This is a genomic window from Synechococcus sp. CS-1333, from assembly GCF_025128015.1.
Classification (GTDB): domain Bacteria; phylum Cyanobacteriota; class Cyanobacteriia; order PCC-6307; family Cyanobiaceae; genus MW101C3.
Window position 1 is genome coordinate 1 of record NZ_JAHLYO010000031.1, and the last position, 105,014, is coordinate 105,014.

The 105,014-nt window shown below is 67.3% G+C and carries 96 protein-coding genes and 1 tRNA gene; 48 read left to right on the forward strand and 49 right to left on the reverse strand.

Annotated elements, in window-relative coordinates; all coding sequences use genetic code 11:
* Positions 1-510, forward strand: a 510-nt coding sequence (locus KQ303_RS11795) for a sigma-70 domain-containing protein (RefSeq protein WP_311134158.1), incomplete at its 5' end; no start/stop codon positions are given.
* Positions 511-514: 4 nt separating this feature from the next.
* Here KQ303_RS11795 and KQ303_RS11800 read toward each other — a convergent pair.
* A complete protein-coding gene (locus tag KQ303_RS11800; protein WP_259730440.1) occupies positions 515-3,523 on the reverse strand; it encodes a hypothetical protein in 3,009 nt (1,002 codons plus the stop codon).
* A 169-nt stretch (positions 3,524-3,692) separates the two neighbouring features.
* On the opposite strand from KQ303_RS11800, the gene KQ303_RS11805 reads away from it, so the two are divergent.
* Both KQ303_RS11805 and KQ303_RS11810 read left to right on the forward strand, forming a co-directional pair.
* On the forward strand, positions 3,693-3,908 hold the full coding sequence (locus KQ303_RS11805; protein WP_259730441.1) for a hypothetical protein: 216 nt from the start codon (positions 3,693-3,695) through the stop codon (positions 3,906-3,908).
* A 133-nt stretch (positions 3,909-4,041) separates the two neighbouring features.
* Entirely contained in the window at positions 4,042-4,536 is a 495-nt protein-coding gene (locus KQ303_RS11810; RefSeq protein WP_259730442.1) for a phosphate/phosphite/phosphonate ABC transporter substrate-binding protein, read from the forward strand.
* Between the two features lie 148 nt (positions 4,537-4,684).
* Here KQ303_RS11810 and KQ303_RS11815 read toward each other — a convergent pair whose 3' ends face one another.
* Both KQ303_RS11815 and KQ303_RS11820 read right to left on the reverse strand, forming a co-directional pair.
* Positions 4,685-5,182, reverse strand: coding sequence for a hypothetical protein (locus tag KQ303_RS11815; protein WP_369802994.1), 498 nt, complete (start codon positions 5,180-5,182; stop codon positions 4,685-4,687).
* Between the two features lie 63 nt (positions 5,183-5,245).
* Complete coding sequence (locus KQ303_RS11820) at positions 5,246-6,859, reverse strand: AarF/ABC1/UbiB kinase family protein (protein ID WP_233132834.1); 1,614 nt, start codon at positions 6,857-6,859, stop codon at positions 5,246-5,248.
* A 221-nt stretch (positions 6,860-7,080) separates the two neighbouring features.
* Between KQ303_RS11820 and KQ303_RS11825 the strand changes: the two genes are divergently transcribed.
* Genes KQ303_RS11825 through KQ303_RS11835 form a run of 3 tightly spaced genes read left to right on the forward strand, consistent with a single transcriptional unit; the run spans position 7,081 to position 9,989 of the window.
* Positions 7,081-8,445: a lysine decarboxylase gene (locus KQ303_RS11825; protein ID WP_259730443.1), complete on the forward strand. Its 1,365-nt coding sequence runs from the start codon at positions 7,081-7,083 to the stop codon at positions 8,443-8,445.
* Between the two features lie 12 nt (positions 8,446-8,457).
* Positions 8,458-9,090, forward strand: a complete 633-nt coding sequence (gene cbiT / locus KQ303_RS11830) for a precorrin-6Y C5,15-methyltransferase subunit CbiT (protein ID WP_259730444.1) — start codon at positions 8,458-8,460, stop codon at positions 9,088-9,090.
* Entirely contained in the window at positions 9,087-9,989 is a 903-nt protein-coding gene (locus tag KQ303_RS11835) for a phosphatidate cytidylyltransferase (protein WP_259730445.1), read from the forward strand. The genes cbiT and KQ303_RS11835 overlap by 4 nt, the downstream gene beginning before the upstream one ends.
* A 97-nt stretch (positions 9,990-10,086) precedes the next feature.
* Here the strand turns inward: KQ303_RS11835 and KQ303_RS11840 are convergent, their stop codons facing one another.
* The 5 genes from KQ303_RS11840 to KQ303_RS11860 all read right to left on the reverse strand — a co-directional run bounded on the left by KQ303_RS11840 (position 10,087) and on the right by KQ303_RS11860 (position 16,191).
* A complete protein-coding gene (locus tag KQ303_RS11840) occupies positions 10,087-10,728 on the reverse strand; it encodes a DUF2993 domain-containing protein (protein WP_255099697.1) in 642 nt (213 codons plus the stop codon).
* A gap of 24 nt (positions 10,729-10,752) precedes the next feature.
* On the reverse strand, positions 10,753-11,640 hold the full coding sequence (locus KQ303_RS11845; RefSeq protein ID WP_259730446.1) for an alpha/beta fold hydrolase: 888 nt from the start codon (positions 11,638-11,640) through the stop codon (positions 10,753-10,755).
* Positions 11,637-12,785 (reverse strand): iron-containing alcohol dehydrogenase family protein, encoded by a 1,149-nt coding sequence (locus tag KQ303_RS11850; RefSeq protein WP_259730447.1) that lies wholly within the window; start codon positions 12,783-12,785, stop codon positions 11,637-11,639. Before KQ303_RS11850 ends, KQ303_RS11845 begins: the two co-directional genes overlap by 4 nt.
* Positions 12,786-12,927: 142 nt before the next feature.
* The gene (locus tag KQ303_RS11855; RefSeq protein ID WP_255099694.1) at positions 12,928-15,480 is read right to left on the reverse strand and encodes an ATP-dependent Clp protease ATP-binding subunit; all 2,553 of its coding nucleotides are present in this window, start codon (positions 15,478-15,480) and stop codon (positions 12,928-12,930) included.
* Positions 15,481-15,666: 186 nt separating this feature from the next.
* Positions 15,667-16,191, reverse strand: coding sequence for a GNAT family N-acetyltransferase (locus KQ303_RS11860; RefSeq protein WP_259730448.1), 525 nt, complete (start codon positions 16,189-16,191; stop codon positions 15,667-15,669).
* Positions 16,192-16,226: 35 nt separating this feature from the next.
* Here KQ303_RS11860 and lysA point away from each other — a divergent pair, with 35 nt between their 5' ends.
* From lysA to KQ303_RS11895, 7 genes are read left to right on the forward strand one after another with little or no spacing between them, the layout of a single operon-like run.
* The gene (lysA, locus tag KQ303_RS11865; RefSeq protein ID WP_259730449.1) at positions 16,227-17,642 is read left to right on the forward strand and encodes a diaminopimelate decarboxylase; all 1,416 of its coding nucleotides are present in this window, start codon (positions 16,227-16,229) and stop codon (positions 17,640-17,642) included.
* Positions 17,643-17,666: 24 nt separating this feature from the next.
* Positions 17,667-18,530, forward strand: a complete 864-nt coding sequence (cdaA, locus tag KQ303_RS11870; protein ID WP_094511038.1) for a diadenylate cyclase CdaA — start codon at positions 17,667-17,669, stop codon at positions 18,528-18,530.
* On the forward strand, positions 18,527-19,321 hold the full coding sequence (locus KQ303_RS11875) for an isoprenyl transferase (RefSeq protein ID WP_094511037.1): 795 nt from the start codon (positions 18,527-18,529) through the stop codon (positions 19,319-19,321). Before cdaA ends, KQ303_RS11875 begins: the two co-directional genes overlap by 4 nt.
* A 23-nt stretch (positions 19,322-19,344) precedes the next feature.
* A complete protein-coding gene (gene bioB / locus KQ303_RS11880) occupies positions 19,345-20,445 on the forward strand; it encodes a biotin synthase BioB (RefSeq protein WP_259730450.1) in 1,101 nt (366 codons plus the stop codon).
* A gap of 19 nt (positions 20,446-20,464) precedes the next feature.
* Positions 20,465-21,427 carry a rhodanese-related sulfurtransferase gene (locus KQ303_RS11885; protein WP_259730451.1) on the forward strand — a complete coding sequence of 321 codons (963 nt, stop codon included), beginning with the start codon at positions 20,465-20,467 and terminating at the stop codon, positions 21,425-21,427.
* Positions 21,424-22,494, forward strand: coding sequence for a DUF952 domain-containing protein (locus KQ303_RS11890; RefSeq protein ID WP_259730452.1), 1,071 nt, complete (start codon positions 21,424-21,426; stop codon positions 22,492-22,494). Before KQ303_RS11885 ends, KQ303_RS11890 begins: the two co-directional genes overlap by 4 nt.
* Positions 22,491-23,021, forward strand: a complete 531-nt coding sequence (locus KQ303_RS11895; RefSeq protein ID WP_094511034.1) for a hypothetical protein — start codon at positions 22,491-22,493, stop codon at positions 23,019-23,021. Before KQ303_RS11890 ends, KQ303_RS11895 begins: the two co-directional genes overlap by 4 nt.
* On the opposite strand, the gene gap is transcribed toward KQ303_RS11895, so the two are convergent.
* The gene (gene gap, locus KQ303_RS11900; protein WP_259730453.1) at positions 23,003-24,001 is read right to left on the reverse strand and encodes a type I glyceraldehyde-3-phosphate dehydrogenase; all 999 of its coding nucleotides are present in this window, start codon (positions 23,999-24,001) and stop codon (positions 23,003-23,005) included. The genes KQ303_RS11895 and gap overlap by 19 nt on opposite strands.
* A 784-nt stretch (positions 24,002-24,785) precedes the next feature.
* On the opposite strand from gap, the gene KQ303_RS11905 reads away from it, so the two are divergent.
* The 4 genes from KQ303_RS11905 (at position 24,786) to KQ303_RS11920 (ending at position 30,338) form a co-directional block, all read left to right on the forward strand.
* Entirely contained in the window at positions 24,786-25,904 is a 1,119-nt protein-coding gene (locus KQ303_RS11905) for an NAD(P)/FAD-dependent oxidoreductase (protein WP_158217438.1), read from the forward strand.
* Positions 25,901-27,172, forward strand: coding sequence for a pyridoxal phosphate-dependent aminotransferase (locus KQ303_RS11910; RefSeq protein WP_259730454.1), 1,272 nt, complete (start codon positions 25,901-25,903; stop codon positions 27,170-27,172). The genes KQ303_RS11905 and KQ303_RS11910 overlap by 4 nt, the downstream gene beginning before the upstream one ends.
* A 248-nt stretch (positions 27,173-27,420) precedes the next feature.
* The gene (locus KQ303_RS11915) at positions 27,421-29,181 is read left to right on the forward strand and encodes a bifunctional diguanylate cyclase/phosphodiesterase (protein ID WP_259730455.1); all 1,761 of its coding nucleotides are present in this window, start codon (positions 27,421-27,423) and stop codon (positions 29,179-29,181) included.
* 38 nt (positions 29,182-29,219) lie between these two features.
* Entirely contained in the window at positions 29,220-30,338 is a 1,119-nt protein-coding gene (locus KQ303_RS11920; RefSeq protein WP_259730456.1) for a diguanylate cyclase, read from the forward strand.
* Positions 30,339-30,347: 9 nt separating this feature from the next.
* On the opposite strand, the gene lipA is transcribed toward KQ303_RS11920, so the two are convergent.
* Together lipA and recR are read right to left on the reverse strand one after the other, a co-directional pair.
* A complete protein-coding gene (gene lipA, locus KQ303_RS11925; RefSeq protein ID WP_094511028.1) occupies positions 30,348-31,256 on the reverse strand; it encodes a lipoyl synthase in 909 nt (302 codons plus the stop codon).
* Positions 31,257-31,302: 46 nt separating this feature from the next.
* Positions 31,303-31,884, reverse strand: coding sequence for a recombination mediator RecR (gene recR, locus KQ303_RS11930; protein ID WP_094511027.1), 582 nt, complete (start codon positions 31,882-31,884; stop codon positions 31,303-31,305).
* A gap of 126 nt (positions 31,885-32,010) precedes the next feature.
* On the opposite strand from recR, the gene psbP reads away from it, so the two are divergent.
* The 4 genes from psbP (at position 32,011) to KQ303_RS11950 (ending at position 35,469) form a co-directional block, all read left to right on the forward strand.
* Positions 32,011-32,595 carry a photosystem II reaction center PsbP gene (psbP, locus tag KQ303_RS11935; RefSeq protein WP_259730512.1) on the forward strand — a complete coding sequence of 195 codons (585 nt, stop codon included), beginning with the start codon at positions 32,011-32,013 and terminating at the stop codon, positions 32,593-32,595.
* A 116-nt stretch (positions 32,596-32,711) separates the two neighbouring features.
* Complete coding sequence (locus KQ303_RS11940; protein ID WP_259730457.1) at positions 32,712-33,902, forward strand: FAD-dependent oxidoreductase; 1,191 nt, start codon at positions 32,712-32,714, stop codon at positions 33,900-33,902.
* 65 nt (positions 33,903-33,967) lie between these two features.
* The gene (locus KQ303_RS11945) at positions 33,968-35,278 is read left to right on the forward strand and encodes an NHLP bacteriocin system secretion protein (protein WP_259730458.1); all 1,311 of its coding nucleotides are present in this window, start codon (positions 33,968-33,970) and stop codon (positions 35,276-35,278) included.
* Positions 35,275-35,469: a hypothetical protein gene (locus KQ303_RS11950; RefSeq protein WP_259730459.1), complete on the forward strand. Its 195-nt coding sequence runs from the start codon at positions 35,275-35,277 to the stop codon at positions 35,467-35,469. The genes KQ303_RS11945 and KQ303_RS11950 overlap by 4 nt, the downstream gene beginning before the upstream one ends.
* A gap of 50 nt (positions 35,470-35,519) precedes the next feature.
* On the opposite strand, the gene KQ303_RS11955 is transcribed toward KQ303_RS11950, so the two are convergent.
* The 6 genes from KQ303_RS11955 to KQ303_RS11980 all read right to left on the reverse strand — a co-directional run bounded on the left by KQ303_RS11955 (position 35,520) and on the right by KQ303_RS11980 (position 43,059).
* Positions 35,520-37,256, reverse strand: coding sequence for a TolC family protein (locus KQ303_RS11955; protein WP_259730460.1), 1,737 nt, complete (start codon positions 37,254-37,256; stop codon positions 35,520-35,522).
* The gene (locus KQ303_RS11960; RefSeq protein ID WP_259730461.1) at positions 37,253-38,332 is read right to left on the reverse strand and encodes an FUSC family protein; all 1,080 of its coding nucleotides are present in this window, start codon (positions 38,330-38,332) and stop codon (positions 37,253-37,255) included. The genes KQ303_RS11955 and KQ303_RS11960 overlap by 4 nt, the downstream gene beginning before the upstream one ends.
* Entirely contained in the window at positions 38,329-39,375 is a 1,047-nt protein-coding gene (locus tag KQ303_RS11965; RefSeq protein WP_259730462.1) for an FUSC family protein, read from the reverse strand. The genes KQ303_RS11960 and KQ303_RS11965 overlap by 4 nt, the downstream gene beginning before the upstream one ends.
* A 72-nt stretch (positions 39,376-39,447) precedes the next feature.
* Positions 39,448-40,302, reverse strand: coding sequence for an LCP family protein (locus KQ303_RS11970; RefSeq protein ID WP_233132847.1), 855 nt, complete (start codon positions 40,300-40,302; stop codon positions 39,448-39,450).
* Positions 40,303-40,506: 204 nt separating this feature from the next.
* Positions 40,507-41,136, reverse strand: coding sequence for a ParB/Srx family N-terminal domain-containing protein (locus KQ303_RS11975; protein ID WP_259730463.1), 630 nt, complete (start codon positions 41,134-41,136; stop codon positions 40,507-40,509).
* Positions 41,137-41,238: 102 nt separating this feature from the next.
* Positions 41,239-43,059, reverse strand: coding sequence for an ABC transporter ATP-binding protein (locus KQ303_RS11980; RefSeq protein ID WP_259730464.1), 1,821 nt, complete (start codon positions 43,057-43,059; stop codon positions 41,239-41,241).
* A 115-nt stretch (positions 43,060-43,174) separates the two neighbouring features.
* On the opposite strand from KQ303_RS11980, the gene KQ303_RS11985 reads away from it, so the two are divergent.
* Positions 43,175-43,375 carry a hypothetical protein gene (locus tag KQ303_RS11985; protein ID WP_094511019.1) on the forward strand — a complete coding sequence of 67 codons (201 nt, stop codon included), beginning with the start codon at positions 43,175-43,177 and terminating at the stop codon, positions 43,373-43,375.
* A gap of 4 nt (positions 43,376-43,379) precedes the next feature.
* On the opposite strand, the gene KQ303_RS11990 is transcribed toward KQ303_RS11985, so the two are convergent.
* The 4 genes from KQ303_RS11990 to KQ303_RS12005 form a co-directional block, all read right to left on the reverse strand.
* Entirely contained in the window at positions 43,380-43,664 is a 285-nt protein-coding gene (locus KQ303_RS11990) for a hypothetical protein (protein ID WP_259730465.1), read from the reverse strand.
* Positions 43,665-43,703: 39 nt separating this feature from the next.
* A complete protein-coding gene (locus KQ303_RS11995) occupies positions 43,704-45,536 on the reverse strand; it encodes a DEAD/DEAH box helicase (protein ID WP_399233683.1) in 1,833 nt (610 codons plus the stop codon).
* Positions 45,537-45,842: 306 nt separating this feature from the next.
* Positions 45,843-46,250, reverse strand: coding sequence for a phosphomannose isomerase type II C-terminal cupin domain (locus tag KQ303_RS12000; protein WP_259730467.1), 408 nt, complete (start codon positions 46,248-46,250; stop codon positions 45,843-45,845).
* Entirely contained in the window at positions 46,243-46,467 is a 225-nt protein-coding gene (locus KQ303_RS12005) for a hypothetical protein (RefSeq protein ID WP_094511015.1), read from the reverse strand. The genes KQ303_RS12000 and KQ303_RS12005 overlap by 8 nt, the downstream gene beginning before the upstream one ends.
* Positions 46,468-46,716: 249 nt before the next feature.
* Here KQ303_RS12005 and KQ303_RS12010 point away from each other — a divergent pair, with 249 nt between their 5' ends.
* Positions 46,717-48,885 (forward strand): glutamine synthetase III, encoded by a 2,169-nt coding sequence (locus KQ303_RS12010; protein ID WP_259730468.1) that lies wholly within the window; start codon positions 46,717-46,719, stop codon positions 48,883-48,885.
* A gap of 164 nt (positions 48,886-49,049) precedes the next feature.
* Here the strand turns inward: KQ303_RS12010 and KQ303_RS12015 are convergent, their stop codons facing one another.
* From KQ303_RS12015 to KQ303_RS12035, 5 genes are all read right to left on the reverse strand, one after another.
* Positions 49,050-50,354: an MFS transporter gene (locus tag KQ303_RS12015; protein ID WP_259730469.1), complete on the reverse strand. Its 1,305-nt coding sequence runs from the start codon at positions 50,352-50,354 to the stop codon at positions 49,050-49,052.
* Complete coding sequence (locus KQ303_RS12020; protein WP_399233686.1) at positions 50,351-51,742, reverse strand: AAA family ATPase; 1,392 nt, start codon at positions 51,740-51,742, stop codon at positions 50,351-50,353. The genes KQ303_RS12015 and KQ303_RS12020 overlap by 4 nt, the downstream gene beginning before the upstream one ends.
* 350 nt (positions 51,743-52,092) lie before the next feature.
* Positions 52,093-56,121, reverse strand: a complete 4,029-nt coding sequence (locus KQ303_RS12025) for a UvrD-helicase domain-containing protein (RefSeq protein WP_259730471.1) — start codon at positions 56,119-56,121, stop codon at positions 52,093-52,095.
* Between the two features lie 7 nt (positions 56,122-56,128).
* Positions 56,129-59,530, reverse strand: a complete 3,402-nt coding sequence (locus KQ303_RS12030; RefSeq protein WP_259730472.1) for an exodeoxyribonuclease V subunit gamma — start codon at positions 59,528-59,530, stop codon at positions 56,129-56,131.
* 19 nt (positions 59,531-59,549) lie between these two features.
* Positions 59,550-60,206 carry a metallophosphoesterase gene (locus tag KQ303_RS12035; protein WP_259730473.1) on the reverse strand — a complete coding sequence of 219 codons (657 nt, stop codon included), beginning with the start codon at positions 60,204-60,206 and terminating at the stop codon, positions 59,550-59,552.
* A gap of 112 nt (positions 60,207-60,318) precedes the next feature.
* Here KQ303_RS12035 and KQ303_RS12040 point away from each other — a divergent pair, with 112 nt between their 5' ends.
* Together KQ303_RS12040 and KQ303_RS12045 are read left to right on the forward strand one after the other, a co-directional pair.
* Entirely contained in the window at positions 60,319-60,678 is a 360-nt protein-coding gene (locus KQ303_RS12040; RefSeq protein ID WP_255099671.1) for a hypothetical protein, read from the forward strand.
* Positions 60,679-60,936: 258 nt separating this feature from the next.
* Positions 60,937-61,104, forward strand: coding sequence for a hypothetical protein (locus KQ303_RS12045; protein WP_255099670.1), 168 nt, complete (start codon positions 60,937-60,939; stop codon positions 61,102-61,104).
* 136 nt (positions 61,105-61,240) lie between these two features.
* Here the strand turns inward: KQ303_RS12045 and KQ303_RS12050 are convergent, their stop codons facing one another.
* Together KQ303_RS12050 and KQ303_RS12055 are read right to left on the reverse strand one after the other, a co-directional pair.
* Positions 61,241-61,573, reverse strand: coding sequence for an MgPME-cyclase complex family protein (locus KQ303_RS12050; protein ID WP_259730474.1), 333 nt, complete (start codon positions 61,571-61,573; stop codon positions 61,241-61,243).
* Positions 61,570-62,319 (reverse strand): pyridoxine 5'-phosphate synthase, encoded by a 750-nt coding sequence (locus KQ303_RS12055; RefSeq protein WP_259730475.1) that lies wholly within the window; start codon positions 62,317-62,319, stop codon positions 61,570-61,572. Before KQ303_RS12055 ends, KQ303_RS12050 begins: the two co-directional genes overlap by 4 nt.
* Before the next feature lie 243 nt (positions 62,320-62,562).
* Here KQ303_RS12055 and KQ303_RS12060 point away from each other — a divergent pair, with 243 nt between their 5' ends.
* From KQ303_RS12060 to grxD, 4 genes are all read left to right on the forward strand, one after another.
* On the forward strand, positions 62,563-63,249 hold the full coding sequence (locus tag KQ303_RS12060; protein WP_259730513.1) for a 1-acyl-sn-glycerol-3-phosphate acyltransferase: 687 nt from the start codon (positions 62,563-62,565) through the stop codon (positions 63,247-63,249).
* A 27-nt stretch (positions 63,250-63,276) separates the two neighbouring features.
* Positions 63,277-63,822, forward strand: a complete 546-nt coding sequence (locus KQ303_RS12065; RefSeq protein WP_094511006.1) for a hypothetical protein — start codon at positions 63,277-63,279, stop codon at positions 63,820-63,822.
* A 60-nt stretch (positions 63,823-63,882) separates the two neighbouring features.
* The gene (locus KQ303_RS12070; RefSeq protein WP_255099667.1) at positions 63,883-64,116 is read left to right on the forward strand and encodes a BolA family protein; all 234 of its coding nucleotides are present in this window, start codon (positions 63,883-63,885) and stop codon (positions 64,114-64,116) included.
* Between the two features lie 132 nt (positions 64,117-64,248).
* The gene (gene grxD, locus KQ303_RS12075; protein WP_255099666.1) at positions 64,249-64,572 is read left to right on the forward strand and encodes a Grx4 family monothiol glutaredoxin; all 324 of its coding nucleotides are present in this window, start codon (positions 64,249-64,251) and stop codon (positions 64,570-64,572) included.
* A gap of 207 nt (positions 64,573-64,779) precedes the next feature.
* Here grxD and KQ303_RS12080 read toward each other — a convergent pair whose 3' ends face one another.
* A complete protein-coding gene (locus KQ303_RS12080) occupies positions 64,780-65,046 on the reverse strand; it encodes a DUF6761 family protein (RefSeq protein ID WP_094511003.1) in 267 nt (88 codons plus the stop codon).
* A 184-nt stretch (positions 65,047-65,230) separates the two neighbouring features.
* On the opposite strand from KQ303_RS12080, the gene KQ303_RS12085 reads away from it, so the two are divergent.
* The gene (locus KQ303_RS12085) at positions 65,231-65,965 is read left to right on the forward strand and encodes a response regulator transcription factor (RefSeq protein ID WP_259730514.1); all 735 of its coding nucleotides are present in this window, start codon (positions 65,231-65,233) and stop codon (positions 65,963-65,965) included.
* A gap of 19 nt (positions 65,966-65,984) precedes the next feature.
* Here KQ303_RS12085 and KQ303_RS12090 read toward each other — a convergent pair whose 3' ends face one another.
* Genes KQ303_RS12090 through KQ303_RS12115 form a run of 6 tightly spaced genes read right to left on the reverse strand, consistent with a single transcriptional unit; the run spans position 65,985 to position 70,568 of the window.
* Entirely contained in the window at positions 65,985-66,533 is a 549-nt protein-coding gene (locus KQ303_RS12090) for a hypothetical protein (RefSeq protein WP_259730476.1), read from the reverse strand.
* A gap of 48 nt (positions 66,534-66,581) precedes the next feature.
* Positions 66,582-66,830 (reverse strand): hypothetical protein, encoded by a 249-nt coding sequence (locus tag KQ303_RS12095; RefSeq protein WP_259730477.1) that lies wholly within the window; start codon positions 66,828-66,830, stop codon positions 66,582-66,584.
* 55 nt (positions 66,831-66,885) lie between these two features.
* Positions 66,886-68,439 (reverse strand): carotenoid isomerase, encoded by a 1,554-nt coding sequence (gene crtH, locus KQ303_RS12100; protein WP_259730478.1) that lies wholly within the window; start codon positions 68,437-68,439, stop codon positions 66,886-66,888.
* A 24-nt stretch (positions 68,440-68,463) separates the two neighbouring features.
* Positions 68,464-69,858: an FADH(2)-oxidizing methylenetetrahydrofolate--tRNA-(uracil(54)-C(5))-methyltransferase TrmFO gene (trmFO, locus tag KQ303_RS12105; protein ID WP_259730479.1), complete on the reverse strand. Its 1,395-nt coding sequence runs from the start codon at positions 69,856-69,858 to the stop codon at positions 68,464-68,466.
* Complete coding sequence (locus KQ303_RS12110; RefSeq protein ID WP_094510999.1) at positions 69,858-69,980, reverse strand: photosystem II protein Y; 123 nt, start codon at positions 69,978-69,980, stop codon at positions 69,858-69,860. The genes trmFO and KQ303_RS12110 overlap by 1 nt, the downstream gene beginning before the upstream one ends.
* A 36-nt stretch (positions 69,981-70,016) precedes the next feature.
* Positions 70,017-70,568, reverse strand: a complete 552-nt coding sequence (locus KQ303_RS12115; RefSeq protein ID WP_259730480.1) for a gamma carbonic anhydrase family protein — start codon at positions 70,566-70,568, stop codon at positions 70,017-70,019.
* A 62-nt stretch (positions 70,569-70,630) separates the two neighbouring features.
* On the opposite strand from KQ303_RS12115, the gene KQ303_RS12120 reads away from it, so the two are divergent.
* Positions 70,631-70,702 (forward strand) — tRNA-Lys (locus KQ303_RS12120).
* 53 nt (positions 70,703-70,755) lie between these two features.
* Here KQ303_RS12120 and KQ303_RS12125 read toward each other — a convergent pair.
* On the reverse strand, positions 70,756-71,286 hold the full coding sequence (locus KQ303_RS12125) for a GNAT family N-acetyltransferase (RefSeq protein ID WP_259730481.1): 531 nt from the start codon (positions 71,284-71,286) through the stop codon (positions 70,756-70,758).
* Between the two features lie 846 nt (positions 71,287-72,132).
* On the opposite strand from KQ303_RS12125, the gene KQ303_RS12130 reads away from it, so the two are divergent.
* Positions 72,133-73,212 (forward strand): DUF3616 domain-containing protein, encoded by a 1,080-nt coding sequence (locus tag KQ303_RS12130; RefSeq protein ID WP_259730482.1) that lies wholly within the window; start codon positions 72,133-72,135, stop codon positions 73,210-73,212.
* Between the two features lie 63 nt (positions 73,213-73,275).
* Here KQ303_RS12130 and KQ303_RS12135 read toward each other — a convergent pair whose 3' ends face one another.
* The 3 genes from KQ303_RS12135 to KQ303_RS12145 form a co-directional block, all read right to left on the reverse strand.
* A complete protein-coding gene (locus KQ303_RS12135) occupies positions 73,276-74,124 on the reverse strand; it encodes a shikimate dehydrogenase (protein ID WP_259730483.1) in 849 nt (282 codons plus the stop codon).
* Positions 74,125-74,434: 310 nt separating this feature from the next.
* Positions 74,435-74,893, reverse strand: coding sequence for a hypothetical protein (locus KQ303_RS12140; RefSeq protein WP_259730484.1), 459 nt, complete (start codon positions 74,891-74,893; stop codon positions 74,435-74,437).
* A gap of 964 nt (positions 74,894-75,857) precedes the next feature.
* On the reverse strand, positions 75,858-76,910 hold the full coding sequence (locus KQ303_RS12145; RefSeq protein ID WP_259730485.1) for an ABC transporter substrate-binding protein: 1,053 nt from the start codon (positions 76,908-76,910) through the stop codon (positions 75,858-75,860).
* 70 nt (positions 76,911-76,980) lie between these two features.
* Between KQ303_RS12145 and KQ303_RS12150 the strand changes: the two genes are divergently transcribed.
* Positions 76,981-77,118: a hypothetical protein gene (locus KQ303_RS12150; RefSeq protein WP_259730486.1), complete on the forward strand. Its 138-nt coding sequence runs from the start codon at positions 76,981-76,983 to the stop codon at positions 77,116-77,118.
* 60 nt (positions 77,119-77,178) lie between these two features.
* On the opposite strand, the gene KQ303_RS12155 is transcribed toward KQ303_RS12150, so the two are convergent.
* Together KQ303_RS12155 and KQ303_RS12160 are read right to left on the reverse strand one after the other, a co-directional pair.
* Entirely contained in the window at positions 77,179-79,296 is a 2,118-nt protein-coding gene (locus KQ303_RS12155) for a glycogen debranching N-terminal domain-containing protein (protein WP_259730487.1), read from the reverse strand.
* Positions 79,289-80,380 (reverse strand): glycosyltransferase family 4 protein, encoded by a 1,092-nt coding sequence (locus KQ303_RS12160; protein ID WP_259730488.1) that lies wholly within the window; start codon positions 80,378-80,380, stop codon positions 79,289-79,291. The genes KQ303_RS12155 and KQ303_RS12160 overlap by 8 nt, the downstream gene beginning before the upstream one ends.
* A gap of 434 nt (positions 80,381-80,814) precedes the next feature.
* Here KQ303_RS12160 and KQ303_RS12165 point away from each other — a divergent pair, with 434 nt between their 5' ends.
* The 4 genes from KQ303_RS12165 to KQ303_RS12180 all read left to right on the forward strand — a co-directional run bounded on the left by KQ303_RS12165 (position 80,815) and on the right by KQ303_RS12180 (position 84,294).
* The gene (locus KQ303_RS12165; RefSeq protein WP_259730489.1) at positions 80,815-81,405 is read left to right on the forward strand and encodes a histidine phosphatase family protein; all 591 of its coding nucleotides are present in this window, start codon (positions 80,815-80,817) and stop codon (positions 81,403-81,405) included.
* 133 nt (positions 81,406-81,538) lie between these two features.
* Positions 81,539-81,754 carry a hypothetical protein gene (locus KQ303_RS12170; protein ID WP_259730490.1) on the forward strand — a complete coding sequence of 72 codons (216 nt, stop codon included), beginning with the start codon at positions 81,539-81,541 and terminating at the stop codon, positions 81,752-81,754.
* 4 nt (positions 81,755-81,758) lie between these two features.
* On the forward strand, positions 81,759-83,444 hold the full coding sequence (locus KQ303_RS12175; protein ID WP_259730491.1) for a carbon-nitrogen hydrolase family protein: 1,686 nt from the start codon (positions 81,759-81,761) through the stop codon (positions 83,442-83,444).
* A gap of 262 nt (positions 83,445-83,706) precedes the next feature.
* Positions 83,707-84,294, forward strand: coding sequence for a hypothetical protein (locus KQ303_RS12180; RefSeq protein ID WP_259730492.1), 588 nt, complete (start codon positions 83,707-83,709; stop codon positions 84,292-84,294).
* A 143-nt stretch (positions 84,295-84,437) separates the two neighbouring features.
* On the opposite strand, the gene KQ303_RS12185 is transcribed toward KQ303_RS12180, so the two are convergent.
* Positions 84,438-84,896: a hypothetical protein gene (locus KQ303_RS12185; RefSeq protein ID WP_259730493.1), complete on the reverse strand. Its 459-nt coding sequence runs from the start codon at positions 84,894-84,896 to the stop codon at positions 84,438-84,440.
* A gap of 512 nt (positions 84,897-85,408) precedes the next feature.
* Here KQ303_RS12185 and KQ303_RS12190 point away from each other — a divergent pair.
* Both KQ303_RS12190 and KQ303_RS12195 read left to right on the forward strand, forming a co-directional pair.
* Positions 85,409-85,885, forward strand: a complete 477-nt coding sequence (locus KQ303_RS12190) for a hypothetical protein (protein WP_259730494.1) — start codon at positions 85,409-85,411, stop codon at positions 85,883-85,885.
* A complete protein-coding gene (locus KQ303_RS12195; RefSeq protein ID WP_259730495.1) occupies positions 85,882-86,334 on the forward strand; it encodes a hypothetical protein in 453 nt (150 codons plus the stop codon). Before KQ303_RS12190 ends, KQ303_RS12195 begins: the two co-directional genes overlap by 4 nt.
* Here the strand turns inward: KQ303_RS12195 and KQ303_RS12200 are convergent.
* The 5 genes from KQ303_RS12200 to KQ303_RS12220 form a co-directional block, all read right to left on the reverse strand.
* A complete protein-coding gene (locus tag KQ303_RS12200; protein ID WP_259730496.1) occupies positions 86,240-87,937 on the reverse strand; it encodes a mechanosensitive ion channel family protein in 1,698 nt (565 codons plus the stop codon). The genes KQ303_RS12195 and KQ303_RS12200 overlap by 95 nt on opposite strands.
* A gap of 81 nt (positions 87,938-88,018) precedes the next feature.
* Positions 88,019-88,795: a sulfite exporter TauE/SafE family protein gene (locus KQ303_RS12205; protein WP_259730497.1), complete on the reverse strand. Its 777-nt coding sequence runs from the start codon at positions 88,793-88,795 to the stop codon at positions 88,019-88,021.
* 10 nt (positions 88,796-88,805) lie between these two features.
* Positions 88,806-89,489, reverse strand: coding sequence for a Coq4 family protein (locus KQ303_RS12210; protein ID WP_259730498.1), 684 nt, complete (start codon positions 89,487-89,489; stop codon positions 88,806-88,808).
* A 42-nt stretch (positions 89,490-89,531) separates the two neighbouring features.
* Positions 89,532-90,002, reverse strand: coding sequence for a hypothetical protein (locus tag KQ303_RS12215; protein ID WP_259730499.1), 471 nt, complete (start codon positions 90,000-90,002; stop codon positions 89,532-89,534).
* A gap of 134 nt (positions 90,003-90,136) precedes the next feature.
* Entirely contained in the window at positions 90,137-90,904 is a 768-nt protein-coding gene (locus tag KQ303_RS12220; RefSeq protein WP_259730500.1) for a sulfite exporter TauE/SafE family protein, read from the reverse strand.
* A gap of 35 nt (positions 90,905-90,939) precedes the next feature.
* Between KQ303_RS12220 and KQ303_RS12225 the strand changes: the two genes are divergently transcribed.
* Entirely contained in the window at positions 90,940-92,697 is a 1,758-nt protein-coding gene (locus KQ303_RS12225; protein WP_259730501.1) for a SulP family inorganic anion transporter, read from the forward strand.
* Between the two features lie 303 nt (positions 92,698-93,000).
* Here KQ303_RS12225 and KQ303_RS12230 read toward each other — a convergent pair whose 3' ends face one another.
* On the reverse strand, positions 93,001-93,855 hold the full coding sequence (locus tag KQ303_RS12230) for a hypothetical protein (RefSeq protein ID WP_259730502.1): 855 nt from the start codon (positions 93,853-93,855) through the stop codon (positions 93,001-93,003).
* 196 nt (positions 93,856-94,051) lie between these two features.
* Between KQ303_RS12230 and KQ303_RS12235 the strand changes: the two genes are divergently transcribed.
* The 4 genes from KQ303_RS12235 (at position 94,052) to KQ303_RS12255 (ending at position 100,105) form a co-directional block, all read left to right on the forward strand.
* Positions 94,052-94,510, forward strand: coding sequence for a hypothetical protein (locus tag KQ303_RS12235; RefSeq protein WP_259730503.1), 459 nt, complete (start codon positions 94,052-94,054; stop codon positions 94,508-94,510).
* A gap of 19 nt (positions 94,511-94,529) precedes the next feature.
* The gene (locus KQ303_RS12245) at positions 94,530-97,622 is read left to right on the forward strand and encodes a CHAT domain-containing tetratricopeptide repeat protein (protein ID WP_311134159.1); all 3,093 of its coding nucleotides are present in this window, start codon (positions 94,530-94,532) and stop codon (positions 97,620-97,622) included.
* Between the two features lie 354 nt (positions 97,623-97,976).
* The gene (locus KQ303_RS12250; RefSeq protein WP_259730505.1) at positions 97,977-98,468 is read left to right on the forward strand and encodes a hypothetical protein; all 492 of its coding nucleotides are present in this window, start codon (positions 97,977-97,979) and stop codon (positions 98,466-98,468) included.
* A gap of 44 nt (positions 98,469-98,512) precedes the next feature.
* Entirely contained in the window at positions 98,513-100,105 is a 1,593-nt protein-coding gene (locus tag KQ303_RS12255) for an alpha/beta hydrolase (protein WP_259730506.1), read from the forward strand.
* Between the two features lie 29 nt (positions 100,106-100,134).
* Here the strand turns inward: KQ303_RS12255 and KQ303_RS12260 are convergent, their stop codons facing one another.
* A complete protein-coding gene (locus KQ303_RS12260) occupies positions 100,135-101,448 on the reverse strand; it encodes a hypothetical protein (RefSeq protein ID WP_259730507.1) in 1,314 nt (437 codons plus the stop codon).
* 307 nt (positions 101,449-101,755) lie between these two features.
* Between KQ303_RS12260 and KQ303_RS12265 the strand changes: the two genes are divergently transcribed.
* Genes KQ303_RS12265 through KQ303_RS12280 form a run of 4 tightly spaced genes read left to right on the forward strand, consistent with a single transcriptional unit; the run spans position 101,756 to position 104,410 of the window.
* Positions 101,756-102,334, forward strand: coding sequence for a bifunctional 2-polyprenyl-6-hydroxyphenol methylase/3-demethylubiquinol 3-O-methyltransferase UbiG (locus KQ303_RS12265; RefSeq protein WP_259730508.1), 579 nt, complete (start codon positions 101,756-101,758; stop codon positions 102,332-102,334).
* A gap of 60 nt (positions 102,335-102,394) precedes the next feature.
* Positions 102,395-102,844, forward strand: coding sequence for a YeeE/YedE family protein (locus KQ303_RS12270; protein ID WP_259730509.1), 450 nt, complete (start codon positions 102,395-102,397; stop codon positions 102,842-102,844).
* Positions 102,841-103,284, forward strand: a complete 444-nt coding sequence (locus KQ303_RS12275; RefSeq protein WP_259730510.1) for a DUF6691 family protein — start codon at positions 102,841-102,843, stop codon at positions 103,282-103,284. The genes KQ303_RS12270 and KQ303_RS12275 overlap by 4 nt, the downstream gene beginning before the upstream one ends.
* Before the next feature lie 13 nt (positions 103,285-103,297).
* A complete protein-coding gene (locus KQ303_RS12280) occupies positions 103,298-104,410 on the forward strand; it encodes a rhodanese-like domain-containing protein (RefSeq protein ID WP_259730511.1) in 1,113 nt (370 codons plus the stop codon).
* Positions 104,411-105,014: the final 604 nt, after the last annotated feature.

Below are 105,014 nucleotides of genomic sequence, written 5' to 3' on the forward strand. Positions count from 1 at the left end.
GCGATTGCGGAGAAGAGCCGGACGATCCGTCTGCCGATCCACATCACCGAAACGCTGAACAAGCTGAAGAAGGGTCAGCGTGAGCTGAGCCAGGAGCTGGGCCGCACGCCCACGCTGAGTGAGCTGGCGGTGGCGGTGGAGTTGCCGGAGGAGGAGGTGAAGGATCTGCTGTGCCGAGCACGGCAGCCGGTGAGCCTGGAAACGAAGGTGGGCGACGGGGAGGATACGGAGCTGCTGGATCTGCTGCAGGGGGACGGGACGCTGCCGGAGGAGAGCGTGGACAGCGAATGCCTGAGGGGGGATATGCGGGCACTGCTGGAGCAACTGCCGGAGTTGCAGCGCGATGTGCTGAAGATGCGCTTCGGGCTCGATGGCGAAGAACCGATGAGCCTCACCGGCATCGCCCGCTCCCTCGGCATGAGCCGCGACAAGACCCGCAACCTCGAACGCCGCGCCCTCGACGGCATCCGCTCCCATTCCCGCCGCCTGGAGGGCTACCTGGTGGCCTGAGCCCTCACCGGCCGGAGTTGAATCGGGCCCGGAAGCGGTTGTAGATGGCGTTCATCGCCAGCATCAGCAGCCCCACGCCGATGAACACCACGCCACGGAGCCCCAAATCCGCCTGGGCCATGTCGATCGCCACCAGCCGCACCAGGCAGGCCCCCAACCCCAGCAGGGCCAGCCAGCGGAACTGCTGATCGCGCAGCACGGCGCTCAGCAGGTAGATCACGAACGCCTGCAGGGCCCACAGCAGCGTGAGCAGCGATCGGTCGTAGCGGGCCGCCAGGCTCCAGGCCACGGCCACGAACATCGGGTAGTACAGCCAGCGGTTGGGAGCGGCGGCGACGCGCCGGGCGATCCAGCTCAGCAACGGCAACCCCTGCGAGGCCGCCTGCAGCGGAGTCTCCAGTTTCTTGTGCGCCAGCAGGATGAACAGCACCTCCAGTGCGATCGCCAGCACCCCCACCGTCTGCGGATGCCCCAGCCAGCGCTCTGGAGCCGGCGGCAGTGTGTCCAGCATCGCCAGCAGGCCGAGGATGCCGCGCCAGTACACCAGCACCGCATACACGGCCAGCCGCGGCGCAAACAGGCGTTGCAGCTTCGGGATCACCAGCAGCACCGCCAGCAGCGACCAGGCCACTGGCCGCCACAGCGGACCGACCTCCACCGCGATGCCCAGAACCGAAACCAGCACGGCCGCTTCCAGCGCCAGAGGCTGAACGCCACGCCAGAGCGGCAACGCCGTCAGGCCTGCGCCGGGGCGCAGGAACCAGACCCGCAGCGCCACCACCAGGGCGAACAGCTGGATCGGCAGGCGGGCGCTGAAGCTCACGCGGCCCAGGCTGAGCAGCTCCGGGCTGGGCAGGATCACCAGCAGGTAGGCCGTGAGAAATAGCACCAGGTAGCCCAAGGCCATCACCAGCAGCTGCAGGGCAGGCCCCCGCGACCGGCGGCGGGCGAGCTCCAGCGCCCCCGCAGCCAGGGCCAGCCAGGCGGTCCCGGGCAACAGCTCCGAGATTGGTGCCAGGGCCAGATACACCCCCAGGGCGGCGGTGACTCCGAACAGATGCAGTCCGGTGGCCCTCAGCGCGGGCCGGCCACCGGCACCGGCTAGCAGCAAGGAGAGTGCGGCCAGGGGCAGGAGCCGGATCAGCAGGGGCGCCAGCGACCAGGGCGCCTGCACCACCAGCACGAGCCAGCTGGTCAGGTGTGCCATGACGATTGCCAGCCCGCAGCCGCCGAGCAGGCCCGGCGGCCGTTGCCGGCGGGCGAGCAGCAGCAGGGCGCCCACCACCACCAGCGCCAGCGTTTCCCGCCAGGGAGCGGGCGCGCTGATCGATGTGCCCACCGCCACCAGCAACCCGCTGATCCAACCCAACGCGGCTGGCCACGGCAGCGGCACGGCGCGGCGCTGAAGCAGCAGTTGCAGCAGAGCTGCCAGCAGGCCGGCACCGATCAGCACAGCGGCGTTCTGGCCCTGCTCCAGAGCCGTGGGTGCGGTGGTCAGTGCATCGACGGCGGCGGTGATCAGCCCCGTGAACACCAGGGCAACGGCCACCAGATTCACCGCTCCCCACCCCCAGCGCCGCAGCACCGGATCGTGCTCGCTCACGGCCAGGCCGAGGAACAGCACGGTCTCCAGCCATAGGCCGGCCACCAGCAGCGGCCCATTCACCACCAGCGGCTGCAGGCTCAGCACCGCTGCCATCGCCAGAACCTGGGCCACCAGCAGATCGCAGCGGACCAGCCAGCGCACCCCCGCCCGGCCGGCCCCCTTACCCAGGGTGTAGGCGAGGGCAGCGGCCAGGGCCAGGCCCACGATGCGCTGCGCCGCATGGGTTGGTGTCACCAGCAGGGCCAGTCCTACCCCGCCCCAGCGGCTGAGCAGCAGCAACAGGGGGAGGGGGCGCAGTTCTGGCGCTCTGCCGCGCGGATGGTGCTGCCACAGCGCCCCTCCGCCGAACACCACCAGGGCACCGACCAAGGCGAAGCCACGCTCCGGCTGCATGGCCTCCAGCAGCGCTCCATTGCCCGCAAGCCACCAGAGCTGGAAGCCGGCATACGCCCAGGTGACCACCAGTTGATGACGTTCCTGCCGCTGGGGCAACGGCACCGCCAGGCCCGCCACCGTCACCAGCGTGGCAAGGGCGAGGGTGATTGGGTTCTGGCTGGCGATCAGCAGGGGCACCAGGTTCACCACCACGTGCAGGGAGGCCACCGCCTGGCTGGGGGCCACCCGGGCCAGCAGCAGATTCACGGCCATGCCCACCGCCAGCAGCAGCACAGCCGGACCAGGCGCTTCGATCCAGCGCAGCCCCAGTTCCGGCAGGGAGCCGGCGGCGGCGCAGGCGAACAGCAAGAGAGCGCCACCGCCGCTGCGCATCCACAGGCTCAGTTCGCGCCAGGGGCTGGGGCGACCCAGCAGCAGCGAAGGGGCCGCCAAAGCGGCAGCGGTGGCCACGGTGATCAGGAAGCGCTCGAAGCCCCCCAGCCGCAGGCCCACGTTCACCACGACGAAGGTGACCCCGGCCACCACCACCATCACGCCCAGGATCCCGGTCCAGTTCTCGACCAGCAGCCGCTCCAGCTTCCCGGCCGTTCTGGGTCCGCGAGGCGAGGGCGTGCGCGGCGGCAGAGGCGGCGGGGGTGGGAACGCGGGCCCTGTCGGCGAGGAAGTCCCGACCTCGGCATCCATCGGCGGAACAACGACCAGCGCCACATCCCCCTCCACCACATCCGCCACAACCGCGGATTCCGCCGCCGCTGGCCTCAGGCGGCTGGGACCCAGGGGCGGCGCTGACGGAACCGGTGCGCTGGGTTCCGTCTCGAGCCGCTTGCCCGCTGCCTGCCCGACTGGAGCTGGAGGCAGCGCGCCCAGCCGGGCTTCCAGCTGCTGCAGCCGGCGCTCCAGTGTTTTCAGCTGCCCCCGCTGCAGCGAATGGCTGTGCAGCCACAGCCCGATCAGCAGGATCGCCAGCAGGATCGCCAGCAGGATCGCCAGCACCAGGAGGGGAACGCCCACGATGGACCCGGCGACTGCCCTGGTTTCTAACCCTGCCATCACAGGTTGTCCTATGCCGGGCTGATTCCGGTGGGGCTGAACACCAGGCCTGCGGCGCTTGGTTGGTCGCAGCAGCGACGCCATTCGACCGGCGGCAGTGGGCTGGCTGCAGGGGCGTTACTAAAGATCCATGACCGCCCGCCTTTCTGCCCCCGCTGCTGGTGTTCGGCTGCAGCTGGCCAAGCACGACCTGGATCGCCTCGACACGCTCACCTGCTCAAGGAGCGGTGGCCTGTGGGCAGGCCTCGGGCCAGTGCGGCGGATGGTGCTCGGTCCTCCCTGCGGCCAGGTGGGCCCCACCCTGGATGCCGCTCTGCTGCTGAAGTTGCCTGTGGATTTCGAGTGACTGGTACCTGCCGTTCTGCGACACCTTCAGGGCCTACAAACGCTGGTGCGTCGACAGCCTGCGCGACCGCCTCGCTCTGGCGATAGGCACTTCCCATCAGCACCTGGATGCCTACCGCTCCCTGGAGGCCGAAGTGGAGCGGCAGCTGAGGCTGTATCGCCTGATCGACCATCTGCGCGGCCGGAGCGCGGGTGTGATCCTCACCAATGCTGACAGCTACCCAAAGGCGGTGGCGGAGCTGAAGCGGCTGCACTGGGGTGTGGCCCTCGGCGATGACTACTCCGCCACCAAGTCCTTCGTGTCGATGACGTTGCTCAAGGGCCGGCGCGTGACCCTGTTGCCCGATCCTGAAGTGGCGGAGATCTTTGGTCTGGTGGTGCGCGACGGCAAGGCCGATGTGGGGGTGGTGGCACGCAGCTTTGTGGAAAGCCAACCCTGCGATGAGCTCAACCCCACCCGTGCCGAGGAGCGATGCCGGGTGATCGCCCGCGGCCTTCCCCTTCCGGCTTTGGTGGTGGCCCTGTCGCCCAAGCTCGACGATGGCGACCGGCGGGTTCTGGCCAGGCTGCTGATGGACCTGCCCGCGCAGGTGCGCACGCGCATCAGGCCAGCTAACGCCCGGGTGTGATTTCGGATGATCGAATTGCTCAACTGATCCGGCAAGCCTGTTCGAGCCTGTCTGGAAACTTCAGGAACGGCCGAACCAAGGGCTGTTTCGATCAGAACGCCGGATCAGCTTTCCCGTTCCCGTCACCCGTTTCTGTCGCTGGATCCGATCAGAAGAACTGGTCGAAGTTATCGAAATCTACGGCCTTGAAGCTGCCGTTCTCCACCTGCTCCATCAACCGCACCAGTTGGGCCCACAGCGCCCCCGCGGTGAGCAGCGAGAGCAGCAGCGCCACCAGCAGGGCGGTGCCGCTGCCGAAGCCGAACACCTGCAGCGCCCCGCCGATGAACAGGGTGACGCCGATCACCAGACCGCTGTAGGACGCCACCACCTCGCCCGAGCCCAGCGGCAGCAGCGCCAGACGGTCCTGCTTCCAGCCCTCCAGCTTGTCCTGCACCTGGCGGGAGAAGGTGAGCCCGCACAGGACGCTGATCGCCAGCCCGACGCCTGCCAGGAAGAACGGCGGCTGGCCGTAGGCGGCGTACTGGAGCAGCAGGCCCTGCGCCTCCAGGTCGTTGAAGGGGCCACCGCTGTAAGCATCGGCGTCGAGCAGGGCGCTGCCCAGGGCCAGTGCCGCTTCGCTCGGATCAGTGGGCACGAGGGTCACGGCGACGGGCCAGCGGAAGAAGGCCCGACCCTAGCGATTGGTGCGGGCGTCCCCGCCCCAGGCTCAGGCGGCTGCCGCCAGCGGGTTGAGCCGCTGCAGCATGCCCTCGGCCAGCTTGCGCGGCGAGAAGGTGCGCCGCAGGAGGCCCAGCAGTGCCTGCAGATCTTCGGTGTGCAGGCGGTTGTCACGCACCAGCATCAGCAGCAGGCGCTGGCGCAGGCTGCTGCCCCGCGGGCCGAGCAGCAGGCGCAGACCGGCGCCGGCCACAGGCAGCAGGTCGGGGTTGGCGTCGTCCTGCTCCACCACCGCCAGCAGGCTTTCCAGCCGCTCCAACTGCAGGCGGCCGCTGGCATCGAACAGCACCTCCAGCAGCTTTTCGCGCAGTTCGCTGGTGTCCCCGGCCAGCAGGCGCCGCGCCACATAGGGATAGGCCACGCGGATGATCTTGAAATCGGGGTTCAACCGCAACGCCAGACCCTCCTGACTCACCACCGCACGGATGATCAGGGCGAAGCGGGCCGGCACTCGGAACGGGTAATCGAACATCAGCTCCGAGAAGCGATCGGTGATCGCCTTGAAGTTGAAGGAGCCCACGTTCTCGCCCAGCTGGCCGCCCAGCACCGCCTCCAGGGCCGGCACGATCGGCGTGAGATCAGCATCGGGCCGCAGGAAGCCGAGCGCCTGGAAATCGCGGGCCAGCGCCTGGAAATCGCGGTTGATCAGGTGCACCACCGCGGCGGTGAGGGTGAGCCGGTCGGCATCGCTGATCGAATCCATCATGCCGAAATCGACATAGGCCACATGGCCCATGGCGCCCGTTTTGCCGGTGAGCGCGAACAGGTTGCCGGGATGGGGATCGGCGTGGAAATAGCCGAATTCGAGCAGTTGCTGCAAGCCCGCCGTGACACCGGTGCGGATCAGGGCGGTGGGATCAAGGTGGTGGGCTTCCAGTTCCAGCCGGTTCTGCAGCTTGATGCCGTTGATCCAGCTCGTGGTGAGCACACGCCGGCTGGAGAGCTGCCGCTCCACCTTCGGCACGGTCACGGCCGGATTGGAGGCGAACAGGTCGGCGAAACGCTCGGCATTGTCGGCCTCGCAGCGGTAGTCGATCTCCTCGAACAGGCTGCGGCCGAACTCATCGATGATGTCGCCGAGGCCGAAGCCGAGGTTCAACGGCAGGAACGGGGCCGCCAACACGCCGAGGCTGCGGATGATCACCAGGTCGCGGCGCAGCTGATAGGCGAGGTTTGGGCGTTGCACCTTCACGGCCACCCAGTGCCCGCCTGGCAGCTCGGCCTTGTAGACCTGGCCCAGGCTGGCGGCCGCCACCGGATAGGACGGAAAGGTGGTGAACAGCTGATCGGCAGGGGCGCCCAGTTCCTGCTCGATCAGGGCGAGGGCCACGGCGTGGGAGAAGGGGGGCAGGTTGTCCTGCAGCTGGGTCAGTTGATCGAGCCAGTCGCGTCGCACCAGGTCGGGCCGGGTGGAGAGGGCCTGGCCCACCTTGATGAAGCAGGGGCCGAGTGAGGTGAGGGTGGTGAGAATGCGGCGGCCCAGGCGCTTCTGCACCTCCCGGTCGTTGCTGTTGCCCTGCACGGTGAGCACCACCGCCAGACCCAGCAGTTGCCAGAGCACCCCCACCAGCCGCGCGATCAGGATCCAGGGCCGGCGCAGCAACCAGCGGCGGTCGCTCCGGGGGTCGTAGCGGAGCGGCGGCCCGGGGTCCTGCGGGCGGCCGGGAACGACGGCGGCTGCGGTGGTCCCGTTGGCCGCTGGCGCAGCGGTGCCGGTTGGGGCCGCAGCGGTGGCGGGCGCGAGCGAAGTGGAAGTGATAGCCGGTGCCCCTGCGCGGCAGGGGAGTGTCGACGGCCCACTCTAGGAACAGTTTTCTGCCCTTCATGTCTCTGATCGGCGCTCTGCGCGGGCAGCCCTCCGCCCTGGCACTGCACCTGCCGGCCCATGGGCGCGGCCGCGGGCTGGCCGCCGATCTGGCGCGCCTCTTGCGCGATCGCCCCGGCTGCTGGGACCTGCCCGAACTGCCGGCCATCGGCGGACCGCTCGAAGCGGAAGGGGCGGTGGCCGCCGCCCAGGTCCGCACTGCCGCGCTGTGCGGCGCCCACCGCTGCTGGTTCGGCGTCAACGGCGCCAGTGGCCTGCTGCAGGCCGCCCTGCTGGCGTTGGCCCCGCCCGGCGGGCGGGTGCTGCTGCCGCGCAACCTGCACCGCAGCCTGCTGCACGGCTGCGTGCTCGGCCAGTTGCAGCCGGTGCTGTTCGATCTGCCCTTCGAGGCCGCCACCGGCCTCTGGCAGGCCCCAACCCCCGCCGGCCTGGAGCAGGTGCTGCAGCAGGCGGGCCCGCTGGCGGCGGTGGTGCTGGTGCACCCTACGTATCAGGGGCTGGAGGGGGATCTGGCCGGTCTGATCGCCGTGGCCCATCGCCGGGGGCTGCCGGTGCTGGTGGATGAATGCCATGGGGCCGATCGCGCCGCTGCCCTTGGCGCCGGCGCCGACCTGGTGGTGCAGTCGTTGCACAAGGGCGCGGCAGGACTGGCCCAGAGCGCCGTGATCCTGCTGCAGGGCGAGCGGGTGTCTGCTGTGGCGCTGGAGCGCTCCCTGGGCTGGTTGCAGACCTCCAGCCCCAGTGCCCTGCTGCTGGCCTCGGCGGAGGTGGCCTTGCGCCAGCTGCACGCGCCCAGCCCGGCCGAGCGCCGCTGCCGGCAGCGGGCGCTGGCGGTGGCGGCGCGCCTGCGCCAGCGGCTGCAGGCGGAGGGGTTGCCGTTGGTGGCCAACCAGGATCCGCTGCGGCTGGTGCTCCACACCGCCGCCATGGGGATCAATGGGCTCGACGCCGACCAATGGTTGATGGCCCGCGGCGTGATCGCCGAGTTGCCCGAGCCGGGCGCACTCACCTTCTGCCTCGGCCTGGTGCCGCCGCCGGCTCTGGTGTGGCGCTTGCGCCGCCACCTGCTCGCCCTGCGGGCGGCGCTCGGGGCGGAGCCGCTGGCCCCCTTCACGCCGCCGCCGCTGCCGCTGGTGGCCGAACCCGAGCTGCCGGTGGGGGAGGCCTGGCGCGCGCCCCGGCAGGCGGTGCGGCTGGCGGCGGCGGCCGGTCGTCTGGCGGCCGAACCGCTGTGCCCCTATCCCCCCGGCATCCCCCTGCTGATTCCCGGCGAGCGCATCGATGCCGCCCGGGCGGAGTGGCTGTGCCAGCAGCGCCTCCTATGGCCTGACCAGATCGCTGATAGCGTGAATGTTGTGGCCTGAAGGGCGCTGCGGATGGGCGCTGGGGAGCAGGAGCAGGCGGCGAGCGCTGGCTTCCAGTGGGATTTCGTCACCCCCGGCCTTCCCGACAGCGTGTTTGAAGGGGCGCCAGGCTTCAGTCCCACGCCGATGGAGCTGCGCGTGATGCTGCTGGCCCATCTGCGCCCCCGCACCCACTCGGTGGTGTGGGACGTGGGCGGCGGTACAGGCGCCCTGGCGCTGGAGATCGCTCGGCTGATGCCCGCCGGTGAAGTGCATACCCTCGAGCGCGATCCAGAGGCGATCGAGCTGCTGGAGTGCAACCGCCGCCGCTTCGGCATCCCCAACCTCCACATTCATGCCGGCCAGGCTCCTGAGGATCTCGGCCTGCTGCCCCCCCACCCCGACCGGGTGCTGCTTGAGGTGGGCCGGCCGCTGGCCGCCGTGCTCCAGTCCGTCTGGACGGCGCTGCAGCCGGGGGGACGCCTGGTGATCAGCACCGCCAGCCTTGAGGGCCTGGTGGATGCCACCGACACGCTCAGCCAGCTGAAGGCGCGCGATGTGCAGGTGGTGCAGGCCACGGTGCACCGCATGCAGCGCCGCGGCAGCCAGGCGCGGCTGGCTGCCGCCGAACCGCTGTTCGTGATCGCCGCCGAGCGTCTCGGGTGAACGCGTCGTCCCGTCCTCCCACCTCGAAGCGGCGCCTGTTCAGCGGACTCGCTGCGGGCGCCTTCGGCCTGGTGGTGGTGGCGCTCGGCGGCTGGTGGTTCACCCTGGCGGTGGGGGTGATCGTGCACCTGGGCCTGCTGGAGTTCTTTCGCCTGGCGCAGTTCAAGGGCATCCGCCCGGCCACCAAAACCACATTGGTGGTCTGCCAGGTGCTGCTGGTGGCCACCCAGTGGGCCAGTGGAGGCGGGCTGGCCTCGGATCTGGCGGCGGCGGTGCTGCCGGTGTCGGGGGCGGCCATCTGCGGCTGGCTGCTGCTGCAGCCGATCACGGGCACCATCGCCGACATCGCTGCTTCGATCTTCGGGCTCTTCTACCTGGGCTTCCTTCCCAGCCATTGGCTGCGCCTGCGTGATCTCAGTGATGCCGTGCTGGCGCCCCATCTGGTGGGAGCCAGCTGGCCGTTCTCCTCCGGGATGGCGCTCACCCTGATTGCCTGTCTGATGGTGGTGGCCACCGACATCGGCTCCTACATGATCGGTCGCCGCCTCGGGCGGCATCCGCTCTCGCCGATCTCCCCCGGCAAGACGGTGGAAGGGGCGCTGGGAGGAGTGGCCAGCTCGTTGCTGGTGGGGGTGATCGGTGGGCTCTGGCTGGGCTGGCCCTGGGGGTGGGCCGTGGGCGGCGGGCTGGGCGCGATCGTGTCTCTGTTCGCCCTCGTTGGTGATCTCACCGAATCGATGATGAAGCGGGACGCGGGGGTGAAGGATTCCGGTGATGCCATCCCCGGCCACGGCGGCATCCTCGATCGCATTGACAGCTACCTGTTCACCCCAGCGGTGGTCTTCTACTACGTGACCCTGGTGGTGCCGCTGCTCAGCCGCCCGGCGTTACTGCCTTGAGCTTGCTGCCCTGATGCACTGGCCTGAGCTGCTGCTCCGCGGCAGTTCCTGTGGCCTCGAGCTTTGCCATGAACCACGCCCCCCGGCCTGCTCCAGCTCAGGGCTGCACGCGGGCTTCTCCCTGCAGCTGGAGCATGCCGCCCTCAAGGTTGGCGGTGGTGATGCGGATGTTCGGGTCCATCGGCAGGCTGGCCCGCAGCTCCCCGTCGACAGCGTGGATCTCCACCCGCCCATCCACGGCCACGGGCCTGGTTTCCAGCTCCATCAGGCGGTTCTCCCCCATCGCCCGCGCGGCCAGGATCAAGGTGTCGCGGGCGATGCGCAGCTCCACCAGCGGTCCCAGCCCCAGCAGCTGCTCTCCCAGCAGATCGCTGAGCTCACGCCAGCGCGGTTTGCTCAGGGAGTGAGTGAGCCCGGTGGCGGTGAAGGCCACCCTGCCGCGGATGCCGAAGGGGTGGTCGAGGGTGAGCGACTGGGCGCGCACCAGCCGCCCCAGCTTCACCCGCAGCGGATCGCTGCGCAGTTCCACCAGTTCAAACTGCAGGCCGTCGTACACCACCCGCCGCGCCATCAGCGTCACGCCCTCCAACTGGCCGCGCAACAGCTGCAGAGCGCTGCCGTGCAGCTGCAGCTCCAGGCTCTCCACGGCCTCGCACTGGCTGCGGATCCAGAACTGCAGACCAGCCGCTAGAAGTTGCAGCACCGGTCCGCCGGGGGCTTGGGGTTCGGAGCTGGTCATGGAGCCTGCAAGGGGATGGCTTCTCTAACAGAGGCCAGGCGTGAGCCAGGCGGCAGCCACCCGATCGCTCTGGTCGAGATGGGGCAGGTGGCCGCAGTCGGCCAGTTCCTTCACTCGGTCCCCCAGCAACGCCAGGGCGGCTTTTTTCTGCGGGGCCCGCAGAATGCGGTCATCAGCGCCCCAGAGCACCTCCAGCGGCTGGCTGGGCAAGGGTTCGCCGCAGCCAGCGAAACCACCGCTCCGGGCGAAGCGGCGCAGGGAATCGGCCCATCCCGGTGTGGCCAGATGCAGGGAGGCGATCTCCTCTTCCGCGGGCCCCACGCTGGCGGATGGGTCGGCGAAGGCCGTGCGGCAGAGGCTGCGGCGCACGCCCGGCAGGCCGAGAAAGCGCACCCCGAGGCCATCGAGCAGCGGCGGCAGGGGCATGGGCCGGCCGGTGAGGCCTGCGGGGGCGAGCAGCAGCAGCCGGTGGATGCGCGCGGGTTGGCGCCGGCTTAGTTCCACCGCCACGGCCCCGCCCATCGAGGCTCCGATCAGGCCGAGTGGCTGGGGGCCAAGGCGTGCAGCGGCTTCCGCCAGCAGGGCCTCGAGATGGGTGAGCACGCCGCGGGGGCTGTAATCGCCATCGGCGGGCCGGGGCGTGAAGCCGAAGCCGAACAGATCGGGAATCAAGAGCGTGGCGCCACCGGCCAGCAGCGGCGCGAGCCGCCGGAACTCCAGAAAGCTGCTGTCGAAGCCGTGCAGCAGCAGCAGCGGCGGGCCCTCCCCCAGCACCGCCACCGGGAAGGGCCGCGCCCAGCCCGGCAGGTCCCACCACTGCACCGCCGCTGCCAGCTGACGGCCCTGCGGGTCGAGCAGGTTGCGGGCCGCCGCCTCCACCAGCGCCCGGCCGTCAGGCTGCGGAAGGGTCAACGGTTGGCGTCGGCGCTGGCCGACTGCTCGATGGCGGCATCGGTGGTCACCAGCGCGCCCAGCAGGTCAGCCGGGCTCACGGCAAAGGGCAGCCGGTGCAGATCAGATCCCGGCTGACAGGCGAAGGCGCACACCCGTTGCAGATCGCTGAGCGGTGAGTCCGCCAGCCCCAGCTGCGCCAGGGTGACCGGCAGCGAGAGCTGGCGGAAGAAGCTCAGCAACTGGCGCCGCGCCTGGGAAGCGAGGCGGTTGCCGCCCACCAGCTCCTCCAGGCGCAGCTGCACCAGGATGCCGAAGCCCACCTTCTCCCCATGCAGGCGGCCATGGCTCGCCTCCAGCTGGGTGAGGCCGTTATGCACCGCATGGGCGCCCACGGTGCGGCAGCGGGCACCACCCAGGCCGCCGATCACGCCGGCGGTGAGTCCGCAGGCCTCAGCCACACGCGCCCAGGCTTCACCGCCCGGGTGGGCCATGGCCTCCTGGCCTTCCAGCAGCAGCTGATCCCGCAGCACGCGGGCCATCTGCACCGCCTGATGCACGAGGCCGTCGGTGCTGGTGGCGCTGCTCACCGACGCTTCGTACCACTTGGCCATGGCGTCGGCCAGTCCGCTGGCCAGGGTGCGGGGCGGTGCCTGCAGGATCAGACGGTGGTCGAACACCAGCAGAGCGGGAGAGCGCTCAAGGCTCACATCGCAGGTGAAGGCTCCGCCGGGGGAATAGAGGTTGGCCAGGGCGGTCCAGCCGGCGCAGGTGGCGGCGCTGGTGGGCACGGTGATGGAGGGCAGCCCGAGCCGATCGGCCAGCAGCTTGCCCGCGTCCATCACCTTGCCGCCCCCGGCCGCTACCACGGCATCGATTGGGTCCGCCGCGATTGGATCAGCATTCGCCGCCGCGACGTCCGCCTGAAGCCGCTGCAGATCCTCTTCGCAGCAATCGAACTGCAGCTGAGCTGGTAGGGGATCAAGCCCGAGCCTCCGCAGATCAGCGGCCAGCGACTCGCGTAGAGCAGCGGTGGCGCGGCTGCGGCCGAGGAACAGGGGACGTCGGCAGAGGGCGGCGATAGCCGGCAGGGAGGCTTCCCAGGCACCTTTGCCCCGCAGCACGCGGGCCGGGGCGATCAGGTGTTCGCTCAAGCTGATGCTCATCTGATCAATCTAGTCGGCCGATTTTGGGCATCGAGCGGCAACGCGACCCGGCACCTGCGCGGCGTGCGGTGGCACGCGCAAGAAAAAGCGGGAGTTCATTGAACTCCCGCCGTCGAGTGGACCGTGTGAAACCGCCGCTGATTCAGGCGCTGGCGGCAGCCAGTTCGGGCTCGGGCGTGATCGCCTGGTGGCGGATCACCACCTGCTTGTCGTCGTCGACATCGACGATCGCTGCATCGCCATCCTTGAGGCGGCCGGAGAGGAACTCCTCGGCCAGAGAATCCTCAAGCAGGCGCATCACGGCGCGGCGCAGCGGGCGGGCTCCGTAACTGGGGTTGTAGCCCTCTTCGACCAGGCGCTCTTTAAAGGCCTCGGTGACGGAGAGACCAATGCCTTTCTCCTGCATCCTGCCGAACACTTCGCGCAGCATGATGTCGGCGATCACCTTCACTTCGTCACGGGTGAGTTGACGGAAGACGATGATCTCATCGAGACGGTTGAGGAACTCAGGGCGGAAGTACTGCTTCAGCTCTTCGTTCACCAGGGAGCGGATGCGGTTGTACTGGGTTTCTTCGGCGGCGGCGCCGGAGAATTCGAACCCCAGGCCCCCACCCCCTTTCTCGATCACCTTCGAACCGATGTTCGAGGTCATGATGATCAGGGTGTTCTTGAAGTCGACCGTGCGGCCTTTGGAATCGGTGAGGCGGCCATCTTCCAGCAGCTGAAGCAGCAGGTTGAACACATCGGGGTGAGCCTTCTCGATTTCGTCGAAGAGCACCACGGTGTAGGGCCGGCGGCGCACCGCTTCGGTGAGCTGGCCACCTTCGTTGAAGCCGACATAACCCGGAGGCGAGCCGATCAGCTTGCTGACGGTGTGGCGCTCCATGAACTCCGACATGTCGAGCCGGATCATCGACTCTTCGCTGCCGAAGAAGTAAGCCGCCAGAGCCTTGGTGAGCTCGGTTTTGCCCACGCCGGTGGGACCGGAGAAGATGAAGCTGGCGATTGGGCGGTTGGGGTTCTTGAGTCCCACCCGGGCGCGGCGGATGGCCTTGGACACAGCCTTGACGGCTTCGTCCTGGCCGATCAGACGCTGGTGGAGGGTTTCCTCCATGTTGAGCAGTTTCACCGATTCGCTTTCGGTGAGCTTCTGAACCGGCACGCCGGTCCAGGAGGCCACGATCTGGGCGATGTCCTCTTCGGTGACCACCGGGCTGCGATCGCCGCCGGCACCGGCAAGCGGCAGCTCAATGGAGCCGGTGGCTTCGGTGGTGATGGCCTCGCCGCCTTCGGCTGCCGTGGGCTCTTCATCGCGACGGGCCTGGAGGATGGATCGGATCTGCTCACGCAGTTCCACTTCCTTGTCGCGCAGTTCACCGGCCTTGGTGAAGTCTTGCTCGCGGACGGAATCTTCTTTCTGCTTCTGCACCGAGCGCAGTTGCTTGTCGAGCTCCTTGGCGGCCGGCGGCAGCTTCGAGTTGAGCAGGCGCACGCGGCTGCCGGCTTCATCGACGAGGTCGATCGCCTTGTCGGGCAGGAAGCGGTCGGAGATGTAGCGGTCGCCCAGGGTGGCGGCGGCCACGAGGGCTTCGTCGCTGATCTTCAGGCGGTGGTGCTGTTCGTAGCGCTCGCGCAGGCCACGCAGGATCTCGATGGTGTCGAGAACGGTGGGTTCGCCCACCATCACCGGCTGGAAGCGGCGTTCAAGGGCCGCATCGCGCTCGATGTGCTTGCGGTATTCGTCGAGGGTGGTGGCGCCGATGCACTGCAGCTCGCCCCGGGCCAGGGCGGGCTTGAGGATATTGGCCGCATCGATCGCGCCCTCAGCGGCGCCGGCACCGATCAGGGTGTGGACTTCGTCGATCACCAGGATCACGTTGCCCGCGCTCCTGATCTCTTCCATGATCTTCTTGAGGCGCTCCTCGAACTCGCCCCGGTACTTCGTGCCCGCCACCAGCAGGCCAATGTCAAGCGTGAGCACGCGCTTGTCTTCGAGGATGTCCGGAACCTCGCCGAGGGTGATGCGCTGCGCCAAACCTTCAGCGATGGCGGTTTTACCCACGCCGGGCTCGCCGATCAGCACAGGGTTGTTCTTGGTGCGGCGGCCGAGGATCTGCACCACCCGATCGATTTCGTTCTGACGGCCCACCACCGGATCCAGCTTGCCTTCGGTGGCGAGCTGGGTGAGGTTGCTGCCGAATTCATCGAGGGTGGGGGTTTTGGTGGACCCCTTGCTGCCGCTGCCGGCGGCCACTTCGGCGGTTTCGCCGAGCATGCGGATCACCTGGGTGCGCACCTTGGCGAGATCGACGCCGAGGTTCTCAAGCACCCGGGCGGCGACTCCCTCGCCCTCCCGGATCAGGCCGAGCAGCAGGTGCTCAGTGCCGATGTAGTTGTGGCCCAGCTGGCGGGCTTCCTCGAGCGAGAGCTCCAGCACACGCTTGGCACGGGGCGTGAAGGGAATCTCCACGGCCACGAAGCCGGAGCCGCGGCCGATGATCTTTTCGACCTCCACCCGGGCGTCCTTGAGGTTGACCCCCATGGATTTCAGGACCTTGGCCGCCACGCCGGTGCCTTCGCCGATCAGGCCCAGCAGGATCTGCTCCGTGCCCACGAAGTTGTGGCCCAGCCTGCGGGCCTCTTCCTGGGCCAGCATGATCACCTTGATGGCTTTCTCGGTAAACCGCTCGAACATGGGCGGGACCTGATGCAAGTGCACCCAACCTATCAGGGCTGAGAGGGTGTTTGTGATCTTCGGCTGGAGATGTCCAGATCCATTGCTGCACCATGGATCAGCCCCGCTGATAGGCATATCTGGCCGGCCATAACTGTTGGTGCTTTCACATCAACGAAGGGCGGCAATCCGTACCTCGTCAAGCACTCATTCGCCGCTGAAACCCAGCGGTGGCGGTGGCGTTACCGCGATCTCCACCAGTGGCAGGCATTTGATCAGAGCGTCCTCACCATTGCGGTAGTAACGGCAACGCCGTCCCTGGCTGCGGAATCCGAGGGCGGCATAGAGCGCCAGGGCGGCAGTGTTGCCGGCGGCCACCTCCAGGGTGGCCTGCTGCACTCCCTGCTGCCGGGCCTTTTGCAGCAGGGCCCTGAGAACACGCCGCCCCCGGCCGCGCCGCCGGCAGTCGGGGTGCACCGCCACCACCATGATCTGCAGCTCATCGACCACCAGCCAGCCGCTGGCCATGGCCTCCAGCCCCCTTGGCCCTTCGAGGCCGAGGCAGAGCCGGCCGTCGCTCTCCAGTTCGGTCTGCCACTGATCCGAGTCCCACAGCCCGCCCAGAGCCAGCCGGTCAAGCGCGAGACAGGCCTCCAGATCCGCTGGCATCAGCCTGCGCGCCTGCGCCTGGGCGTCTGCGCCGGTGGCGTCGGCAGCAGCATCCGGAGACATCCTTACGATTGACGCTGATCCGGACCCTTCCCAGGATGCCCCCCACCAGTGCGATCGGTGCCACCAGCGGCGCCACAGCCGGTACCGCGGAGCCCCATCCCCTGCTGGCCGGCGCCATCGAAGCGGCCAGCCCGAACCGCAACCTGGTGCCGATCAGCACCACCTGCGCGCCCGATGGAGCCCTGGTGGTGGGCGGCTGTCTCCTGAGTGACCTGGCCCGTACCTACGGCACACCGCTTTACGTGCTCGACGAAGACACGCTTCGTGCCAGCTGCCGCGCCTACCGCGAGGCGCTTGACACCTTCTACCCCGGCCGCTCGCTGGCGCTCTACGCCTCCAAGGCCAACAGCAGCCTGGCGATCACCGCTGTGGTGGCCTCCGAGGGCCTTGGCCTGGATGCCGTGTCGTCCGGTGAACTGCTCACGGCGCTCGGCGGTGGCATGCCACCGGAGCGGATCGTGCTGCACGGCAACAACAAATCGGTGGAGGAGCTGGCGCTGGCGGTGGAGCACGGGGTCACCGTGGTGGCCGACAACTGGCGCGATCTGGAGCTGCTCGCCACGATCGCCACCGCGGAGCGGCCGGCTTCCCTGATGCTGCGGTTCACGCCCGGCATCGAGTGCCACACCCACGAGTACATCCGCACCGGCCACCTCGACAGCAAGTTCGGCTTCGACCCCGATCAGCTCGAGCAGGTGCTGTGCCAGTTGGCGGAATGCCCCTGGGCCCGGCTCACCGGCCTGCATGCTCACATCGGTTCTCAGATCTTCGAGCTGCAGCCCCACCGCGACCTGGCGGCCGTGATGGCCGACGCGTTGGCGCTGGCCCGTTCGCTCGGCCACCCCTGCACCGATCTGAACGTGGGCGGGGGCCTGGGCATCCGCTACGTGGTCAGCGACGATCCCCCGACGATTCAGGCCTGGGTGCAGGGCGTGGCCCAGGCCGTGGCGGCCGCCTGCCTGGAGCGGGATCTGGAGCTGCCGCGGCTGCTGTGCGAGCCGGGCCGTTCCCTGGTGGCCACCGCCGGCCTCACTCTGTACACGATCGGCAGCCGCAAGGAGATCCCCGGCATTCGCACCTACGTGTCGGTGGATGGGGGCATGAGCGACAACCCGCGGCCGATCACTTATCAGTCGGCCTACACCGCCGTGCTGGCCGATCGGCCTGCCGGCGCCGCTGAAGAAACGGTCACGCTGGCCGGCAAGCACTGCGAATCCGGCGACGTGCTGCTCAAGGAGCTGGCCCTGCCCGCCTCCGCCCCCGGCGACGTGCTGGTGGTGCTCGCCACTGGCGCCTACAACGCTTCGATGGCCTCCAACTACAACCGCATCCCCCGCCCTGCTGCCGTTCTGGTGCAGGGGGGTCGGGCCGAACTGGTGCAGCGGCGGGAGCGACCGGACGAGCTGCTGCGCTACGACGTCCTGCCGGAGCGGTTGACGCCGGTACCCTGAGCCCAGATTGGCTGGGGGCTGCGGGTGATCTGGCTGAAGCTCCTCGACGTGCGCCTGATCCTCGACATCGTGCTGGCCTCCTCGCTGGGGGTGCTGCTGCTGGCGAGGGTGCGGGAGCCGCGCACCCTGTGGCTGCTGCGTGGCTGGCTGTTCCTCGTGGCGCTGGTGTGGGTGGTCCAGCGCATCGCCGTGCTGCCTCTCACCACACGCCTGCTGGAAGCAGTGGTGCTGGGGTGCAGTCTGGCGCTGGCGATCCTCTGGCAGGGGGAGCTGCGGCGCCTGATGGAGCTTCTCGGCACCGGCCGGCTCGATGTGCTGCTCGGCAGCCAGGCGGCTGATGCGGCGGTGTCCGGTTCTGTGGCGGTGCTCACCGAAGCGGCGGGCTGCTTGTCGCAGCATCGCCGTGGTGCACTGATGCTTGTGGATCTCGGCAGTGATCTCCGTCCCGAAGACTTCCTCAATCCCGGCATCGCCATCGATGCGGTGCTCTCGGTGGATCTGATCCTCAATCTGTTTGCGGCCGACACCCCGCTCCACGACGGCGCCCTGCTGGTGCGCGGCAACCGCATCCTTTCGGCGGGGGTGATCCTGCCCTTGTCCCGCCAGGGCCTCACCCGCTATGGCACCCGCCACCTGGCGGCCCTTGGCATCACTGAGCGTTTCGACCGCTGCCTCTGCATCGTGGTGTCCGAGGAAACGGGCACCCTGTCACTGGCGCGCCATGGCCGGCTGGAGCGACCGATCACCAGCAGCCGGCTGCGCGAGCTGCTCAGCCTCGCCCTGGCCCAGCCCACCACCAAGCCCACGCCGAAGTCCGGCCATGGCTCGGTGGTGGCGCTGCCCACGGGTCGTAGCGTGTCGAAGGACACGCCAGAGTCACGCGCATGAGTCGCTCCCCGGCGACCACTCCCCTGATCCAGGCGAATCCGCAGCCCTTGAGGGCCGTGCCGTCCGTGCTGGATCCCAGCCGCCTGCCGGCCCACGTAGCGGTGATCATGGACGGCAACGGCCGCTGGGCCCGCCAGCGCAACCTGCCGCGGGTGATGGGGCACCGCGAGGGCGTTGAAGCCCTGAAGCGCACCCTGCGCCTCTGCAGCGACTGGGGCATCGGTGCGCTCACGGCCTATGCCTTCTCCACCGAGAACTGGAACCGCCCCGGCGAGGAGGTGAGCTTCCTGATGACCCTGTTCGAGCGGGTGCTGGCCCGCGAACTGGAGGCCCTCGACCGCGAACAGGTGCGCATCCGCTTCCTTGGCGATCTCGAGCAACTGCCCCACGGTCTGCAGGAGCTAATCGCCTCGGCCACGCGCCGCACGGCTGAGAACACCGGCATTCACTTCAACGTGTGCACCAACTACGGCGGCCGCAGCGAGCTGGTGCAGGCGGCGCGGCGTCTGGCCGATCAGGTGGCCCGCGGCGAGCTTGATCCGGCCAGCATCGACGAGCAGTCCTTCGCCGCCGAACTGCAGACCGCCGATGAGGTGGATCCGGATCTGCTGATCCGCACCAGCGGCGAATACCGGATCAGCAACTTCCTGCTCTGGCAGCTCGCCTACGCCGAAATCCACATCACCGATGTGCTCTGGCCCGACTTCAACGAAGACGCCCTGCTGCGGGCCCTCGGCGATTATCAGAACCGCCAGCGGCGCTTCGGTGGCGTCGCACCGCTCACCGCCTGATCCTTCCCCCTTCCCCTGCCGCCTTGATCGCTTCCCCCACCCTCTCCAGCGGCACCGCCCTTGCGGCCGAAGCCTCCGCAGCCACATCCGCGTCCGAAGCCGCGCCTGACGCCACGCCGGTCCTCGTTCGCCACGACTGGAGCCGGGACGAGATTCAGGCGTTGCTGGAAGCCCCGCTGATGGAGTTGCTCTGGCGCGCCCAGCAGGTGCATCGCAGCGCCAACCCCGGCTACCACGTGCAGCTGGCCTCGCTGCTGAGCGTGAAGACCGGCGGCTGTGAGGAGGACTGCGCCTATTGCCCCCAGTCGATGCACCACAGCGCCGATGTGACCGGCCAGCCGGAGCGCGATGTGGAGCCGGTGCTCGTCCGGGCCCGGGCGGCGAAGGAGGCCGGTGCCGACCGCTTCTGCATGGGCTGGGCCTGGCGGGAGATCCGCGAGGGTGCGCCGTTCGAGGCCATGCTCGCCATGGTGCGCGGGGTGCGGGAGCTGGGCCTGGAGGCCTGTGTCACCGCCGGCATGCTCACCGACACCCAGGCCGCCCGGCTGGCCGAGGCGGGCCTCACCGCCTACAACCACAACCTCGACACCAGCCCGGAGCACTACCACCGGATCATCACCACCCGCACCTACCAGGAGCGGCTGGAAACGCTGGAGCGGGTGCGCCGAGCCGGGATCACCCTCTGCTGCGGCGGCATCATCGGCATGGGGGAAACCAGCAACGACCGGGCCGGCCTGCTGCAGGTGCTCGCCAGCCTTGATCCCCATCCCGAGAGCGTGCCGATCAACGGGCTGGTGGCGGTGGAGGGCACCCCACTGGAAGAGCAGCCGCCGCTGGATCCGCTCGACCTGGTGCGCATGGTGGCCACCGCCCGCATCCTCATGCCCCACAGCCGGGTGCGGCTGAGTGCCGGTCGCACAGCGCTGAGCCGCGAGGCGCAGATTCTTTGCCTGCAGGCCGGCGCCGATTCGATTTTTTATGGTGACACCCTGCTCACCACCGGCAACCCTGATGTGGAGGCCGATCGTGCCCTGCTGGCGGCGGCCGGTGTGCGCGCCCAGTGGAGCGAGCCGTCGGTTGGGGAATCCGAGCAGGCCGCCGGCCGGGTGGTGGCTCCTGGCTGAGTCTGCGCTGCCGTTCCGGGTGGCGGCCTTCTACCGCTTCACCCCCATCCCCCAGCCCGCTGAACTGCGCCAGCAATTGCTGCAGGTGGGCCAGGCGGCGGAGCTGCGGGGCACGGTGCTGGTGGCGGCTGAAGGGGTGAACGGCACCATCTGCGGCAGCGCCGCCGGTGTGGAAACGCTGCTGGAGCTGCTGCGCTGCCAATCCGGCCTGGCCGATCTGGAGGCCAGAACCTCCTGGTGTGGGTCGCAGGCCTTTCATCGCCTCAAGGTGCGGCTGAAGCGCGAAATCGTCACGATGGGCTGCGCTGCGGTGCAGCTGACGCCCCCGCCGGCAGAGGAAACCGCCACGCCGGCCTCCAGGCCCGGCACCCCCGTGCCGCCCCAGGCGTGGCAGGAGCTGATCGCCGATCCCACCACGCTGGTGATCGACACCCGCAACTGCTATGAAGTGGCGCTCGGCAGCTTCACCGGGGCGATCGATCCGGGTCTGGAGAGCTTCCGGGAGTTCCCCCGCTGGGTGGATCAGCAGCTGGCTCCCTTGGTGGAGGCCCGCCGCCCGGAGCGGCTGGCCCTGTTCTGCACGGGCGGCATCCGCTGCGAGAAGGCCACCGCCTACCTGCGACAGCAAGGCTTCGAGGGGGTGCACCACCTGCAGGGGGGCATCCTGCGCTATCTGGAGGAGGTGCCGACCGAGCAGAGCCACTGGCAGGGCGAGTGCTATGTGTTCGACCAGCGGGTGGCGCTGAATCACCGGCTTGAACCGGGTGGCTTCAGCCTCTGCCACGCCTGTGGTCTGCCGCTTTCGCCTGCGGATCGCCAGCTCGACAGCTACGTGCAGGGGGTGAGCTGCCGTCACTGCCGCGATCGCTTCAGCGACGCCGACCGCGCCCGCTTCGCCGAGCGCCAGCGGCAGAGCACGCTGGCCGCCAGCCGCGGGGGCCGGCACATCGGGGCCGGGGCGGGCGGCTCCCCCTGCCCATGAATTGCGGCCTGCCGGTGCTCTACAGCTTCCGCCGCTGCCCCTATGCGATCCGGGCGCGGCTGGCGATCGAGCGGGCCGGCCTGCTGGTGGAGCTGTGTGAAGTGCGGCTGGCGGCCAAGCCGCTGGAGCTGCTTCAGGCCTCACCCAAGGGGACGGTGCCGGTGCTGGTGCTGGCGGATGGCCGGGTGATCGAGCAGAGCCTGGAGATCATGGCCTGGGCGCTGTACCAGCATGATCCCGACGACTGGCTGTTGCGCCGTGGCGGTACCCCCGGCTTCGGTGCGGCTGATGCGCCTGCGGCGGAGGCGCAACGGGAGATGGCCGCGCTGATCCGCTGCAACGACGAGGTGTTCAAGCACCACCTGGATCGCTACAAGTACGCCAGCCGCCACCCTGAAGCCGATCCGCTGGTCCACCACAAGGCGGCCCTGCAGGTGCTCGGCGACTGGAACCTGTGGCTGGAGCAGGCCGCCGGTGCTGATGGGGTCGCCTGGCTGCTCGGGCCCAGGCCATCGCTGGCCGATCTGGCTCTGCTGCCCTTCGTGCGCCAGTTCCGCCTGGCGGATCCTGCGGGGTTCGATGCCCTGCCGGGCCTGGCGGCGCTGCAGGCCTGGCTGGGCCGCTTCCTCGCCAGCGCCCCCCTGGCGGCGGTGATGGCCCCGCAGGAGCCCTGGAGCGACGACGCTCCCGGCCGACCCTTCCCTGCCGGGCGTCTGGTTCATCACCTGGCCCTGGCTGCCGACTGGCAGGACGCCTGCCGTGCGGGCGTCTACCGCCGCTCCACCCGCGGCCTCAGCCTGGAGCAGGTGGGCTTCATCCATGCCTGCTTCGCCCATCAGCTGGCGGCCACCCAGGCCCGCTTCTATGCCGATGGGCCCGATCTGGTGCTGCTCTCGATTGATCCCGCCCGGCTCACGGTGCCGCTGCGGCTGGAGTCCTCAGCCGGCAGCGCGGAGCTGTTCCCCCACATCCACGGCCCGCTGGCCCTCAACGCGGTGGTGGCGGCGGAACCATTGGATGTTCCGCTGGCGGCCTCACCGCGCACGGCAGTGCGGCAAGCGGCATGAGCAGCGCGGCGCCTTCCCTCGAACCACTGCCGTCGCTGGACGACCTGGAGCGCTGGGCGGCGGCCAAGGGCCTGCTGCTGCGCCTGCAGGTGGACCGGCGTCTGGGGGTGTGGACGCTGCGAGTGGGGGTGGCCTGCATCCGGCCGGAGGGCCCGCCTGCTCTGGTCGGTGAGCTCAAGGGCTGGGCGCTGCCCACCGCCGCCGGCCTGCAGCTCGACACCATGCGTGTGGTGCAGGCACCGCCGGCGGTGGGCCCGCTGATCTGGGCGGCCACGTTCGCCTGGGCGCTGGAGGCCACCCCCTGCCGGCGCGCCCGCCTGCTGGCGATCCGCGATGAGGAACGCCAACATCGCCGCCTGGTGCGGTATTTCCGGCGCCTCGGCTTCACCCCCCAGCGGGAGCTGGCCGCCGGCGTGGGCGACCTGCCCCTGCGGCTGGTGTGGGGCGGCTCCGGCCTGTTGATGTCAGGCCGTTGCGAGGAAGGGCTGCGGCGATCCGCCCGCCTGGCTCAGCGGCTGGCGATGTGACGGATGAGGTCTACGCATTTGCAGGAGTAGCCCCATTCGTTGTCGTACCAGGCCACCACTTTCACGAAGGTGTCGGTGAGGGCGATGCCCGCATTGGCATCGAACACCGAGGTGCAGGTTTCGCCTACGAAATCCGCTGACACCACCTCGTCCTCGGTGTACCCGAGCACCCCTTGCATCGGCCCTTCCGCCGCCGTCCGCATGGCCTCTTTGATGGCGTCGTAGGTGGTGGGGGTGGCCAGATTCACGGTGAGATCCACCACGGACACATCGGGGGTGGGCACCCGGAACGCCATGCCGGTGAGCTTGCCGTTCAGGGCTGGAATCACCTTGCCCACCGCCCGGGCCGCTCCGGTGGAGGACGGGATGATGTTCTGCCCGGCACCTCGCCCGCCGCGCCAGTCTTTGACGGAAGGGCCGTCCACGGTTTTCTGGGTGGCCGTGGTGGCATGCACTGTGGTCATCAGGCCGGAGCTGATGCCGAAGCTGTCGTGCAGCACCTTGGCGATCGGTGCCAGGCAGTTCGTGGTGCACGAGGCATTGGAGACGATGTCCTGACCGGCGTAGCTGGTGTGATTGACCCCCATCACGAACATCGGGGTGTCGTCTTTCGAGGGAGCGGAGAGCACTACCTTGCGCGCGCCGGCTTCGATGTGGGCCCTGGCCGTGGCATCGGTGAGAAACAGGCCGGTGGCCTCCAGCACCACCTCGGCCCCCACCGCCCCCCAGGCCAGGGCTTTCGGATCCCGCTCGGCGCTGACCCGTACCGGGTGTCCGTTCACAATCAGGTTGTTGCCGTCGATCTCCACATCCCCCTTGAAGCGACCATGGGTGGAGTCGTAGCGGAGCATGTAGGCGATATAATCGATATCCATCAAATCGTTGATGCCGACAACACTGATGTCTTCGGTTTCAAAGGCACGGCGAAACACAAGCCTGCCAATTCGCCCGAATCCGTTGATGCCGATGGTGATGGTCATGGAAGAAGCCTCTGGCCTGATGCCGCGTGTGACTCCCGCAAGGTTGCTTCCTTGCAGGCGATCTGACGACACTGTGCGGGTGTTGGATGCATCGCCATCCAATCCTTACAGGGCGTTGGGAGGGCTCTGCAACGGCTGACAGGGTTTGTCGTGAATGGTTGGCCAGCGCGTTGCCCTGTGGCAAGCGAGTGTTGCGGACAAGGGCGCACCGATGAATCGCATGTGGTCAGCGAGTTTCTTCCGAATGATTTCCCCTTTGCCGCTGATGCCGCCTGTCCGCTTTTCCTGCAGCGATCACCTGTCCGCCTCCTGTCCGCTGAGCGACTGGTCCGTGAGGCGTGGCGGGTGTACCCAAGAGGCTTGCTGATGGTGTTGGTGGGTGAATCCGGAACAAAGGATGTGAACTGGCACCGCATCTGGCACGGATTGCAGCCGCTCTGCTAACACAAATGGTGGTTGGAGCGGGCTGGTTGCCAGGAATCCACCAGATCTCCTGTGAGACCCCACGGCCAGCGAAGGGCTCACTGCGCCTGGGGAGCAGATGATCAGGCCGCAGATGAAGCAGGTAGGCGCAAGTGGCGAGCTCGAGCGTCTCTCATGAAAATCTTGCCATGCTCACATTCTGCTCCAATGATGTTGAGGCTTCAAGTTGTCTTGGTGGCCCATACATGCAGTGCGAACGTGTTCTTTGATGCACGCTTCTTCACCTGCTCGCGAGAAGATCTGGTTTCACAGTTCTGAATCACTGGAGCGAAGGTCGATGGGGCCGCTGGGTCTTTCTGAGATGAAGGTGGCCGTCATCGGCGGCGGTGTGGCTGGTCTGGCCCTGGCCCGCTCCCTCTGCCGCGGCGGCGCCGGCGGCGGTGAGCGGATCAACGTGTTCGAGCGCTCCACCACCATGGACCGCCAGGGCTTCGGCTTCCTTGTGCTGGAGAACGGCCAGCGCGCCCTGCAGTCGCTCGGCATTGATGTGTTGGCCAGTGGTATCGGCCATGCGCTTGAGCGGGTCTCGATCCTTTCCTCCTGCGGGCGCTCGATTGCCCAGCACCCTGTCACCCACACCATCGCGGTCGACCGCCCCTCGCTGCTGCGGGCACTGGCTGACGGACTGCCCCGCGGGGTGATTCAGTTCAATCACCGCTTTGAAGCCTTCGAGCACGACCGCGATCGCATGCTCTCGGCCTCCTTCGCCTGCGGCGGTCAGGCCACGCTGGTGCGCCACAGCGCTGATGTATTCGTGGGCGCTGATGGGGTCAACTCCCGCTGCCGTGCCCACCTCACCGCCGATCGCCCCTCGGTGCCGCCGCGCCGCGCCCGGGTCAACGAGATCGTCGCCTGTGTCCATCTGCCGGCGGTGGCGGCCACCCTGGGCCACCGCTTCGTCAAGGTGCTCGATCCCAGCGGAGGGTTTGCGGTGGGGCTGGTGCCCCTGGCCAAGGGGCGGGTGATCTGGTTCGTGCAGTTCGACAGCCACCGTTTCGCGCCCCCGGCGCCTGGCGCCATCTCCTCCTTCCTCGACACCCACCTGCGCAGCTTTCCGCAGTTCGTGCGTGAAACGATCGAGGCCACCCATCCCTCCCTGCCCCACCTCTGGCAGCCGCTCGACATCGATCCCCCGCCCCGTCTGGCACGGGGCAACCTGGTGCTGGCGGGCGACGCGGCCCATCCGTTGCTGCCCTTCACCAGCCAGGGCGCGAATACGGCGCTGGAGGATGCGGTCTGCCTCTCCGAGCAGCTGCTGGCCTGCCGGCTGCCTATGGATCTCAACCGGGCCCTGAGCACTTACCACCACCAGCGCCATCCGTCGCTGAAGCGCTACCTGCACGCCGGGCGAACGATGGCGGCTCAGTTCGTGCGTCCCCCGGCCGAGGTGGAGAGTACGTCTTTGCCACTGGCGAAATGAATGGGGCTGAAGGCGTCCGTTTCGACGATGACGCCGTTCCTTTCGAACTGCTGCGTGAGCGGGCCTACAACATGCGCTGGGCGGAGCAGGCCGAAGGGGTGATTCCGCTCACCGCCGCCGATCCCGACTTTCCCGCAGCACCGGTGATCAGGGAGGCCGTGATCCGCTACGCCAGCGGCGGAGTGTTCAGCTATGGCCCGGCCGGGGGGCTGCCCTCCTTCCGCGCCGCCGTGGCCACCTACCTGCGCCAGGAGCGTGGGGCCGATGTGAGCGCGGATGGGGTGATCGCCGTGGACAGCGCCGCCGCGGGCCTGGCCATGGTGGCCCTCCAGTGGCTCCGCCCGGGGGATGAGGCGGTGGTGTGGGATCCGGCGGATTTCCTCTTTGCCCACACCGTGCGCGCCGCGGGGGCCACGCCGCTGTTCTGGAGCCTCGACCGCCATGCCCCACTTGATCTTGAGGCGCTCGACAGGCTGATCAGCCCGCGCACTCGCCTGTTCTGCCTCTGCAACCCCCACAACCCGCTGGGCCGCTGCTTCCGGCGCGATGAGCTCGAGGCACTCGGCCGTTTCTGCCTGGAGCGCGGCATTCGCGTGCTCAGCGATGAGATCTGGAGCGAGGTGGTGTACCCGCCGGCGGTCTTCACCAGCTGGCTGGCGCTTGAGCCGGCCCTGGCGGCCCAGGGTGCCGTGGTGCATGGCTTCTCGAAATCCTTTGCCCTGGCAGGCCTGCGGGTGGGCTATGTGGCCATGGCCGATGCCGAGGCCTGTGCCCGCATGCTGGCGGCCAGTGAGCAGCCCGCCACGGTGGCAGGGGTGGCCACCCTCAGCCAGGTGGCGGCGGAGGCGGCCTATTCCCCGGAGGGGCTGCGGTGGTTGCAGGCCTTCCAGCAGCATCTGCTGGAGCGCCGCAATCAGGCCATCACGCTGCTGCGGGCCATGCCCGGCGTTGAAGTGGAAACGCCCGATGCCACCTACGTGGCGCTCGTACGGGTGCCGGGCGGGGAGAGGGGTGTGGAGCCCCTGACAGAGTGGCTGCTGCAGCGGCATCGGCTGGCCGTGGTGCCCGGCAGCCCCCGCTGGTTCGGGGCAGGGGCAGCGGGCCACATACGCCTCTGCTTCGCCACCTCTGCGGGGGTGCTGGCCGAAGGTCTCGATCGGCTGGCACGGGGCCTGCGGGAATGGCCACGCCTGGGTGCGTCAGTCGTTGAGGATCCTGCGATTAGTCTGTTGCAATGCGCACCGGGTCGGCGGGACGGCAATGGATAAGCTCAGATTCTTATCAATGAAGCTGGAGTGATTCAAGGCTGCCTGCACCGCTTTCCCCTCATTAGCAGCCACCTTCTCAGAGGGTCCGCAACTTCACCGAGCTACTCCTCCAACAACTTCCATGGTGATGCCGTGTCCTCTTCTCGCCTCCAGCTCCGCTCACCCGCTGGCTCGGTTGATGCCGTAGGGGCCTGGCGTTCGAGTCCGAGCTGCTTGTGCCCATGGGCCCCTCCCTATGCAGTGATCCCATGAGGAGCGAGAGCGAGCACACCTCCACGGGTATCCCCTGGTCGTTGAGGGCCCATGCTGCCATCCTTGCTGCTTTTTCCATTGAGGACCCATCCACCACAAATGAAGTGGTTGACCAGCTGGCGCTGGCGCTCAAAGCCGATGTAGCGGCCCTAATCACCAACCAATCCTTCCGTTGCTCGGTGGGTCTGAGCGCGGAAGATCAGGCCCTGCTGTTGCGGGTTGCGGCGGACCGTCCCACGGAAGTGCGCTTGGCTACGGGGCTGCGGCAGGTTCACTGGTGCCTGCTTTCAGGCCTGGATGTGTTGCTGATTGCTCGCTATCAGACCCCCTTCGACCTTCAGGAGCGCTGGCTGCTCGAGGCCATGGCCCAGAGCCTGCAGTTGTGTGCACAGGTCAGCAAGTCGATGCTGGCGGAGCGATCCGCCACCCGTGCAGCCATGGATCAATCGAGCTACGACCTGCTGACGGGGCTCCCGAACCGCAGCCGCGTGCTCAGCCAGCTGGCGCTCAGCCTGGAATCGAACCTGCGCAGCGGTGGCAGTAAGGGATCATTGGCGGTTCTTTTTATCGACATTGACCGATTTAAGTTGATCAACGATGCCCATGGCCACACCACTGGAGATCGTTTTCTGATCACGGTGGCCAAGTGCCTGCGGCAATGTGTGCGTTCCGGTGATCTTGTGGGGCGTCTTTCCGGCGATGAGTTCATCATCGTCAGCTCAAGTTCTTCGCAAGAATCGGTTCAGGCTCTTGGGGCACGTATCATCGATCTGATTGGCCGGCCGATGACGATCGGCAGCAAGTTGCTCAGTCATTCGGCCTCGATTGGTGTGGCGATCGCCAATGGCAGGGACACCCCTGAAGTGCTGATTGAAAATGCCGATATGGCAATGTATAAAGCGAAGGCCAGCGGGCGGGGCTGCCTGGCTTACTTCGACCAGCAGATGAGAAACACCGCCCTCAAGGCAGCCACTTTGGAACAGGATCTCCGACGAGCGCTTGCAGCCGGCGAAATCACCTCCTATTACCAGCCGATCTTTGATGTTCACGACCATAGGATTCTCGGCTTCGAATCCTTGGCCCGTTGGCAGCACCCGATGCACGGCCTGATCTCTCCCAGTGAATTCATTCCAGTGGCAGAAGAAAGTGGGCTGATCGTGCAGATCGATTCAATCGTGCTTCAGCAGGCCTGCAAGCATATGGCTCGTTGGCATGCGGTCTGTCCAGATCAGAAATTAGGCCTTTCGGTGAATCTGTCTGTCCGTAGTCTGCTAGATCCAGGCACGCCAAAACAGATCGCCATGGCGCTGTTCGAATCGAACTTTCCAGCGGACCGCCTCTACATCGAAATCACCGAAACGATGCTGATCGAAGATGTTGATGCAACCCTTCGAGCCTTCCGGCAGATCAAGGCCTTAGGGGCCAACTTGGCCATCGACGACTTTGGCTCAGGATACACCTCCATGCGATATCTCAAGCGTCTGCCGGTTGAGGTTCTCAAGATTGATAAATCCTTCATCGAAGGATTGGGCAGCAACCAAGAGGACGAAGTAATCGTCAAAGCGGTGATCAGCATGGCCAAGGCGCTGGGCCTTCATGCGATCGCGGAGGGGGTGGAGCGGCAGGAGCAGTTGGACGTGCTCCGGAAACTTGGCTGTGATTATGTTCAGGGATATCTAGTCGGACGCCCTCTGAATGCTCCCAATACCCTTGCGCTGATTCAGTCGCGCTCTGAAATGCTTGCAGACTGCATCTGATGTTTGAACCCTTCCCCGCGTTCGATGATCACCAGGAGTTGTCGGCCGTTCCCATGATTGGCTCCGGCTCCTCAAGGCGCCATCAGCTGCAGCTCAAGGCCATCCGTGCGTTGAAGGCCATCTGGGTGGAGGCCGATCAAACCTTTCCACCTCCTTATCGCAATCCAGCTGATCTTCTCCAGCACGGCGTCAGGCATCTGGTGGCCGCCGGCTTCCCGCTGCACCGCATTGCTCTGGCGCTGGTTCCGATCGAAACCGGCCAGGGTGGCATTCAGTATTGGTGGGATGTGGAGAACCCGGAGGTGGTGCGTTCCTTCTTCCGGGGCAGTGAGTTCTTTGCCGGCATGGATCACCGCACCAGCGTGCTGCATGCGGTGTGTGAGAAGAAAGCCCCCGAACGTCTGCTGCTGGAAAACCTCAAGCTCGATGATATCCCCTATGCACTGGCCAGAGATATGCGCCGTGAGCGTTACACCGACTACATCGCCGTGCCCCTTGGCAGTGATGGCAGCCATGAGCTGATTCTCACGATGGCCACCCAGCGGCCCGGAGGGTTTCTGTTGTGGGAGCTGGCGGCGCTCAAACGCCTGGTGGGCACCATGGTCCCCACCGTCCTGGCCTGCGTGGGCCATGAAGGCCGCCAATGGGGATGGCGGGATCCGCTCACGGCACTCTCCAACCGTGGCAGCTTCGAGCAGCAGCTCAGTCAACAGATTGCCTTGTCGCGCGTTACAGGTGATCCGTTCTCCCTGGTGATCCTGGATCTCGATGATTTCGGCGCCTACAACGACACCTTCGGCCATTTCTGTGCCGACGACAGCCTGCAGGCGATCGCCAGGCTGCTCACCCGGCGACTGGGCGCCGACAACCCCTTGCTGGCACGAGTCGGTGCGGATGCTTTTGCCATCCTCTTGCCTTCGGTCACCGGTGCGGAAACCGAGCGCCTTGCCGCTGAGTTGGTGGTGGAGATCCAGGGCCTGAGGATCGCCCATCCCCCCGCTCTCGATCCGTTCATGAGCGCCAGCGTTGGAATCGAAACCCATTGGCCGCTGCTCGAACCAGAAGATGCCCAGGCCAGCGAACTGCTTGCCCGTGCTGAGATCGCCCTCAACCGTGCCCGTCAGACCAAACGCTCCTGCCAGCTGATGCCGCAATGACCCGCCGGCTCAGCCGGCAGCGTGGTAGCTGCTGCGCACCAGCGGCCCGCTGCGCACCTGAGCGAAGCCCAGGGTGGTGGCGATCGCCCCCAGCTGCTCGAATTCCGCCGGAGTCCAGTAGCGCGCCACCGGCAGGTGGGCCAGAGAAGGGCGCAGGTACTGCCCCAGCGTCAGGCGTTGGCAGCCCACGGCCCTGAGGTCGCGCAGGGTGGCCACCACCTCCTCACTGGATTCGCCCAGCCCCAGCATCAACCCTGATTTGGTTGGGATCTGTGGCGCCAGCTCCCGCGCCGCCGCCAGCAGGTTCAAGGAGCGGGCATAGGTGGCGCCCCGCCGCACTTCCCCCTGCAGCCGCTCCACCGTCTCGAGGTTGTGGTTGAAGCACACGGGCCCGGCGGCCAGCACCTGCTGCAGGCGGTGCCGCTGGGCGGCCCGGCCGTTGGCCTCCTGCCGGTGCCCACCCCAGAAATCGGGAGTTAGCACTTCGATCGCGATCAGTGGGTTGTGCCGCCGGATCGCGGCCATGGTGGCGGTGAACAGGGAAGCGCCGTGATCGGCCTGATCGTCGCGGGCCACGGCGGTCAACACCACGTAGCGCAGGCCCATGCGCTCCACCGCCTGCGCCACCCGCTCGGCCTCGGCCGGATCGATCGGCAGAGGGGCCTGGCCTTTCTCCACCTGGCAGAAGGCGCAGCTGCGGGTGCAGATCGGGCCCCCCAGCAGAAAGGTGGCTGTTCCTGCCGCATAACACTCGCCCCGGTTGGGGCAGCGCCCCTCTTCGCAGATCGTGTGCAGCCGCTCCTGCTTCACCACCGCCTGCACCCGCTCCAGCTCGGAGGCGTTGCCCAGCGGGCGCCGCAGCCAGGGTGGAAGCCGCTCGGCCGGAGGGATGACGCTGTAACGGCTGCGGGAACCCATGACCGTCAGGCTATCGAGCGCGTTGCGCCCATCCGCCGCCTGCCGTTCATCCGTCCATCCGCCGCCGGCCTTCCATCGCCCGGGCCAGGGTCACTTCATCGGCGTATTCCAGTTCGCTGCCCACCGGCAGGCCGTAGGCGATCCGGCTCACGCTGGTGAACGGACGCAGCAGGCGGGCCAGATAGAGGCTTGTGGTGTCCCCCTCCACACTCGGTGTGAGCGCCAGGATCACTTCGCTGATGCCTTCCTGATCCACCCGGTTCACCAGCGGTTGCACGTGCAGCAACTCCGGTCCGATGCCATCCATCGGCGAGATCAGGCCACCGAGCACGTGGTAGCTGCCTTTGTATTCGCGGGTGCGCTCGATTGCCAGCAGATCACGGGAATCGGCCACCACGCACAGCAGCCCGGTCTGGCGCTCCGGCTGGAGGCAGATCTCACAGAGGGCTTCGGCGGAGAGGTGGAAGCAGCGCTGGCACTGGCCCACCTGGCTGCGGGCGGCGAGCAGGGCATCGGCGAAGGCGCGGATCTGTTCTTCCGGCTGGCGCAGCAGATGCAGGGCTAAGCGCTGGGCGGTGCGGGGGCCGATGCCCGGCAGGCGCTCGAACTGGTCGATCAGCCGGGCCAGGGGACGGGTGAAGCCGCTCAGAGAACTGACGCGAAGACCCCGAATCTAAAGACGCTGCCAAGAGCTCCCGGCCTGCCGGCCGACAGAATGGCGCCGGTGCTCCCCCATCCCGCCGCCCTTGCCGCCATGCCTCTCCGCTTTCTCCAGCCGGATCTCCGGCCCTGGTTCAGCCGCCTGCTGGCCGTGCTGCTCGGGGCCTTGATCGCTGGTGGTGGGCTGGCGGGCTGCAGCGCCGCGGCCGCCGGGCTGAACGCCTTCCAGAGCCCCGATGGCCGTTATGCCTTCCTCTATCCCACAGGCTGGACGCGCGTGGTGGTGAGCGATGGCCCCCAGGTGGTGTTCCACGACCTGATCAACAGCGATGAAACACTCAGCCTGGTGATCTCCGATGTGAATCCCACCAACGATCTGAGTGATCTCGGCAGCGCCGTGGCGGTGGGTGAAAAGCTGCGGCGCGTGGTGATCGCGCCGGCCGGCAGCGGCCGTGAGGCGGAACTGGTGGAGGCGGTGGAGCGTCAGGACGGTGGCCATACGTTTTACGACCTGGAGTACGCGGTGCACCTGGCAGATCGCGACCGCCACGAACTGGCCACGGTGGTCGCTGACCGGGGTCGGCTCTACACCCTGGCGGTGAGCACCAACGAGGCCCGCTGGGGCAGGGTCAAGGAGCTCTTCCATAACGTGATCACCTCCTTCACCCTGCAGATCTGAGGCGGCCCGGCGCCAGCAGGGTGGAAGCGGAGTTCATGCGGGGGGCTGGACCCATCGACGATGCAGCGGCTCTGGACGATTCTGGGGCCCTGCAAGGTTCCGCAGCCGGCGGCCCGGTGGTGGTCATCGGTGCGGGGCTGGCCGGTGGCCTCCTTGCCCTCGAACTCGCGGGCCTGGGTCTGCCGGTGGCGGTGGTGGACGGGCCGGGGCCTGCCGCCACACCGCTCAGCTACGGCGGCATCCCCTGGTGGGCCGGGCCTCCGGGCCCGCTCGACAGCTGGATGGCCGCCGCTCCGTCCCACTGGCGCCGCTTGGAGGCGCGCCATGGCCCCCTGGGCCTGTGCCCCTGCGATCTGGTGCTGCATTGGCCCGCCGCCGCTGACGCCGCCGCGCGGCAGCGGCAGGAGGGGGTGCTCCAGCAGGTGGAGGGCCTGGCCCGTCGTCACCTCGGAGCCGATCAACTGCAGCACGGCCCACCGCTGACGGGCGCAGCCGGGGCAGCGTCTCCAGTGGCTGCGGCGGCAAGCGGCGCTGGAGGCACCCTGCGGCTCGGCTACGCGAGGGTCGATGTGGGGGTGCTTGCGGTTGCCCTGCCCGGGGCGTTGCGCGCGGCTGGGGTGCGGCGGCTCATCCAGCGGGTGTCGACCATCGAGCCCACGCGCTCTGGCTGGCGCCTGCGCTTGGAAGCGGCCAGCGGTGGTGTGGGCGACACCTTGTGGGCCCGTCAGGTGGTTCTGGCTGCCGGAGCCGGTTGCCGCTCGCTCTGGCCGTCGTTGCCACAGCGTCTGCGGTTCAGCTGGGCCGGCGCATTGCTGGTGGACCGCCTGCCGCTGGCGCTGCCCTCCGGTGATGCCATCGTGATGCCGTTACTGGGCCAGCGGCCGGGCCTGGAAGACCGCTCCGCCCAGCTGCAGGTGCCTGAGCTGATCGTGGATGTGGGCTGGGCGCCGAGCGGTACGGGTTGGCTGCTGGGCCAGAGCTCCCTGGTGGGTCCAGGCACGGACCTGGGCCCACCCCCCGACCCCCGCCACACCGAGCTGTGCCTGCGCCAGGCGGTCTCGGGGCTGCTGCCGGCACTGGCGGAGCTGCCGGGTCGCTTCGTTCAGGTGCCGGTGAGCTTCACGAATCCGGGCCTGCCCCTGGTGGGAGCGGTGGCGGGTGCCCCTGGCCTGTGGGTGTTCGCCGGTTTCGGTGGGCCCTTTGCGTTGGTGCCGGCCCTGGCGCCGCTGCTGGCGGCTGCCATCGCCGGTGATCCGGCTGCCCTGGCCACGTTGCCCGGCGCCGCCCCCGTGGCGGGCGGGGGCTGACAGGAACCCCGTGACCCACCAAGCTGGCGGCCATGCACCTGCTGCGGCCTGACCATTGGAAGGGGATGCCTCCGCGGCGGAAGGTCGCGTGGTGTCTGGGCGGCGTCGTCGGTGCGGTGGTGGTCTGGGCCTGCTTCTGGCGCGTGCCCACCGAGGTGATGGGCAAGGGGGTGCTGCTGCTGCCCGGCAGTGCCGGCCTGATCGACGCCCGTGCCGGCGGCCAGGTGCGGCGCCTGCTTGTGGCCGTGGGCGATCGGGTGCGACGCGGCCAGGTGCTGGTGGAGCTCTATCTCCCAGTGTTGGAGCGGGAGATCGAGCAGCAGCGAGCCAACCTGCGGGAGCTCGAACGTCAGAACGAACAGCTCACCGCCCGCGACGACCAACGCCTCGCCACCGAACGGCAGGCGCTTGCCACCGCCCTCGCCAAGCTGGGCGCTGACCGCAGCCGCTTCGGCGCCCTCAAGAACACCTACGCCGCCAAGCTCAACCAGCTGGAGTGGCTGAGCCGGCGGGAGGTGGTGGCCCCGCTCTCCTCCGAAGTGGTGACGGTGGAGCAGGGCCTCACCGCCACGGCCGTGAACCTCGATCAGGTGGCGATCGAAGAGCGGACTCTGCTCACCGCCTTTCAGCAGGTGAAGCTCGAGCTGGAGACCGCGGCGCTGCAGCGGCGTTTTCGCATCGATGATCTGCGCCGCCAGCTGCGTGTCAGCGAGGCGCAGCTGGCCTTCAACGGCCGCCTGCACGCCGATCGCGATGGGGAGGTGCTGGATCTGCAGGTGATCCCCGGGCAGACCGTGGCCGTGGGACAGCGGCTGGGCACGATCGGGCGTGGGAGCGGCTCCCAGCCACTGATCGCCGTGGCCTACTTCCCTCCCGCCGATGCCCGTCGCCTGCGCCCTGATCTGCCGGTCGAGGTCGTGCCCGACTGGGACCAGCGCAGCCGCTTCGGTGGCATCGTGGGCCGGGTCCGGCAGGTCAATGTGCTGCCCGCCACCGAGGAGGACATCTCCACCACGATCGGCAACCCCCAGCTGGCCCGCTCCCTGGTGGAAGGCGGGCCGGTGATGCGCGCCGAGATCAGCCTGGAGCGTGACCCCGCCAGCCTCGATGGCTTCCGCTGGACCCTCTCGCGGGGCAGCAGTGTGTTCCCGGTGCGGGAAGGTCTCACCGTCACGGGCCATGCCTACGTGGAATGGCGCACCCCGATCTCCTATCTGCTGCCCGGCCTGCGCTCGCTCACCGGCGGCTTCCGCACCTTCGGCTTCGATCGCCTCTGGGATGACCGCGAACTCCGCCAGAGCGACCAACCGCTTCAGAAGACGCCGACGGCCGCTCCGGCTACCAGCCCCAGCCCCACCGCGGGGGCGGTGCCATGACCCCGAATGCGCCCCCGCCGTCCGGCGAATCCAGCCCGCTGCGGCGGGAGCTGCCCTGGCTGGTGGCCGAAGTGGTGCTGCTGGTGGTGCTGCTCAACGCCAATGCGCCGGAGCTCTGGTTCTGGCTGGTGGTGCTGCTGGTGGTGCTGGCGTACCGCATCGAGCGTTTCGTCTCCAGCGGTGAGCGTTGAGCGGCGCAGCCGCAGGCTGCTGATCCAGAGCCTCGCGTTGCCCGGGCTCGTCACGGCCCCAGTTGCCGACGGCCGGCCTCCGGAACCGTGAGCCGCACCGGCACGGCGGCCTCGGGGTCGGTGGGCATCGGCAGCAGTTCCCGCAGCAGTCGGGCGTAGGTGATGTTCACGGCCACCGTGGCCTCCAGTCGCTGCACCAGGCTGGTGATCAGCCGGTCCTGGGTGAGCGACAGGGTGACTTCGTTGGCCAGACCGCTCTGATAGCGGAGCCGAGCATCCCGGTAGGCCTCCAGGCTGGCGCGCACCCCCCGCTGGCTGGAGGCCAGTTTTCCCAGGCTGGCCCCATGTTCGAAGAAGGCCTGCTCCAGCCGCAGGCGGATGTCGTTGCGTGAGGCGGCGTAGCGCTGCGCCTCGGCCTGCTCCTGCTGCGTCAGGCTGCGCAGCGCCGCCGCCGTGCTGCCGCCGTCGAACAGCAGCCAGCGGAAGGCCAGCCCCACCGACCAGTCCGTGCCTACGCTGTTCTGGGTGGGAATCACCGTCGTGCCACAGCAGTCGCCGCTGATGTTCCACTGCTGGGTCTGGCTGCTGCCGGCGCCTGCGGCGGCGAACAGGCTCAGGCGGGGCAGCAGCTGGGCGGCCAGGGCCTGCCGGTCCTGAGCCAGGGCGTCGCGGCTGGCCAGCACCAGCGCCAGCTCGGGGTTGTCGCGATAGGCGGCCAGCAGGCTCTCCTCCAGCCCGAACGGCCAGCGGGACTGGATCCGGATCGGGTCCGCCGCGCGGGGGGTGAGGTTGGCTGGCAGATTGAGCAGCACGGCCAGCCGCCGCCGAGCCACCGCCTGGTCGGCGCGGGCCTGGATCAGCTGTTCCTCGCTTTCGGCTTCGAAGGCCTGGCGGCGCAGCAGGTCGAGCCGGGGCACGAGCCCGGCCTGCTTGAGCGCCAGCACCTCTTGCAGGATCACGCCATCGTTGCGCAGGTCGGCTTCGCGGATGCGCACCAGCTGGTCGGCCCGCTGCAGGCCGTAGTAGGCCTCACTCACCTCCAGCTGCCGGTGCCGCAGGCTGTTGGCGTAGGCGGCCCGCGCCTGCCGCAGCCGCGCCCGGGCCGCCTGGATCGAGGGGCTGCGGGCGAAATCCAGCACAGCCAGATCCAGCTCCAGGCCACCGCTCAGCTGGCGCACCCCCTGGTTCAAGGTGGCGGTGGCACCGCTGGGCACGAAGAAGGGGCCATTGGTGGTCGAGCCGTCGGCGGCCCGCAGCCCGGATGCGGCGAAGTTGGGCCCGAGGGCGAGGCTGCCGTTGCCGGCGGGCACCCCGAACCGCGTCGCCGTCTGGTCGTAGGCCAGCCCGCCCACGGCGGCGATGCGGGGCCAGTAGGTGCCCAGGCGGCTTTGCAGCTGGGCCAGGGCCGCGGCCACCTCCAGGCGCCGGGCCTGCAGCTGCGGACTTTCGGCCAGCGCGATCACCACCGCCTCCTCCAGGCTTAGCGCCTGCACCTGCTGATCGCTGAGCTGCGCCGCCGTCGGCAGGGCTAGCGGGGGCGGGGCCGGTGGCGTCTCACCGGGGGTGGCATCGCCGGCTCCCCCGTCCTCCGGCCCGGGCAACAGCTGGTCCAGCAGGCGCAATTCGGCGTCTAGGCGGCTCCAGGCGCGCTCCAGCGCAGCGGCGTGGTGAGGGTCGGCCCCGGCTGCCAGTGCCACACCGCGCCCCTGCTCCAGCGCGATCCCCAGCAACGTCACGCTCAGGGCGAGCCTGGTGGCGATCGCAGGCCCGGAAGGGAGTCTGGTCATGCCTGCAGCGCCTGCCAGCGCCGGTCCATCGTTTCGAGGCCCTCGGCTGCCTGCTCCAGCAGCATCAGGCGCCGGGCCACCTGGCGCTGGCGCACGTTCGGCACCTGCTCGAAGGCGGGGCTGTGCAGCAGCTCGCGGCAGGTGCGCAGGGCTGCCAGGGCCAGTGCCTGGCTCTGCAAGCCTGCTTGCCTGCCGCTGGCCGTCAGCGACGGCAGCGGTTCGTCCTGCGCGAAGCGGCAGGTCTGCCATCCCTCCAGCCGCTGGGCCATGGCCTCCAGCAGCCTTACTTCCGCCATTCTCAGCTCCACCAGCGCCGACGGTGACAACAGTGGAGGTGGCAGGCTGCGCAGCCCGTCGAGGGTTCCAAGCAACAGCGAAAAGGTGGCATCGCTCAGTTGCCACAGGTGATGCAGCGGCTGCCGGGCCGGGTTGAGCCCCAGCTCCGTGATCGCCGCCGGCCGCCCCTGCCGCAGGGCCACCAGCTGGGTCAGGTCCTGCCGGTGGCGCCGGCGCCGCTCGCCGGGGGAAGCGGCGGGGGCCAGCGGGCTGCCGAGTCGCTGGCCTTCCTCGCGCAAGGCGGCTGCGATCGTGCCCATCAGGCGCCGGCAGCCGTCGTTCTGCTGCTGGATCGCACGGCTGGGCCAGATCCAGCGCACGGCCAGCAACCCCACCACGATTCCCAGGCAGGTCCAGCCCAGGCGCAGCGGAATCCAGCTGGAGAGGTTGGAACTGTGCACCAGCCAGCCCATCACCACGATGAAGCCAGCCACCTTGTAGCCGCTCTGCAGACCCAGCGCACCGCCTAGCAGGCGGGTGAGCGTCAGGGCGATGCCGAGGGCCAGGGGCAAGGGCAGGCGCAGGCCGCTCTGGCACACCAACAGGATGGCCACCCCCATCAGGCTGCCCAGCAGCCGCTGGCGACCCAGTGCATAGGAGCCGCCGTAGCTGCCGGCCATCACGGCGGTGATCGCCATCGGCATGTAGTAGCCATCCGGCAACGGACTCAGCACCGCAAAGCCCGTACTCAGCCCGGTCACCAGGGCCAGGCGCCATTCCTGCCGTGGCGGAAGCTTCATCGCGCCGGCTCCAGGCGGGAGCTGGCGGTGCGGGGCAGGGTGCTCCGCTCGCAGAAGTGCAGCGACAGCAGCGCCCGCCGCAGCCGGTTGTGTTCCTCCTCCAGCGAGAGCAGCAGCAGCGAGGGCAGGGTCTGCTCCCCCGGAGCCGGCTGCAGCTGCAGCGGCCCGTCGCCGGCCGCCGGCGCCTGCAGCTGCTGCAGCGCCCGTTGCAGCTGCGACGCCAACGCGGCGCCAGCGGGCTCACCGGCCAGGTCGGCGGGGAGCTGGCCGAGCAGCCGCTCGAACTGCACCCAGTGGTGGTGGATCGTCTGCCAGATCAGCAGCCGCTGGCGCCAGCGTGCCTGCCGCAGCAGGTGCCGTGCATGGCCCGCCTGCTCCTGCTGCACCAGCTGTTCGAGAGCGAGCAGGCGGGCGGTGAACTCGGCACGGGACAGTGGTGCAGGGCGTGTCTGCCTGCCCAGAGCCCACGCCATGAGGGCAGCGAGCTGCGTCAGCAGGCTGGTGTGGACCTGCCGCTCGAGGGCCCCGATGCGCTGCAGCCTGTTCTTCGGCCAGAACAGCAGGGCCGTCAGCAGCGCCACCACGATTCCCACGGACGTGTCCACCGTGCGGTTGAACACGTAGTCCCAGTTGAGCGCGGTGTAGTGGGGGATCAGCAGGAACATCAGGCTGATCGTCACGGCGGTGGACATCCCTCCTTGCCAGCCCAGCAGCCGCAGCAGGGGCACGGTCAGCAGCAGGGACACCAGCACCGCGGGCCAGCCGCCCATGATCGTGTGCACGAGAAAGGCCACCAAGCCGCCGCTGGCGGTGCCGAGCACCCGGGCGAGGGCTGCTTTGACGGTCAGCTCGTCGTTGTCATCGATGACGAAGATCACGGCCAGCAGCGGGTACCACACGAACGCGATCCGATCGCTCCAGAGCGCGATCGCGGCGGTGATCAGGCTGGCGAGGCCAAGGCGCAGGCTCTGCTGAAGCAGGGGGGAGAGTGGAGCCATCGCAGCGCTGCGGCGCATTGCCGGCACGGTACCGGCTCCGTCCATGGCGGCTGAGGGCTGATGACAGGAGGCTGAGGATCAGTAGCTGGAAGGTGGCGGCGACCCTGGCGCCGTGGCTCAGAACAGGAAGCGGTAGCGGCCGTTGTCCGACGACTCCTTGGAGGAGCTGGCGGTGCCGGCGGTGCTGGGCCAGTCGGCTTCCCAGTAGCTGATGCCGTTGCGGTCGAACGGGCGGCCGCCGAGCCGCTCGGTGCTGAGCTGGGTGGAGGCCATGGCGGTGATCAGGCCGCCGATCTGCATCGGCCCGAGATCGGTCTTGACGTCCTCCCCGGCGGCGGAGAGCAGGGTGGGCAGACGCATGAGGTTGTCCGGCCGGATCAGCTTGCGAAACACCGCGGCCAGCACCAGCTGCTGCCGCTCGATGCGGCCGATGTCACCGTTCTCGTCGTGGCGCCAGCGCAGGAAGCCCTCCAGGTCGCGGCCCTTGAGCGTCTGCATGCCCGGCTGCAGGTCGATGTAGAGGCCCTGGCTGTTGTCGACGTAGTACATGCGCTTGGGCACATCCACCTCGACGCCACCGAGCACATCGCCCATGCGGCGGATCGCGCTCAGATTCACCTTGATGTAGTGGCCGATGGGTCGACCGAGGCGCTCGGAAAGCTCCTCCTTCGCGGCTTCGATTCCGCCGTAGGCGTAGAGAGCGTTGGCCTTGACCGGGCCGAAGCGGGCGGAATCGATGTAGGTGTCTCGCGGCACCTGGGTGATCTGGGTTTTGCCGTTCTCCACCCGCAGCGTGAAGATCACATCGGTGTTGCCACCCCCCACGTCGGAGCCGAGCACCAGCAGGTCGCGATCGGTGTCAACCCAGCTGCCGAAGGGATTGCGGAAGCCTTCCAGCTTCACAGTGGTGTTGCCCTTGATCAGATCGGCCAAGGGCACCGCCAGGGCGAGGCCGCCGCCGAGCCCGAACATCACGGCGAGCAGGATCGGCCCCAATCCGCTGGACCGGCGCTTGGGGGGCGGAGCGCTCGGGTATCCGGCTGAAGGCGCCGAAGGAACCGCTGTGGATCTCTGGCGCTTCGCTGCCGATGTCTTCATATTGAAACCTTATTTCATCCTGGCGGTGGATTTCCCTCCCAGGCCCGCCGGTATCAGTCAGTTTCTGAGCTGGTGACCTCAGCTCCCAGGATCGCGGCGTTGGCGCACCAGTTCCCGCGCCGCCGGCAGGGCCGGATCCAGCTCGATCGAACTGAACGGCGGCAGCGCCTGCTGACGCAGCCAGGCACCCCAGCGAAACTCGTGGAAGGGCAGGGTCGGTTGGGCACGGATCAGCCCCTCCTGCTTCAGCTTCCAGACCAGGCTGCGGTAGGGGTCGTCGTCGAGCGCCTCCAGCCGCCTCGGCAGACGCTCCGCCGGGTGGGGGCCGCGCCCCTCGCCATCGTGCAGATAGAGCCAGCCGCGGCGATTGAGCTCCTCGAGGCAGTGGGCCCTGCTGGCGCCCTCCAGCCGCAGCACCACCGCACAGAACACGCTCACGTCCGGGTCGACGTCGAGCAGCGCCCGCAGCCGGTGATGGCGATCAATCATCCAGTGCTCACCGGCGCTGCTGACGGCGACCGGCACCGGGCGGCTGCGCAGGTAACGGCGGCGGCTGGCAGCGGATTCAAGGCGGAAATCACAGGCCCGGGCCCGCACCTCCGCCAGACCGAGGCAGAGCTGGGTGGGCTGGAGGCGCTCGACGGGCAACTCCAGCAACTCCGTCTGGGACGTCGACGGCAGTTCGTGGGGACCGGAGCTCGGCGCCATCGTGAGGGGGCAGCAGGGGGCCCTGAAGGAGTTGTCCATGCTGCAACATTCCCGCCCACCCCGTCGTGCCGTATCAAGGGGACAGCGGATGCCTGCCGGTGTTCAGGCCAGCAGCGGTTCTTCGCGGCGCAGTCCGGCCTGCACGCGCCAGAGGTTGGCGTAGGCGCCGTTGCGGACGATCAGCTCTTCGTGGCGCCCGGCTTCCACGATGCGTCCCTGGTCCATCACCACGATCCGATCGGCGTGGCGCACGGTGCTGAGCCGGTGGGCGATCACCAGCGTGGTGCGAGAGGCGGTGATGTGGTCAAGGGAACGCTGGATGGCGGCCTCGGTTTCGTTGTCCACCGCGGCGGTGGCCTCATCAAGGATCAGCACGGGCGGATTCTTGAGAATGGCCCTGGCCAGGGCGATCCGCTGCCGCTGACCGCCTGAGAGCCGCTGGCCCCGCTCGCCCACGACGGTGTCGTAGCCCTGTGGCAGGGCCTCGATGAAGCCGGCGGCTTCGGCGAGGGCAGCGGCTCGGGCGATGGCGGTGCGGCTGGCTCTGAAGCTGCCATAGGCGATGTTCTCGGCCACGGTGCCGTGGAACAGGAACACCTCCTGGCTCACCAGGCCGATGGCACGCCGCAGATCCTCGAGCCGCAGCTCCCGAATTGGCTGGCCATCCAGCAGGATCTCGCCCGCCTGCACCTCATAGAGCCGCAGCAGCAGCTTCACGATCGTGCTCTTGCCCGAGCCCGTGGCGCCCACGATGCCCACGGTGCTGCCGGCCGGCACGGTGAGCTCGAATCCATTCAGCAAGGGGTCGCGGCCGCCGTAGGCGAAGTCCACCGCGCGGAACTCGAGCCTGCCCTGCACCTGCTCAAGGGGCAGCGGCCGGGAGCCGCCGGGAATGCTCACCGGAGTTTCGAGCAGATCGAGCACCCGGGTGGTGGAGGCCATGGCCCGCTGGTAGTCGTCGAGGGTGCGGCCCAGGGTCGTGAGCGGCCAGAGCAGACGCTGGGTGATGAACACCAGAAAGCTGTAGCTGCCTACAGCGATCGCTCCCTGCCACGCCTGCAGGCCGCCGATCACCAGGATCGCCAGGAAGGCGAACAGGATCGCGAAGCGGATCAGCGGAATGAAGGCGGCCGAGATGCGGATCGCTCGGCGGTTGCTGGCGCGGTAGGCCTCGCTTTCGCCGCGGAGGCGCTCCAGCTCCCAGGCTTCAGCGGCGAAGCTCTTGATCGTGAGCATGCCGCCGAGGTTGTTGGCCAGGCTGCTGTTCAGATCGCCAGCCCTTTCACGCACCTCGCGGTAGCGCGGAGCCAGCCGCTTCTGGAAGCTGAGCGAGCCCCAGAGGATCACCGGGATCGGCAGAAATGCCACCCCCGCCACGCTGGGGGAGAGCACGGCCATGGCCCCGCCCACCGCCACCACGGTGGTCACCAGTTGCAGCAGCTCGTTGGCGCCATGGTCGAGGAAGCGCTCGAGCTGGTTGATGTCGTCGTTGAGGATCGCCATCAGCCGGCCGCTGCTGCTCGACTCGAAGAAGGCCATCTCCAGCTGCTGCAGATGGCCGTAGGCCTCAAGCCGCAGCTCGTGCTGCACGGTCTGGGCGAGGTTGCGCCACAGCACGCCATAGAGGTATTCGAAGCCGGATTCGGCGCTCCAGGTCACGAACGAGAGCAGGGCCAGCAGCCCCAGCTGGCTCGGCACGCTGCGGAACCCGAGCGCGGCGAGGCTGGAAGTCTGCTGGCGGACCACCACATCCACCGCCAGGCCGATCAGCACCGGCGGCGCCAGATCGAAGATTTTGTTGAGCACCGAACAGAACGCCGCCTGCCACACCCGCCGGCGGTGCGGCCGCAGGGCTCGCAGCAGCCGCTTCAGCGCGGGGGCAGAGTGTTGGGGCTCGTGCTGGGGCGAAGAAAGTGGCGGCATGGCCTGGGCAGGCGTGGCAAAGCGTGAAGCAGAACGGAAGGAAAAGGGAAGAAGGGAGGAAATGGGCGAAGGTCGTCTGATTGTCACGGAACCAACACCCGGCGATCCCGAACCAATGTCTGCCCCTGTCCCCTGGAGTCTGGCCTGGTGCGAGAACGGCGAACTCGCCCCTCAGGACCGTTTCGACCTGCTGCAATCCCTGGTGCTCACCGAGTCCACCGAGGTGCAGACGACCTTGATCGCCACGATCGAAAACCTGCCCCTGGAGCAGGTGAGCCTGCTGTGCACCGATGGTGTGACCAGCCTCTGGAGCTGAACGCTCAGAGCCGGTACTTGGTCGTGGCGAGCTGCCGGCAGATGTCGGTGGCGCCCTGGATGCTGGAGCCCTTGTTCACCTGCTCCACGAAGCAGTTGCAGGTATAGGCCCCCATGCCATCCGGGGGCACTTTGCGGGCCGCTTGGAAGGCGGCCTGGAACCCCGCCAGGCAGAACCTGGTGACGCTGTCGTTGCGGGCGGAAGCCGATGCGCTGAGCGTATCGGCCTGCACCGGTTGGGCAAAGAGCGTGAGGGCACCCAGCGAGGTGAAGGTGAAGACCAGGCGCATGGAGGGCCTCAAGGCAATGGCGGGGAGGGGCTGAAGGGCTCAGCCCTGGTGACGGGAAATCTGCAGCTCCTTGTTCATCACCCGCAGGCGGGCGAGAGCAGCGAACACATCTTCAGGCATTCCCTTGGGCAGATCGATCACGCTGTGCGTGTCGAAGATCTGGATCCTGCCGATGCTGCGGCCGTTAAGGCCAGCCTCATTGGCGATCGCTCCCACGATGTTGCCCGGCTTGACGCGGTCACGCCAGCCCACTTCGATGCGGAACCGGTCCATCTGGTCGTCGGGGGGCGCGCTGCCTTCCTCGCGGAACCCGCCGCCGTTGCGGCCCTGGCCAAGGGGCCGCCGTTGCTCGCCGCGCTCGCCACGGCGGCCATCGCCGTCCCGTTGACGGTCACGGTCGCGTCCTCCGCTCTGCTGCCAGTTTTCTTCACCCTGGGCGAGCAGCGGGCGATCGCCCACGGCGAGCTGGAGGGCGGCCAGGGCCAGTTGCTCCGGGGTGACCTCGATCTCGCGGCCTACCCTCTGGATAATCTCGCTGAGCAGGGCCAGTTCCTGGGGCTCACTTGTGGGCTCCTGCACAGCGGCGGTGAGGCGCTGACGCAGGCGATCCAGCCGGCTCTGGTTGATGTCGGCGTTGCTGGGCACCTCCATCGGCTCGATCGGCTTGCCGACGGCACGCTCGAGACCTGAGAGGAAGCGGCGCTCCCGCGGGGTGAGGAACAGGATCGCGTCGCCCTTGCGGCCGGCCCGGCCGGTGCGGCCGATGCGGTGCACGTAGGCCTCGCTGTCAAAGGGGATGTCGAAGTTGATCACCAGGGTGATGCGGTCGACGTCGAGGCCGCGCGCCGCCACATCCGTGGCCACAAGCACGTTCACCTTGCCGCTGCGCAGCCGCTCCACGGTGCGTTCCCGCTGGGCCTGCGGCACATCGCCGTTGAGCACAGCGACATCGTGGCCCTGCTGTTCGAGCGCTTCGGACACCGCCAGGGTGATGGCCTTGGTGCGGGCAAAGATGATCACACCCTCGCTGCTTTCGGCCTCGAGCACCCGGGTGAGAGCTTCCAGTTTCTGGGATCCGTTCACCACCAGATGGCGCTGGCGGATGGAACTGGATTCAGCGCCTTTCTGCCGGATCGTCACTTCCGCCGGGCTGCGGAGATAGTTCTTCGAAAGCCGCCGGATTTCGGACGGCATGGTGGCGGAGAACAGGATCACCTGCCGCTCGCTCGGCAACTGCCCCAGTACCCACTCCACGTCGTCGATGAAGCCCATGCGCAGCATTTCATCGGCTTCGTCGAGCACGAGGCTGCGCAGGCCGGAAAGATCAAGGGTGCCCTGGCGCATGTGATCCATCACCCGGCCAGGGGTGCCCACCACCACCTGCACGCCACGGCGCAGACGCACGATCTGATCGCGGAAATCGGCTCCGCCATAGATGGGAAGCACCCGCACCTGCGGGAGCTTGTTGGCATAGCTGTTGAAGGATTCCGCCACCTGCAGTGCCAGCTCGCGGGTGGGCGTGAGCACCAGCACTTGCGGGGTGCGTTGGGCCGGATCGAGGCGAGCCAGCAGGGGCAGGGCGAAGGCGGCTGTCTTGCCGGTGCCGGTCTGCGCCTGGCCGACCAGATCGCGGCCCAGCAGCAGCTCAGGAATGGCGGCTTTCTGGATCGGGGAAGGCTCGGTGTAGCCGCAGCCTTCGACGGCCTCCAGCAGCTCGGCGGAGAAACCAAAGCTGGCGAAGCCGTTCTTCGCTTCGGCAGGTGCTGCGGTGGTGGTGAGCGGACCGATCAGGGTGCTGGCTTCGGTTGTGGCGTCCGTCACGGCGGGGCTGGTGGCTTCCAGGGCGGTGAGATCGACGCTCGTCAGCGGCAGGGCTGGCGTGGCGGCGGAATCCGCGGCGATCGGGTCGGCGGAGAGGGAAAGGGTGGTGATGGGATGGCTCGTCGAGGTGGAATTGGAGGCGGAGAGGGACGCGTCGGTGTCAACAGAGCACGCGAAGCTCTCGCAAGCAGAAGGCTGGGTCACGAATCTGGGTGGGTGGCTGGGGCCTGAGGAGTTCCTTCAACACAGGCCGGCAGCAACCCGAAGCTCATGGCCTTGATGGCCTGTAGCACGCCTGCCTTGCCCTTCATCAAAGGGTGAGTGCACAATGTAACACCTGAACGGCCGGAATCCCCGTCATGTGCTGCTGACGGCCCGGCCGTAATCGTCCTGCCAACGCTCGATATCACTTTCTTCGAGACGGTCGCCCCGCTGCACCTCAATCAGGACCAGATCGCTGGAGCCGGCGGTGAGCCGATGCATCGCGCCCACAGGGATGAACAAGGTGACACCCGGCCGGGCCGGGATGGATTCCCCCTCCAGTTCAAGCCGACCGTTGCCGGCCACCACCACCCAGTGCTCACAGCGGTGGCGATGACGTTGGAGGCTGATGCGCTGGTGGGCCAGCACCAGCAGCCGTTTCACCCGGTAGGACTCACCATCGGCAAGGGTCTCGAACCATCCCCAGGGGCGTTGGCATCGCCCTGATCCGGCGTCAACCTGGGCCTCGGGGCCGGGCGGTAACTCGCGGCCGGCTTCAGGCAAAGGCGGAGGGTTGCCAGGCCTGAGCGCGCTCCAGGCTGATTTCGGCGATCTTGTCGTGGGCGTGCAGCCGGCGCTGAATCTGATTCGTGCAGTTCTGCCAGCCCGGGGGTGTGGTGGTGGCGTCGAAGCAGGCTTCAGAGCGGTCGTCGAGCATGCGCCCGAGCGTGGCCTCGGCTCCGGCCTTCGGATCCGGCAGCAGGAGGTAGTAGCGAACCATCGACGCTGCAGCGGAATGCAGGTTCAGTCTGTCGCATGACGTGGTCAGTGAAGGGCGCCGCGGGCCTGACACAGCGCGCGCGGCTCTTGCCGCTCGTTGCTGGTTCGATGCTGCGCAGCATCCGACTGGGAATGCCCGAGCTTGAGCGATTCGAGACCGTGGACGGACCCACCAATTGATCTGTAGCAACGGCGTCATCTGGTGGCAAGGCTGAGGGGTTGGATGCTGGGCGGATCTTTTCTGCCCCTCATGCCCAGTTCGCAGCGTCTCGCGGCCATCCAGTGCATCCAGGAACGGCCATCCCCGGAGTTTCCTCCCATTGCGCCCCTCTCAGAGTTGTGGGCGTCTGACGTTTTCGATCTGGCCAAGATGAAGTCGTCCTTGCCGAAGGACATCTTCAAATCGGTTCAGAAAACCATCAAGGAAGGCGGCAAACTTGATGTTTCCGTGGCCAATGTTGTAGCCCAGGCGATGAAAGACTGGGCGGTGGGCCGTGGCGCCCTCTACTACGCCCACGTGTTCTATCCGCTCACCAACTCCACGGCGGAGAAGCACGACGGCTTCATCTCCACCCAGAGCGATGGTTCGGCCATCTGTGAATTCACCGGCAAGGTGCTGGTGCAGGGTGAGCCTGACGGTTCCTCCTTCCCCAACGGCGGCATCCGCTCCACCTTCGAAGCCCGCGGTTACACGGCCTGGGACATCACCAGCCCGGCCTTCCTGATGGAGACGCCCAACGGCATCACCCTCTGCATCCCCACGGTGTTCGTGTCGTGGACGGGTGAAGCCCTCGACAAGAAGACACCGCTGCTGCGCTCCAACGCCGCGATGAACAAGCAGGCCCAGCGGCTGCTCAAGTTGCTCGGCAACACCGAGATCGCCCCGGTCAATTCCAGCTGCGGTGCTGAACAGGAATACTTCCTGGTCGACAGCGCCTTCGTGACCCTCCGCCCCGACCTGCTGCTGGCGGGCCGCACCCTGTTCGGCCATCCTTCCGCCAAGGGCCAGCAATTCGACGACCACTACTTCGGTGCGATCCCCCAGCGGGTGCAGGTGTTCATGCAGGACGTGGAACGCCAGATGTACAAGCTGGGCATTCCCGCCAAAACCCGCCACAACGAAGTGGCACCGGGCCAGTTCGAGATTGCTCCGTTCTTTGAGGCGGCCAACGTGGCCACCGACCACCAGCAGCTCACCATGACGCTGCTGAAGAACACGGCGCGCCGCCACGGCATGAACTGCCTGCTGCACGAGAAGCCCTTCGCTGGCATCAACGGCTCCGGCAAGCACGTGAACTGGTCGGTGGGCAACGGCACCCAGGGCAACCTGCTGGATCCCGGCAGCAGCCCCGAGGAGAACATGCAGTTCCTGCTGTTCTGCGGTGCTGTGATTCGTGGCGTGCATCTCTACGGCCCGCTGCTGCGTGCTGTGGTGGCCACGGCCGGCAATGATCACCGCCTCGGTGCCAACGAAGCGCCGCCGGCGATCATCTCGATGTACCTCGGCAGCCAGCTGGAAGAGGTCTTCACGATGATCAAGAACGGCAACCTTGGCAGTACCGACCACGGTGGATTGATGCAGCTCGGTGTCGACACCCTGCCCGAGTTCCCCAAGGATCCGGGTGATCGCAACCGCACCTCCCCGTTCGCCTTCACCGGCAACCGCTTCGAGTTCCGCGCCGTGGGTTCGAATCAATCCGTGGCCGGCCCGCTGGTGGCCATGAACACGATTCTGGCCGACTCGCTCAAGTACGTGGCCGACGAACTGGAGGCCAAGATGGGTGCCGGTGCGTCGCTGGAGTCGGCAGCCGCTGCAGTGCTGCAGGCGATCATGCAGCAGCACGGCAATGTGGTGTTCGGCGGTGACGGCTACTCCAGTGAGTGGCATGAAAAGGCCGTGACCGAACGGGGCCTGGAGAACCTCCCCACCACCGCCGATGCGCTGCTCGTGCTGGAGCGGGACGACATCAAGGCCCTGTTCGAGCGCACCGGTGTGCTCACCCCGGTGGAGCTGCACAGCCGCTTCGAGGTGTATGCCGAGCAGTACGTGCTGGCGGTGGAAGTGGAGGCCAAGTTGGTGCTGCAGATGGCCCGCACCCAGGTGTACCCCGCCGTGATGACCTATCTCGGTCAGCTGGCCAACTCCCTCCACTACCAGGAAACCCTGGGTCTGCCGCCCGATCGGGCCATGGCCGGCCGGATCGCCACGCTCAACCAGGAGCTGCTGGCCAACTGCGTGGCCCTGGAGTCCGCTCTGGCCAGCCCGCCCCACGGCGAGGCTGCCCACATGCGCCACTGCGCCGACACCCTGCTGCCGCTGATGTACAAGATCCGCGAAGCCGTCGACGGGCTCGAAACCCTGGTGGACGACAACGCCTGGCCGCTGCCCACCTACCAGGAGATGCTGTTCATCAAGTAGTCAGAACGCTGGGGGGCGGGTGCCGTCCTGCCCCCTTTTCTGTTCTGTGCGCAGCTCTGAAACCTTGCTCAGAGGCTTGATCTGAATGCTCCACCTCCGGGGTCCTGGCCGCTTCACCGCGTGCCGAGGCCCCGTTTTTTGCCGAGCCCTGTTGCGCTGAATGGTTAGCGCTCCTGTGCCGGGTCAAACCGTAACCAGCCGGTGAGCAGTGCGCCGATCACCGAACTGACCGCCAGGCCAGTCAACACCGCACCCGTTCCCCAGCGGTGCAGCAACCCCGGCAGTGTGAGGGCGGCGAGCACCGCGCCGGCTTTGCCGGCAGCGGCCGCAAGGCCCGCCCCCTGGCCGCGCTGGGCGATCGGGAACACCTCTCCTGCAAGGAGATAGGTGGTGGCATTGGGGCCGGCGTTGGTCATGAACAGAAACAGGCCCACCCCGGCGATCACCAGGCCGGGCGCCTGAACAGCCCCGCTGCAGCCCCACGCCGCCAGCGCCAGCCCAGCGGCGCAGCCCCCGAAGCCGGCCACCTGCAGCCCGATCCGGCCCAGGCGGTCGACCAGCACGATTGCCAGGCCGATTCCTGCCACGAACAGCCCATCGGCCGCTGTGGCCCAGCCCAGGCTGTGCTGTTGCACGCCGCCCTGCACCAGCAGTTGCGGCAGGAAGATTCCCACCCCGTAGGTGCTGAGGTCCTGCACAAACCACGGCAGCCCGGCCAGCAGCAGTGGGCGCAGTGAAGGAGGCGCCAGCGGGCTGGGTGCGCGAGGTGGCAACGGGTTGGGCAGAGGATGCGCCGTCTCGGTCTGGCCAGTGGCTGACGCCGACCCCCCTTCTCCAGCGGCCTGCGGCTGGGCAACACCCGGCGGCCGCCAGCCAGGGCTTTCCGGCACCCCCAGCCGCGCCCAGGTGAGCAGAAGCACCGGCAGCACCGGCAGGAGATAGAGGCTGCGCCAGCCCAGTGGCCCCAGGCTGCCATGAGCAGCCAGCAGCCAGCCCAGCAGGCTGCCGCTCAGTGCCCCCACGGCCTGGCAGCCGAAGGCGCCCAGCACCAGCGGGCCACGCCAGGCCGCCGGCAACTGTTCGGAGATCACCAGATGGCCGGTGGGGTAGTCGGCGCCGAGCGCCAGGCCGATCAGCAGCAGTGCCGCCACCAGGCAGGTGACGTTCGGACTGGCGGCGGCCCCCAGCAGCCCCGCCAGCAGAAGCACCAGCTCGGCTAAGAACACCGGCCGGCGGCCCCAGCGGTCGGCCAGCGTGCCCAGCAGCGGCGCGCCCACGAGGATGCCGATCAGCGGCGCGGCCGCCAGCAGACCCACCGCTGCCCTGGCCGGCGCCAGCTCCGCCTGCACCAGCGGCAGGGCGATGCCCCCCATGAACACCACCAGCCCCTCCAGGTATTTGCCTGCGGCGGTGAGGCCCCAGATCCGCCAGTCCGACGCTGTGAGGGTGGGCCTGCCCGCAGGGATCACGAGCCCGGCGCCGGCGCCCAGGGCGGCAGCGGTGGGGTGACCAGCCAGGCCTCCTGGCGCGCACGGGTGAGAGCGGTATAGAGCAGCCGCCCCTCCCAGCGCTCACTCCTGGGCAGCAGCACCACCACCTCCTGGTACTGGCTGCCCTGCGATTTGTGGATCGTGAGGGCCAGCGCCGGTTCCGCCCCTGGCAGGCGGGCGGGATGGAGCAACCGGGGCCCGGCTGTGTCGTCACTGAACAGCAGCAGCGTCTCGCGCCCCGGCCGCACCACCACGCCCACATCGCCATTGGCCAGGTTCTGTTCCGCCAGGTTGCGGCTGCACAGCACCGGCGTGCCCAGCGGCCAGGCTGCCGCGCCCCGCTCGGCGGCCTCCCCCAACAGGCGGCGGTGCAGGGCCTCCACCCCCCAGCTGCCACTGCGCACGGGCGTGAGCAGCACGCAGGCTTCCAGTTCGTTCAGCAGCGCCTGGGCCGCGGAAAGCTGGCTGGGATCAAAGGCCATCGCCAGTTCCCGCAGCCGTTCCTGATGGGCGCGCAGCCGCTCCAGCGGTGCTTCAGGCAGCCGCGGCGGCTCGCAGCGCAGCCAATGCAGGTTGTCGCGCGGTTGGAGTGCGGCAAGGCTTCGCTCCAGCCGGGCGCCGCCGCCGTTGCGCACCTGGGCGGCCACGGCGGCGATCGCCCCTTCGTTGCGGTAAGGGGTGGCCAGTTGCACCATCGCTTCCCCCAGCGAGGCGCGGCGGTGGTCGTCTTCGATGGCGATCAGCACGGCGCCGGGGCTCACCGGCGGCAACTGGGCCGGATCGCCCACCAGCAGCAGCTGGGCCTGCTGCGGCAGGGCGTCGAGAACGGCTGCCATCAAAGCCAGATCCAGCATCGACACCTCATCGATCACCAGCAGATCGAGGGCGAGCGGGTGGCGGCGGTCGCGGGCGAAACCATCGCCGCGGCTTTCCAGCAGGCGGTGCAGGGTGGTGCAGGGCAGGGCCATGCAGCGTTCGGCCAGGTCGTCGGGCAGGCGGTCCCCGCGTTCCCGGATCGCCTGCCGCAGGCGCGTGGCGGCCTTGCCGGTGGGCGCTGCCAGGTGCACCCGCAGGTCGGGGCGGGCCTCCAGCGCCGCGGCCAGCATCTGCACCACCGTGGTGGTCTTGCCGGTGCCCGGACCGCCGCCGAGCAGCACCAGCCGCTGAGACAGCAGGGCATCCACCGCCCGCACCTGTTGAGAATCGAGGGCGCCGCGGCGGCAGGCCGTATCGCACAGGCGCTGGCGATGCTCCGGCGGCAGCGCTGGCTCCAGCGGGCTCAGGGCCCGCTGCCGCAACTGGGCCAGCACGTCGTCGAGCTGGTCGCGCCAACGCCGCCAGGCCAGGCCACCCGCTGCCGTGTGCACCAGCGGGGCCGGGCCGGCCGGCGAGGCTTCCCGGCCAGCGTCCAGCAGAGGGGAGCGCTCCAGCGCTGCCCGGTGGCCCTCCGGCCAGAGGCCGGCGGCCACGCTTTCCGCCCCGATCCCTTCCGGCGCCGTTCCCGCCAGCGGCAGCTCCAGCTCGCCGCGTTGCACCGCCAGCGCCAGCGCCAGGATCAGCTCCTCCACCAGCGGATCGCGCTTCACCCCGTAGAGGCGCGGCAGGGCTTCGGCCAGGGCCATCCCCAGCGTCCAGCCAGACGCTGCCACCGCGCCTGTGGCTGCTGTGGTGAGAGCCCCGAACGGCGCGGGTGCCTGTGCTTCTTGCGAGGCATCCGTCATGGCTGCCCCTCCCGCAGGGCGGCATCGAGGGCCAGCAGCCGATCGGGATCGACCGCTTCCACGAACATTCCCGGTACGGCCGCTCCGGGCCCGGCCGCCTGAGCCCGCTCCCCCGGCACGCCGCGCAGAAACACGTAGACGTAGCCGCCCAGATCGCGCTCGGGGCTGTAGCCCGGCAGGCGCCAGCGCAGGTAGCGATGCAGCGCCACCAGATAGAGGTGAGCCTGCAGTGGGTAGTGATTTGCCGCCATCAGCGCCGCCATCGCCGGCGGGCCGTAATGCAGGGGTCCGCAGGCCAGCGGTTGGCCGTTCTCGCCGCGCTCACCCAGCCAGTTGCTCTTCCAGTCGGCCACCCACCAGCGCAGCTCGCCAGCGGCGGCGGGAGCGGTGAACACCAGATCGATCGAGCCGGTGAGAAAGCCGCGGCTGGCCACCGGCAGCTGCTCCAGCTGGCTGGCGTAGGTGGCGCCGAAGGCCCCGCTGGGATGGTCGCGGAACGGGGCTGCCAGCCCGGCGGCGCGCACCAGCGGCGAGTCCTGCTGGGACGCCCTCGGCTCAGAGGCCAGGGGCAGGTCGAAGTTCATTTCGTTCAGCCGCCGCGTCAGAGGCAGCTCGGCGAGGCGGAAGCTGCCCAGCGGGCCGCCCATCGGGGTGAGGCGCAGCTGCTCGAGGCCGGCCAGCACGGCATCCCGCTGCTCCAGGTCGATGCCGGCCCGCCCCAGCTCCAGCTCCACCAGGGCGGCGGTGGCGGGATCGGCAACGGCACGGCGTTGATGGTCGACCTGCTCGAGGATGCGGTGCAGGCAATCGCCGGCAGAGGCGCCCCGTGGGAAATCCTGCAGGGGGCCGTGGGCGTCTGGGTCGGAGCTGGCTGGGTCTGAGTTGGCTGAGCCAGAAGTGACTGGACCAGAAGTGGCTGCGTTGGAGCCGGCTTGACCAGAGGTGCCCGGCTGGGAGGTGGCTGGCCCCGAGGTGGCGCTGGCTGCCGCTTCGATCATCGCCTCGATCGGCGGGGCGGCGGTGTTGGCATCGGTTTCACGACCGTCTTCGAGCGCCGCCGGAGCCAGGGCAGCGCCGCTGCTGTGGTGCGTCCAGCTGGAGTAACTGCTGCGGCCCCAGTTCCCATCGAGCAGCCGCTGCGGCACCGGGCCTGTGTGCAGCGTGCCGTGGCGGGGCGGGGACTGCCAGCGCCCCAGGACGTCAGCTTGCGCCGGCAGTTGAATCCAGCTCAGACCACTCAGCGCGTCACCTGGGCCCAACACCTGGGTGCTGGAGTCGTCGGCGCCGGGCTCGCTCAGGGGCTGGCCGGGGAACAGCCAGGGCCGCAGCGGATTGGCCTCCTGGTCTTGTGAGGGCCCGTAGACGAGCACGAGCAGCTGCATGGCGCGGGTCAGCGCCACGTAGGCCAGCCGCTCCGCTTCCTGCGCCTCCGCCTCATGCTTCTGCTGCCGTGCTTCGCGGCCCACGCCCCAGCGCTGGTTCACGGAGATGTCGAGGCTGGGGCCCGCGGCACCGGGAGGTGTCCAGCGCACGCCAGGGTTGGCGGCGGATGTGGCTGCGGGGGGCGCCTGCCAGAGATAGGGACAGATCACCACCGGAAACTCCAGCCCTTTGCTGCGGTGCACCGTCACCACCCGCACCGCTGATTCCACCGCATCGCTGTGGGGCTGGTGCCGTTCCGGCGGGTCGTTGGGCGGATGGCGGCGGCGGCGACGTAACCAGTCGGCGGCGGCCACCGCCCCGAGCTGTTCGTTGTGCATCTGCTCCTGCACCAGCTCAGCGCATTGCTGCAGATCGGCGAGCAGCCTGCCGCTCTGCGACAGGCGCCCCAGCCCCTCCCCCTCCAGCAGTTCGGCCAGCACCCCCAGCAGGCCCCGCAGCCCCAGCCCTTCGGCCAGCCGCGCCAGACGATCGGCCAGGGCATCCCAGTCGGCCGGGCTGGCGGCGGTGAGGCGCCGGGGACTCCAGCTCAGCAGGGGGGAGGCGGCCAGCAGCCGCTGCCGCGGACCGCTGCCGGGTTCCGCCAGGGCATCGAGGAGGCGTTGCAAGGCACTGGCCCCTTCGCTTTCGAACACATCGCCCTTGCTCACCAGCCTGCTGGCGATGCCCCGTTCCTCCAGGGCGCGGCGCAGGGCGTCGGCCTGGGAGTGGCGACTCACCAGCAGACAGATGTCGCCCGGTTCAAGCGCCCGCTGCTCAGCGTGCGCGTGCACCTCGATGCCGCGCTGCAGCAGGTCCAGCGTCAGCGCACCGATCTGCCGCGGCAGGGTCTGCTCCAGCGCGGTTTTGCTGGGCAGCTTCGCCCCGGCGGCGGAGGATCCAGGCTCCGGCCCCAGCCACAACAGTTGCAGCGGCGCCTGGCCTGGGGGCAGCTGCAGGTGCAGCGCTTGCCGCTGCGGCTGGGCCACCACGGCGGGCACGGGCAGGTTGGTGCGCACCAGCCCGGGGGCCATCAAGTGGTTGAGCGCGGCCACCAGGGGCTCTGAGGCGCGGAAGTTGTGGCGCATGCTGCGGATGGAGGGTTCGCCTGCCGCCGCCGGGGTGCGGGCCGCCAGTTGCCGCGCCGCCAGGTAGGTGTCGAGATCGCCGCCACGGAAGCGGTAGATCGCCTGTTTGGGGTCACCCACGATCACCAGCAGATGCTGGCCGGCGCCAGCGGCGGGGGCAAAGGCCTGCCGCAGCGTGCGCCACTGGATCGGGTCGGTGTCCTGGAATTCATCGATCAGGGCCGCCCGGTAGCGGCGGCGCAGCGCCTCGATCAGCGCGGGACGCTCTGTGCCCGTCGGGCCGGGATCGAGGCCTTGCAACAGCTCCCCATAGCTGATCCGCCCAGCCCGCTGCCGCCGGCTGCGCAGTTCCCCCACGCCCCAGTGGCAGAAGTGGGCCAGCACCGCTTCAGCGGGGCCGTCCACCAGCGCGGCCACCGCCTCCAGCAGCGGCCGCTCCGGCAACGACACCGGCGGGGTTTCGAACGTCTCGGCGACCTTCGTGAAGACGGCGGGATGGAAGTAGTCGGGTAGCCAGCTGCGTTTGTCGATGCGCAGCTCGGCGTAGGAGCCGGGATCGGGCTGGGCGGCGAGCCAGGCGTTGAGCTCCTCGACCCGCTTGGTCCTTGGACGGCCCGCGTAGATCCCGGTCTTGCTGGCCCCCGCCGCCTTCCATTGCCTGGCACTGGTACAGAACGTCTGCTCCAGCGCTTCCCCCCGCGCCGCCCATAACGGCTTGAACCGCTCCCACACCTGGCCCCAGAAGGCGGTGAGCTGCTCCTGCAGCGGCGCCTCGGCCCGCCAGCCGTCCGGCAGGGGCGGGGGCGCCAGCGCCGCATCGCCTTCCAGCAGCTGGAGCAGGCCGTTGAGGGTGGCCGGGGTCACCTTGGCCCGTTTCAGCCCTTGCAGCAGGTGAAGCGGCAGGGGCAGCACCTGGCTGTGCCAGTAGTCGTGGACGATCTGCTCGGCGAGCTCGGCCCCCTCTGTTTCCACCTCCAGCTGCGGGCCCAGGCCTGCCTCCAGCGCCTGGCGCCGCAGGTTGCGGTGGCAGAAGCCATGGATCGTGGTGATGTCGGCGGCATCCAGCTCTTCAAGGGCCAGCAGCAGCCGGGCGCGCAGCTGGGGCAGGTTGGTGCCGCTAGGCAGCTGCTCCAGCCAGCCGGCCAGCACCGCGTCCATGGCGGGCCGGGCGGCGGCAGGTGGCTGCAGCGTGTTCGGTGCCTCGAGAGCCTGCAGCGCCTCCAACGCCTCGAGGGCCTGCTGAAACCGCCGGCCGATCCGGTCGCGCAGTTCGGCTGCCGCCGCTTCGGTGAAGGTCACCACCAGCAGTTCCCGCAAGGCCAGGGGGCGCTCCATCAGATGGGGCTCTGTCACCAGGCGCAGCACCAGATGGGCCAGGGCGAAGGTTTTGCCGGTGCCTGCACTGGCTTCGAGCAGCCGCAGGCCAGCGCTGAGCGGCAGGGCGTTGGCATCGAACTCCAGCAGCGGCCTATCGGCCGCATTGGCGCAGGGGTCTGGCTGGCTGCTGGCGTGGCTCATGGCTGGCTCACGGCTGCACCTGCGCTTCCAGCAGCGGCGTCCACAGCGCCAGCGCCAGGCCGCAGAGATCGCCGAAGCGTCCGGCCAGCAGGTCGGCGGCGGGCGTGCCACCACCGAAGGCCAGCGCCAGCGGTGCCTCCTCCCGTTCCGCCATGGCGAACAGCCCCCCTTCCCAGGCGCTGCTGGCGGCGCTGGCACCACTGCCGGGTTTATTTTGTTCCGCCAGCGCATAGGCGTAGCCCATGGCCGGCGGCACCGGCCAACAGCGCAGGCGGTGCTCCTGGCGCCAGCGGATCAGGCCGTTGAGCTGCTGCGCCGCTTCCTCCTGCGTGGGAGCCGCCCAGACGCCCACCACCTTGAAGGCCTCCTTGTCGCGGGCGATCAGGCGGGCTTCCCTGGGGGCGGCACCGGCCGCGGCGGCCAGCAGCAGCTCCAGCCACAGGCCGAGGCGGTCGCAGGGGCGGGGATTCCCAAGCCGCACCTGCACCAGCGTGCTGCCGTGTGCCACCAGCTCGGCGGCCAGGGCCCGCGTGGCCGCGCCCTCCTCGCCTTGCTGCCAACGCAGCGCCAGGGGTTGTGGCTCGCCCAGGCCCGCCAGCAACTGCTGCAGCGTGTCCCAGCGGCCCGTCAGGGTCTGCACTTCCAGGGCTCCGGCACTGAGCGGCGGCAGCACACCACGCCCCTGCGCCAGGTGGCGCCAGTCGGGGGCGGGCAGGGGGGTGTTCTGCGCGGCCAACTGCCCTGCTGCCGGTGCCGCTGGCCGTGCGGTGGCCTGCCGCTCGTGCTCCTGACGCAGCAGCCAGGCCCGCTGCCGTTCGTCGAGTTCGAGCGCTTCGAGGTCATCGAGCGGCTCCACCCACTCCCTGGGCCGCAGCCCCAGCTCCTTCAGCCACTGGGCCTGGGGCGCCAGCAGCCAGTCGCGCAGGTCGCTCCAGGGATCCAGCTCGGCCTCGCTCACGCCAGCTACGCGGCCGGCCCGCGCCTCCAGACCAGCGCCGAAGGGTTGTTCGGCCGGCTCCTGCAGAGCCAACGGCCAGGCCGGTGCCAGCGCTACGGCGCCATCGAGCTGCTGGCGTGCCAGCAGCTGTCGCCGGTCGCAGCTGGCCGGTGGCCGCTCGCCCGTGGCCAGGAAGTTGACCCGCTCCAGCGGGTTGGCGGCATGGCTGACCACCAGCTGCTGCGCCACCGGCTCCCCCAGCTCCGCCTTCAGCAGCTCCAGCCACTGGCGCACGGCGGTGGCCGGTGGCATCTCTTCCCCTTTGCGCTCCTCGCGGCTGGTCCAGGCGATCAGCAGGTGGTCGCGGGCAGACAGCAACGCCTCCATCAACACGTAGCGGTCCTGGTCGGCGGGACTGGGGTCACCAAGCCGCCGTTCCCGTTCCATCAGGTCGAAGCCGGGTCGCTGCCGTTGCCGTGGAAACACATCGGCATCGAGGCCCATCAGCACGATCACTCGGTGGGGAATGGCCCGCATCGGTTCCAGGGCGCTGATTGTGAGGGCGCCGCTGCGATGGCCGAAGCGGCCGCTGTCGCTGGAGAGGCGCTCCTCCAGCACGGCGGCCACCACCGGCGCTCCGATCGGCAGCGGGCAGCGGGCGGCGCTGCCTTGCCACTCGGCGATGGCGGCACGAATCGCCTGCAGCTCCCAGGCCCGCTCCCCTCCCTCGCCGAACAGCTCCGGCAGCAGGGTGGCCAGGTGGCTGCCCCAGGTGACGGCGCTGCGCGGCCGGCCCAGCCCTTCGAGCACGCGCTGCAGCTGGGTGAGCAGCCGGATCCAGCGCGCCTGGCGCTCCACGCTGCCCCCCAGCGCCTGCGGGGCGGTCAGGCCCACGGCCACGCCCGGTTGATCGGCCAGCACCTGGCCCAGCAGCAACCGGTCGATGGCCCAGCGCAGGCTGTAGGTGGGATCACCGCCGCGGGCGGCGCCATCGAGGCCCCAGCGGAAGCCTGCGGCCTGCAGCGCGGCATTCAGGGCGGCCGGTTCATCGGCTTCCAGATCGAAGTGGGTCTGCAGGGCGCCGTTTTCCAGCAGCGCCTCCAGCGCTGAGGCGGTGAGCCGCTCTCCCCCCAGGCGCAGCAGCTGCAGTAGGGCCCCGCCGATGCTGGCGTCCCCCTGCTGGCTGCGGTCGGTGAGCCGCCAGGGGAGGGTCACACCGGTGGCGCCGCTGTCGCCGAACACCGAGCCCAGCAACGGCGCCAGCTGCTCCACCTGGGGGGTCATCACCAGGATGTGGCGTGGTTCGAGGCTGGGATCCGCGGCCAGCAGCTGCAGCAACCGGTCGCGCACGATCTGCACCTGGCGCAGCCGCCCCGGACAGGGGTGGAACTCCAGCGAGTGGTCCCCGGGCGCCAGCGTCAGGGTGGGCCAGGCCTCCGCCTCCACCAGCTGCTGCTGCAGCTGCTCCAGCAAGCTGGGCGGCCGCCGCCCCTGGTGCTCGGCGCCACTGGCCGGCAGAACGAAGAGATCGCGGGTTTCCTCGGCGGCCAGCTGGGTGTCGCCGGTGCCCTCCAGCAGTTGCTGGAATTCGCCGCCGAGCCGCCCGAAGCGGGCTTCGAGTCCGGGTGTGCGCGCCAGCCAGTCGAGGTCGTGGGGATCGGCCAGCTCGATCGCCACATCTAGGCTGCGGCGCCGGTCGCTGCAGCGCTGCCAGAGATCGCGGCAGGGGGTGAGCAGGTAGAGATCCACAGGCACCACGGAGGCGAGCGCCTGCAGCAGGTGCACCTGCACCGGAGCGGCACTGCTCAGGCCGAACAGCCGCAGCGGACCCTGGAGCCCATCGAGGCAGGCAGTGCCGTGGCGCAGCCGCTCGATCGCCGTGAGCACCTTGAGGCCGAAGGGCGGCCGGCTCAGCCGCTCATGCAGCTGGCGGAACAGGCGCGGTTGCCAGAGCTGATCGGCCGGCAGCGGCTGGCCGCGGTCGTTGTGGTCATGGCCGCGGCACCAGGCGGCCACCATCGCCGGCCGGTAGAGGCTGAGGTCGTCGAAGCTGTCGGCGATCGCCCGGCCCAGTTGCCACAGGGGCAGATCGAGGGCCGGCCGCTGGCCATGGCCGCGCTGCTCCAGCCAGTGGGCCAGCAGGGCGGCGTCGGGGCCGGCGGCGAGCGCGGGGAGCAGCTCCAGCAGCGGCCAGACCAGCTCGGTGGCCCGCCACGGATCACTGTCTGCGGCGCCTTCGCCCAGCAGACCGTCCACGGTCTGGCGCAGCTCGCTGGTGAGAAAGGGAAAGCGCAGGTTGGCGGCGATACCACCGAGTTCCAGGGCCAGCTGCTCGCCCAGCCAGCGGCTGGTGGGCCAGGTGTTCACCACCACCCGCACGGTTTCAAACGGCCCAGGCGGGTCGTGCAGCAGCTGGAGCGCCAGCAGGGCCGCCAGCTGTTCAGCGCGGTTGCTCCGGAAAACGCTCAGCACGGCGCCGCCGCTGGGCTGGTCAGAAGGAGCCGAGCGCGGCCTGGCCTGCGCGAGTCCGCTGCGGATAGCCCGTGCCGGGCACGGAGATGCTGGCGCCGCTCTCGGGGCAATAGGCGGTGAGGGTGCCGCCGTAGCAGGCGCCGGTGTCGATCATCACGATGCGGTTGAGGCGACGCACCGTTGGGGCCGGCGTGTGACCGATCACCACATCGCCGAAGCGGCCGTCGTAGGCCTGCCAGAAGGGCAGACGGATGCTCAGATCAGGCGCCCAGGTGTGGGGGTTGAAGCCAGCGTGGGTGGCAACCCAGCCCTCGCCTGCATAGGTGAGCGGCAGCACGTCGAGGCGCTCCTGCCACAGGCGGCAGCGTGAATCCCCCAGCTGGCGGTAGGTATCACAGCCGGCCAGGGCGGGGTTGCGCAGCCAGTTGCCCCGGCGCAGCGAATCGAGCAGCCGCTGCTCGTGGTTGCCGCGCAGCCATACGGCGCGGCCTTCCTGCACGAGACTCCAGGCCAGCTGCATGGCCCGCTCGATGTGGGGGCCGCGGTTGATCACATCCCCGCACAGCACGAGGCGATCGCCGGTGGGCAGCTGTTCCAGCAGCGACTGCAGGGCATCGGCGCAGCCATGCACGTCACCGATCACCCAGTGACGGGAAGGCTGCGAAGGGGGAAGCATGCAAAGAATGCGTTAACGACAGTCTCGCCCGGCGCACGTGAATCTGTCAGCCCCCCCGGGCAGCAACCGCCTACAGGCGCTGATACGGTCCGGCAGGCGTCGTTGCGGGCCCATGAATCCAGCCTCCCTCCCCCCGTCCCAGAAGGTGAAGGCGCTGGTGAAGGCGCTGAATGGCGCCAAACGCACCAACGAGGCCCTGGCGCGCTGCCAGGACGGGGACGAAATGATCGAGGTGTTGCTGGGAGCCTCCGCCAAGCTCGGCCTCGGCCTCACCCGCGAGGAGCTGCTCTCCACTCCGCCGATCCGCGACTGGATCTGGTGGAAGAACAAGGAGGCTTTGCTCACGATCGGTGACAACCGCCCGCGCTACCAGCAGGACGTGCGGCCCACCCCGCAGGCGCCGTCGCCAAAGCTGCCCACCCCGGAGGGTGCCGAGGGCGAGAAGCGCAAGCGCTTCTTCGGCCTGTTCTGAGGGTGGTGCCGGCGCGGCCATGGGCTTCCTTTGCCGCAGACACCTCCGCCGCAAACACCTCCGCTGCGGACACATTTGCTACACATTTCGCGCCAATGGGGTCCGCCGCGCGCACGATCCGCGCTGAAGTTCCGCACCAAGCGATCAACGCTCCACAGGATCTACCGATTCTTTACAGGAGATCGGCTTCATTTTTCGGCCGTTGCCACCACTTCAGCTGACAAAGTGGGCAGCCAAGCCATGACAGCGATCCAACACTTGACTCCCACCAACCTCCACTGGCAGGAGAACGGAGAACTCCATCCCGACGATCTGGAGTGCCTCCGGGATCGCTGGCTTGCCGACGCTGCCCTGGATTCCCGCCAGCACCACCACCTTGCCGGTTGGGTGCAGCACAAGACCAAAGCGCCGCTGCGCCGCAGCTGAGCAGGAAGGCCCCGCGTTGTCGGGGGTCAGCCCCTACTGCCCCGCACCAGCGGGGCTCAACACCAACACACCACAACCATCACTGCACGTCGCCCAGGCTGATCCGCCCGGGCTGTTGCAAGTGCCTGCGCCCTGCTCAGGTGGTGGCCAACGGGTCTGAGATGGTGGCTGAAGGAGCCAGGAAGCTGCCCTTCGCCACGAATTCCAGCCTCAATTTTAGGAATTCGATGAATTTCGGGTCGGTGGACACCACCGCGGCCGCCGGTCTGGGCACGCTGCTGCCCACGGTCTCCAGTTCAGCGGCCTCCAGAAAGGCCGGCCGCGACACGAGCCAGAAGTCGATCGGCTGGTTGCGCTCGGCGTAGTGGCGACGGCGTTCGCGCAGCACTTCCTCCAGCGGCTCCTCCACGGTCAGAAACGCTTCGCTGGCGGCAACGAAGTGATAGGTGAGGGGCGCAGGCAGGGTCATGGATCGATCGAGCCGAACAGGGGATCGCGGCGTGGATTCTGAACCAGCGCCTTCATCTGGCGGACCGCTTCCTGCAGGCCCACCGCCAGGGCGCGGGCCACGATCGTGTGGCCGATGTTCAGCTCCTCCATCCCTTCGATGGCCGCCACCGGCTCCACGTTCTGATACGTGAGCCCATGCCCGGCATTCACCCGCAGCCCCAGGCTGCGGGCCACGTGGCTGCCTTCGGTGAGGCGTGCCAGCTCCAGGGGCTGTTCGCTCCAGCTGGCCTCGGCGTAGGCGCCGGTGTGAAGTTCCACCCAACGGGCGCCACTGGCGGCACTGGCCTCCAGCTGGGCGTTGTCGGGGTCGACGAACAGGCTCACGGGAATCCCCGCCGCCTGCAACCGGCCCACCAGAGGCCCCAGGCTGGCGGCCTGGGCCCGCACATCGAGTCCGCCCTCGGTGGTCACTTCCTCCCGTTTTTCGGGTACCAGCGTCACCATGTCCGGACGGATGCGCAGGGCGATCGCCTCCATCTCCGCCGTGGCGGCCATCTCCAGGTTGAGGCGTGAGCGCACGGTGGCGCGCAGCAGTTCCAGATCCCGCGGCTGGATGTGCCGCTGGTCTTCCCGCAGGTGCACGGTGATGCCGTCGGCGCCACCCAGCTCCGCCAGCAGGGCCATGGTCACGGGATCGGGTTCCACCGCACGGCGGGCCTGGCGCACATTGGCGATGTGATCGATGTTGACGCCAAGGCTGGCCATGGCAAAACCGGGAGGTTCCTGGATCCTATGGATCTCCCCCAGGCCACTGTCCTCTGGCCGCAGCGGCAACTGCCCGTGCCCTTCGGCGCTGCGCAGCTGTGACTCTTAGCTTGCAGGCACCTTCAGCGGTGGGCGGTGACAGCGCAGTCGCAGCAGCAGATCGAGCCGGAGAGCGCGGCCTGCCCGCCAGCCCCTGCAGCGCCCACGCCTGATGGCGCCACACCTGCGGCTGTCACTCCGGCGTTGATCCGCCGCGAGCGGCGACTCTGCAACGGCATCAGCCCCTGGCTGGCGCCTCTGGCCATGGCTGTCACCCAGGATCTGGCCTTGCCCTTCCAGTTTCGCCGCATTCACGTGCTGGGCCGCCAGCACCTGCCCGGAGAGGGCGCCGTGCTGCTGGCTCCCACGCACCGGGCCCGCTGGGATGCCCTGGTGCTGCCCCATGCGGCCGGCCGGCGCGTCACCGGCCGCGACTGCCGCTTCATGGTGACCCGCACGGAGATGCAGGGCTTGCAGGGTTGGTTCCTGCACCGCCTCGGTTGTTTCCCGGTGGACCAGAGCCGTCCTGGCACCACCCCGCTGCGGTACGCGGTGGATCTGCTGGCGGCCGGCGAGCAACTGGTGGTGTTCCCCGAGGGGCACATCCGCCGTGAGGACGGCCCGATCCGTCTTCATCAGGGACTGGCCCGGCTGGCGGGGCTGGCGGCAGGGCAAGGGGTGGCCGTGAACGTCGTGCCGGTGGGAATCGCCTACGGGCATGGCCGGGGGCTGCGTCGGGATGAGGCAGCGGTGTGTTTCGAGGCCCCGCTCACGGTGCAGAACCAGAGCCGTGCTTCGGTCAAGGGCCTCAATGCCCAGCTGGCGGTGGCGATGCAATCAGCTGAGGAAGCGGCCCGCGTTGCAGTGGGTCGGCCGATGCCAGGCGCCTAGAGTTCGGCCGCCTTTTGTGAAGCAGCCGTGCGTCGGCCCCACGTCGCCCTTGGGCTTGCCCTGGCACTTGCTCTTCTGCCCCTCGGTGCCACCCAGCCCGTTCAGGCCCAGACGCAGGAAGAACCCCCGAAAGTGCTGGAAGGATCCGGATCCGGCTTCAATCTCGCGGCAGTCAAGGGATTTCTCACCCGCGGCGATGCCGCCGTGGCCCGGGGGGATCTCACCAGCGCCCGCAAGGACTATGACCTTGCCCGTGATGCCAGCCGCCGCCTGCTTGGTTTCTACCGCGATCTGAGCGGCTCCTTCCGCGGCCTGGATGCCCGGATACCGCGCGAGATGGATCAGAAGGCCCGGGAGGCCCTCGAGATCTACGCCCAGTCCAACCTGCGGCTGGCGGCGCTGCTGCGCCGTCAGGGCCAGCCGGAAGTGGCCGTGCCCCTGCTGGTGGAAGTGGTGAAGGTGATGACCCCGGCGCGCGAAGAGGGCCGCAAGGCCTATCAGAGCCTGCTCGAGCTCGGTTTCGCCGTCACTCCGTATGCGGCGGGCGCTGAAGCCCCTGCAGCTCCGCGCTGAAGTCGGCGGATGCGCTGCTCCCACTTCTAGATTTCCGCCACAGGCCACGACCGACTCTTCATGGTGTTACCGGATCAGGTCAGAGCAGCGATCCAAGGATCCCTCCCGGACGCTGAGGTGGAAGTGGAAGATCTCACCGGCGGTGGCGACCACCTGCAGGTGAAGGTGGTTTCTGCAGCCTTCGAGGGGCTCAGCCGCATCCGCCAGCACCAGCTGGTGTACGGAGCCCTGCGCAGCGAGCTGGCCAGTGAAGCCATTCACGCCCTGGCGCTCCAGACCTCCGCGCCGGCCTGACCGCACCTGGCCGGGCGCCGCTGCTCTCAGCCGCCCTAGCCCTGCCTGATCGGCGTTGGCCCCGACATCCACAGAGCGTTACGCCAGATCCCCGCTCCACTGTCTCCTTTCTTTTCAACCCCCCGCACTTCCATGGAAACCGCCACGCAGCAACGCCTTGAAGCCCTCGTCAGCAGCGCACCCGTGGTGGTGTTCATGAAGGGCAACAAGCTCATGCCCCAATGCGGCTTCTCCAACAACGTGGTCCAGATTCTCAATGCACTCGGGGTTTCGTTTGAAACCTTCGATGTGCTCTCTGATCCCGAGGTGCGCCAAGGCATCAAGGAATTCTCTGATTGGCCCACCATTCCTCAGGTGTACGTGAACGGGGAATTCATCGGCGGCTCCGACATCCTCATCGAGATGTACAACTCCGGCGAACTGCGCGAAAAACTCGCCGTGGCGCTGGCTTCCTGAGCCTCAGCCTGCAAGCGGGCCATCAAAGCCACAAGCCGAGGTTTTGGCTTCGCACAGGCTGCGTGAGGTGCACGTTCTGGCTGGAGCGCCGACTGGATCCCGCGCGGGTGACAGCGGGCCTGGCCAGTGCCAGCATTGAGAATGCGGCCCGCTCCCTGCCAAGAGACTTGCAGCCGCAGCGGCTTCGCTGCAGGCTCAGAGAAGCGCTCAGTTGCGGCTGTTTTTGAACAGGGTGCTCATGTCACCGTTGGGCCCCACGAAAGCGGAGGGGTCCATGATCCAGCGATCGGTGAGCTCCTCCAAGCGCCGCTGCGAGAGCGGATCGAGGATGGCGGTGCGACGAAGAGCGTGCAGGTAGCCGTCTGCGTAGAGCCTCAGCTCACTCTGGCTGTGAAAACGGCTGGCCAGGTCTTGGCACGCGTCGCACAGCGACTGAAAGTGACGAATGGCTTCGGGGTTCTGGAGCGCGGTCATGGGGAGATCGGAGGCGGGAGCCGGTCGCCAGCACAGCCAGTGTCACCAGTGACCTTCTCCCTCTCCAGTTAGCCTAGGCGTGCATACGCGGCCGCGAGTGGAACTCACGCCCAATCAGAATCCAAACCCAGCAAAGGCTGAGGGATCGGTTGGCGTTGACCGCCGCGGACCCGCAACCAGTTCTCTGAAACGCATCCTGGTGGTGGACCCCCACCCCACCTTGCGCACGGTGCTGGCCCAGCGCCTTCGCCAGGACGGCCACCTGGCCGCCGCGGTGGCCACGGCCAGCGAGGCGCTGCAGCTCTGCGAAGACCAGATGCCCGATCTGCTGGTGAGCGCCGAACTGCTGGAGGAAAGCTCGGCCCTGCGCCTGGCGGCCCACCTGCGCTGTCCGGTGATGGTGCTCACCGCCCGCACCGGCGCCGATCCGGTGGTGTCCCTGCTGGATGCCGGCGCCGACGACGTCCTGCGCAAGCCCTTCGGCCTCGAGGAGCTGGCGGCCCGCAGCCGCAGCCTGCTCAGGCGCAGTGGCAACGGCCTGCAGGAGCGGGTTTGCGTGGGGCCGCTGGAGGTGCATCTGCTGCTTCGTCAGGTCACCCTTCACGACCAACCGGTGGAGCTGAGCCCGCGCGAGTTCGCCCTGCTCTGCGCCCTGCTGATGCCACCCGGCATGGTGCGCAGCCGCCAGGAGCTGCTGCGGATGGCCTGGCCCCCGTTCAGCGGTGGCCCCCGCTCGGTGGACACCCAGGTGCTCACCCTGCGCCGCAAGCTGGAGCTGGCCGGCCTCGGCGAAGGCGGTGGCATTGAAACTGTGCGTCAGCAGGGCTATCGCTTCAGCCTGGAAACCCTGCCGGAAGCCAACGACATGCCGCCGCCAGCAGCCACCACGCCGCTGCGGCAGTCCACCAGCGCCAACTGAGCGCTCAGGGCACGGGCGTTCAGGCCCGAGCGCTGAGCGCGAAGGCCGCGGCTTCACCGAGCAGCATCGCTACGCTCAGGCCCGCCAGGGTCCAGTAGGTCCAGGGAGGGGTGATCCTGCCCACGCCGGCCAGCTTGAGGCCGGTGGCCTGCTGCACCCGCTCGAGGAACTCCGGGAACCGGGCCACTCGCTGGGGCAGCAGGTAGCGGCTGGAGCCGGGCCCCTTGAGGTAGTACACCGTGCCGCCCTGGCTGGTGCCGATCGGCATCAGGCCGTCAATCTGCTCCCAGCGCAGACTCCAGCCACGACGTAGCCACCAGCGGCACCAGGCGGGATAGGTGACGCGCACCCCCTCGCCATCGAGCTGCACCTGTTCGCTCAGCAGTGCGCTCACCAGCAGAAAGCCCAGCGGCACTGCCACCAAGCAGAAGGGGCGCAGGCCTGGCGGTGCCATCACCGGCAAGGGCAACACCAGAGCCAGGTAAAGCGCCAGCAGGGTGAAACGGATCAGCGCCGCCAGGGGATAGCGGTGCAGCGTGCTGCCGGCAGGCGCGGCGGGGGGTTGCATCGAAGGGCGATGTGGGGAGCGGTTCAACAGCGGGTGTCCTGAGAGGGATCAGGCCGCCTGGCCGCCGCCGGCGCCGAACACCTTCCGCTCCTGGCCCTTCCAGAAGGCGCCGATCCGCATCAGATCGGTGTGGGCGTCCTGCACCCGTTGGATGTACTCGTCGGTGGTCATGGAGTCTTTTTCCTCCCTGAGCTTGCTGAGCCGCAGCTGCATCAGCAGCCACGGCTTGGTGAGCATGCCCTGCTGCTCCAGATAGCGCGCCAGCTCCTCGGAGCTGGGGTTGGGCCTGGCTGACATCAAGAGTTGTTGTGAATTGAAACAATCTTAGGCAGCGGGGCGCGGGCCTGTGGCGTCAGTCCGGCAGTGCCCAGGGGTTGAGGCCCAGATCGGCGCCGACCCGGTGCGCGCAGGCGAAGCCGCTGAAGGCCACGGCGTTGAGCCCCTGGCCGGGGAAGCAGGAATCCCCCACGCAATAGAGCCCCGGAATACCGGTGCGGTTGAACGGCATCGGCAGCAGACCTGGCAGCCGCAGCGCCGGAATCGGGCCATAGCTGCCCTGATGCCGGCCCAGGAAGCGGCGGTGGCTGCGGGGTGTGCCCACCTCTCGGTGGGTGATGGCCGCGCCAAGGCCTGGCAGGAAGGTTTCCAGGCGGCGGATGAGGCGATCGGCGGCGGCCTGCTTGGCCTGCGCGTAGGCCGTGGGCCCCAGCTCTGTCCAGGTGTCAATCGCCGACGGGGTGAAGGCGTGCACGATGTGGTTGCCAGGCGGCGCCAGGGCCGGATCCAGCAGGGTGGGAATCGAGACGAACACCGTGCCCTGCTCCGCCTCCATGTCTTCCCAGCGCTCCAGCATCAGGTGGTGGCAATGACTGCCCGCCGGAATCACCTCCGCCTTCACGCCCAGGTGAAGCGAGAGGAACGACGCCGAGGGTTTGTAGCGCCGCCGCCAGACCGTTTCCGCAGCCGGTGTGTGGGCGGCGTCGACCAGGCTGCCGAAGGTGTCCCAGCGGGTGGCATTGGAGATCACCCGCCGGGCGCGGATCGTTTCACCGCCGGCCAGCTCCACCCCCACCGCCTCGCCGCCCTCCAGCACCACCCTGGTGACCCTGCTGCGGTAGCGGATGGCGCCGCCGTGGCGCTCCAGCCCGCGCACCAGGTGCTCGGCGATCGTGCCGACACCACCGCGCGGGTAGTTGATGCCGCCGGCATGGCGATCGGAGAACACCATGCCGGCGTTGATCATCGGCGTGCGATCGGCCGGCATCACTGACCAGCAGAAGCACTCCATGTCGATGAACTTGAGCAGGGCCGGATCGCTGATATGCCGGCGCGCCACATCGCCAACGTTCACCGGCAGCCAGCGGGCCAGGCCCAGGCAGGCCAGGGGCGCTCTGAAGAACACCTTGGCCAGATAGGCCGGATCCTCCAGGGAGAGGAGCGGCATGGCATCGAGGCAGCGGAACACCTGCCAGCAGGTGTCGTAGAAGGCGCGGATGCCAGTGGCTTCGTGCGGAAACAGGGCCGTGAGCCGGGCGATGAAGCTGTTGTAGTCGCGGTCGACCGCCACGTTGAGACCGCCGGGCAGGTGGTATTCGAGCTGGGCGGGGTCAGGGATCGTGTCCTGCCGTTCACCCACATCGGCGAGGGCGCGGGTGAGCAGGTTGGTGTGCCCCTTCTCGCCGAAGCCGAAGATCATCGAGGCGCCCACATCAAAGGTGTAGCCCTCGCGCTGAAAGCTGCCGCCGGAGCCCCCCGGGATCAGGTAGCGCTCCAGCACCAGCACCTTCGCCCCCTTGGCCGCCAGCTGGCTGGCCGTCACCAGCCCGCCGATGCCTGAGCCGATCACCACCGCATCCAAGGCCTCGCCGCCCGCCACCGGGGAGGTGTTGACGCTCGTCTGCTGCACGGGGATGTTGCCGGTGCGCCGAGGCTAGGCAAGCGCCAGGTCGGCCCCGGGAGTGACGGCCGGATCAGCCGTGAACGCTGCTGAGGATGGTGCCGTGAAGGGGGCGAGGTCCGCCAGGGCGCGGTCGCGGTAAGCGCCGTAGCGGCGGCGTTTGTCGCGGATGCGCTCCGGCAGCTCCGGCATCAGGCCGAAATTGGGCGGCATCGGCTGGAAGCGCTCGCTGGGCGCGGTGGCGATGAAGTGGGTGAGGGCGCCGGCCATGGTGGTGGCGGGCAGGCAGATCGGTGCCTGGCCCAAGGCCAGCCGGGCGGCGTTGGTGCCGGCGAGCCAGCCGCCGGCCACCGCCGCCGCATAGCCCTCGGTGCCGGTGATCTGCCCGGCCGCCAGCAGGCTGGGGCGCTGGCGGAACTGCAGGGTGGCATCAAGCAGCTGGGGCGCTTCCAGGAAGGTGTTGCGATGCATCACGCCGAAGCGCACGAAGCTGGCGTTTTCCAGGCCCGGGATCATGCGCAGCACCCGCTTCTGCTCGCCCCACTTGAGATTGGTCTGAAAGCCCACCAGGTTCCAGAGCTGGCCGTCCCGGTCTTCCTGGCGCAGCTGCACCACGGCGTAGGCCCGCCGGGCTCGACGCACATCGGCGTCGTAGAGGTCGCCCCAGCGGGGATCCCACAGGCCGATCGGCTTGAGCGGCCCGTAGCGCATGGTGTCTTCGCCGCGGCGGGCCAGCTCCTCGATCGGCAGGCAGCCTTCAAAGAAGTGGGCGCTTTCTTGCTCGAAATCCTTCAGTTCGGCCTGCTCGGCGCTCAGCAGTGCCTCACGGAAAGCGAGGTACTGCTCCTTGTTCATCGGGCAGTTGATGTAGTCAGCGTCGCCTTTGTCGTAGCGGCTGGCGCGAAAGGCCACGGCCATGTCAATGCCGTCGCCCTCCACGATCGGGCTGGCGGCATCGAAGAAGTGACAGGAGGCGCGGCCAGTGAAGCGCAGCAGATCATCTGCCAGCGGTTCACTGGTGAGCGGACCGGTGGCCAGCACGGCGATCTCCCCGGGCGGCGGCAACATCAGCTGCTCGCTGCGCTCCAGGGTGATCAGGGGATGGGCTTCCAGCGCTGCGGTGAGTGCGCCGCTGAAGCGGCCGCGGTCGACCGCCAGGGCCCCACCGGCGGGCACGGCATGTCTGTCGGCGGTGCCGATCACCAAGGATCCGAGCTGGCGCAACTCCTGCTGCAGCAGGCCCGCAGCCCGATCGGCCGAGAGGGCGCCGAAACTGTTGCTACACACCAGCTCGCCGCACTCGGCGCTGTGGTGGGCCGGCGAGCGCCGCACCGGCCGCATTTCAACCACCCGCACGGGAACCCCCGCACGGGCGATCTGCCAGGCCGCTTCAGTACCGGCCAGGCCGGCACCGATCACCCAGACCATCAGGCGCGGGAACGCTTGAGCATGAGTTGCAGCTGGCCGACCGCCGCACGGCCGATGTTGAACACGGCCCAGCCCACGGCCAGCAGGATCGGGGTAGCAACCAGCAGGAGCCGAGCGTCCATCGGGAAGGGGCGAAGTGTGGATGAATCTTACGGAGCTCAGGCGCCGGCTTCGTTCGGATCGGGGGGGTTGAGCCATTTCTCAGCAATCGGCCCGCGCCCGGCATGGGCCTCGGCGAGGCTGCGGTAACGGCGGGCGTGCTGACGCTGTTCAGCAGCTTCGACGTCGCTCAGCGTGCGGCGCGCCTGGGCCGGCACCCCGGCCATCAGGGTGCGCGGCGGCACATCTTTGGTGACGACCGCCCCGGCGGCCACCAGGGCTCCCTCCCCCACCGTGACCCCGTTCAGCACCACGGCGCCGATGCCCACCAGGCAGCCGTCTTTGAGCGTGGCGCCATGCACCACCGCCCGGTGGCCCACAGTCACCTCCTCGCCGATCCAGACCCCCTGGCCCGGATCGCCGTGCAGCACGGCCCCGTCCTGCACGTTGCTGTTCTCTCCCACCCGGATCGGGGCAAGATCTGCTCGCAGCACGGCCATGGGCCACACGCTCGCGCCGGCCGCCAGTTGCACATCCCCGATCACCACCGCTTCCGGCGCCACCCAGGCTTCGGGGTGCACGGAGGGCTCAGGCCAGGGGGCTTGGGGCACGGAACGGGGCGCCAACAGCGCTCATTCTCCCTGTGATACGTTCCCTTGGTGCCCAGTTGGGCGGGTCGCTAGCTCAGCGGTAGAGCACTCGGCTTTTAACCGATTGGTCCTGAGTTCGAATCTCAGGCGACCCATACCTTTTCAAGACGGGCCCCAGGCTTCTTCAAGACCGGCCCCAGGATTCCTGTCATGGGGGTGCTTCCTCCGTCAGGGTCTGGAACATCACCAGGGCGTCCACATCGCCCAGCCGCTTGTGGTGAAAGGCCCCGGGCAGGGTGCCGACGACACGAAAGCCGTTGGTCTGCCAACAGCTGATGCCAGCGAGGTTCGTGCTCACCACCAGGTTGAACTGCATGGCCCGGTACCCCAGGCGCCGGGCCGTCTGCAGCGAGTGCTGGCAGAGGCGCGTGCCCACGCCCTGGCGGCGGCAGTGCTGCGCCACGACATAGCCGGCATTGGCCACATGGGCGCCGAGGCAGAGCGTATTGGGCTTGATGTAGTAAGTGCCCACCAACGACCCAGCCGCATCTGCGGCCACCATCACGGACTGGGTCTGCTCCAGCCATGAAGCGCGAGCCTGCGCCTCTGTGATGGCGGGGTCATGGGGGAAGGTGTCGCCGGCGCGGAACACCGGCTCCAGCAGCCCCCATACCGCTGGCCAGTTGGGTGCTTCAAACGGGCGGATCTGCAGCGGGAACGCCACCGGGAGCAGCAGCACGGAAGAGCCAGGGCATCCTGGCGCTGGCCGGGTGGCGCTGCTCGCCACCGCCCATGGCATCGGACATCAGTGAGACCAATCGCGTGGGGATCAGCAATACCCATCGCCCGATGGTCAGCCAGCTGGCAGGACGTCCCAGCGTGCCTGTCCAGAGGCAGGGTCGGATCACGCACCACAATCCGGGTCGTCACCGACGGGCAAGCTGCCCGTGGATTGGTGCAAAGCAGAGCTTGCGCACAGCATGGCGGCGGTTACACAGCTTCGCGGCCTTCACCACATCGTGCAGGTGTTGCTGCAGGATCACGCTGCTCGATTCAGCATTGAGCCGATCCTCGGAAGAAGCTATAGAGACGCACAGGAATGAGCCAGGGCATGCGCTGCTTTTCCTTTTGGATCAGCAGCCCTATGAGATCGGGGCGTTGTCTCTGCATGCGCCAGGCCGGCGAATTGTTGCCCTTCTTTGCTGACCGGGAACGACCCGCCCTGGCACCCATGGGGCTGACAGTGTGGAGATCCGGCGCTGTCACCTCGCTGGTATCGATCGCCCATCGCTTGAGCTCGCTTCGTGGCGGTCTTGACCTGCCGCCGCTTCGTCCTTTCTTCCTCAGTTGCGCTACCTTCGCACCGTTCCCGTAGTGGAAGCAGCCTGTTGGTGTGGATGGTCCCGCGGGACAGGACTGTTGTCAGTTGCCACGGCTCAGCACCCCGCAACTCCTGGCGATTCCGATCGCGCCAGATCACCGAAGTGGCCCTTTTGCCGTCATGGGCCTGACACACCCATGGAACGTCTGGTCGCCTTCCCTCTGAGTCAAAGCTGCGGCATGCCTGTTGTCTCCATCCCCACCGATGCATCGTTCTGAAAGTGACCTGCCCCTGGCCGCCTCGAGCCAGCAGCGCCTGCTTGAGCTGGGCCTTTCCGGTGACGAGAAGACAGAAGATCTGCAGCAGAATCTCTCCGCCTTGGCTTCCCGCGATGGGATCCTCTGGCTGGGCGGAGATGAGGGCCGCAGCCTTTACCGGCTCAAGCGCCTGGATGAGCACCGCTACGGCGAGCTTTGCGAGCTGAAGCTCAAGGATTTCGGCCTGGCTGGCGGTAAAGACAGCGGCGAATCGGACATCGAGGGACTGTCGCTCGATGCGGATCGGCTCTGGCTGGTGGGTTCCCACAGCCTGCGGCGCCGGAAGCACGACGACGACAAGGGTGAACCGCTGGGCCTGCATGACAAGCAGAGCTGCAACGCCCATGTGCTCGGCTGCCTGCGGCTGGATAGCGAGGGCCGGCCTGTGACAGGTCAGCGTTTGGCGTTCGATCCGGCCGCTCCGCGCGATGCCCTCACGGCGGCTCTGGCGACTGATCCGCGGCTCGCCCCGTTTCTGATGATTCCCAGCAAGGACAACGGCCTCGACATCGAAGGCATCGCCGCCCGCGGCGATCGGGTGTTGGTCGGGTTGCGCGGTCCGGTGTTGCGGGGCATCGCCCTGGTGGTTGACCTGCGGCTGGGTGGGCTGAATGGCGACGGCCCCACCCTCAGCCTTGAGCGCTGGCGCTGCCGCCATCTGCAGCTCAGCGGCCTGGCGGTGCGGGATCTGGCCGTGGTGCCCGGCAGCGACGACGTGCTGGTGCTGGCCGGCCCGACCATGACCCTGGCGGGCCCTTGTTACATCTACCGCTGGCGCCATGCCCTCCGCCCCGACGACTCCGCCCCCACCCCTGGCCTGACGGTGGAGCAGCCGGAGCCGCTGCTGTGGATCCGTGATGGCCTCCCTGGTCGGCCGGATCAGGGCAGCGACAAGCCGGAAGGCCTCGATGTGCAACGCCGCGACGGCCATCTGCTCGCCTGGGTGGCCTACGACGACCCCACGGTGGCGCGCGGCGAGGGTCCAGGCCTGTGCACCCAGCTTGAGGGGTTTGTGGTGCCGGAGTAAGGCGCGCTGGATGCTGCGTTCGGGTGTCGCTGGAATCTCTTCTCCTTTCTTTTGGATTCTTCCTTACTCACCCAGCGCAGCAGCCACCGCTCGCTGGAATACCTCCTCTTCCGGGGGCAGGCCGGTCCAGCGCTCGAAGATCTGCATAGCGAGCTGCACCAGCATCTCCACGCCATCCACCACCGGGCAGCCCCGCCCACGCGCTGTGGCCAGGAACGGTGTGATGCGGGGGTTGGTGATCACATCCACCACCACGCAGCCGGGATCGACCGTGACCCATTGCACAGGGATGGGCTCCAGCTCGGGCGCGCAACCCAGGTGGGTGGCATTCATCAACAGGGTGGTGCCCGCCGGTACGGCCACCTCTCCCTGCCAGGGCTGCCACACCGCCGGCACCCCGGAGGCGCGGGTCACGGTGTGGGCCACCTCTTCGCCCTGCTCCTGCCGCCGCGTGACCAGGGTGAGATGGGAGGCGCCAGCCCAGGCCAGCTCCACCGCCATCGCCCGACCGGCACCACCGGCTCCCAGCATCACCACCCGTTGCCCTGCCAGGGACGCCACCTTTTCGATCGCCTTCACTACTCCCTTGCCGTCGTTGTTGTGGCCGATCAGGCGGCCCTCTTCGATCGTGAGGTAGTTGGCGGCGCCGATGGCCTGCACATCGGCATCGACAGCATCAAGCAACGGCATCACCGCCACCTTGTAGGGCACGGTGATGCCCACGCCGCGGTAACCGAGGGGCACCAGAGCCTTCACCGCCAGGGCCAGATCCAGTTCGTTGGCGATGTCGTTCTTCCAGAACTGCCAGTTCAAGCCGTAGTGGGCATACACCGCGTCAAACATCAGATCAATCGGGTTCTCCGCCACCGGGTGGCCGAGCATGCCGGTCATCTGCTTCTGGGGAGGGATCATGGCGGCGGTGCTGCAAGCTCCAGCCTCGCAGCGTTGGCCAGAACGGATCCATGCTGGCAACAAGGTGACATCGGCCTGGGGACACAATCCATTGCTTTGACCATGGCAATGGACTGTGGAGGTTGCCAATCGAAGCCCGCGCCACGTTGGACTGGAGCTAACCATTTGCCCATCCGTTGGAATCAGGTCGCCCGTTAAGTGCTGATCGTTTTCAGTCGTGCATTCGCTGCTGAGGGCGATTGCTCCTGCTTAGGGGGCGGGTGGGGGTGGAGCGTCTTGCTGGTCAATCACTTCAATGGAGTTCTTTGTATTACCCCTTGCAGTAATGATCCGGCAATTTGATGGCCCATGGAGGATTGGTGCCCACCGTGAAGGCCTCAAGCTCAATGACCTTTGTGGACACATGGCCTCGGTACAGAGGTGAATTCAGTTGGTCTTTAAACCTCTCTGCCGGAAACACCTGAATTCCCATGGGTTCACTATTTCTGCCAAGACCACCAGCGCGGCAGGACTGTGCAACATGGGCGGATTCGTGGGCAAGGATCTCAACCAGAATGTTGCTTCCCAGTGCAACTGCTGAAGGCTTGATTCTGACTTCTGCCACCCCTGGGTCCCAGACTCCGGCAGCACCGTCCGTCACATTGCCGCTGATCAGCACGCGAACTCCTTTAGCTTGAAGGCGAGCAATCAGCTCGCGGATATTGGCGTGAACAGTCGGAGCAACCATCTCCTGATCGCCGGCTTGTGCTTTGCCGATCAGCACCTCCACATCTGCTGGTGTCTGAAGCCACCAGGAATTCCTCGTGGATGGGCTGTAGGGAGCGAGCCATTGGTGAAGCGCTCGTGGGTTCGAAGCCAGATAGGCATAGGATCCAAGCAATGCAGCCACGCCTAACCAGGCCATGAGAGTTTGCGGCGAAGCATTCCACCTCCATTTCACAGACAAGGCCTGGATGGACTGGGACCGTTGCCGGTTTTGCCTTTGTTGCTCTTGACGCATCGGCACACCACAGACAGCGCAAACAGAGCGCCCGGCAAGGCTTCTGTCCAATCGAACGGATCGACTTCGGCAATTCGGACACTGAAGGGCCATGGAATGGGAGGCAAATGTAGAAATTATATGGCGCGCATTCAAGAACATTGGCGATGGTATGAGCCAAGCCTTTTCCATCAAAGACATTCACAAGTCATCCACTGCTGCCTGATTCAATCACTTCCTGTACAAGGGCACTGCCCGAGCCGATCGCGACGGCTCCACGAGTCAGTGCCTCAAGCAGGCTCTAGCTCAGCACGAACGGATAGGTGAGATCCACATGGCATGCACGAATACGGAATCGTTCGTGCAACACGGGATGAGGCACGTGGTCAGCAAGGTGAACTCTGGAACGATCAATCTTGCTGGCGAGCTCCTGCCAGACGTTGCTTCTAGGTGCCTCTGCCTGCCGGGGGTTCGCCATGGCTCACCTCTTCGCCTCCTGCGATCACAAACCTCTGGCAAGTCGATCCTTCACTGGTGCAGTACCGGTTTGCCAGGGGGTTGGAGCCTGGCCCCAATCAGGGCCTTGGAGTGTCAGTCACTGGAGAGTGCGTCGAAGCTGATTGACGGCTTTGCCTTCAGCTGGCAGGTCTTTATCACTTTCAAGCGGCAGTCCCCTGTTGTGCCTAACCAGTTGACTTGTCTACAAGGCAAGAGGGCAGTTCGCATCCGCGACACATAGCCCGCCAGCTCCAGATTATCGCCTCTGCGTTGAGCCAGGTTCAATGGCTTGCTGGCGCAGGTTGCTCACCAGCCCGCTGCGTTTCAATTCGCTGATGGATTGATCGATGCGTTCTGCCGTGGCTTCCGGCATGTCTGGCGCAAAGGCGAAGGCCTGAGATTCCGGGCGGATCCCCTGCAGGGCCAAGCTCGGCACAATGCCTTTCGCCTTAGAATGAACCAGCAAGTAGCTCAGCTGCAGATTATCGCCAAGCAATGCATCAATGCGCCGGGTCACGAGTAGATCCAGGCCGGCTCGAATGTTGTTCAGTGGCACGATTGAAATCTTGGCTGCGGTGCCGCCTGTATTCAGCTCTTTCAATAGGCTTTCGCTGACAGTGCCCTGCCGCACTCCCACCCGCAGCCCACGCAGATCTTCTTCCGAGCGGATGCTCCCGCCGGCGCTTCCCTGTACCTCCTGTGCCACATTCACCGTGAGATAACCCACCAGCAACGACGCCGACACAATGCGCACCATGTAGGCCATCAGCACGACACCATTTCCCCGGGTGGTGCTCACCAGGGTGTTACTCCCCGGCCCGGTGGCAAGAATCTGGAACACCTTGCTGAAGCTGCGCAGCTGTCCGGAACTGAGCGTCTGAGCTTGCTGGCCGTAGTGCTCCACGCGCCAGGTCAGGAGAGACAGCACACCGATCGCCAGCAGATAACCGCCCAGCAATTGCAGCAGTGTGGGTGTCAGCAAGGCCGTCAGGAAGGAGCGCCCAAGATCCAGCCGGCTCTGCACCACCATCACTGCCAGCCCATCTTCCTGAAACGGCAGACTGAAGCGATACTTTTCCAGGCGATCCGGCGAAACGTTGATGCAGCCCACCGCCACATCCAGGCTTCCCCGACGGGTGGCTTCCAACATCTCCCGCACGGACGGCCACTCCGACACCACATAGGGCAATTGTTCACGGGTGGCGATTCGGTTCCACAGATCGATGGCCAGACCCCGCCAGGCGCCTGCATCGCGGTAGCTGCACGGTGGTGCGCCATCCACGACACCGACCCGCAGCACCGACTCCACGGCACCAGCCGGCAAGACTGACCCGACCGCCAGCAGGAGGGCTGTTCCCAGCCCCGCCACCGAACCCCTGATGGTCGAATTTCTGCTGAAGATGTGCTGCCTTGCCATCAGCGCATTATGCCAAGGCTCCTACGCCAGACCTGCTCAAGGTGTGGAAGATGCCGCCTCGGCTGGTGTCGAAGGCGTCCTTGATGGGCCGCTCCATTGAGGACGACTGCAGTGCAACTCTGCAGCTATGTCCATGCCCATCGCAAGCGGGCATTTTCCATCACTTCATGATCACCACATCCACGCCTGGTGTACGGCTACGCACCAGCACCCCCACATCATGCTCGCTGCGGTGGAACTGCAGATTGATCTCTTCTTCCCCGAGCCGCAATCCATTGATGTCCAGTAGATTCAGCCCCTTCGGCAAGCAGGGGTTGCGCAAGCGCACCTGCACCCTGTTGCTGCCGTCTTCACGCTCGATCGACATGCCGGTGACCGCCTCCAGCAGGCCGAACACACTGGCGCTGGCCCAGGCCTGGGGGCTGCACGCCACTGGGTAGAGGGTGGGCCCTTCCTCTTCACGGCGCTGAAATCCGCAGAACAGCTCCGGCAGGCGGAACATCGGCACGACACTGGCGGTTTCAAACAGGCCGGTGAGGATGCGCAGTGCTTCGGAGCGGTGCCCATAGTGCGCCAGACCCATGCCGATCAGGGCGTTGTCATGGGGCCATACGGACCCGTTGTGATAACTCATCGGGTTATAGCGCCTCTCCCGTTCATCCAAGGTGCGCACTCCCCAGCCGTTGAAGCTGGTGGGGGCCATCAAGTGCCTCGCCACCGCCGCGGCTGCTTCCGGAGTGGCGATACCCGTCCATAGGCAGTGGCCGGCATTGGAGGCACGCACCATGCAAGGCCTGCTCTCGCCGTCGAGAGCGAGAGCGTAGGAATCAATCGCTGGCGTCCAGAAAGCGGTATGAAAGCGTTGGCGCAAGGCAGCGGCTTCATCCCTCAGCACTTCCGCTTCACCGCTGCGGCCCAGGCATTGATAGATCCTGGCCAATGCGCGGCGAGCCCCATAGGCATAGGCCTGCACCTCGCAGAGAGCGATGGACCCCTCCGCCAGGTGGCCATCGGCGTGGTGAATGGAATCGTTTGAATCTTTCCAGCCCTGATTGCTCAACCCGCCGGCGGCGGCGCGCAGGTAGCGCAGGAAGCCGTCGCTGCTGCTGGCTTCGGCCCTGTGGATCCAGGCCATGGCCGCTTCCAGTTCAGGTAACAGGCCAGCGATGAAATCGCGATCATCACTGCGGCAGAGGTAATCCCCCGCCAACATCAGAAACAGCGGCGTGGAATCCACGGCACCGTAATAACTGGAGAATGGCACTTCACCCAGTGCCGCCATTTCACCCAGCCGCGATTCGTGCAGGATCTTGCCGGGTTCCTCGTCGTGGGCGGGATCCACCACGAGGGCCTGGTGCCGTGCCAGAAATCCCAGCACGCCCCGAGCCAGGCGCGGCTCCACCATCAGCATCTGGCGCGCTGTGATCAGGCCATCTCGGCCGAACGGACAACTGAACCAGGGCACGCCGGCATAGGGGTAGAGGCCGTCTTCCACCTGGCTGGCCAACAGGTGCACATCTGAGAACGAGCGCAGCAACCAGCTGTTGAAGGCCGGATTGTCGCTGACTACGGAGGCGGCGCTGCGGCGGGCCTCGCGGAAACGCTGAATCGTGGCGGACATCGCGGCGTTGTAATGATCTTCTGCACCCATTGCGTCAGCAGCGGGATGGAAGTCCAGCACCAGGAACAGCCGGAAGCTCTGCCTGGGCTCCAGTGTCAGCACCAGTCCGATCTCTTCGGCATTGACGTTCTCAATCGGCTCGCTCATGCGCAGCACCGTGACCCGATCCTCCCCATCAAGGCCCCTGTAGACGAGCTCCAGAGCACCGTGGCTACCGCGGCGCACTGTGCGGCCGCGCTGCGGCCGGTGATAGCCCCGCACCTCAAAGATGTCGCGGAAGTCGGCATCCAGCCGCAGGGTGAGCGGCATCTTCACCGGCCGGCCTTCATAGCTGGTGAAGCTGAATTGTTGCAGGCAGGCGGTAGCTGTGAGCACGGTGCTGCGTTCCAGGTGGATGCTCATCGCAGCTGAACCGGTGCTGCCGCCATCGTTGTTGGCGAGATGGCTCACCATCACGCCCATGGCGCCAAGCTCCGTGGAGCTCAGCACCATCGGTGGTTGGTTCCACAGCAACACCTGCAGCCGGCTGATGTGCCGGGTGCCACGGTGGAAGATGCCGGCATCATGCTGAAGTTCGGGGCAGATCTCGCCGCGTGAATCCAGAACGGCGAAGGTTTCCTCGTTCTTTAGAACGAAGGGAGGGAGCGGTTCAGGCATGCACCGACAGGCGGTGAGCGGGGCTCTGGCAGCGCCGGGCTTGGATCAGGTGCCGGTAGAGCTGTTCATAGTCTTCCGCCTGGCGGCTCACCGAGAAGCACACCTCGAAGTGGCTGCGTACCCTCGAGCGATCCAACTGCTCCACCTGATGCACCGCAGCGATGGCGTCCTCGATAGAATCCACGAGGAAGCCATTCACTCCTTCCCGGATCACTTCAGGTGTTGATCCATTGCGCCAGGCTATCACCGGAGTGCCGCAGGCATTGGCCTCAATCATCACAAGGCCGAAGGGCTCAGGCCAATCGATGGGAAACAGCAAGGCGAAGGCATTTCCCAGCAGATCCTGTTTTCCCGCATCATCCACCTCTCCGACCAGCTCCACCAAGGGATTGTCCCGCAGCAGCGGCTCGATCTGAGCTTGATAATAGGGCTCGTCCACCGGGTCAATCTTCGCTGCCACCTTCAGCGGCATGCCCACGGCCGTGGCGATGGCGATGGCACGGTCCAGTCGTTTTTCGGGTGAAATACGGCCCACAAATACCAGATAGGGCTCCGGTGTGGCTTCGTAGCGGTAGAGGTCGTTGGGGAGACCGTGGTACACGGTTCCGAGCCAGTTGGCAGCAGGCACGGGCAGGCGCTGGGTTTCTGAAATCGATACCAACGGCACCTGATTGAAGTGGTTGTAGAGCATCTTCTGCTCCGGTGCATGCAGTGGCCCGTGAATGGTGCTCAAGTGTGGAACACCCAGCAGATCACCGATGGGGAAGTGAAAGTGTCCATTATGAAAATGAAGCACATCGAAGCTGTCGAGCTGCTCAATCACATGATCGAGCTGGATCATGTTGTGCACGCTGGGATCCCCCATTGGGCCGCCAAGGCGCAAGGCCTTCGGCACACAGGGGCAGAGCTGAGCGCTGGTCAAGGAGTCACCACTGGCAAACAGCACCACCTCATGGCCACGCCTCACCAGCTCTTCGGTGAGATAGTGCACCACCCGTTCGGTGCCCCCGTAACCAATGGGTGGAACTCTTTCGTGGAGGGTTGAAATCTGGGCAATTCGCATATCTGTGCCTTCATCCTTCATTGGTCCGCTCATCCCGACCATACCCACGCCACCCGCACTGCACAGGCTTACCGCATATCTGCTGCAGCCGTGCAGGGGCTCCTACACAATCCCGATGACGATGAGCAAAGCGACAACAGGATCAGTGCGTACGGTGTGCTGATTTCATGTTCTTTCCCATCCGAGGAGTTGTGTCATCGGCTACTCCGTCGTTGTGGTAATGAGAACTGAAAAGCACCGTCATCGATTGTGCTTTCCATCCATCCATCGTTGGTGCTGTTGATCTGAATGCCCGCTGGATTCCGGGGTGCTCACGCTCCGCAGTGAGCTTTCTGTGTTCGGCAGTGGGTGCCATCCGTTGAGCAACCTGAAGGCATGTGGAGAGTGCCGCTGCTCGCCACCCTTGCCTGCGAGCCAGCTTCAGGCAACACTTTCCAAGGCCGCAGCTTCCGCCCATGGCAACACGATCACTGTCTGCTGGTGAGGTGCTGCTGATCCGCCACGGCGAAACGGAGTGGAGCCTGTCGGGCCGCCACACCGGCAACACCGACATCCCCCTGACGGCTAATGGTGAGCGGGCAGCTGGTGCTTTAGCGCCGCTCCTGGCTGGTCTAGGTGTGGAGCTGGTGCTGGTGAGTCCGCTGCAGCGGGCCAGGCGCACCTGTGAGTTGGCGGGCCTGGCGGAGCACGCCACAGTTGACCCTGATCTGCGCGAATGGAATTACGGCGCCTATGAGGGGATCACCTCCGCTGAGATTCAGTGCATGGCCCCCGGCTGGATGGTGTTCCGGGATGGTTGCCCCGAGGGCGAGAGTCCGGCGCAGATCGGCGCGCGCGCTGATCGGGTGATTGAGCGGGTGCGTGCGCATGGCGGCAAGGTGGCTGTGTTCGCCCATGGCCATCTGTTGCGCGTGCTGGCGGCGCGCTGGATCGGGCTGCCACCGAGCCATGGCAGCCATTTTCTGCTCGACACTGCCACGCTTTCGATCCTCTCCCGGTATGCCGGTGAGCCGGCACTGGGCTGTTGGAACGCCGCAGCGCTGTAACTCTCCACGTGAACTCCCCAGGTGCTTCAGGCGCTGCGTTGACAATCAACAGCATCCGCGCTCAGGCGTGCACTGCGCTCCCATGATTGAGCCACCGCGCCTGCCTCGGCGTGGCCTCCACCGGTGTCTGACCATGACGGCAGTTCCCCTGCAGCGCCTGGCCGTTGCTTCGCTCGGCCTGATGACCACCGGCCTGCTGGGCAGTATGGCGTTGCCGGCCAACGCTCAGGTGGGCAGCCGGCCGATCAAGGTGGCGGCGGTGGATTTCATCCCCGCCTGGGGGGATCGCGATGGCAACATCCGCCGGCTGGTGCAGGCCACTGAGCGGGTGGCTGCTGAAGGCCACTGAGCGGGTGGCTGCTGAAGGTGTGAACTACGCCGTGTTTCCCGAAACGGCGATCAGTGGCTACGACTTCACCGGCCCAGCCCAGTTGGCTCCCTTTGTGGACACCATTCCCGGGCAGGCCACCGCGGCGTTGCTGCCGGTGCTCAAGCGCACGGGCCTCTATATGAGTGTGGGCATTGCCGAGAAAGACAGCGCCACCGGGCTCTTCTACAACACCGCTGTGTTGATGGGGCCTGAAGGAATCATCGGCAAGTACCGCAAGAATGGCCTGAACGGCCAGGACGTGCAGTTGTTCGGCCCCGGTGACACCGATGTGGGTGTTTTTGACACGCCGATCGGGCGCATCGCCCTGATCATCTGTTACGACGACACCTACTGGCAGTACGACCGACTGGCGGCGTTGCGGGGCGCGCAGATCATCGGCTGGCATTCCGTTTCCGATCGGGTGATGCCCGGCACGCCGGCCGCCCAGGCGCGCTCGAACCATTCCACGGTGGCCAGCGTGCAGCACATGAGTGCACTGAATGGCGTGTGGGTGGTGGGGGCCACGCGCAGCGGCATCGAGCGCAATCCGATCACCGGCAGCCAGCTCTATTACAACGGCGGCTCCAGCATCTGGTCGCCCAGCGGACGCAAGCTGGTGCAAGCGCCGGTGGTACCGCCCGAGGTGCTGCCGCCTGGCCTCAATGGCATCTTTTCGGCCACGATCACCCCGGCTGATGCCGATGCTGTGCGCGATCAGCGTCTGGCTGCACGCCGCCCCTCGCTCTACAACCCCCTGCTGGCGCTGCGCCGGGCGCCGGTCGATGTCACCGCCACCGCCAGCCGCCGTCCGGTGCAACTGGCCGCAGCCCAGTGGAGCAGCGGCCCTTCACGGCTGAGCAGCAGCCAGCCCCAGCCCAACGAGCTGCTGGTGCTGCCGGAGCTCTCGGCCCTCCCCACCGGCTTGGATGCCGCCGAGCTGCGGCGCCGGGCCGAGCGCCGCGGCGGCGCCTTCGAGCAATTGTTGGCGCAGCGGGCTAAGGCCGGCAACGGCTACTTGGTGGGCAGCTACCCCGAGCGTGAGGGTGGCCAGGTGTTCCACACCGTGGCCCTGGCTGGCCCGGCCGGCACGATCCTGGGCCGCTACCGCGCCACCCACCTGACGGCTTCCGAGCGGGCCTGGGCCAGCGCCGGAGACACTCCGGTGGTGGTGGCCACGCCGCTGGGCAGGGTGGGGCTGGCCACGGTGGGCGATCTGGCGGTCACGGAGGTGACCGGGCTCTACCAGAGCCTGCGCGCCGATCTGCTGGCGGCCCCGGCCGGTGCCCCTGCCGCCCTCAAGGTGGAGATCGACCCCCTGCTGTATGCGGTGAGTGATCCCCCCACCGGCCGCGCCGATCTGCATCCCTACCTGGCCGCCAAGCTCGGCCAGCTGTGGGTGGTGAGCGGTGGCCGCCGCGCCGGCACCTCCACGCCCGCCGGCATCTTCGGACCGGAGCCGGTGGTGTCTACGCCCACCCTCACGGCCGCTGCCGGCGCCGCTGCCGTGCGCCACCGCACGGTGGTGCCTTACCCCGGCACCTGGATCAACCAGCAGCAACTGATCGATGGGCAACGCAACGATCTGTTCCGCCCGCTGGTGCTCGAGGCCGAGAACAGCTGCTTCAAGAGCTGGCGCCAGGCTGGCCACGGGATGGTGCGCTGCCCTTAGGGGCCGGCGTTCGGTTGGGCGTGGTGCGCGCAATTGTTTGTGCGTATGGTGCGCGATTGGGGCCTCGCACAATGGCTGCCAGAGCCCGCCGATGACGCCCTGTTGGTTACCCAGCGGCTGCCTGATCACTGCCGAAGAGTTGGATCTGGGCCGTCTGTTGTGTCCAGTGGCCTGCTGGATCTTCAGGTCTTCTCAGTCTTCGGCTTGTCTTTCTGAGGCATAAGTCGGGTATGGTGAAACAGTCATTGCAGATGTGATTGCTATGCAGGTGAAAGCGCTTCATGGCTTTGCTGCATCCCTGCTGAGTGTTGCTGCTCTAGCGGTCACGTCGCCAGCACTGGCAGATACTGTTGATGCCCGCTGCGACGTTTTCCCTGCAGGAGAAGATAAGGTCACCTCTTCTGGGCTGTGCACCTTCTCCCAACGGCAAGGCTTCGTTTCTATTCGGCTCAAGGGCGGCCAGACCATTGAGCTCAAGCCCAACGAGAGCACGCCCAATGCGTACGTTGATGAGCGTGGCGAGCCTGCCAAGCGCGAGATCCTCGATGGCAAGCGCGGGCAGGTGTACCGGTTGGAGAAGCAATCCATCTTTGTCTTCTGGGATACGGCCCCCTACACGAAAGGTGCGGCAGGCGGTGCTTCCAGTTCCGGTGGCGGGTCATCCACGGGCAATCCCCCTGAGATCGTTCCCCTGTTGCTTGGCATTCATCAGGTGAAGTTTGAGGGTGGTTGCCGCGTCAACTTCAACAAGGCCGGCAAGCGTTTCAGCAAGACCTCAACCTGTGATGCCCCGCAGGTTCAAGTGGCAGAGGATGCGATCCGCCGCTTTTACCGTGAACAGGGTCTCTGATTGGCTGGTGGCGCAGGCGATGGAGCTCACATGATGGGCCCCACTTGATTGATCCCACTTGATGGGGCGCAGTGCATAGGGCGCAGACCATTAGGCGCTGGCGCATTGATAGGCGTTCCAACTGTGAGGCATGAATCCTTCGTCTATTGACGGCGAATCGGGCCGGTGGTGCGTACGCCGGAATTGAACCAGCTGTTCTCGTGCTGGAGGCGGGGATCACCTTGAATCGTGTAGGTGATCATGCCTGACGTGAAGACCAAGGCGCCATCGCTGAGCTTGCTCTTCACAGAGGTGCCGTTCACCATGACCTTGTTCTTGCCGTCGATACGGATCTTGGAAACGGTACGACCGTCAATGTTTTTCGCGACCCACTGGCCCGCATAGGGAGACACCACGCTGCTGGCGGCACCAAAGCCAGCTTTTGTATTCTTTTCCCTGCTCTTGTTGATGTCGCAGCCTTTCAGCTCCGTGGCCTGGGTGCACCCGGATTTCTCCAGTTGATTGGCGTAGGCCGGATCAATGGCATGGGAGGCGAGCGGCAGGGCCATTCCAAAAGAGGCCGCTGCGGCCACTGCGGTGATGATCTGCTTGAGGGTATTCATGCTGAAGGGCGCTTCAAAATGCAGCAATTCATAACAATTCGCTTCAGAGAGTTGCGCTCTGCTCGGCGAATCGCTTGTGGCTAGCTCGCGTTAATCTTAGCACGTGATCTTTGGGTTTATCTCTGCTGCGGCTTGCCAGCTGTGGCTTGGCCATTGCTTCATTGCAGGCATCGCTGAATCATGTTGGGCCCTTAGCCGTCATTGTTGCCTTGGCGATGAGTCTGAATCCACATGAATCAAGAGATCGTCTATTTTCATCGCCATCCGGATGCACCTTGCGATGGCCTGCGGCCACTCTTTTGCTTGCGGCGATCCTTCTCCGTGAGGCCTCCCTGCCCACTGCAATGTGAACACCCCAGCACCGTTGGCTCGCCGGGTCCCAGGCGGCCCGCAGCTGTGTCTCTCAGCCGATGCACCCATGGGATTCTCCGTGTGAAGTCCCTGGTGGTGTCCCCTGGTGCTCTTTGCCCCATCCACAGCATCACCCTCGGCTGCAGCCTCTCCTGCCACAGTTGCCACGCTCCCTGCTGAATCCTGTGTCGCCGCACCTGTTCCGGCTACTGCTGATACCGGCTGTCTGGGCCTGGGGACGGTGGCGGTTGACGCGGGCGCTGTTGCTGTTGATGGCGGGCCTCGGCACGTCTGCTGCGCTGGCGATTCCGCCACCGCCGGATTCCTTTGATGGCGAGACGATTCGCTGCCAGGTGGCGGGCAGCGCCGCCACGGTGCTGATCTGCCGGGATGCAGAACTCACGGCCCTCGACCGGCAGCTTCGTCAGGCGTTCCGTGCTGCGCTTGCGGATCCTGCGCTTCAGGCAAGCGGGCGCGCGGCCCTGCTGCGCGAGCAGGAGCAATGGGTGGTCGCCATGGACCAATGCTGGCGCGCAGGGGAGCAGCTGCGGGCCTGTGTGAAGGCCAGCCAGAGCCAACGGCTGCGACAGTTGCAGGCTTGGCCCGCGACGCGGCACCCAGCGCCCGTTCAACCTTGAGCGCCATCAACACCACGCCACCGCCGCGCGCCACCCTTCTGGTCTGCGCCTGCGCTGGTGCTGCCACCGCGGTTCTCCACGCTGCACGCAGCGGCGGCGTGCGGAGCATGGATCTGCCGGTGCTGGCCCTGCTGGTTGCTCCGTATCTACTGTTGGCGGTGTTGGCGGCCTGTGTGCGGCGACGCAACGGTGAGGCATGGATGCTGCTGATCGCCAGCGTGGTGCTTGGCGTTGGTGGTGTCGCTCTGCTGGCCTTGAGCGCGCCCCACTCCATTTCGACGCCTGAACCTGGACTGGCGCAGGCTGTGGTCACGATCGGCGTGCCCCTGCTCCAGCTGGTTGCCGCACTCGCCCTCAGCCTGGCTCTGCTTGTGCGCCGCCTTCGAGCCGCTGCACCAGGCGTGAGAGCAGGGCGCGGCGGGCCTCCCCCTGCTGGCCCGCTTCGGTGATCAGCAGGGCGGTGACGCGCAGGCCATCGGCGGTCATGGCATCCACGCCCAGCAGCTTGGGGGGCTGCAGCAGCGTGGCGCTCCAGGCGGGATCGGCCGCGAAGGCGGCCAGCTCGGCGCTGATGGCGGCCAGGGCCCAGGCCAGATCGGTGCCATGGGGCAGCAGCAGCGACAGTTCGGCGCCCGAGCGCAGCTTGGTGTGGTTCACGCTCTGCTCACAGCCGCTGTTCGGCACCACCACCACCCGTTGGTCGTGGCAGCGCAGCTCCGTGCTCAGCACTCCCACATCGATCACCTCGCCGAGGCGTCCGCCGATCTCCACGGTGTCGCCGATGGCGTAGCGGTCGTCGAAGAGCAGCACCAGCCCGGCCACGAAATCGCGCAGCAAGCCCTGAAACACCAGGGCGAGGGCACCGAGCACGGCGCCACTGGCCAGCAGGGCATTGCTGGAGAGATCGCGCAGCACGGGAATGCCCATCACCGTCCAGGCGCTGAACACCAGCACGCAGGCCAGATCCACCAGGCGCCTGAGCACGCGCAGCAGGCTGCGGTAGCGCTGCTCGCGGCGCGCCTGGAAGGCCGCCGGCACGAACACGTTGCTGGCCCACTGGCTCAGCAGCAACCCCACCAGCGCCCGCAGCAGGGCAGCCGCCAGCAGCATCGCCAGGGCTTTGAACAGCACCACCAGCGGCTGAAACAGCACATCGATCGCTGGTGCCACCTGGCCGGGGGAGGCCAGCAGCAGCACGGCGCCGATCGCTACGCCCAGCACCAGCACCGCCGCCAGCAGCAGCCGACTGAGGCTCTGGGCCAGATGGAAGCGGGCAGCGGCGAGCCGGCTGGCGTGCTCGACGCGTTGGCGCTGCAGCCGCGGCAACTGGCGTTGCAGGCGCCGCCACAGCCACACGGCCAGCACCAGCACCACCGTGAGGCCGGCGACCACCCACGCCGCCATGCTCATCCGGTCGGAGATCTGCTGCTTCCCGTAGATCTGGCGGGCACGGCGCAGCCGCCGCTCCAACCGGTTGCGCCAGCGCTCCGCCAACGCCGCCTCGCTGGTGCCGTTGAGCTGGGCGTCGGCGGCGGTGACGGTGAGCAGCGGGAACGGCGTGGCGCGGCCGGGCACCACGGCGGCCAGCTGATTCAGCCCCCCCGGCTGCCGTTGCACCACCACCCGCAGGGCCTGCGGCGCGCCCTGCAGCCCCAGGTGATCCGGGTCGCACACGGCTTCCACGGCCCCCACGCCGCTGCGCTCCAGCAGCAGCTCGCCGATCCGCTCTCCCGGCGTGCAGGGCTGGGCGGGCCGGTAGAGGAGGTCAAGGTTGCCTTCGATCACCTTCGCCCGCTCGGCGGCATCGGGGCCGGCCTGATCCGGGCCCGCCACCCGCAACGACGCCACGTTGATCACTGGCACGCCAAGGATGCGCACCTGGGAGAGACGAAAACTGCCCGCCACCGGCTGGCTGTCCGCCGACGCGGCGGGGCTGGGCATATCCGCCGCCAGGCCCGGCTGGGCCAGGGCCAGCAGCAGCACCAGGCCGGCTAGGGCCGTGGCAAGGGCAGCAACGACGGCAGCGGCGCGGCTGGTTGTGGAGTGCCCCACGCTGACTGGCCCAGGAACGGCCAGTCTGGGCAGCCATGGGGCCACTGCAGCCCGGCACCGCCTGCAGAAGGGGCGCCCCCTTCAGGTTCTGACGAAATACACCACCGCCACCGCGACCCCGACCACCACGACGATGGCCCGCAGGGTGGCCGCAGGGATCCGGCCCGCCAGCTTGCCGCCCAGCACGCCGCCGACGATGGCGCCGACCGCCATCACCGCCGCCAGGCCCCAGGCCACCTGACCGGAGAAGAGGAAGAAGGCGGCGGCGGTGAGGTTGGCGGCGAACGACACGGCCTGCTTGAGGCCGTTGAGCCGGGTGAGGGTGTCATCGAGGCTGAGGGCCAGCACCGCCAGCACGATCACGCTCAGCCCGCCGCCGAAGAAGCCGCCGTACACGGACGCCAGGAACACCGGCCCCACGGCCCAGCGCTCCGATGGCTGGCGGCCATGCCGCTCGGAACGGCGCTGCAACCAGCGGCGCACGGGCTCCTGCACCGCCAGCAGCGCCGAGGCGAACAGGATCAGGAACGGCACCAGCTGCGTGAACAGCCGTTCACCGGTTTTCAGCAGCAGCCAGCCGCCCAGCAGGCCACCGAGGGCGGCGACCGGCAGCAGCAGCAGCAACCGCTGCCGTTGGCCCTGGAGTTCCCGGCGCTGGGCCCTGGTCGCCCCCAGGTAGCCGGGCACCAGGGCCACGGTGTTGGTCACGTTGGCCATCACCGCCGGCAGGCCGATGGCGGTGAGGGCGGGAAAGCTCAGCAGCGAGCCACCGCCGGCCAGGGCATTGATCGCCCCGGCGGCGATGGCCGCCAGGCCGGCCCAGAAGGCCTGGATCTCGAAGGGCAGGGGTGCGTTCATCAACCCAGCGTCAGGCCGGGGTCAACCCGTAGGGCTCCGCGTCCGCCGGCAGGGTCACCCCCAGCCGCTCGCGCCAGGCCGCCACTGGCAGCTCCCAGCCCTCCTCCCAGCGGGCGGTGGCGAAGGCAGAGGCGGTGAAGCCGATGGTGACGCCGTGGCTGATGGCTCGGCTCAGGTAGGCGTAGTCGTCGAGCCCGAAGCGGAAGCCGGCGATCTGGGCGGCATGGGTGAGGCTCACGTAGGCGGGGAAGCCGATCTGGGTGGCGGTGATCGCCAGCACTCCGTTCTCGCCGGCCGGTGAGGTGCCGAAGCCACTCACCACATGGTGCAGGTCGTGGGTGGTGGCGATCCGCTGGGTGAGCCAGCGGCCCTCGGTGTCGATCGGGCGTGGGCGGAAGAAGGAGGGGTCGTAGTTGAGGCGACGGATCAGGGCGGCGTAGGTGTGGCCCAGGCTCCCCGGTGGCAAGGCCGAGAGCCGATCAAGGTCGGGTTGGAGGGGGGGATAGCGGCTGTCCAGCAACTCCGCCCCACCCGGCAGGGCGCGGAAGCGGGCGAGGCAGGCGTCCATCTGGGGCGTATCCAGGAAGCTGTCCACCAGGTCGGCGATCTTGGCGAGATCCCCCTGACTGCGCCCCACCGCGATCAGCTGACGGGCCTGCCCCAGGGCCTGCAGGGACTGCTGGAAGCGGGTCATGGCCGTCGTGGAGGCGGTGAAGGGAACTTAGGTCCGCCGAGTTCAGCCGCTGGTGCAGGTGGCGTTCCAGCGCTCCTGCAGGGCCTTGGTCTGGGTTTCATCACCGTTCCGTTCGGCTGAGCGCAGGCCTGTCTGGATCTGGGTGCAGGCGGTCTGGCGCGCCAGCCGCTCCCGTTGCACTTTGAGGTCCTGGATCTGGGCCTCCAGCCGCTGGCGTTCCTGCGCCCGTTGCTCCGATGCGGCCTGGCTGGCCTGATCCGCTGCCGCCGAGGCGGCGTTCCTGGCCTGCTCCGCATCCAGCGCCTTGAGTTGCAAGGCAAAGTTCGTTTCCTGCTGACGCAGGCGGGCGGCCTCGTCGCTGCGTTCCTTCAGCTCAGCAGTCAGCAGACTCTGCTGATCAAGGCTCTCGCGTTGGTCGGAGATCTGGGCGCGTTGGTTGATCACCACGACGGAGGCCACCGCGATCGCCACCACGATGCTTCCTGCGAGCCAGAGCTGAGTATCACGGCGCATGGCAGGCAATCTTCGGTACACCTTCAACGTATGAATCGGTAGCGGCTGTGGCAAAGCCTGGGGCTGATCCGCGCCGTTGCTGCTGCTGGTTCAGCCGCCGATGCAGCAGATGATCCCACCTGGCCCCCCCTCGCTTATCCCACCAGCAACTTCAGCCCCAGCAGGGCGATCAAGGCGGCCATCCAGCGCTCCAGCACGCGCAGGGACAGCAGGCGGCTGCCGAGCCTGGAGCCCAGCCAGCCGGCGATCGCCACGGTGATCACCAGCGGCATGATCCCCTCGGGCAGGTGTCGCTGGCTCACCAGAACACCGCCGAGGGCGGCCAGTGAGTTGCACAGGATGAAGGTGATGGAGGTGGCGGCCACCTCCGCTGCCGGTGCCCAGCCCTTGATCAACATCAGCGGCGAAAGGATCACCCCGCCGCCGGTGCCGCTCAGGCCACCAACCAGGCCGATCGCGGCACCACTGCCGAGCGCGCTGCCGAAGGAGGGTGGTGTGGGCACACGGCCTGGGCTGCCGCCGCTCGCCTTGAAGATCAACCGCAGCGAGGAGGCCAGCAGGATGGCACCCACCAGCAACTCGAAGGGCCTGGCGTTCAGGTGCAGGAAGCCACCGACGGCCGCCAGCGGCACCGATCCGGCCACAAACGGCCACACCCGCCGCCAACGCAGGTGCCCGGCCTGGGCAAATTGCAGTGTGCCGATCGTGGCGACGGCCACGTTGAGCAGCAGCGCCGTGGCCTTGAGATCCTCCTCCGGCAGCCCCGCCACCACCAGCGCCGCCACATAGCCGCTGGCTCCCGCTTGGCCAACGGCGGAATACAGAAAGGCAATCACCCCCACCAGCACGGTGAGCCCAACGGCGCCGGGTTCCATGGCGCCCGTTCCGGCGTTGAAGGCCATTGTGGAGGAAGGCGATCGTGCAGCAGGTCAAGGGAATGTCCGTCTCGCTGTTGCCTGGCCTGAAGCGCCTGCGCGCCTACCAACCGGCCTGGCTACGCGGGGACGTGCTGGCGGGTGTGACCGTGGCCGCCTATCTGGTGCCGCAGTGCATGGCCTACGGGGAGCTGGCCGGCGTGGCGCCGATCGCTGGCCTATGGGCGATCCTGCCGCCGATGCTGCTGTACGCGCTGATCGGCTCCTCCCCCCAGTTGTCGGTGGGGCCCGAATCCACCACGGCGGTGATGACGGCAGCAGCGATCGCCCCGATCGCCGCCGGCGATCCGCTGGCCTATGCCAGCTTCGCCAGCCTGCTGGCCCTGTTGGTGGGCCTGGTGTGTGTGCTGGGGGGCTGGGCGCGGCTGGGCTTTCTGGCTGATCTGCTCTCGAAGCCGATCTTGGTGGGCTACATGGCCGGGGTGGCGGTGATCATGATCAGCGGCCAGATCGGCAAGATCAGCGGCCTGGAGCTTGAGGCCAAGTCGCTGGCGGGTGAGCTGCTGGAGCTGGCAGGTCGCAGCAGCGAGATCCATCCGCCCACGTTGCTGCTGGCGATTGGGGTGCTGGTTTTCCTGATGCTGATCCAGCGGCGGTTCCCCTCGGCGCCCGGGCCCTTGCTGGCGGTGCTGCTGGCGGTGGCGGCGGTGTGGTTGTTTCACCTGGATCAGGCGGGTGTGGCCGTGATCGGCGCGATCCCGGCCGGGTTGCCCAGCTTTGCGCTGCCCTTCACGGAGCTGAGCCACCTGGCGCCGCCCGGTGGCCTGGCGCTCGACAAGATCCGGTATCTGCTCACGGCGGCGGTGGGCATCGCCCTGGTGGGCTACTCCGACAACGTGCTCACCGCCCGCGCCTTCGCCGCACGGGGCGGGTACCGCATCGATGCGAACCAGGAGCTGCTGGCACTGGGGGCCGTGAATCTGGGCAATGGACTGATGCAGGGCTTTCCGGTGAGCAGCAGCGGCAGCCGCACGGCGATCAGCGCAGCGCTGGGCAGCCGTTCGCAGCTGTTTTCGCTGGTGGCGTTCGTGGTGGTGCTGGTGGTGCTGCTGTTCCTGCGGCCGCTGCTGGCGTTGTTCCCGCAGGCGGCGTTGGGGTCGATCGTGATCTATGCCGCCCTGCGCCTGATCGACATCGGCGAGCTCAAGCGGATGCGCCATTTCAAGCGCAGCGAATTCCACCTGGCGCTGATCACTTGCGCTGGTGTGCTGTTCACCGACATCCTGATGGGCGTGGGCCTGGCGGTGGCGCTGTCGGTGATCGATCTGTTCGCGCGGCTGGTGCGCCCCCACGACGCGGTGCTGGGCCAGGTGCCCCAGCTGGGCGGACTGCACGACGTGGACGACTGGGAGGGAGCCAGCACCATCCCCGGCCTGGTGCTGTACCGCTACGACGCCCCCCTCTGCTTCGCCAATGCGGAAGACTTCCGCCGTCGCGCCCTGGCGGCTGTGGCTGCTGAGCCCACGCCAGTGCGCTGGTTCGTGCTCAACGCCGAGGCGATCGTGGAGATCGACATCACCGCCGCCGATGTGCTCCAGGACGTCCAGCGCGAACTCACGGCGAACGGCATCGTCTTCGCCATGGCCCGCACCAAGCAGGACCTCTACCAACAGCTCAGCAGAACCGGCTTCGTGGACCGCGTCGGCCCCGAGCGCTTCTACCCCACGCTGCCTGAGGCGATTGCGGCGTTTCGGGGGGAGGGGGGGAGCGTGTTGGGTGATGGGGGGAGCGTGTTGGGTGATGGGGGCCAGTGGCAATGAGCGCTTAGTTGTTTATCTCTTTATTCGGCTTGACATTTATTTCGGCTCTTGCAGCTGTGCGGCTGAGTGCCTCCTCGTTGAGTCTTTATGCGTGGCTGAGAGTGTTTCAAGCTGAATAGTGGTTTGCGGACCTGCAAACACAGGGATGAGCATGGGCTAGGGCTGCAGCTTCGCTGCGGCAGCTAGGGTTTCTCAGGATTGGGTGGGATGCTGGTTGTGTTCAACAGAAAAGCCTTGATGGCAGGATGTGGTTTGAGGAAGTGTCGAAGAACAAGTTTGAAGGCTACGGAGCAAGGAGTGTGATCAGGGGCTGATCTCCGGAGGTGCCGGGCTGAGGATCAGCGACTGGCCCTGCTTGGCATTCGGGATCGCAAGAACCAGCGGTCGTTCGCTGGGTTCGGAGGTGTCGGGCAACGTGCGGATCAGGTAGAGCCAGCCGAGGGTTTCGTTGGCCAGCAGCCGCCACACCTGCTGGCTCTCGGGGTCGGAAAGGCTGGAGTCGCGGATCTGCCGGGGAAGCACCCGGTCGCCGATGAACACGTTGTTCGCCAGCGGTGGATCGGGAATGGCCTCACCGGAGTCGTCGAGGTAGCGCAGATCCTGACCCAGGACCCCCTCCGCCTGCGGCAGGACCAAGGTGACCACCGGGAGGGTGGAGCTGCTCTCCAGCGCGTCCCGGCGGGCATCGACCTGCCCCTGATGCTGGGAGAGCCAGAACAGCAGCACCAGCACCCAGCCCACGATTACCAGCTCATCGAGCAGGGAGGCCCCGAAACGCCTGACCGCCGGTTGCAGGCCAGATGGCTTCCACGCCAGTGGCCGCAGGGAGCGGATCCAGGGCACCCGGCGGATCGCCATCGCCAGAAGGTCGGGCAGCTGGTGCAGCAACCAAAGGGTGCCGACGATCAGCAGCGGCAGCGCCGAGAGGACAATCAGGGTTTTGAAGAAATTGGCGACACTGCCGACAAAGATCTGAATCGGAACGATCAGGAACGACTGGGCCGGAAAGGACTGCGCATTGACGTCCAGATTGAAGTAGGCGAAGTAGGACCAGCGATAGATCCAACCAGAGAAGAACAGGATGATCCCCAGCAGACTGAGGATGCTGGCGAATCCACCCAGGAAGGGAAGCTTCTCGTTACCTGGCTCATTCGCCATCGGGAGACTCCTGCTGGATGAGGGGGCACATGACGATTCGTGGAGTTGGCGGGCCCACCGTCGCCTGCCATTAAGCTCTTCCTAAGTAGCCATGCTAAGGGGGACCATGCTTAGCAGACGTAGAGAATGTCTCGTAGCCATCGCTACGTCTGCGACTGCTCTTGTTCTTCCCGTCGTCTCCAACCAGCTGTCTGCCATGGCCGCAGAGCCGGTGCGCCTTCAGCTTCCGCCGATCGTCACCATACGTCTGGTGGCCAAGGGCGAGACATACTCGGGGGTGCGGCTGGTCACTGTCGGTCCCTCGGAGGTGGTCTTCTCGAAGGGCGGTGAGCGCAGGGCGCGGTTGGCAGAGGTGGCCAGCATCACCTTCCAGGGACCGGTGAAGTACAAGGAAAATCGCAATCCTGAAATGCGCGGCGAGCCCCTGAAGGATTGCCTTCCACAACCGGAGGTACTGCTGGCCTCCGCGGCGCTGGCGATCCAATCCGAAGGTTCCACCCTCGCCCTCAGACCCGATGGCCTGCAGGACTTGGCGCGGAAGAACCTGCGCCAGGTCGGTGGCCTCCGCACCCTGGTGGTTGATTCCATGCGCTTTGCTCCCGGCGGCTTGGTGAACTTGGCCTACAAGGCCTGCGCCCCAGGAGGGTCTCGATGACGCGGAGCAGATTGAGCTGATGGGTCGCTGGCTGGCCGCTGGACTCGCCCTCAGCGTGGGCCTGCTGCCGGTGGGATGGCTGGTGGTGCCGGCGGCGATGGCGGCGGAGGCAGTGGATGGGCAACTGCTGAAGCTGTCGGATCTGGCCAATCGACAGAAGGGGCAGGGTCAATTGGAGGCGGCCCTGGCCACCTATGCAAAAGCGCTGGCGATGACTCGCAAGCTGCAGGACCGACGCGGAGAGGGAATCACCCTCAACAACATTGGAGGGGTGTATGGAGATATTGGGAAGCCGGAGGAGGCGCTGAAGCACTACCAGCAGGCACAAGCGATCGCTCGGGAGTTGAAGGACCGCCGAGGGGAGGGGACCACCCTCAACAACATTGGAGTGGTGTATGGAGATCTTGGGAAGCCGGAGCAAGCGCTGAAGCACTACCAGCAAGCACAAGCGATCGCTCGGGAGTTGAAGGACCGCCGAGGGGAGGGGACCACCCTCAACAACATTGGAGGGGTGTATAGAGATCTTGGGAAGCCGGAGCAAGCGCTGAAATTCTTCCAGCAGGCACTGGAGATCCGAAGGGAGGTGAAGGACCGCCGCGGAGAGGGAGCCACTCTCAACAACATCGGATTGGTGTATCGCAGTCTTGGTAAGCCGGAGGAGGCGCTGAAGGTCTACAAGCAGGCACTGGAGATCATAAGGGAGGTGAAGGACCGCAGCGGAGAGGGAATCACTCTCAACAACATCGGATTGGTGTATAGCAATCTTGGTAAGCCGGAGGAGGCGCTGAAATTCATCCAGCTGGCACTGGAGATCCAAAGGGAGCTGAAGAACCGCAGCGGAGAGGGAACCACTCTCAACTTCATCGGAGGGGTGTATAGCAATCTTGGGAAGCCAGAGGAGGCGCTGAAGATCTACAAGCAGGCGCTGGAGATTCTAAGGGAGGTGAGGGTCCGCAGCGGAGAGGGAACCACTCTCAACAATATCGGGTTGGTGTATAGCAATCTTGGTAAGCCGGAGGAGGCGCTGAAGATCTACAAGCAGGCACTGGAGATCCGAAGGGAGGTGAAGGACCGCCGCGGAGAGGGAACCACTCTCAACAACATCGGATTGGTGTATAGCAATCTTGGTAAGCCGGAGGAGGCGCTGAAGATCTACATGCAGGCACTGGAGATCATAAGGGAGGTGAAGGACCGCAGCGGAGAGGGAACCACTCTCAACAACATCGGATTGGTGTATCGCAGTCTTGGTAAGCCGGAGGAGGCGCTGAAGATCTACAAGCAGGCACTGGAGATTCTAAGGGAGGTGAAGGACCGCCGCGGAGAGGGAGGCACTCTCAACAACATCGGATTGGTGTATAGCAATCTTGGCAAGCCGGAGGAGGCGCTGAAGGTCTACAAGCAGGCACTAGAGATCCTAAGGGAGGTGAAGGTCCGCAACGGAGAGGGAACCACTCTCAACAACATCGGATTGGTGTATCGCAGTCTTGGTAAGCCAGAGGAGGCGCTGAAGATCTACAAGCAGGCGCTGGAGATACTGAGGGAGGTCAAGGACCGTAGCGGTGAGGCTGTAACTCTATCCAATCTGGCGCTTCTACAGCGAGATCAACAGCAACCCAAGCCAGCCATCGAAAATCTGGAGAAGGGTCTGGCGATCCAATTGGAGATGCGGCGTGGCCTTCAACGCAGCGATCGGCAGAGCTTCCTCAGCCAAAGTCAATGGGCGGCCTCATCGCTGGTGGAGCTGCTAATCGAGCAGAAGATGGCAGCGGAAGCCTTCACCTGGGTCAATCAGTTCGCCAGCGCTGATCTGGCCGATTACAGCCGCCTAATCGAGGCACGGGTGAACAATCCTGAGGCGCAACGGGCGCTTGAGGGGTGGCGGCTGCGGCAGGTGGAGATGCAGGGGCAGCGGCAGCGGTTGGAGGGTGAGCTGAATCCGCGGACAATGCAGCTGCTGGTGGAGCAGGAGGCGGCGCAGTTCCGTGCGGCGGAGGAGTTGATCGGCAGGTATCCCGAGATTGCCGAGTTGTTGGAAACCCGGCCGGCGGATCTGCAACGGCTGCAGGCGGGAACCCCGGCGGGCACGGTGGTGCTGCAGCCGGCGCCGCTCACCGGCGTACCGAAACGGGCCGACACGATGGCGTTGTTCGCGCTGACCCGCAGTGATCTTCAGGTGGTGACGGTCCCTCTGCCCAAGGATTTCCCTGTCCTGGTGGAGACCTACCGGCAGCAATTGGAACGAGGGGAGACCTACCTGGAACGCAGCGAGCAGTTGTACGACCTGTTGATCCGGCCCCTGGAGGACCGGGGGCTGCTGCCGGCGGGAGGGCGGCTGGCGGTGCTCGCCACCGGCAAGCTGCGGGAGATCCCGCTGGAAACGCTCTACGACGGCCGCACGAAGCAGTACCTGCTGGAGAAGTACCCGATCCATTACCTAACGCGGCTGAGCCGCAACGGTGCCCCAACCGCCCAGCCCGCCGGTGGGGGTGGCGGCGGCGTTCAAAAGGCACTGGTGCTGGCCAATCCCACCCCCACCGTCAGGGAACTGCCGGGCACGGAAGCAGAAGCGAACTATCTGCTGGGCAGCTACCCCGGCAGCCGTGATCTGCGCCGCAACCAGGCAACACTGGAGCAATTCCGGCAGCAGGCGAACCGCTATCCGATCCTGCACCTCGGCACCCACGGCTGTTTCGTCGCAGCGGGGTGCCCGAATCTGGGGATGCAGGCGAACACGCTGCTGTTTGCCAACCGCCAGCAGTACCCGATCGCTGAAGCGGCGCAGCTGGGTCTGTCGAACACCGAACTGCTGGTGCTGGGGGCCTGCCAGACGGCCAAGATCACCAGCGACAACGACGTGGGGCTGAGCGGCCTGGCCTACGTGTTGGAACGGGCTGGCGCCAGGGCGGTGGTGGCAAGCCTGTGGAGCGCGGCTGATGCGGAGAGCGCCCAGATCACCAAGGCGTTTTACGGGAACCTCAAGGCGGGGATGGACAAGGCCGAAGCGATGCGGCAGGCGAAGCTGGCGCTGCTGCGGCGCGATCCGGATGGCCGGCACCCCTATCTCTGGGCCCCGTTCATCGTGATCGGCGATGCAGCGCCCCTGGCGAGGTGAAGAGAGCCATCAGGATGGAACACCTTGCGCTGCTTTGATGTAGAGCGAATGCGCAAAGTGGTTGGGTATGTGGCGAGAGCATTGAGCAAGAAGTTTCCACTTATTCATGAATGCATTCATTCAGCTACCCGTCTTTGTTTGGCTCTTTCAGGATCAAGCCACGCGAGTAGATGTGGAGCGTGCCCTGCAGAAGTCGCCCCCGCAGCTTGGGTTTAATGCCTAGGTACCTGCTCAAAGCCGACAGTTCGCTCTACTGCCTCCCACAACCCCAGATCCTCCCGCCCAGCAGAATCTGACCCCATGAGGCCATCCCTTCTCCCCGTGCTGCTCTGTTCTGCCGCCCTTGCGGGCTGCATGGCGCCTGAGACAGACGAGCAGGTGATTCGCCGCCAGTACGGCATTCCAGCGGCGGCCAGAGTGTTGATGGCTCAGGTATCGCCGGCGGAGGCGGGCTGGTTCGGGCGCGAAGGCCTCAAGATCACGATGGTGTTCGGGCTCAGCGAGGGCGACTTCGACGCGTTGACCCGCAGGTTGAAAGCCACCAGCCACTGGCAGCCTCTGCCGATCCCTGAGACGACCTTGGCGCACCTCGCCGGTATCCGCAGGGCCCGAGCGGCGGGGGCCGTGGGCAACCTCACCGATCAGCAGCTGCTGGCGCAATTCCGTCAGACGATGCCTCCCCATCCGCCCATCGGTTGGTACCAGATCCAAACCGCAGGTACCAACATCCTGCACGCACCCAAGACGGTGCGAGACACGCTCGCCACGGACGTGAACGACTTCATGCTCGCCGTGCTTGATCCTGAACGGCACACGCTGATGGTGAGAGTGAGCACCATCTACTGACGCAGAACGGTTGTTTGCTTGAATTCAGCAGATCGTTGGCCCCGATGCAGCTTCATCCTTCCCCCCTTCCAGCACGTACCGTCCGGCTGGCACAGGCGGCGCTGGCTCGCTTCGGCCCATCCACCCTGCTTGCTGTGGCTTGTGTGGCCGTGGGCAGTGGTGCGGTGAGCCATGCCGCTACCGATCGGGCCCGGTTTGACGCGGCATGGACTGGTGTCGACTGCAAAACTTTTGACGTGCCTGCCGCCATCGCCGCCCAGTCGGATTGTGGCTACGTCACAGTTCCTGAATTACACGCGCAACCCCAGGGCCGCACGATCCAGCTCGGTGTGGTCCGCACCCGCAGCAGCGGCAGCGCCCCTGCCGCCGATCCCCTGGTGGTGGAGCAGGGCGGCCCGGGGGATTCCACCATCGGTGACATCGTCAATGGTGGCCTGCCGAAGTTTCCTGAACTCCCGGCGTTGTTGAAGAGCCGTGACATGATTTTCGTGGAGGAGCGCGGCACGCGCTTTGCCAAACCGTTCCTCTTCTGCCCTGAGCACCATGCGCACAACATTGCGGTGGCGAAGGGGGAGATCCCCTATACCGATGCCAGCTGGATCCAGGCCTGCAATCAGCGCCTCAAGGCCCAGGGCATCAACCCCAGTGCCTTCAACACCCGCGAAAATGCCGCAGATATCTATACGGTGGTGGAGACGCTGCGCTACCCGCAGTTCAACTACTACGGCGTTTCCTATGGCACCTTGCTGGGGCAGTATGTGATCGCCCAGGCGGATCAGCACAAGGCCAAGCTCCGCAGCGTGATCCTTGATGGCGTGGTGCGGCCTGATGTGGATTTCAATCTGGCCTCCAGCTACACGTTCAGCTACGCCCTGCGCAACGTGTTCCAGGCCTGCGCCCAGGATCCCGCCTGCAACGCCACCTACCCCAAGCTCGAGCAGACGTTTCTCACCATCGTTGATGAGCTCAACCGCAAGCCTCTGCCCCTCACGCTGACCATCCCTTCCAGCAAGCAGCCATTCGTCACCAAGCTCGATGGCAATGCGTTCGTGATGGCCATGGTTCCCTATCTGGCGCGGCCCTATTCCGGTGAGTCCACCCGTGGCAGTTCCCTGCCCCGGTTCATTCAGGCGGCCAGCAAGGGCAACTTCGCCTGGGTGGCTGAGGCGCTCTCCGATCTGGAGCCCCCTGGTGCGAAGGAGATGTATCACACCGTTCTCTGCGCGCGGGCGCGATCGATTCGGGTGGATCCGGCCCAGGTGCTACCGCCCGCTTACCCGCAGCTGCTTCCCCTCGGCCTGCGCGAAGCCGAAGGCGTGAACCGGGCCTGTGAGGTGCTGCAGGTGGAGCAGAAGCCGCCCTTCGTCTACAGAAACCGGCAGATCCCCACCCTGGTGCTTAACGGCAGCTACGACCCCGTCACGCCTGCTCCCTACGGAGAAGCTGTGGCGAAGAATCTGACCACCGCCACTGTGGTCACCTTCCCGGGTGTGGGCCATGGGGCGCTGTTCGCACCGGGGGGCACCCCTGCGGCAGCCTGCGTCACCCAGATCGCCGCAGATTTTCTGGTCCGTCCCACAGCCACACCCGACAGCCGCTGCCTTGCCAAGGTGAAGCCTGCGTTTGTTGTGGAGTAGGGGCGGCACCCCCTCGAAAGGGGCCCCCATCAGAACTGCGCCCAGAGCTGGAGATCCAGGGGTGACGGTGTCTTGAAGGCCGTCATCAGCTCCCAATAGTGGCGCGCGTCAGCGTGGCGGTCGGTGCCGGCTAGGGCGGTGAGGTAGGCGAGGCGAAACAGATCGTCCTGGGCGTCGCTTCCCCCGACGGCGGTCACCGCCGGCATCACGGGATCGAGCAGCGCCGCGGTGGTGGCGTAGTCACCGGTGCCGTGGGCAATGCTGGCCTCGACCACCGCCTGTCCGACCGGTTGCCAGACCCGTGTCGACTCGCCGTCACCGCGGTTGGTGCGGGCCTGCACAGACTCCCGCAGCCTCGCCAGAGCATCGCCGCGCCCGGCGCGGGCCAGCGCGTAGCCGTGATGGGCGCTCAGGAACGGGAACACGCACTCGTGAACCCGGGCCTCCACGTGGTCAGCCACGGCGGCCCAGGTCGCGTCGGGCACGGTTGCGCCGGCCATCTCGGCGCGCCACAGGTAGGAAACGGCGTCAATCTGCTCGCCGGGGCTGTCAGGGGTGATGCCCCAGATGTGGTCGCGGAACACGGCGTCGGCGCCGTCACGGTCGAGCTGGTCGAGATGCGCGACCGCGAGGTGCCAGGCGTTGTGGCAGTAGATGAGCCTGCTGCTGGTTTGCCAGACGGGGAGGAAGCCGGCCAGGCGGTTGATGGCGCCGGGCGGGTCGCCGTGGGTGATGAACACATGGGCGAGCGTGTGTTGGGCCCATGGGGTGTGGGCGTCAAGGGCGAGGGCCTGCTCAGCCAGCTCGGCTGCGGCCTCGGCGTGGCCGGTGAGCTCGGTGGCGAAGGACCACACGGCCAGGAAGTCCGGGTCGTTGAGATTGGGTTCGGCGATGCGCTCGATCTGGTCGAGGAACCGCGGCCCCATGTGCTGCTGGCCGAGTACGTAGTAAAGGAACTCGAGGGCCTTTACCGCCAGCAGATCGGTGGGCCAGCGTGTGACCAGCGCCTCAAACCGCTCGACCGCGAGCAGGAAATCGCCGCTGTCCCACCGCCGCAGCGCCGCAAGGGTGGCGGCCTCCCGTTCGTTCAGCGCGGGTTCGAGCGTTGCCAGCCGAGCGAGGTGGCCGGCGGCCAGCGCGGAGGCCTCAGTGGTCTGGCCGTAGAGCCCCAACATCGCTGCGCCGAGCTGCAGGCTGGCCACGTCGGCAAACGTGGCGGCGGCGTCGAGCACGCTCTCGGCACCGAGGTCAAGACCGCAGAGGCGGTCGGTGAAGGTGTCGATGGCGGCGATGGCGCCTTCGTCGCCGGTGCTGACGTCGAGCCCGCGTCGTGTCGTGCCCATGCGTCCAACCGTCCCGAACTGGTCGATCGCTAGCGAGGCTGATCCTAGCTAAGAGCATGACAATCGCCTATGCGTTCACCTTTCTGGGTGTAGGCCATAGGGCACTGTTCGCGCCTGGGGGGATGCCTGCCGCAGCCGGTGCCACCCAGATCACCGCAGATGTCCTGGCACGTCCAACAGCCACACCCGACAGCCGCTGTCTCGCCGAGGTCAAGCTTGCGTTTGTTGTGGAGTAGGGGCTGCGTTCGTGCTGATTGTTGTTGGCTGAGGATGGACGGGGCCAGGCCATTGTCAGCGGAGGCGTTGTATGGAGGTTGATCGATCCAATGGCTGGGAAGCCGTAGCGGCCCGTTTTGTGGCAGAGCGCTCCTCGATTGGTGCCGCCACCGTGCGCAGCTGGAGCCGGGCCTTGCCGGCAAGTCCTTCTGTTCTTGATCTGGGCTGCGGTTGTGGTGTGCCGATTTCTGCAGCGCTGATGGCCGAGGGCTGCCACGTGTCAGCCGTGGATGCCTCTCCCAGCATGGTGGCTGCGTATCGGCAGCGCTTTCCCCAGGCGAGGGTGGCGTGCGAGCCCGTGGAAAAGTCCAGTTTCTTCAACAGCACATTCCACGGAATTGTGGCCGTCGGCCTGTTGTTTCTACTGCCAGCTGATGGGCAGCGCGCACTGATCCGTCGCGTCTCTGCTGCTCTACAACCTGGTGGCCGTTTTCTGTTCACCGCCCCTGTGCAGGCGGTGGCCTGGAAAGACACCATGATGGGCGGCCACTGCGTTTCCCTCGGCGACGAGGTGTACCGCCGCGCCCTTGCTGCTGCGGGGCTGCACGTTGTTGGTGAGTTTGTGGATGAAGGAGAGAACCATTATTACGACGCCTGCCGCATGGGCTGATCGCCAGGGATGCTCTCGCTTATGTGCTTATGATCCAAGCGTCTTCGATGACCGCATCGATTGGACTTCCCTTTTCCCAATGGCGTCGCGTCGTATCTGTCCGGGGGACTGCTCCTCGGACTGGGACTGATGGTCATGTATCTCAGCCTCGGTGTGAAAGCCGGAGCGAGTTCCTTTCTGAGCTCCACGCTCACCTATTTCACGCCACTTCAAGCCGAGCGCAGCTCGCGCCACTGGCGCCTGCTGTTCGCCCTGGCCATGGTGCTCGGCGCCTGGCTGTACGCCGCGACCCACCAGGCGTTCTTCGTTACCGCCGTGGGCTGGTGGCGGCTGGCGCTGGGGGGTGTGCTGGTGGGGTTCGGCACCCGGCTCTCCTCGGGCTGCACCTCCGGTCACGGCATCTGCGGCGTGGCCTCCTTCTCGAGGGCCTCGCTGCTGGCGGTCGCCGTGTTCATGGCGGTGGCCATCGTCACCGCCCGGATCGTGCTGCTGCTGGGGGTGACGCCATGAAGCGCCTGTTCGCGATCCTGCTGGGTGGTGGGTTGTTCGGCTATGGGCTGGCCTGGAGCGGCATGGCCCGGCCGGAGGTGGTGCTGAGCTTCCTGCAGCTGCGCGACCTCGGCCTGCTGCTGGTGATGGCGGCGGCCCTGGCGGTCACCACCATCGGCTTCCGGCTGGCGCCGCGGCTGCGGCAGACCACGCTGCTGGGGCTGCCCTTCTCCCATGAGGTGAAGCCGATGCTGGCCGGCACCGTGCCGGGTGCCGTGATCTTCGGTGTGGGCTGGGGCCTGAGTGGCCTGTGCCCCGGCGCGGCGGTGGCCAGCATCGGTATCGGCAACGGGCCGGTGTTGATCGGTCTGGCCGGGATGTTCGTGGGCGCCTACCTGCAGGGCGTCCTGGCGGAAGGGCCTCCCAAGCTGCAGGCTGGGCCCCAGCAGGGTGAGGGCTGAGTCGCCCGACGCGATGGCCTCCTCCGCTCCCTTTCCCCTGGCGGCCGCCGCCGGCGCTGCGCCGCTGCTGCTGCGGCAGCTCTTTGATGCCGAGACGGGCACCTTCACCTACCTGCTGGCGGAGGTGGCCTCCCGGCAGGGGGTGCTGATCGATTCGGTGTACGAGCAGCACCCCCGCGATCTTTCGCTGATCCGCGAACTGGGCATCGATCTGGTCGCCTGTCTCGACACCCACGTTCACGCCGATCACGTGACCGGCAGCTGGCGGATGCAGCAGGCCACCGGCTGCCCCATCGGCCTGGCCGCCGTCGCTGGGGCCGAAAACGTGACCCTGCCCCTGCGCCACTGGGATCGGGTGAGCTTCGGCGGCCGCCACCTGGAGGTGCGCGCCACCCCCGGCCACACCGATGGCTGCCTCAGCTTCGTGCTCGACGACCACTCGATGGCGTTAACCGGCGATGCACTGCTGGTGCGCGGCTGCGGCCGCTGTGATTTTCAGCAGGGGGATGCCGCCACCCTTTACCACTCGATCACCGGGCGGCTCTTGTCTCTACCCGACTACTGCCTGCTGTACCCCGCTCACGACTACAGCGGCCGCGCGATGAGTTCGGTGGCCGAGGAAAAGGCCTACAACGCCCGGCTCGGCGGCGAGGCCGATGAGCGCGACTTCGTGGGCTACATGGAGAACCTGCACCTCCCCCACCCCAACCGGATCGCCTTGGCCCTGCCAGCCAACCTGCGCTGCGGTAGGCCCGCCGACGGTGGCCTGGAGGAAGCGGACAACTGGGCACCGATCGAGCGCAGCTATGCCGGCCTGCCAGAGCTGACGGCTGGCTGGGTCGCCGAACACCGTCAGGAGCTGACGCTGGTGGACGTGCGCTCCGAAGCGGAAGTGCAGGGCCCGGACGGTCGCATCCCGGGCAGCCTGCTGATTCCCCTGCCCGAGTTGCAGAGCCGGGCCGACGAGATCCCCACGGATCGCCCCACGGTGGTGCTCTGCCACTCCGGCAGCCGCTCCGCCCTGGCTACACAGCAGCTGCAGAAGAAGGGGCTGAGCCAGGTGGCGAACATGCGCGGCGGCCTGCGGGCTTGGAAGGCGCAGGGGCTGCCGTTGGAGCATCCCTGAGCAACAACACCATCGCGATCTGCTGTAGCCGCGGTCACAAGTGGTTCACGGACCCGTTAACCACGGCTGGCGTTGGCGTTCCTGCTTAGAGTGCAGTTGCGGGGCAAGGGTTTAAGAGACCGATTGCTGTGAACTCAGTTGTTTATCAGGAAGGGGCCTGCTGGCTGGGGGTGGTTCGCGGAACTGCCTAAGAACAAGTTCGATGGACACTTGCAATCTTTGAAACGCGAAGGCCGCTTACGAAAGTGCGTCGTGCGACATGATAACCAGTGCAGGTGATTTTAGTCGGACATAAGATTGCTTTAAGTGTTCTGGAAAGATATGCATGAAACCATCTTGAATATGGACCAGATTCGCCAGGTCACGAGTAGACTCATCGGCCTGTCCGCCAGCATGAATCAGCTTATTGCGGATCCTCCTTACTTGCTTTATCTCTTCTGAGTCCCAGCAGCTCTCGCGCAGATTGATGTGGATGGCTTTTACTGGACAGATTCGGCCCCTGACATCGTTAACCCCGGGCGGGAAGAACAGGGTTTGGTCTCAGTGTAGACCTCATGGGGAGTTTTGCTTCCCAATGCGCTGTGTGGTCTTACATGACCATACC

Excerpts from the sequence above, each read along its gene's own strand:
- psbP (WP_259730512.1), top strand. The coding sequence starts at position 32,011 with ATGCCTCTCCGCTTTCTCCAGCCGGATCTCCGGCCCTGGTTCAGCCGC.
- KQ303_RS11955 (WP_259730460.1), bottom strand. The coding sequence starts at position 37,256 with ATGACCAGACTCCCTTCCGGGCCTGCGATCGCCACCAGGCTCGCCCTG.
- lipA (WP_094511028.1), bottom strand. The coding sequence starts at position 31,256 with ATGGGTTCCCGCAGCCGTTACAGCGTCATCCCTCCGGCCGAGCGGCTT.
- KQ303_RS12070 (WP_255099667.1), top strand. The coding sequence starts at position 63,883 with ATGGTGTTACCGGATCAGGTCAGAGCAGCGATCCAAGGATCCCTCCCG.
- KQ303_RS12185 (WP_259730493.1), bottom strand. The coding sequence starts at position 84,896 with ATGAATACCCTCAAGCAGATCATCACCGCAGTGGCCGCAGCGGCCTCT.
- KQ303_RS11825 (WP_259730443.1), top strand. The coding sequence starts at position 7,081 with ATGTCTCTGATCGGCGCTCTGCGCGGGCAGCCCTCCGCCCTGGCACTG.
- KQ303_RS12215 (WP_259730499.1), bottom strand. The coding sequence starts at position 90,002 with ATGCGCCGTGATACTCAGCTCTGGCTCGCAGGAAGCATCGTGGTGGCG.
- KQ303_RS11910 (WP_259730454.1), top strand. The coding sequence starts at position 25,901 with ATGAATGGGGCTGAAGGCGTCCGTTTCGACGATGACGCCGTTCCTTTC.
- KQ303_RS12280 (WP_259730511.1), top strand. The coding sequence starts at position 103,298 with ATGGCCTCCTCCGCTCCCTTTCCCCTGGCGGCCGCCGCCGGCGCTGCG.
- KQ303_RS11850 (WP_259730447.1), bottom strand. The coding sequence starts at position 12,785 with ATGAGCATCAGCTTGAGCGAACACCTGATCGCCCCGGCCCGCGTGCTG.
- KQ303_RS11915 (WP_259730455.1), top strand. The coding sequence starts at position 27,421 with ATGAGGAGCGAGAGCGAGCACACCTCCACGGGTATCCCCTGGTCGTTG.
- KQ303_RS12160 (WP_259730488.1), bottom strand. The coding sequence starts at position 80,380 with ATGAAGGATGAAGGCACAGATATGCGAATTGCCCAGATTTCAACCCTC.
- KQ303_RS12220 (WP_259730500.1), bottom strand. The coding sequence starts at position 90,904 with ATGGCCTTCAACGCCGGAACGGGCGCCATGGAACCCGGCGCCGTTGGG.
- grxD (WP_255099666.1), top strand. The coding sequence starts at position 64,249 with ATGGAAACCGCCACGCAGCAACGCCTTGAAGCCCTCGTCAGCAGCGCA.
- KQ303_RS11840 (WP_255099697.1), bottom strand. The coding sequence starts at position 10,728 with ATGACCAGCTCCGAACCCCAAGCCCCCGGCGGACCGGTGCTGCAACTT.
- KQ303_RS12050 (WP_259730474.1), bottom strand. The coding sequence starts at position 61,573 with ATGACCCTGCCTGCGCCCCTCACCTATCACTTCGTTGCCGCCAGCGAA.
- KQ303_RS11975 (WP_259730463.1), bottom strand. The coding sequence starts at position 41,136 with ATGGCGCCGAGCTCCGGTCCCCACGAACTGCCGTCGACGTCCCAGACG.
- KQ303_RS12205 (WP_259730497.1), bottom strand. The coding sequence starts at position 88,795 with ATGAACGCACCCCTGCCCTTCGAGATCCAGGCCTTCTGGGCCGGCCTG.
- KQ303_RS11970 (WP_233132847.1), bottom strand. The coding sequence starts at position 40,302 with ATGTTCGGGCTCGGCGGCGGCCTCGCCCTGGCGGTGCCCTTGGCCGAT.
- KQ303_RS11965 (WP_259730462.1), bottom strand. The coding sequence starts at position 39,375 with ATGGACGGAGCCGGTACCGTGCCGGCAATGCGCCGCAGCGCTGCGATG.
- KQ303_RS12110 (WP_094510999.1), bottom strand. The coding sequence starts at position 69,980 with ATGGACGCTCGGCTCCTGCTGGTTGCTACCCCGATCCTGCTGGCCGTG.
- KQ303_RS11945 (WP_259730458.1), top strand. The coding sequence starts at position 33,968 with ATGCCTCCGCGGCGGAAGGTCGCGTGGTGTCTGGGCGGCGTCGTCGGT.
- KQ303_RS12235 (WP_259730503.1), top strand. The coding sequence starts at position 94,052 with ATGGCCGCAGAGCCGGTGCGCCTTCAGCTTCCGCCGATCGTCACCATA.
- KQ303_RS12090 (WP_259730476.1), bottom strand. The coding sequence starts at position 66,533 with ATGCAACCCCCCGCCGCGCCTGCCGGCAGCACGCTGCACCGCTATCCC.
- KQ303_RS12255 (WP_259730506.1), top strand. The coding sequence starts at position 98,513 with ATGCAGCTTCATCCTTCCCCCCTTCCAGCACGTACCGTCCGGCTGGCA.
- KQ303_RS11805 (WP_259730441.1), top strand. The coding sequence starts at position 3,693 with ATGACCGCCCGCCTTTCTGCCCCCGCTGCTGGTGTTCGGCTGCAGCTG.
- KQ303_RS12005 (WP_094511015.1), bottom strand. The coding sequence starts at position 46,467 with ATGGTTCGCTACTACCTCCTGCTGCCGGATCCGAAGGCCGGAGCCGAG.
- KQ303_RS12210 (WP_259730498.1), bottom strand. The coding sequence starts at position 89,489 with ATGACCCGCTTCCAGCAGTCCCTGCAGGCCCTGGGGCAGGCCCGTCAG.
- KQ303_RS11950 (WP_259730459.1), top strand. The coding sequence starts at position 35,275 with ATGACCCCGAATGCGCCCCCGCCGTCCGGCGAATCCAGCCCGCTGCGG.
- KQ303_RS11890 (WP_259730452.1), top strand. The coding sequence starts at position 21,424 with ATGAATTGCGGCCTGCCGGTGCTCTACAGCTTCCGCCGCTGCCCCTAT.
- KQ303_RS12150 (WP_259730486.1), top strand. The coding sequence starts at position 76,981 with ATGGTCGAATTTCTGCTGAAGATGTGCTGCCTTGCCATCAGCGCATTA.
- KQ303_RS12250 (WP_259730505.1), top strand. The coding sequence starts at position 97,977 with ATGGCGCCTGAGACAGACGAGCAGGTGATTCGCCGCCAGTACGGCATT.
- KQ303_RS11985 (WP_094511019.1), top strand. The coding sequence starts at position 43,175 with ATGTCTGCCCCTGTCCCCTGGAGTCTGGCCTGGTGCGAGAACGGCGAA.
- KQ303_RS11960 (WP_259730461.1), bottom strand. The coding sequence starts at position 38,332 with ATGAAGCTTCCGCCACGGCAGGAATGGCGCCTGGCCCTGGTGACCGGG.
- KQ303_RS11905 (WP_158217438.1), top strand. The coding sequence starts at position 24,786 with ATGAAGGTGGCCGTCATCGGCGGCGGTGTGGCTGGTCTGGCCCTGGCC.
- KQ303_RS12225 (WP_259730501.1), top strand. The coding sequence starts at position 90,940 with ATGTCCGTCTCGCTGTTGCCTGGCCTGAAGCGCCTGCGCGCCTACCAA.
- lysA (WP_259730449.1), top strand. The coding sequence starts at position 16,227 with ATGCCCCCCACCAGTGCGATCGGTGCCACCAGCGGCGCCACAGCCGGT.
- KQ303_RS12010 (WP_259730468.1), top strand. The coding sequence starts at position 46,717 with ATGCCCAGTTCGCAGCGTCTCGCGGCCATCCAGTGCATCCAGGAACGG.
- KQ303_RS12245 (WP_311134159.1), top strand. The coding sequence starts at position 94,530 with ATGGGTCGCTGGCTGGCCGCTGGACTCGCCCTCAGCGTGGGCCTGCTG.
- KQ303_RS11990 (WP_259730465.1), bottom strand. The coding sequence starts at position 43,664 with ATGCGCCTGGTCTTCACCTTCACCTCGCTGGGTGCCCTCACGCTCTTT.
- KQ303_RS12265 (WP_259730508.1), top strand. The coding sequence starts at position 101,756 with ATGGAGGTTGATCGATCCAATGGCTGGGAAGCCGTAGCGGCCCGTTTT.
- cbiT (WP_259730444.1), top strand. The coding sequence starts at position 8,458 with ATGGGCGCTGGGGAGCAGGAGCAGGCGGCGAGCGCTGGCTTCCAGTGG.
- KQ303_RS12055 (WP_259730475.1), bottom strand. The coding sequence starts at position 62,319 with ATGGCCAGCCTTGGCGTCAACATCGATCACATCGCCAATGTGCGCCAG.
- KQ303_RS12135 (WP_259730483.1), bottom strand. The coding sequence starts at position 74,124 with ATGATCCCTCCCCAGAAGCAGATGACCGGCATGCTCGGCCACCCGGTG.
- KQ303_RS11855 (WP_255099694.1), bottom strand. The coding sequence starts at position 15,480 with ATGTTCGAGCGGTTTACCGAGAAAGCCATCAAGGTGATCATGCTGGCC.
- KQ303_RS12230 (WP_259730502.1), bottom strand. The coding sequence starts at position 93,855 with ATGGCGAATGAGCCAGGTAACGAGAAGCTTCCCTTCCTGGGTGGATTC.
- KQ303_RS12170 (WP_259730490.1), top strand. The coding sequence starts at position 81,539 with ATGACGGCAGTTCCCCTGCAGCGCCTGGCCGTTGCTTCGCTCGGCCTG.
- gap (WP_259730453.1), bottom strand. The coding sequence starts at position 24,001 with ATGACCATCACCATCGGCATCAACGGATTCGGGCGAATTGGCAGGCTT.
- KQ303_RS12040 (WP_255099671.1), top strand. The coding sequence starts at position 60,319 with ATGAATCCAGCCTCCCTCCCCCCGTCCCAGAAGGTGAAGGCGCTGGTG.
- KQ303_RS12095 (WP_259730477.1), bottom strand. The coding sequence starts at position 66,830 with ATGTCAGCCAGGCCCAACCCCAGCTCCGAGGAGCTGGCGCGCTATCTG.
- KQ303_RS12155 (WP_259730487.1), bottom strand. The coding sequence starts at position 79,296 with ATGCCTGAACCGCTCCCTCCCTTCGTTCTAAAGAACGAGGAAACCTTC.
- KQ303_RS12165 (WP_259730489.1), top strand. The coding sequence starts at position 80,815 with ATGGCAACACGATCACTGTCTGCTGGTGAGGTGCTGCTGATCCGCCAC.
- KQ303_RS11875 (WP_094511037.1), top strand. The coding sequence starts at position 18,527 with ATGAGTCGCTCCCCGGCGACCACTCCCCTGATCCAGGCGAATCCGCAG.
- KQ303_RS12035 (WP_259730473.1), bottom strand. The coding sequence starts at position 60,206 with ATGCTTCCCCCTTCGCAGCCTTCCCGTCACTGGGTGATCGGTGACGTG.
- trmFO (WP_259730479.1), bottom strand. The coding sequence starts at position 69,858 with ATGGTCTGGGTGATCGGTGCCGGCCTGGCCGGTACTGAAGCGGCCTGG.
- KQ303_RS12180 (WP_259730492.1), top strand. The coding sequence starts at position 83,707 with ATGCAGGTGAAAGCGCTTCATGGCTTTGCTGCATCCCTGCTGAGTGTT.
- KQ303_RS12260 (WP_259730507.1), bottom strand. The coding sequence starts at position 101,448 with ATGGGCACGACACGACGCGGGCTCGACGTCAGCACCGGCGACGAAGGC.
- KQ303_RS11980 (WP_259730464.1), bottom strand. The coding sequence starts at position 43,059 with ATGCCGCCACTTTCTTCGCCCCAGCACGAGCCCCAACACTCTGCCCCC.
- KQ303_RS11895 (WP_094511034.1), top strand. The coding sequence starts at position 22,491 with ATGAGCAGCGCGGCGCCTTCCCTCGAACCACTGCCGTCGCTGGACGAC.
- KQ303_RS11860 (WP_259730448.1), bottom strand. The coding sequence starts at position 16,191 with ATGTCTCCGGATGCTGCTGCCGACGCCACCGGCGCAGACGCCCAGGCG.
- KQ303_RS12130 (WP_259730482.1), top strand. The coding sequence starts at position 72,133 with ATGCATCGTTCTGAAAGTGACCTGCCCCTGGCCGCCTCGAGCCAGCAG.
- KQ303_RS12025 (WP_259730471.1), bottom strand. The coding sequence starts at position 56,121 with ATGAGCCACGCCAGCAGCCAGCCAGACCCCTGCGCCAATGCGGCCGAT.
- KQ303_RS12275 (WP_259730510.1), top strand. The coding sequence starts at position 102,841 with ATGAAGCGCCTGTTCGCGATCCTGCTGGGTGGTGGGTTGTTCGGCTAT.
- KQ303_RS12080 (WP_094511003.1), bottom strand. The coding sequence starts at position 65,046 with ATGACCGCGCTCCAGAACCCCGAAGCCATTCGTCACTTTCAGTCGCTG.